Below are 88,709 nucleotides of genomic sequence, written 5' to 3' on the forward strand. Positions count from 1 at the left end.
ATCAAGCGCATTTCCGGCTCACAATTGCGCGTCACTCTTGCAACGAATGGTGTCGTGACTTTGCCGGCAAGCCTGCGTGACAAAGTCATCAGTCATGAAATACAGGCAGATCCTCGCCAGTTTGCCCTGCGTGTGACTGACTATAACCAGGTCGAGGGCATGCTGGCTGCGTTCCGCGCTGATGGCTGCATCATCGAAGACCTGCAATTGCTGCAAGCCGATCTGGAAGATGTCTTCCTGCAAATTATGGAGGGCGCGAAATGAGCGGCATGACCGGTTTTAATACCCTGTTGTACAAAGAAGTACTGCGCTTCTGGAAAGTGGCGACGCAAACCATTACGGCACCTATCATGACAGCGCTGCTGTATCTGCTGATTTTCGGCCATGTGCTGGAAGAGCATGTGCAGGTGTATCCTGGTGTCAAATACACAGCCTTCCTGGTGCCGGGCCTGGTGATGATGAGCGTCCTGCAAAATGCATTTGCGAATTCTTCTTCTTCACTAATACAGTCAAAAATCACAGGCAACCTGGTCTTCATCCTGTTACCGCCACTATCTCACTGGGAGGTGTTTTCGGCCTATGTGCTGGCTGCCATCATCCGCGGTGTCGCGGTTGGTGCAGGCGTCTTTGTCGTGACGGCCTGGTTTGCTGACCTGCATTTTGTCGCCCCCTGGTGGATAGCGATTTTTGCCGTCCTGGGTGCGGCCATGCTGGGTACCATGGGCCTGGTGGCAGGTATCTGGGCGGAAAAATTCGACCAGCTTGCCGCCTTTCAGAACTTTTTGATCATGCCTGCTACCTTCCTGTCCGGCGTGTTTTATTCCATCCATTCATTGCCAGGCATCTGGCAAAGCGTGTCGCGTTTCAATCCCTTCTTTTACATGATTGACGGCTTCCGTTATGGCTTCTTTGGTAAATCCGATGTCGAGCCTGCTACCAGCCTGATGATCGTGTCCGTATTTTTTGTATTGCTGGCGACCATCGCTGTGCAGATGCTCAAGCGCGGTTATAAGTTGAGGCATTAGTACTGTAGTGGTACGTCGTTCATGCAGCATTGATAAAGCAGACAGCAAGTCATTCATTTTGAGTTAGAAAGTTAGCCGTGTTTCCTACACCTGAACAAATTAAAAATTACATTGCAGCCGGTCTGGAATGCACACATCTGGAAGTTGAAGGCGATGGCCAGCATTTTAAGGCCGTGATAGTTTCTGCCGCATTTGCTGGCAAGCGTCCGATACAACGCCACCAGATCGTCTACGCCGTGCTGGGTGAGCGCATGCGCGAAGAAATACATGCCCTGTCTATGAAAACCCTGACCCCTGAAGAGTACGCAGCATAATGGATAAATTATTGATTACAGGCGGCAATCGCCTTAACGGCGACATACAGATATCCGGTGCAAAAAATGCCGCGTTGCCGATATTATGCGCCGGCCTGCTGACTTCTGGCGATGTGATCCTGAACAATGTGCCGTCCCTGCAAGATGTCAGCACCATGTTGAAATTATTGCGTCAGATGGGTTTGCAGGTCACGCAGGAAAATGGTGTGACCACACTCAACGGCAGTGCTGTCGACAAGCTTGAAGCACCGTATGACCTGGTGAAAACCATGCGCGCTTCCATCCTTGTGCTGGGCCCTTTGCTGGCGCGGTTTGGTGAAGCCAAAGTGTCCCTGCCTGGCGGTTGCGCAATTGGCTCACGTCCAGTTGACCAGCACATCAAGGGCCTGCAGGCCATGGGTGCAGAAATTACGATAGAAGCTGGTTATATCCACGCCAGGGCAAAAAAACTGAAAGGTGCGCGTGTTGTTACCGACATGATCACCGTGACCGGTACAGAAAACCTGCTGATGGCAGCGACCTTGGCCGAAGGCGAGACAGTACTGGAAAATGCTGCCCGCGAACCCGAAGTGACCGACCTGGCCAACCTGCTGGTCGCCATGGGCGCGAAAATCGAAGGTATAGGCACTGACCGTCTGGTGATACAGGGCGTCAGCAACCTGCATGGTGCCAGCCATACTGTGATTGCCGACCGCATCGAGACCGCGACCTTCCTGTGTGCCGTTGCGGCAACGGGGGGCGACATCACCTTGAAAAATACCCGCAGTGACATCCTTGATGTCGCTTTGGATAAATTGCGTGAAGCTGGCGTCATCCTGACGACTGGCCCGGACTGGATACGCGCGCAAATGAGCGGTCGTCCGAAAGCAGTTGGTTTCCGTACTACCGAATACCCAGGTTTCCCGACCGACATGCAGGCGCAATTCATGGCGCTCGATTGTATTGCGCAGGGCACCAGCATCGTGACCGAAACGATCTTTGAAAACCGCTTCATGCACGTACAGGAAATGAATCGTCTGGGCGCAAAGATAGAAATCGATGGCCATACCGCGATTGTGAATGGCGTCGATAAACTGGTTGGTGCGCCGGTCATGGCAACGGACTTGCGTGCTTCCGCATCGCTGGTGATTGCTGCCATGGTTGCTGAAGGCGAAACCCTGATTGATCGTATCTATCATCTCGACCGTGGTTACGATCGCATGGAAGTCAAACTGTCTGCCGTTGGTGCCCAGATACAGCGAGTCAAATAATGTCTTCACAACTGACACTTGCCCTGTCCAAGGGCCGCATCTTTGAAGAAACCCTGCCATTGCTGGAAGCCGCAGGCATACGTGTGACCGAAGATCCGGAAAAATCACGCAAGTTGATTTTGGCGACCAATGATCCCGATGTGCGCGTCATCATCGTGCGAGCCTCTGACGTGCCCACTTATGTGCAATATGGCGCCGCTGATTTTGGCGTGGCAGGCAAGGACGTCCTGCATGAACATGGCGGTGCCGGCTTGTACCAGCCAGTGGATCTGAACATCGCCAAATGCCGTATGTCGGTGGCTGTTTCGGTTGGCTTTGATTATGAAACTGCGGTACGTCAGGGCGCACGTTTGCGCGTCGCCACCAAATACACAGAAACAGCGCGTCAGCATTTCGCCAGCAAGGGTGTGCACGTTGATCTGATCAAACTGTATGGTTCGATGGAACTGGCACCACTGGTCGGTTTGTCAGATGCAATTGTCGATCTGGTCAGTACCGGCAGTACGCTGCGCGCCAATAATCTGGTGGAAGTGGAACACATCATGGAAATTTCTTCGCGCCTGGTCGTGAATCAGGCTGCGCTGAAACTCAAGCGTGAGCGCCTGCAACCCATACTGGAAGCCTTTGACCGTGCTTCCAAAGCCAATTCATAACAGATCAAGTACAAGCACAGATCAAGAACAGACCAAGAGAAAAGCATGGCAACCGTGATTACCCGGCTGGATACGACAGACGCTGATTTTTCTGCCAAACTGACAAAGCTGCTGGCCTTTGAAGCCAGTGAAGATGAAGCGATAGACCGCGCTGCCGCACAGATACTGGCAAGCGTCAAAGCACAGGGCGACAGTGCCGTGCTGGAAACCAGTAACCGCTTCGACCGGCTCAACGCAAATAGCGTCGCCGCACTGGAATTGTCGCAGGCAGAAATGCAGGCAGCGCTGGCATCATTAAGTGCAGAACGCCGCACCGCGCTGGAAACAGCGGCAGCACGCGTGCGCGCCTATCATGAAATTCAAAAAACAGAATGTGGTTCCGCCGGTTTCAGCTATACCGAAGCCGATGGCACAGTGCTGGGCCAAAAAGTTACACCGCTGGACCGCGTTGGTATCTATGTACCCGGTGGCAAGGCCGCTTATCCTTCATCCGTATTGATGAATGCGATTCCTGCCAAGGTGGCGGGCGTCAAGGAAATCATCATGGTCGTGCCAACACCCGATGGTGTGAAGAACCCTTTGGTGCTGGCAGCCGCAGCAATTGCCGGGGTTGACCGTGTCTTCACCATAGGCGGTGCCCAGGCTGTTGGCGCTTTGGCGTATGGCACGGCGACCATACCTGCTGTCGATAAAATCGTTGGCCCCGGTAATGCCTATGTGGCTGCCGCCAAGCGTCGCGTGTTTGGCGTGGTTGGCATTGACATGATCGCCGGCCCTTCCGAGATACTGGTCTTGTGCGACGGTACGACAGATCCTGACTGGGTGGCGATGGATTTATTCTCCCAGGCTGAACATGATGAACTGGCGCAATCCATTTTATTGTGCCCCGATGAAGCATATATCGAAGCTGTACAGGCCAGCATCGTCAAGTTGCTACCCACCATGCCAAGGCATGAAGTGATACGTACTTCACTGGCCAATCGCGGTGCCCTGATCAAGGTGCGTGATATGGATGAAGCCTGTGAAATTGCCAACAATATCGCTGCCGAACATCTGGAAATTTCTGCTGAAAACCCGCAGCAATGGGCGGACATGATACGTCATGCCGGTGCCATGTTCCTTGGTCGCTATTCATCAGAAGCCCTTGGTGATTATTGCGCCGGTCCCAACCATGTCTTGCCGACTTCGCGTACTGCGCGTTTTTCTTCACCGCTGGGTGTCTATGATTTCCAGAAGCGTTCATCGATGATTTTCGTCAGTGAGCAGGGGGCGCAGACACTGGGCAAGGTCGCCGCTGAACTGGCTTACGGCGAAGGCTTGCAAGCCCATGCCCGTAGCGCAGAATTGCGACTGAAGTCATGAAAGCGGAATTGCTGCCTGCCATGAATAGCTGCATATGATGGCCGAATGGCGTAACCAGGTTTTTTGTGAAGATGCGCTGCAAGGTCTGGCGCGGCTGCCTGATGCCAGCATCGATTTACTGCTGGCTGACCCACCGTATGGCCTGGGCAAGGATTACGGTAACGATTCCGACAAGATGGAATCGGCCGCCTATCTGGAATGGATGGCGCAATGGATAGACCTGGCGTTGCCGAAATTAAAACCCAATGGCAGCTTGTACATTTTCCTGACCTGGCGCTACTCGCCCGAGGTTTTTGTCATGCTCAAGCAGCGCATGAGCATGATGAATGAAATCATCTGGGATAGACGCGTGCCATCAATGGGGGGCAGCGTGCGCAAGTATTCATCGGTGCATGACACCATAGGTTTTTTTGTCAAAGCCAAAGATTATTATTTTGACCTCGATGCGATACGCATCCCGTATGACGCAGTCACCAAGAAAGCGCGCAGCCGCAAGATTTTCGAAGGCGCGAAGTGGCTGGAAATGGGATTCAATCCCAAGGACGTCTGGAGTGTTTCGCGCCTGCACAGAGAGCATGCCGAGCGCGAAGAACATCCTACCCAAAAACCGCTCGAAATCATTGAGCGCATGATCAAGGCTTCCTGCCCACCCGGCGGTGTTGTACTCGATCCCTTCATGGGCAGCGGCACCACCGCCGTAGCTGCCAAACGTTGTGGGCGTGATTTTGTGGGTTTTGAACTGAACCCCGACTATTGCGCAATGATAGAAAATCGCCTGAGCTTGATAGTCACGGAAGAACTTCCTGCCTGATGGCCTGAATTGACCTGAGGGCTGGTCAGCGCGATTTTTACAAGCCCTGAACATGGAGCAAAAATTGAGCATCACCAAACTGATACGTCCTGAAATCGCCAGCCTGTCCGCCTATCACGTGCCGGACGCCAGCGGTTTTGTGAAGCTGGATGCGATGGAAAACCCTTATCTGCTGCCGCATGACATGCAGCAGCAACTGGCACAACATCTGTCTGGTATTGCCTTGAACCGTTATCCACAACCCGCCTATGCCAGTCTCAAGCAATTGATTGCTGACAAACTCGGTGTGCCTGCTGGCCATGACATCGTGCTGGGCAATGGCTCGGATGAACTCATCAGCATGGTCTCCATCGCCTGCGCCAAACCGGGCGCCAAAGTGCTGGCACCGGTGCCCGGCTTTGTCATGTATGCGATGTCAGCCCTGTTTGCCGGTCTGGAATTCGTAGGCGTAGACCTGAACCCGGATTTCACGCTGAACAAGGCAGCCATGCTGGCGGCTATTGCCGAGCATCAACCTGCCATCACTTACCTGGCTTATCCCAATAATCCCACTGGCACGCTGTATCATGCAGACGACATGGTCGCTATTCTGCAGGCGGTTGGTGAGAATGGCATTGTCATCGTCGATGAAGCTTATCAAGCCTTTGCCCAAGCCAGCTTCATGTCACGTCTGGCAGAGTTTGATAACCTGGTCGTCATGCGCACCGTCTCCAAGCTGGGTCTGGCAGGCATACGCCTGGGTTATATGGTTGGCAATAATGCACTGATGCATGAATTTGAAAAAGTCCGTCCACCCTACAACATCAATGTACTGACGCAGGCAGCGGCAGAATTCGTGCTGGACAGGGTAGAAATACTGGATGCCCAGGCAGCAGAATTGCGCCAGCAGCGCGGCGAACTGGCTGCGGCACTGGCAGTTTTGCCTGACGTGCAAGTATTTCCTTCGGCAGCCAATTTTCTTTTGATACGTGTTGCGAATGCTGAACAAGTCTTTGTGAAATTACGCGAACTAAAAATTTTAGTCAAAAATGTAGGTAAAATGCATAATCTGCTGGGTAACTGTCTGCGCATCACCGTCAGCACCCGGGAAGAGAACGCTCTTTTTCTTGCTGCTTTTGCAGCATCTTTATCATCAAAATGAATAAGCCAACTGAACGCATTGCGGCGGTAACCCGCAATACCAATGAAACGCAAATCCGTGTAGCCATCAATCTCGATGGTAGCGGCCAGCAAAAACTCAATACCGGCGTCCCTTTTCTCGATCACATGCTTGATCAGATCGCCCGTCATGGCCTCATCGATCTCGATATCGAAGCGGTAGGTGACCTGCATATCGATGCGCATCATACGGTCGAAGATGTCGGTATCACCCTGGGGCAGGCATTTGCGCAGGCTATCGGTGACAAGAAAGGCATACGCCGTTATGGCCATTCTTATGTGCCGCTGGATGAAGCCCTGTCGCGCGTGGTGGTGGATTTTTCCGGCCGCCCGGGTTTGCAATACCACATTCCGTTTACGCGCTCGATGATAGGCAATTTTGATGTCGATCTGGCACGCGAATTTTTCCAGGGCTTTGTCAATCATGCCCTGGTCACCCTGCATATCGATAATCTGCGTGGCGATAATTCGCACCATCAATGCGAAACCGTGTTTAAAGCCTTTGGCCGTGCCCTGCGCATGGCAACCGAGCTTGACCCGCGAGCCGCTGGTACCATACCCTCGACCAAAGGCAGTCTTTAATTCGCAATCGAAGATATCAAATACCAGCATGGCTGGTAAATCATTATGAACAAAATTGTTGTAGTAGATTACGGTATGGGTAATTTGCGCTCGGTGGCGCAAGCCTTGCGCGCCGTTGCGCCTGAAGCAAATGTACTCATTTCCGGCGAAGTTGCTGATATTCAGACCGCTGACCGCATCGTTTTGCCGGGTCAGGGTGCCATGCCGGATTGCATGAGCTGCCTGCGTGAATCAGGTCTGCAAGATGCCGTGCTCGAAGCCGCCCGCAGCAAACCCCTGTTTGGTGTTTGTGTTGGTGAGCAGATGTTGTTTGACATCAGCGAAGAGGGCGATACCCCCGGTTTGGGTTTGTTGCCGGGGAAAGTGGTACGCTTTGCACTGGATGGGCAATTGCAGGCTGATGGTTCGCGTTTTAAAGTTCCGCAAATGGGCTGGAACCGCGTGCAGCAATCGCAGTCACATGCTTTATGGCAAGATATTGCCGATGATGCCTATTTTTATTTTGTGCATAGCTATTATGCCCATCCGGCAGACAGGCAACATGCGGTAGGTGTTACCGATTACGGCAGCGTGTTTGCCAGTGCGGTAGCACGCGACAATATTTTTGCGACACAGTTTCACCCTGAAAAGAGTGCTGCGGCTGGCTTGCAACTGTACAAGAATTTTGTACACTGGAAACCTTAAGCGCAGCAATAGCAAGATTAACGACCCGGTTTTTTTATTGTCTATTTGACGTCCACACTTTTTCTCATACCATGCTGCTCATTCCTGCTATCGACCTGAAAGATGGTCACTGCGTACGCCTTAAACAAGGTGATATGGACCAGGCTACTGTATTTTCCGAAGACCCCGCTGAAATGGCGCGCCACTGGTTGCGCCAGGGCGCTCGCCGCCTGCATTTGGTTGATCTGAACGGTGCTTTTGCTGGCAAGCCCAAAAATGAAGCCGCAGTCAAGGCCATCATTCAGGCCGTGCGTGAGTATGCCGAAGAAACCGATACCGAAGAAATTCCCGTACAACTGGGTGGCGGCATCCGCGATCTTGACACCATAGAACGCTATCTTGATGATGGTCTGTCCTACATCATCATCGGTACCGCTGCGGTGAAAAATCCTGGCTTTCTGGCCGATGCCTGTAGCGCCTTCCCAGGCCAGATCATCGTTGGAATTGATGCCAAGGATGGCAAGGTAGCAACCGATGGCTGGAGCAAATTATCTGGCCACGAAGTCATCGACCTCGCCAAGAAATTTGAAGACTATGGGGTTGAAGCCATTGTCTATACCGATATCGGCCGTGACGGCATGATGGGTGGTGTGAACATAGAAGCCACCGTCAAGCTGGCGCAGGCAGTCAGCATCCCGGTGATTGCTTCTGGCGGCGTCCATAACCTGGCTGATGTCGAAGCCCTGTGTGCAGTGCAGGATGAAGGTGTGGAAGGCGTCATCTGTGGCCGTTCGATTTACGAAGGCACACTGGATTTGTCATCTGCGCAAGACCGTGCCGATGAACTCAGTGGTGAGTTCGATGATGAAGAAGAGACTGAATGAGCTTAGCCAAACGTATTATCCCTTGCCTGGACGTGACCGCTGGTCGCGTCGTCAAGGGTATTAATTTCCAGGAACTGCGCGACGCGGGTGACCCGGTAGAAATCGCCCGTCGTTATGACGGGCAGGGCGCTGATGAAATTACTTTTCTCGATATCACGGCTTCATCCGATGGCCGCGATCTGATCTTGCCCATCATTGAAGCCGTGGCATCGCAAGTATTCATCCCGCTGACTGTCGGTGGTGGTGTGCGTACGGTGGCTGATGTGCGCCGTTTGCTTAACGCCGGTGCTGACAAGGTGGGCATCAATACCTCGGCAGTCACCAATCCGCAACTGGTGGCTGATGCGGCGCATAAATATGGTTCGCAATGCATCGTCGTGGCGATTGACGCCAAAAATGTAGGCCCAGGCAAATGGGAAGTATTTACCCATGGTGGCCGCAATGCCACTGGCCTGGATGCTGTTGAATGGGCCATGCACATGGCGAAGCTGGGCGCCGGTGAAATTTTGCTGACCAGCATGGATAAAGATGGCACTCGTTCCGGTTTTGACCTGGGTTTGACACGTGCAGTGTCTGATGCCGTGTCCATACCCGTCATCGCCTCTGGTGGTGTCGGTGGCTTGCAAGACCTGGCCGATGGCATCAAAACAGGTGGTGCCGATGCGGTGCTGGCTGCCAGCATCTTTCATTACGGGCAACATACAGTAGGCGAAGCAAAGCAATTTATGGCTGCACAACATATACCGATGAGGTTGTCATGAGCGCGGCAAAATGGTTGAACAAAGTCAAGTGGGATGAAAATGGCCTGGTGCCTGTCATTGCGCAGGAGGCCAGCAGCAATGACATCTTGATGTTTGCCTGGATGAATCGCGATGCCCTGTCCAAAACCGTGGAACTGGGCGAAGCCGTTTACTGGAGCCGCTCGCGCAAGAAGCTCTGGCATAAGGGTGAAGAGTCTGGCCACATCCAGAAGGTCAAGGAAATCCGCATCGATTGTGATGAAGATGTGGTCTTGCTGAAGATAGAACAGACCGACAGCATCGCCTGCCACACGGGCCGCCATTCCTGCTTCTACCAGAAATTTGAAGGTGGTTTGAATGATGGTGACTGGCAGGCAGTCGACCCTGTATTGAAAGATCCGGAAAGTATTTACAAATGAGTACCATGCAAGAGCCGGTTTTGCAGCGCCTGGCTGAAATCATAGAAGGTCGCAAGCTGGTCAATGGTGGCGACCCTGACAAGTCTTATGTTGCCCGCCTGTTTTCCAAGGGCGATGACGCAATACTTAAAAAGATAGGCGAAGAAGCCACTGAAACCGTGATGGCCGCCAAAGACGCGCGCGTATCCGGCGACCATACCAAGCTTTTATATGAATGTGCTGACCTGTGGTTTCATTCGCTTGTCATGTTGGCCCAGTATGATCTCAGCCCTCAGCAGGTACTGGATGAGCTGGCAAGGCGTGAAGGTATTTCGGGTATAGAAGAAAAAGCGACACGCAAGGACGCTTAGTGTCAGCGTGCAGCAGGCAAGTCTTGATCAGTTGATAGGGTAAAAAGTGGATAACTGTCTTTTTTGTAAAATCGCGGCGAAGCAAATTCCTTCCTCCATCGTGTATGAAGATGAAGAATTGCTGGCTTTCAAGGATATCAACCCGGCTGCACCCGTGCATCTGCTGATTATTCCAAAAACGCATATCGATACGCTGTCTTCAGCACAGCCTGAACATACGGTCTTGCTGGGTAAAATACTGGCGCTCGCACCAAGGCTGGCACAGGAGCATGGTTGCGCACCAGCGCAGCAGGCTGATGGCGGTTTGTCGGGCGGCTATAAAACCCTGATCAACACCGGGCCGGATGGCGGGCAAGAGGTGTATCATTTACACCTGCATGTGATTGGCGGCCCCAAGCCCTGGCGCGGGCAACGCTGATACCGGACGTAAGGCGGATTTTACGTTCTCAACTAATTTCGGGAGCATGGCTCTCTCTAGGAGTAAATAATGGGTTCATTAAGTATTTGGCACTGGTTGATCGTGCTCGTCGTGATCGTACTGGTTTTCGGTACCAAGAAACTGGGTAACGTGGGTTCTGACCTGGGTAAGGCCGTCAAGGGTTTCAAGGATGGCGTCAAAGGGGAAGAAGAAAAAACCGCGGCATCTCAGCAAGTTGCTGATAAAAGCACGATAGACGTAGAAGCAAAAGAAAAAAACAAACTGTGATGCATTTACCTTGCGCTGACGCTGGGTTTTTGCCGGAGCTGTCAGCATGATAGACCTGGGTATCAGCAAGCTCGCCCTGATAGGTGTGGTGGCATTGATCGTCATTGGCCCGGAAAAATTGCCCAAGGTGGCAAGAATGGCCGGTACCCTGCTGGGTCGCGCCCAGCGCTATATCAATGAAGTGAAGTCTGAGGTCAGCCGCGAAATCGAGCTGGAAGAATTGCGCAAGATGCACAAGGATGTGCAGGATGCGGCTCAGAATGTTGAGCAATCAATCCACCAGACCTGGAACGAGACCGAGCAAGAGTTTCGTAACCTCGATCAGGAAAGCGAGTCGGCGCTTTTGCACACCACCAGTCCACAGCAACTGGCTATCAAGGCGAAAAACTTTCGTCGTAAAAAACTCGCTCGCACGTCTGCGGTTCCGGCCTGGTTTAAGAACCGCAGCGGTCAGCGCCAGCGTGTGATTTCTGGTTCAGCCAGGATGGCGCGTCACAGGGCAAATGCACGCCCTGGTTCCAGTTTCTTTTAATTCTTCGCTGATGTTTTCGCGTATTCATAATTTGGCGGTATTCGCATGAGCGAACAGGTAGAGCACAGTCCCGAAGAAAGTTTTATCTCGCATCTGGTTGAATTGCGTGACCGGCTGGTAAAGTCCATGTATGGGCTGGTCATAGCCTGCGCCGCCCTGATGGCATGGCCGGGGCCTTCGGCAATTTATGACTTCCTCGCGCAACCCATGCTGGCGTCACTGCCTGTGGGTTCGAAAATGATTGCCACTGGTGTTATCTCGCCTTTCCTGGTGCCGATGAAGGTGACCCTGTTGCTGGCATTCATGGTGGCTTTGCCGTGGATACTGTATCAGGTCTGGGCGTTTATCGCCCCGGGTTTGTATACCCATGAGAAGCGCCTGGTCGCACCCCTGGTAATTTCTTCTTCAGTGTTATTTCTGAGTGGTGTGGCGTTCTGTTATTTCCTGGTATTTGGCCGGGTCTTTAAATTCATCAATGAATTTGCGCCTGCTTCCATCAGCGTGGCGCCGGATATAGAAAATTACCTGGATTTCATTATTTCCATGTGCCTGGCTTTTGGCGTGACTTTTGAAGTGCCAGTGGTCGTCGTGGTGCTGGTGCGTATGGGGCTGGTGCCGCTGGAAAAACTCAAGGCCATACGACCGTATGTGGTCGTGGGTGCCTTTGTGATTGCTGCCATCGTCACGCCGCCAGACATCGTCAGTCAGTTTTCACTGGCGATACCGATGATCTTGCTGTTTGAAATCGGCCTGCTGATTGCACCGTTGTTTGTCAAGGCGACACAGGCACCACCAGAAATGACGGAATAAGCTGGCAAAACAGCTTATTCACGTGTGGTATTAGTCAGTGACTGGTACCGCAGGTACGGAACGCAGCCAGCTGACCAGTGGCATGGCGCTCTGGTAAGCCTTCAGCAAAGTGGCTTTTAATTCTTCAGTCTGCATGCCTTTCAACGGGCATTCAGTCCATACCATGAAATTCTTCAGCTTGATTTGCTCAATATGCGGCAGATCAGCATCAAAACCTTTGGGTGGGCGTTGCAACTTGCCTTCTTCCTGCAAAGTACCAAACTGCGCTTTCAGTTTTTTGTCTTTCAATACCTTGGCAAAACCGTCAGGGTCAGCCACGATATGATTGCGTACGGCTTTCAGCCGGTCTGTAGGCGGCATGTATTCACCGACAGCATAAAACAGGCGGCCAGTACCATCCATCTGGAAATAATAGGCAGGCCCGCCACCTTCGCTGGGCTTCTTGCGCCCGCTTGGCAATATGGATGACGAAAACGTGGTCTTGTAAGGCGACTTGTCATGTGCAAAACGCACATCACGGTTGATGCGGAACAGTGCCTTCTTTGGCTCCAGCCCGGCAATGGCGGGATCAAACTTGCTAATGTCTTTGATCAGTTCTGTCACCAGCTGTAAAAATTCGGCACGCAAAATATCGTAACGTGGTTTGTTCATGACGAACCAGGCACGGTTATTGTTGTCGCCCAGTTCAGATAAGTACGCTTGCAGGTCGATCAGGTGCATGAATGCTCACTATGTTTGCTAAGGATTATTCTCTCTGTTCTTCTTTGCGCGCCGGTGGCCGTTTGCCGATCAATACTTCCAGCGTCGGTTCTTTGGTGTCGCGCAAGACAGTGATTTTAGCCTTATTTCCTGGTTGTAGCTGAGCGACCAGATTCAGCATCTGTGTTGTGTCACCAACGGGTTTGCCTTCGATGGCAATCAGAATGTCGCCAGGCTTCATGCCAGCCTTGTCAGCCGGGCCACCACGGATGACACCTGCGATGATTGCACCGGATTTTTGTTTGAGGCCAAAGCTCTCCGCCAGTTCCGGTGTAATGTCCTGCGGTTCCACACCTATCCAGCCACGTACGACATGGCCGTTACTGATGATGGATTCCATCACCTGTTTGACAGTAGACACGGGTATTGCAAAACCAATGCCGACTGAACCACCATTTTGCGAATAAATGGCGGTGTTAACGCCCAGTAGATTACCGTTGACATCAACCAGAGCGCCACCAGAATTGCCAGGGTTGACCGCAGCGTCGGTCTGTATGAAGTTTTCAAATGCGTTGTCGGTCAGGTTATTGCGGCCCAGGGCAGAAATGATACCCATAGTGACTGTCTGGCCCACGCCAAAAGGGTTGCCTATTGCCAGCACGACATCGCCAACGTTTGCTTGGTCAGCGCGGCCCAGGGTGATCGCTGGTAAGTTGGGTAAATCAATCTTGATGACGGCCAGATCGGTTTCGGGGTCGGTGCCAACCACCTTGGCATTGGTCTTGCGCCCGTCTGACAACGCAACTTCGATATCATCGGCAGATTCGACCACATGATTATTCGTCAGGATATAACCCTGGGTGCTGACAATCACGCCAGAACCGAGGCTGGACAGGCGTTCAGACGGCGTGTTTGGCTGTTCGCCAAAAAAACGTTTTAAAAAGGGATCGTTCAGCAGCGGGTTGCGGCGCTGGCGTATTTCTTTTGATGTGTAAATATTCACTACCGAAGGCATGGCGCGCTTGGCTGCTGACGCATAAGAACTTTGCGCTGGCACGGCGTTGGCCGGTGCCTGTTGCAGCGTGACTCCTGCGCTGATTGGCAAATCCTGGCCTTTGCCATAGCCACCATTTACCCATCCGGGTTTCAAGGTGGTTACAATAAACCAGATGGCCAGACCAACAGTAACAGTTTGGGCAAATAATAACCAAAGACGACGCATAGGTAGAAGTAAAAATGAAATCAGTGAATCGGGACGAATTAGGGCAATTTCTGGCTAAAGAATTACAAGTCAGTACATTTCGTGATTATTGCCCAAATGGCTTGCAGGTGGAAGGGCGCACATCGATTAAACATATTGTCAGCGGTGTGACTGCCAGTTTAGCATTATTGGAAAAAGCAGTGGAAATGCAGGCTGATGCCGTTTTTGTGCATCATGGCTACTTCTGGCGCGGGGAAGACATGCGCGTAATCGGGCAAAAACAGCGCCGCCTGAAACTCTTGCTGGAGCACGATATTTCCCTGTTTGCCTATCATTTGCCGCTGGACGGGCATGCCGAAATTGGGAATAACATTGGCCTTGCACGTCATCTGGGCATCGTCCCGGATGGTCGTTTTGGCGAAAATGACCTGGGCTGGCTGGGTATTCTGCGTGAGCCGGGCTTGCTTACCATGGCTGATCTGGCCCTGCATGTGGAGCTGAAACTGGGGCGCAAACCGCTGCTGATCGGTGATCCGGCAGCACTGGTAGGTCGCATTGCCTGGTGTACAGGCGCCGCGCAAAACATGCTGGATCAGGCCATCGCTGCCGGTGCCAGCGTATATTTAAGCGGCGAGATTTCTGAGCCTACGGTACACCTGGCAAGAGAATCCGGTGTGGCTTATCTTGCCTGCGGCCATCATGCGACCGAACGTTTTGGTGTGCAAAGCCTGGGCAAACTGATTGCTGAGCGGTTTGGGGTAAGGCACAGTTTTGTGGATATTGATAATCCGGTGTGAACTGAACTGTCCGACCCGGTTTGGTTCGGCCCAGGCTATCTAGCTTGGAAACTTTGGGCAAATACTGCTGACCCTGGCTCATAACTCATGGCTCCTGCGAAGGCAGGAGCCTGGTGACGTTCATGAATCAGCAAGAGCTCTTTTTGACCTGATGGGGCAACTCCCCCATCACTTCCTCAGCGCATCCCTGATCTCACGTAACAACAGCACATCTTCAGGCGTCACTTCAGGTGCTGGTTCGGGTGTCGGCTCCGCTTTTTTCAGTGCATTGACCAGTTTGACCATTTGAAAAATCACGAAAGCCAGGATGACGAAACCAACACTGACAGTAATAAAGTTACCATAGGCGATGACCCCGCCTGCCTTTTTTGCCTCGGCCAGCGCCAGATGCGTGCCCTGGCCATTGAGCGGGATGTAATAATTGGAAAAATCCAATCCGCCGACGATGCGGCCTATCAATGGCATGACGATGTCCCCGACCAGAGAATCAACGATTTTGCCAAAGGCAGCACCAATAATGACACCGACGGCGAGATCAACGACATTGCCGCGACTGATAAATGCTTTAAATTCTTGCAACATTCCCATGAAATTCTCCTGTTTGGTGGGCAAAACGGGCTGCCCAAAATTAAGTGTCCAGATTCTAATGCGCAAAGCTGATCAAAAGTGCCATGAATTTTGTCAATTTTGGTTTCAATGCCTGCCTGGATATTAAATCCTGACTTGAATTATGGGTGTAAACACATCTTAAGCCAGACATGGAAGGGTAAATCACAGACTAAATGTTGAAAAAAGCCCCCAAGTTGGTGTTTCGGATATCTTTTTCTTTAAAACCATATCCGCCTCCTTTATAATTTAAGGTTGCTAGAAGTTGGGTAATGCTTCATCAAGTTTTGATTATTGACAGATTGGGGTTGGTATGAGTATCGAAAAGCAGGTCGATTCCGGCCGTCGCGGTTTGCTCGTCGCCACGTGCGCGGCTGGCGGTGTGGCTGGCTTGGCAACGGCAGGGGCGCTGGTAAGCACTTTCCAGCCATCCGAGCGTGCCAAGGCAGCAGGTGCACCGGTAGAAGTGGATATCTCCACTTTGAAGCCAGGCGAGATGACGACTGCGGAATGGCGCGGTAAGCCAGTATGGATTTTGAAACGCACGCCAGAAATGATGGCGAGTCTGGCAAAAACAGAAGACAAGGTCGCTGATCCAAAATCGGAAAAGCCGTACACCATGGAAATGCCAGACTATTGCGAAAAGCAAAGCCGTTCACGCAAAGAACATAGTGACATCCTGGTGGCCGTGGGCATTTGCTCGCACCTGGGCTGTTCGCCAAGTTCCAAATTCCAGGAAGGCGCGCAACCGTCCCTGCCAGATGACTGGAAAGGCGGCTTTTTGTGCCCATGCCACGGATCGACTTTCGATCTGGCTGGCCGTGTATATAAAAACAAGCCAGCTCCTCAAAATCTGGATGTGCCTCGTCATATGTTTTTATCAGATACCAAAATCATCATCGGTAAAGATGAGAAAGGCGAGGCTTGATCATGGCATTTGTTGAGAAAAAACTCCCGGCCGATGCGCCTGTCGTAGATAAAGCCCTGAACTGGGTTGATTCCCGTTTCCCGCTGACCAAGCTGTGGAATGATCAATGGGGCAAGTATTACGCGCCCAAGAACTTCAATTTCTGGTACATCTTCGGTTCCCTCGCCATGCTGGTGCTGGTTATCCAGATCGTTACCGGTATTTTCCTGGTCATGCACTACAAACCAGATGCGAACCTGGCGTTTGCTTCTGTTGAATACATCATGCGTGATGTGCCCTGGGGCTGGCTGGTGCGTTACATGCACTCGACGGGCGCTTCGGCATTCTTCATCGTTGTTTACCTGCACATGACCCGTGCCTTCCTGTACGGTTCTTACCGCAAGCCACGTGAACTGATCTGGTTGTTCGGTTTTGCGATTTTCCTGTGCCTGATGGCCGAAGCCTTCTTCGGTTACCTGCTGCCATGGGGCCAGATGTCTTACTGGGGTGCCCAGGTTATTGTTAACCTGTTTGGTGCCATTCCTTTCATCGGCCCTGATCTGTCCCTGTGGATCCGTGGTGACTATGTGGTGTCTGATGCGACTTTGAACCGCTTCTTCTCTTTCCACGTCATTGCTATTCCTCTGGTCTTGCTGGGTCTGGTGGTGGCTCACTTGATCGCCTTGCATGAAGTGGGTTCCAATAACCCGGACGGTATTGAAATCAAAGAAAATCTGGGCCCTGATGGTCACCCTGTTGATGGCGTGCCTTCTCACCCTTACTACACTTTCCACGACATCTTTGGCGTGACAGTGTTCCTGACGATTTTCAGCGCAGCAGTGTTCTTCGCGCCGGAAATGGGTGGTTACTTCCTTGAGTACAATAACTTTATCCCGGCTGATTCTCTGAAAACGCCACCGCATATTGCACCGACCTGGTACTTCACGCCTTTCTATTCGATCTTGCGTGCGACGACGTCTGAGTTCCTGTATGTCGTGCAGTTTGGCGCAGCCGCTTATGTTGCTCTGATCTGGCTGACAACCAAGTTGCCTCAATTGATCAAGATCGCGATTGCTGTGATTGCTCTGGTTGCCATTCTGGGCATGATGCCTTTCGGCCTCGATGCGAAATTCTGGGGTGTGGTCTTGTTCGGCGGTTCCGTCATGATCCTGGCTTTGTTGCCATGGCTGGATGTATCCCCGGTCAAATCGATACGCTATCGCCCTGACTGGCACAAATATGTGTACATCGTCTTCGGTATCGCTTTCGTGACGCTGGGTTACCTGGGTGTTGAGCCTCCGTCACCAGTTCGCGAGCGTATTTCTCAGGTTTGCGCCATCATCTACTTCGGCTTCTTCCTGCTGATGCCATGGTGGAGTGCAATGGGAACATTTAAGCCAGTGCCCAAGCGCGTTACATTTGCAGCGCACTGAGCCAACTAAGCGAGGAAGAATAAGCATGAAATTACTTAAAAAACTGATCGCTGTGTTGGCATTGGCCCCTGCAATGGCAATGGCAAATAGCGGATCTTTCCCGTTGGATCACGCACCTGACCGTGCTACAGATATGGCAGCTTTGCAAAACGGCGCAAAATTGTTTGTCAATTACTGCCTGAATTGCCACTCTGCATCGGCGATGCGTTATAACCGTTTGAAAGATATCGGTTTGACAGATGACCAGATCAGAACCAATTTGCTGTTCACGGGCGAAAAAGTCGGTGATCTGATGAAAACCACCATGGCAGCCAAAGATGCCAAGGCATGGTTCGGCGCAGTGCCACCAGACTTGTCCGTGATCGCCCGTGCCAAGGCATCTGAAGCAGGCTCTGGCGCTGACTGGATTTACACCTATCTGCGTACTTACTACAAAGATGAATCCCGCCCGACCGGCTGGAACAACATGGTGTTCCCTAATGTCGGCATGCCGCACGCACTGTGGGAACTGCAGGGTGTGCGTAAAGTCAAAATGTCTGAAGTCAAAGACGCGCATGACGAATCCAAAACTGTTCACCAATTTGACGGCTTTGAAAAAATCACTGCTGGTACCATGACGCCGCTGGAATATGACAATGCAGTGGGTGACCTGGTTGCTTACCTGCAATGGATGGGTGAGCCATCCCAAAGCACACGCAAACGCCTCGGCGTCTGGGTTTTGCTGTTCCTGGCAACGCTGGCAACACTGGCATGGCGCCTGAACGCTTCCTACTGGAAAGAAGTAAAATAAATGTAATATTTCTGGTCTGACTGGCTTGATAGCAGACCGGAAATTTTTTGAGATCGTCCGTTTTTCTCCGTCGTAAACGGACGTGTAATCCCAGGGGTGAGGTGCGCAAAACTGGCTCCTCGCCCTGATCGTTTCTAAGGAACTATAAAATGATGGTTCTCTACTCGGGTACAACCTGCCCATTTTCCCAACGTTGCCGCCTGGTTCTGTTTGAAAAAGGCATGGACTTTGAAATCCGCGATGTTGATTTGTTTAACAAGCCAGAAGATATCTCGACCATGAATCCATATGGTCAGGTGCCTATTCTGGTCGAACGTGAATTGATATTGTATGAATCCAATATCATTAACGAATACATCGACGAACGCTTCCCGCATCCGCAACTGATGCCGGCAGACCCGCTGCAACGTGCGCGTGCACGCCTGATGTTGTTCAATTTTGAAAAAGAATTGTTCATCCACGTCCATACTCTGGAAAACGACAAGAACACCGCGTCGGCCAAAGTACAGGACAAGGCACGTGCTGAAATCCGCGACCGTCTGACCCAGCTCGCCCCTTTGTTCATCAAGAACAAATACATGCTCGGTGATGAATTCTCCATGCTCGACGTGGCTGTGGCACCATTGTTATGGCGTCTTGATCATTACGGTATCGAATTGTCCAAGACAGCAGCACCGTTGATGAAATATGCAGAACGCATTTTCTCCCGCCCGGCCTATATCGAAGCGCTGACGCCTTCGGAAAAGGTCATGCGCAGATAAGTAATGCGCCATGCCGCAATCAATAACAAGGCTGATGCAACACGTCAGCCTTGTTGTTTTTGGGCTCTGCGGCTATTCTTATTAGCAAAACAACCGCACACTATCGGCTGACTATACAGACATGCAAGAAATTTCAACCAAACCTTATTTTATGCGCGCCATTTACGAATGGTGTACCGACAATGGCTTCACGCCTTACCTGGCAGTCAAGGTCGGTTCTGCTGCGCGCGTACCTATGGAATTTGTCAGGAATGGCGAAATAGTCCTCAACATCAGCTTCGGTGCCACCAGTGGCCTGAAAATGGATAATGATGCCGTCACCTTCAAGGCCCGCTTCGGTGGCGTGTCACGTGATATATATGTCCCGGTGGAAAACGTCATGGCCGTGTATGCCAGCGAAAATGGCCAGGGCATGGCCTTCGAAGTCGAACTGATAGAAGCCGACGAAACCGAAGCAGAAGCCCCCGCACCTGTTGAAGCCGTCAGCAAACCTGTTCTGGGTCTGGCCGCGGTCAGCAGCAAGCCCAGCCTGGTAGAAGCAACGGCTTCTGGCGATGAGCAAAAGAAATCTGAAAAAAAATCAGAAAAGCCCTCGCTAAAAATAATAAAGTAGCCTATAATCTTGGTCTTCGGGAATGCAACGGCAACGTAGCAAATACGAAAAAATTTTCGCCGACTTAGCTCATTTGGTAGAGCAGTTGACTTGTAATCATCAGGTGGCCAGTTCGATTCCGGCAGTCGGCACCAAAAAAAGCAGCAAAATCAACGAGTTACGGTTAATCCCGTAACTCGTTTTTTTTTGTGCTTTCAAATGGCACACTCATGGCACAATGGCTGCAAAAGTTGGCAACAATTCACAGTAATCTTCAATGTAATCGCCTACTTCTGAAAATTCGATAGGGCTGTTATGGCAAACATTCAAGAGCGAAAATCCAAAGACGGAAAATTAAGCTACCGTGTACAGGTGCGGCTTAAAGGCTTCCCACCCCAGACAGCTACTTTTGAGCGTAAGACAGATGCAAAGCGGTGGGTTAGTGAAACCGAAGCCGCTATGCGTGAAGGTCGATATTTCAAAACCACTGAGTCTAGAAAACGCACCTTAGCTGATATGTGCCAGAAATACACTGATGAAGTGTTGCCAAGCAAAGGTGCTAGCTTGCAGCGCGGGCAAAAGCAGCAGTTGGCTTGGTGGGCAAGCCGAATCGGATATTGCACTCTTGCTGACGTTACGCCAGCATTAATAGCCGAGCAAAGAGATTATTTGGCAAAAAATGGATCAAAAATATCTACCGTGGATGACGATATAAGATTGCCAACGCCTGCCACAATAGTTCGGTACTTAGCTGCTCTTAGTGCAGCTTTCACACAGGCTGTTAATGAATGGGGTTGGATCGAGACAAGTCCCATGTCAAAAGTCAGAAAACCACGTGAGCCACAAGGCAGGATTCGATATCTATCGGAAGATGAATGCGCGAGATTGCTTAATGCATGTCGTAGGAGTGATTGCGAATATTTATATGTGGTGGTTCTTTTGGCAATATCGACTGGAGCCCGATATGGTGAAATATTGGGTTTGAAATGGGGTGATATTGAACTCAAGAGCAAGCGTGCGATCTTGCGAGACACCAAAAATCATGAGAATCGTGCTTTGCCGCTATCTCCACAGATAGTGACTGAATTGGAAAAGCTTTGCCCTTTGCACTGCAACAATAATGATTTTGTTTTTGCTAGCAAGCGTGTGCCATCCAAACCAATGGAAATAAGGACGCCTTGGCATAAGGCTATGCTAGCCGCAAACATTGATGATTTTCGATTTCACGACCTCCGCCATACTGCTGCTAGCTATTTGGCGATGACTGGCGCGACGTCTGTAGAATTATCTGAGATTCTTGGCCATAAGACCTTGGCAATGGTTAAGCGTTACTCACATTTGTCGGAAACGCATACCAGGCTTGTTGTGAGCAAGATGAATGATAAGTTGTTTTCACAAAACAAAGAGGATTGAACGCCGATAGAGATTTCGCGTCCGAGCGATTAGCGGCTTTTAATGCTTCACAATGCTCGTATGCTCAACTGAGCGATTTTATCGCCTCTCTGGCTGTTTAAAGCTGTTCTCTGGCTTGCAAAATTAGCTGGCTGTGACATTAAGCGGTTTTTTGCAAAAAACTTCCAGTTCGCCGATTTTTTTAGGAATGAAGTGCGTTTTGCACGAAGTTATTATCACGAGTTCCAGTATGTAAACTCCGGTAAAATTTGGCTGTCAATACTCATTTTTCAACGACACGCTTGCTAAATGCATTTGTCAGAGTTTTGATATCACCGCGCAGCAGCACTTTCTTGAGTTGGATGCCTTAGATTCTTCAGGTGCAACCAATCTGTTCTAGTTTTCAACTTCCCACTGATTTTCTTAGATTCCTTGTTATCAAGGCAGGTGTTGCTGCGTGTTTTTAATACCATTCCATTTAAAAGGAAACGAGTATGGCTACTACACCAACAGTGAACCAGGCGCAGACTATTCAACCTGTATTCAAGAGAGTTCAACAGGCTGTTGACCATGATTGCGCTTTCGCGTGTATTGCGATGATTACGAATAAGTCGCTAGATGAAGTTGTTCAGGTCGCTATTGAGAAATTTAAACATCCAGCGAACGGTCCATATTTCATCACGGAAGAATTGATCAATAAAATCCTGGCGCATTACGGGTTTGTCTCGACCATCTACAAAGAGGTTGAAACGGGTCTTGTTGATATTCATAACGTCGCGATAGCAATGGTGGACTATGACCCAGAAACAGAAATAGGCAGGCATGTAGTTTTTGTCAGGGACAAAGCGAATACAAAGCAGCCAGTCGAGTACATGATTGACCCGGCGTATTGGATCACTTCATCTTCATATGTACGCACTGATTTTCAGAAGCTGGTTCCTGCTTGGTTCATTGGAGTGACACCAATGAATCGAATGGCTGCCAAGAATTAATCAGTGTTCATGCCAGGGCGTGCCTACTTAATCTTTGGTGGGGTAGTCTTGCAATAATTCCGGCATCGATACACTCAGGGCGTGTGCTATCCGCTCAATATTGCATATCGAGATGTTGCGTCGGCCACGCTCAACCGAGCTGATGTAGTTGGGATGGAGATCAGAGAGTTCGGCTAATTTCTCCTGAGTTAAGGATTTCTCTAGCCGAATACGCTTCATATTCACAGCAAACAGTAGCTGAGCTCCACACTTTTGGGTTTGGATGTTTTGCACAAGACGAAGCATCCAATTTTAACGACCCCGAATCCACACACTTTGAGTTTGGTTGATGTATTATGTGCAATGATATCCAAACTCAAAGTGTGATTTTTAAACTGTTTCTATATTTAATTGTAAGGACGACAACGTGACGCCAGGAACTCAAACACCTAACCGAGACCGCCAATCTGACACGACTACTTTTCAGGTGATTCTCAAAGGCTTGCAACCAGGGGTGTCTCACACTGAGGCCAAGCAGAAATTAGCAGCGTTATTTAAAGCAAGTCTTGAACAGGTTGATGCACTATTATCGAATTCCAACTTTGTAGTAAAGCAAGGTATTTCTTTTGATCTAGCCATCACTTATAAAGGTTCCATCGAGGCAGCAGGGGGCGCATGCGAATTGCTACCTGAAGAAGATGTACTGGCATTAGATATTGACTTACCGACCGTTGGTGCATTTGCAGCTAAGACGGCAACATCACAACCAAACTCAGGAAATGCAGTAGCCAGTTCCCTTGCTGGCGGCGACGCGCTGAAAACCGGGATCGAACATCTTGATGTACTAAAGCACAAAATCAGCAAGAACGCTGCCTACCTGGGTGTGTTGGTTGGCATGGGCATATTTGCTTTTTCATTCTTTCTATCTTGGGCATGTGTTCCGGCTGGTCAAATGGCGCGTGATGGCGGGTCCGTTACTGGTTGGAATGAGAAAGCCTATCTTGCACTTCTACCGCTGGCCTTTGCTTTATATCCAGTATTTCTTCAGAAGTCAGTGCAACTGAAGAATCTGCTCGCAAATATTGTCATCGCGTTTGCACTGCTGGGTTACAACAACGTTGCGAATAGAACGACCTGGACTAATCACTACGGCAACATGGGGTCAACATTGGACGTTGGCTTCTGGATCGGCTTCGTAGCAATGTTAACGATTTCTGCTTGCGGCATAGCCTGGTCACTGCACACCTCAGACAGCAATGAAGTTCAGCATGGGAATTAATTCAAATGAAAAATAACATAACTTCAAAAAATGAAATTCAAGGCGCATTTGCTTACTTCGCTGGCGGATGCCAGTTGATTGCTGCTATCGGTGCAGTGTTGTCACTTACTGCGTGCGGTAATGGCAAGCCAGGAGCATCGGATATTGAGCCATACATCAAAAACGTGCTGGGGCAATGTGAACTCTGGACTGTTAGTGATGTTCGCAAAGTTGATGGTATCGAAGAGGGTAAATCTTATCGCGTCGATTTTACAGCAGCACTCACTTTGAAGCAGTCACCCGAACAGGCTCGCCAATCCTACATCCAACACAAAATGGACCCAAGCTGGATTGGATGCCATACCTACATTTCAAATTTGGCTGTTTTGAACGCAAATCAGGATAAGGCCGAGCTTGTAAAACAATACAACGTGTCAGGTTTTGGCATGCTGATCAAATCAGAGCAAGGCTGGCGACTGGTAGGTGATAACTTGCACCTCGAATTCGCACCAGCGTCAGGCTCAGAGAATGCCACAGCACCCACACCAGTGCCACCAGTAGCACAGTCAAATAAAGTAGAGGAGCCACCTGCGCAGTCGACTCCCGCATACGTCACACCAGAACTTGCACCAGTTGCCGCGCCTTTAAGTGCTTGTGTTGCTAAAAAAATGAGCGAGTGGGAAAAGAAGCGTGACAATGACATGGCGCTTGCCAGCAAAGAGGCCGCAGATAGAGGAGAAGAATTGAGAGTCAGTGCTGGTCAAGAAGAGTTGATGAAGCAAGAGGCGCTGGACAAGGCCACATTAGATTGTCGCTAGTAGCCCGCTCGTCAAACTTTAAAGCTGGCCATACTCATTCCCCATTGATGCTTTCTCAATAGAAAGCGCAGTCACTTTTTACTCCCAATAGACGCTGAAAATTGCTCGCTGAAGGTTCAAGCCTTCAGTGGACTTTTGTCGTCTTCCTGTTGGTAATTATTGTATTTATTGAAAAAATTCCATGAGCAAAAGAGATCAAAATCTAAGCAGGTCTGAGATTGGACAACATGTTCACCCTTTACTATTTCCTGAGGAGTATTGACATGAGTTTATATCAAGCAGTAAGCAGGAACGAGAAAGAGGCCGCGGCAAATTTTGCTATGCGGCCTATCCGTGATTTGTTGCTGCAATTGCCGCATTTGACAGTGAACGACCAATTTGAGATCGATTATGCGGCGGCAAATCCAATATTGCTGTCTCAGCTCGCACTGAATGGGGATACCGCAATGCTGACTATCTACAGGGGTATATCAGCCATCGGTTTATTGATGGCGCATTCGTCACCGGAAATGGAGTCCCGAGAAATACCTGCTGATGCGACGGAGGCAATAGGATGGTTGATTGGTGAATTAGGGGAGTTTGCAGCGGTTATACATTGTATCGCAGCAGGATGCCGTAGATCGATAGTTGATTTTGAGCCAGGTGTTGTTGAGAGCTTTCCCAACGCCAAACCATGAGCAGCTTCAGTACATCAATTAACGATGAAATTACTTTCCCTTATTTCTGGCTATTGGCCAAAAAATCATTTCATGGACACTCAAATGACTATTCAAAGTATATCACCGTCAGCTAACAAGAATGCGAAACGATTAAAGCCAGATCAAGCGATTAAAGCGCCAACACGGTCATTAGTTGAAAGCTACACGGCAGCAGCACAATCAAAAGCTACACAACACGCTTATAACGCTGCTGTACGCCATTTTAAACAGCATGGCGGCACGATACCAGCGACACCAGCAATGGTTGCTGAGTACATCGCTAAATTCGCTGATTCACTGGCAGTAGCAACTCTTCAGCACCGGCTAGTCGCCATTCATAGAGCACACTCTGACATTGGAATCAAATCCCCAGTAATGGATAAGTCTGTGAAAAGGACAATGCAGGGAATTCGCCGCACATTCGGAACAAGTCAGCGTCGCGTCACTGCCCTGGTGAAAGATGATTTGCTGGAAATTATGATTCTGATTGATCAGCAAAGTCCGTTGAAGGCGGCACGAGATAAGGCATTATTACTAATTGGGTTTGCTGGTGCGTTTAGACGATCTGAATTGGTTGCATTGAAGATTGAAGACGTCAGTACCTATGACACAGGTTTGGAAATATTATTGAAGCGATCAAAGACCGACCAAGAGGGCGCAGGTAGAACGGTGTTTATACCTTATGCAAAAGGAAACCGCTGTCCAGTGAAAGCGTTGCAGGGGTGGCTTATGCTTGCAAACATCACAGAAGGGGCAATGTTTAGGCCAGTTAGTCGTCACGACACTGTTGTCAGTAAAAAGTCATTGACCCCGCAATCCGTTGCTCTGATATTAAAAGCGGCAGTTCGTAGAGTGGGTGGGGAGGAAGTTGCCCGCAATGTTGCCGGGCATAGCTTACGTGCTGGTTACTGTACTGAAGCGGCTATGGCTGGATTGCAGCCCTACCAAATTCGGGAACAGACAGGGCACAAATCGGATGTTACTTTGGCACGTTATATCCGACCAGTGTCAAAGCGAAAGATCCCGAGCTTACTTTGAATTGAGGTGCCAAGGTGATTTTCGTTAAACCAGAAAAATGGTGCCCTTTAAATTAACGTTGTAGTTAATGAAAATGAGACAAGTATATAATTTTCGATTTTACTGATTCAGTATCCCTGAAATAAGAAACCGTCATTTCATACATTAAGCATGAGGAGGTTCCCAGTTGCTCGAATCGGAGGGTTGTATCATCTACATGATTGCCATAAAAGCATTTTACAATCATAATACTTAATCCCAGTGCATTGGAATTTTCTGATGCATAGGTGGGGACTTAAACTAGAAGGAATATTCATGAGTAATCGTATTCTGCATCACAATGTCGCGATTGAACTTTCTGAAGAGATGATCAATCAAGTTAGTGGTGGCACTACTGGTGGTGTTGACCCGTCATCAGGCGACCATACAACGATAATCTACTCAACTGATGTAGGCGGTGATCTTGGTTGTAAGGTTGACAGTGTAGAAGACTGTTAAGAATTTTATAGTTTAAAAATTAGGGTCAATATTAATTGGCTCTAATTACGTGCCATTCTAGGGATTGTTGAATTGATAATATTGAACTACCTATAAGACTTAGTGGTCGCTATGCTTTTTAAACGCGTTGCTTTTTGAGGAGGGGTATCTGTCCTGCAAAAAGCAGAAGGTCGTTGCATAGTAAATTTGATTTATAACAATAACAATTTTTCAGCAAAAAATAATGACGAATAATCTTAGTCATCGCACGATGCATCTCTTCATTTACTCTCAAATTTATGACGCTCATGCTATAAGTGTCAAAGCTGCATTAGAAAGTATTGGCGTGAAGGTTACTCGTTTTTTGTCCGATCAACTTCCCATCAATGCTGAAATTTCTACGTTAATCGAAACAAATAGTGAAAAGACAAATTTCTTCTTGCCTGTTCAAAACCTATTGCATCAAACTGATGATCCTGTTGACGTAGTTTGGCTCCGCCGGCCTGTGCTTCCCCAAATTGCGGGAGTTGACATACATCCTGATGATGTAGATATCGTAGTTCGAGAGTGGAAAGAATATTGGCAATCTTTTTTGGCCCATAGCTTCCCAACTGCATCTTGGATAAATCCCTGGCTAAGTTCAAAAAGGGCGAGAAGTAAATTAGTCCAACTTAATATTGCTAAGCAGGTTGGTCTACAAATTCCAAAAACACTTTTCTCAAATAATTCAGATGAGATAAGGCATTTTATAAAAAATAATTCCTTCAGTAATGGCACAATTGTAAAATCTTTTCTTCCAGTTAATTGGAAAGATGACGCTGTTCCGAAAGCTATGTACGCTACGAAGGTCGACGAATCTATGTTGCCTGACGATTCGATGTTAAGAGCCATCCCTACTATATATCAAGAAAGAATAACAAAATCTTATGAAGTGAGGTGCACTTTCTTTGGTTCAGTGTGTCACAGTGCAAAAATAGTGGCAAAAAAAAATGGGGAATTTTTACAAGATTGGCGCCAAGGTTACTACTCTGGAATAACGATTGAACCGTACAATCTTCCAAAAACAATCGAAGAAAAATGTCAAAATTTGATGTTTGCACTTGGCTTGAAATTCGGCTGCTTTGATTTTATCGTCTCTACAACTGGCGAATACGTATTTTTGGAAGTAAATGAAGCAGGTCAATTTTTATGGATTGAACGATACTGTCCAGAAATAAAAATGATGAATGCTTTTTGTGAATTTGTGCTCAGAGAAGGTTCTGGAAACACAATAAAACATGCATCTCCGAATTTTACTGCTGAAGAAGTTGGGCGCTGGCCTGAAGTATGTACTGTCTTAAATTTCGAAAAGGACCTGTATGCAAAGACAATGTCTACCTAGCTTCAGAAAGTTGTTCGCAATGACGCTATGCGTAGTGTTTCAATGCGCATTGCCTCTATTTGCTTTTTCATCTGAAAAATATGGTAATTTTAGGGACGAATTAATTTCTATGTTTAGAGATGACCAAGCTGTACGGAATAAATTTAATAAAAATGACCCTAATACTTTGACTGATATGACTACTATTGATGTCCGAAATAGTTCAAGGTTAAAGGAAATAATAAAAGCAATTGGATGGCCGACCGAGGCGAAAGTTGGCGCTGAAGCGAGCAAAGGAGCATTTTTTATAGCTCAACATGCAGCTCGCGATCTTCCTCTTATGGAGTTAGCACTGTCCAACATTGAAGAGAGTTACAAATATGGTGAAACCTCTGGTGTCTACTATGCGTTAATTTACGACCGAGTTAAGATGTTACATGGAGAGTCTCAAAAATATGGTACTCAGATTCTACGGAATAGTGCCAGTTGTGAAGCATATAAATTAGAAGATGCAGACAAGGTCGACGTCTATCGGAAAGAAATAGGGTTTAAGCAAAGTCTTAAGGTATACGAGGCTGAGATATGTAGTCGATCTCATTAAAGCAAATGTATAAGTCATTTGCAAGAACCAAGATTGGCTTGGTAAAGGGAAAAATTAGTGTCTCACTTCATGTTCAGCTACTGGCTTTAAGCACATCCTTCAGCACGGTCCCATCTTGCACTACAATCACTCGCTCAGCCATTGCAATCGTCTCTGGGCGGTGTGCAACAATGATGCGGGTCAGGTCTAGTTTATCGATAGAATTATTCACCGCCAGCTCATTCCTGATATCAAGGTGACTAGTTGCTTCATCAAGAACGAGTAATTTTGGCTGCTTGTATAAAGCGCGTGCCAATAGAATCCTTTGCTTTTGCCCACCGGACAATCCGCTGCCGATATCTCCAACAAGGGTTTGGTAGGCCATTGGCATTGCAGCAATTTCCGCATGTATTGAAGCCTGCTGTGCGCAGTGTTCTATATGCTTTGAGTCGGGTGCTGGGTCAAAGAAACATATATTGTCAGAAATAGAACCAGCGAACAGTTGGTCTTCCTGCATCACTGTTCCCAGCAATTCACGATAGTTATGCAAGCCCAGGTGCTTGAGTTGGACACCCCCGATTAGGATTTCGCCTTCACTCGGTTCAAGCAAACCGAGAAGTAATTTAAGCAGCGTCGTTTTCCCACATCCAGAAGGCCCGGTGATCGCAATGCACTGCCCTGCGGGAATTTGGAGGTTCAGACCTTTGAGTACAAACGGTTCGCTGTCGGAGTAGCGAAAACCCAAATTTTTAATTTCAATCTCAGGGAGGATGCGTGAAGCATCTATCTCAATCGCTTGCTCATCCCGCTCCGCTTCTGTCAAGACGATATCGGCAACACGCTCACCATGCAAGCGCAGCATGCGCAATTCAAACAGCTTATCAATTAAAGCTGCGAGACGGCTACTGAACTGATCTTTGTAGCTAATAAACGCAAACAACATACCAATAGAGAAGCGATTATCAAGCACGGCAAGAGCTGCCAGCCATATCACAATCACGCGCTCGGCATTGAACAGCAAGGTATTGGCGGTCTGATAACAGACCGATAGACGCGCTATCCGCAATTCTGCATTAAATTGATCGGTCAGGCTATTCATCCATCCTGCACGGCGCTCCTCGACTCGATTGAACAAACGTACACTTTGCACACCGCGTACCGATTCCATGAAATGAGTCTGCTGTTTTGCAGCATGGATAATTTGCTCGGCATTCGCTTCGCGCAATTGGCGAAATATCGTCCAACGCAGGAAGACGTACACAAGTACCGCCGCAAAAGCGACAGCCGTTAGTTGGGGGCTGTACAATAGCATCATTACCAACGTGCCGATCACCAGAACACCATCCACCACGCCTTCAACAAATTGGGTGGTCAAACTACGCTGTATTGTTTGTATCGAACCGAAGCGCGAAACAATATCACCGGTATGTCGCTTTTCAAAATACGGCAAAGGTAAACGCATCAGATGCGCGAAGGTATTACCCAACCACTGAAAATTCAGATTTGTAGCTAGTACGGTTGTAACCCAGGAACGCACAGCAGTAATTGCGGTTTGCACAAACACCAGCAATAGGAAACCAATGCCCAACACAGTCACCAAGTCCTTGTCTGCTGCAAGCAAGGCTTCATCGACGATCCATTGCATATAGAAAGGCACAACGAGCGCACATACTTGCAACGCAAGTCCGAGTAATAACAGATGCAATAAGCCACCTTTCAAGCCCACCACTTGCCCCATCAAGGACATTAATGTGAATTGCTGGACTTCCTCTGTCTTCTTAAATTCGCTGCCTGGTGTCAACTCTAAAGCGACACCGGTAAAGTGTTTTGCAAATTCTTCCAGCGCAAGCTTGCGTTCACCGACAGCGGGGTCAAGTATCAGCACCTGTCTGTTGTTGACGCTCTTAAGAACTACAAAATGATTCAGATTCCAATGCAATATGCACGGCAGTTTCAATTCCGGCAAATGCTGCATATCTAGTTTAAGTGGTCTTGTTTGCAAACCAAGTCCCTGGGCCATAACCATCAATCCCTTAAGCGTCGCACCTTTTAGCGAGACAGAAAAGCGACGACGCATGCTGGCCAGATCGATACGATGTCCCCAATAACTAGAAACCATGCAAAGACAGGCAAGCCCACATTCGGCAGCTTCCGTTTGCAACAAGGTTGGTAATTGCTGGCGGCGCCAGAAGCGCAGATCAGGTAAATGGTTGACTGACATAGGAAGTAAAAATCAGGATAAAAGTAAGCGCAAGCTGCGCAATGTGTCAGACGCGCCCAGAAATACTGTACAGCGGCTCCAGCACCCATTCGTATAAACGGCGTTGTTCAAGCAAGATGCTGGCGTCGATCGCCATGCCAGATTTTAAAGGCAAGTCGCGTCCATAAGCCTTGACACTTTGCTGATCTAATGTCACCCGGATACGATACAACGCCTCATTACCGTTTGATGATGAACCGCCGAGCGGCAGTTCTTCAGGCTTTAAAGGGTTGCTCGCAACTTCTCGAACGGTAGCCTTGTACTGTCCGAATTTCTGGTAAGGATACGCCTGATAGCGCAACAGTATGGTCATACCTGGTTGAACAAATCCAGCAGAGCGGGACGGAGCATAAATTTCCGCTTCGAGTTGCGAACCAGCCGGAATCAAAGATGCTAACGCCAAATTCTGCGTAACAGTCTGCCCTACCTCTGCGGTAATTGCCGTAACCGTGCCATCTTGCGGGGCACGCACCAATAGTTCTCGTCGAGCTTCACTCTCAGTCAAGTCCTGATCGAGAGAATTCACATTACGCTGTACAGCTGACGCATCTCTTTGTGACTGTACACGCAAATCCACAATATCTGCGTGTACGCTATTCAAATCACGACCATTTGCGGACTTTACACGAACCAGTTCAGCTAGGCGTTGCTGTTGATCTAGCAATTCCGCTTGTTTATCCTGTAATTGCGCCGCGGAAATATAGTTGGTCGCCTGTAGATCGCTAAAGCGTTTTAACCCCTGCGTTGCTAGATCCACGCGCTGCTTTTGTAAGACAATCTGACCATCTATTTTCGCAGCTTCGCTTTCTAGGTCGGAAGCGCGGCGTTGTAATGCCTCCAGGCGACTACGGCTTTGCGCTAGAAGTTGCGACTGATCGGCGTTAAAACTATTCCGCCGATTTAAAAGCAAGGTAGATATCGTCTTCTGTGCATCACCAACTGCTGCACTGCGTTCACTCGATAACACAAAGAGCACATCACCTGCATGCACGTTCTGGCCTTCGACAACCTGACGCGACAAAATCACACCAGATTGCGTGGGCATCAATCGTATCACTCCGAGATTTGGCAACAGAACTCCACTGCACTGCACCTTGCGAGTGGTACTGAATAGCGCAAAAAAAGCGACTATTACCGCCGCGATTGCTACGAACAGTAAAGTAAGGAAACGATGACTGAAAGGGTGTGAGAGCAGCACAGTGCCGTACTGGCGGTTGCTCGCGTGTTCGATCGCCTGACTACGAAATAAGGGGGGATTTGCAATCGGCTTTTTTGAGCTTACTTTAACTGATCCCCCAATCGGAATCGATTGATTTGATGCTTCTTGCTGGTTCAAAAGATACTCACCTCACTAAAATTAGTCGTTGAGTATAGTTCGCATTACTGTGTTTTTACAACAAGAATTGTGTAATCCAGTAATCAATTAAATAATGACATTTTAATAATATTTGAGTGTTTACATACCCCACCTATGAATTGATGCCCTATCCAGTGATACATCAGTTTTTTTAAAGCTGGGACAGTCAATATGACACGGGGAGAATGCTGTGTTCCGTGGCAATTGGCTAAGAAAGATCATAAGATTGCAGCACTGACGTAGAAAGTGGCCTGTTATCGTAGTATCCGCTGCGGTTAAAAGAGTGAAGCCTTCTCCGTAGCCTCGAACTGTCATCGCAACTCAATGCGAAAAAGACATTTTTAGTATATTTTTTTAGATGAATTTAATCAATACTCAACAATTACTGCCTAAAGACGATGGATGAGGCTGGTCAGTTGGAAGTCAGTGAATTTAACCTTTGCTAGACATCAAATTTTCAATTATCGAAAAGCCACCATTATCGCTAGTCAGCAATACGTAAAAATAAAAACTAATGACCAGAAAATTTTCTAATTGCTATGGGACTTATCCTCATATGCCAGCTATCATCAGGCCAATATTCAATATTATTGGCTGCTCAAACTGTTGAGTATTCTCTTGATGTCAGCAATCAAAACGATATATTTGGAAGCAGTAACTTAGTCGAGAGAATCCTGAAGAGTTTCGACGCATTTACAAGCGTGAATTGTAAATTAACGAATAAACTAGATGGAAATCACCGGATGCTGTATGTGCTAATCAGAGTGCGATCACCTATTTTTCTGCCGCCATGTGCCATTCGGGCGACTCTAGACTTATGTAGATAATACCCATTCCAGGATTTTTCCCGTCGACGACTATCTTCATTTTCTCCCTGTTAGGTGGTTCGCCGTTGAACCATGTCATGTAACTATTATTATTGGTTGATTTGTAGAAGATGGCCGGATTGGTCATATAAAGCGAAGCTGATGCGCGATGGGGCAGTGCGGTGCTGCCTGCGGCTTCCACGTCTGGTGGCGGCATTTTGTTGGTCGTACGCTGAGATGCCACTTCCGTCAGATGCGTCACAAGTCGTTCCCAATCGTTGCCTTTTTTTAGTGCTGCGCCAAGCTTGTTATTAACCATATCGTGAAGCGCTTGACCCAAGGGTACTTTCGCGTCGAAAGTACCATTACAACTTACGGAAATGTTTGATCCTCCAAATCCAAGCGGTGGAAGGGGTTGAGTCGTTTCGATCCACCAGCCTGATTGTGGAGCCAGGGCATTGACGTTGATACAGCCATAGCGAGTTCCCTTGCACTTACCTAGTGATTTAGGTTTTATATTAAACGCAGTAGGCTTTTGTTTAAGTCCCGTCAATGTGAACTGTGGCCAGAACGTGTAGAGGAAGCGCTGGATCTCAGGGCCGCCTTTACTTACGGTGAACTGCCCCGCAGTGGCATTTGCGTCGGCGAGTTTGGCTTGGATCACCATCGCGCGCCGATTGCGGACACCTGATTCTAAGCACTCTACGACTAGCAATAGATCGCAGAGCTCTGGCGATTTTGGTTTTTTGTCGCGCGAATCGAACCAGCGCGCTTTGGGTGTCTTGTGCGAAAAAATTCCAACTATATCAAGTGAGCCGCTCTTCAGATAAGGGGTCCATTCTCGCACCAATTTTGTAGGTAATTCTAAAACTAGCCGTGCTACTTCAGCTACTTCACCCGTACCGTGGACGGTATTCGAATTCTTAACGCATTCTCTTATCGCTTTCTCAGCAGCAGGGATAAGCCCGGGTGGAGTTTTCATAAGTCTGCAGAGTTTATTATCAACGTTATGAATAGAATAACCTAAATTGGCTAGAATTTAAACCAGACTGGACAGCCTAGGTTGGGAATTAATAGCTGGGGTGAATGCAGTGGGCAACACATGGCGCGATTTGGCAGTGTTTATCTTTGGACTATTCAAAATCATCTGATGGTAGCTGCCGTATCAAGCCTGAGTTACAACAATTCACCAAACTGTTAGCTTCCTAGCGTCTGTTTCCAGTGAAAGTTCATCATTAACTTTGATTGCCTTGCCATGAGGCGTTATTAAAAGGCATCCATTGTCTAAAAGGCGAACGCCAACCGAGGCACCCGCCTTTAATCCTGCTTCCTGTACGACAGACTTTGATAATCGAAGACCCAGCGAATTTCCCCATTTACAGATAGTAGTCATGATTTTCCTTGTTCAAAATGTATAGCCAATGTTTATCAGTGAAATTGATATAGGTTTCTGAGGTTTGCATTTTAGTTAGACATATAACTGAGTAGAGAAAACGTCATTTTTGACGCTCCAACTCAGCGGCACGGCTGATTTGAGAGTGATTGCGTAATCGCATGAATTTAGGGGACGATCTGAAATGTGCATGCGATAAAGTTGCTATTTCTCAAATCTTAAATTACTGTTCTTGCTCACGTTTGGCTGCTGTGCATGGTGAAGAGTCGTTCTGAGTTTTATGTGAATTGCTCTTTCCGGCCATTATCGGTCGATCAGTAATGAGAATTAATTGCCCAGAAACGGCTAGCCAAAGTGAGATACGTTTGGCGATAATGGCGAAAAGCAGACCTTGGCTACAAGTTTGCCGAATAGCCGTGCTGCAAGTCCGCTACGATTATTTTTTCAACCGAGACAGTGATGACGCTACTCTTCTCGACTGTTCAAAACAAGGTGCAACATGAATAAAGATTTTGCCCGAAAATTAATTAGCGACCCAAACGATCAAATAATCAAACAGCTCTTTCAAGGTGTCGACGGCGTATTCTGGGTGGACTGGCGGGAAGCGGATGAGGTTATTATTGATTTGGCGGCAAAGCTCATTGGCAACGACGAGTTAAGCCATGAATGGAATAACGACAAACTGATGGTGAAATTTCGCGGCAAATTGACGGAAGTTCCGTTAAAGTTTGAACCAGGCGAGCAATATATCACCCTGGTTACTTTGCACGAGGCTCTTTACCCTGAATATGAGATACGCTATATCAAGGCGTCCCAGGGTGGTGATGCGATCGCCTACATGGTTTTGAAAAGGGAAACCTTATTCGAGCTTGATGCAGAGTTCGGCACCAAGGTGGCTGATACCTTGCAAAAAGTTGAGCGCGGCTCGGCACACTTCAAACAAGCAGCCCAGGAGCAGGCTGAAATGAAGGCAGCCACGGAAGCTGCGGCGCGGGAACTTACCGAGCAGAAAGCACGCGTGGCCGCCGGTGGGCCGGAGTATCTCAACCTGGTGCACACGAGAGAGGGCTTGAAACCCATTGATGAGATTAAAGTAGGGGATTGGGTCTTGTCGCATCCTGAGAATGAACCGCCACCCATTCCTAAGCCTGGGCCAATTCAAGCTAAGCCCGCTGAAGCGTACTTTTACCGGCAGGTTGTGAAGGTCTTTGTGCGGGAGACTCAAAAAGTCTCGCATGTCCAATATATAGATACCGGCAGAGGCAAAGATACTTTGCAGCTCGCGCCAAATCACCTCATCTGGACGAAATACGGCGGCTGGACCCCCGTCGCAAGCATGAAAACGGGGAACGTACTCTTATTAGCGAATGACGGGAACGCTATGGTAGGCAAAGTGAAACACACCGAAGACACCGCGCGCGTCTACAATATAGAGGTGGATGAATTCCGCACCTATTTCGTTGGGAAAAGTGGGGTATGGGTTCATGATGAAACTGATGCGACATCGTCAGGTGCTGCTGAAAATCAAACCTGATGCTCATCTCGACTAAAAACGGAACGGCCCGAACGAACTGCTACCCTTCGCGGGCATTGTGGCGGTCGTAAGGACCTTGGTCTCATTTATTACTTATCACTCGTTAAACTGCCGGATATTCGATTCGAAAGAATGCTTGTCGTATGGCCGTTGATAACAGGTAATTCCTCACGGCTTGCTGAGCAATACAATGACGGGGAGCCTATTCTTACTCTCCCCGTCTAAATCATTCACCATCTGGCAACTGTACAGCCACCCTACCTATTCCGTGCTTTGACCCTTTGAAAAAATCTTTCTGATCAGGTGAAAAGTAATATTCGGTCCCAATCGCCCAATCGGGTATCGGAAGGGTGTTCTCGCGTGAAAATATTCTATTCAAGTCAATATTAGAATGCTCGACAGGACGGCGATTGCCGCTGATGTCAATTCCCGTTTTTTTCAATATGGACTTGGTATGTTTCCATACTGTTGTACGAGCGAATTGGCTATTGAGGTCTGCCCCGCTCAGCCAATAGTTATATATATTTTTCTCAGGTTTGCTTAGTAGTGCTAAGGCGCTGTCAGTAATTGCTAACTGTATTGACGATGGAAGTTTATACTTATCCAAGTGGTTGAAGAATAGGTCTGCGATATCTATATCCTTCCAGCGCATTACATAATTGAGATCAAGAGTCTTAAGTGACTGAGAATATAGTTTCACTTCTACACGGATTCCTTTTTCTGCTTCGACTATCAATCTTCGTCGAACCTCCCCTGGATTCTTGAAGCGCTCCCGAAGTTCTTGGGCTTTACCATAGATTGTTAACGCATGAAATGTGGAACGTCTTTTAATACCGCCATTAAGAGTGATAGAGGTGGGAATGATTCTCTGTTTGCCCTGAGTTTTGTTTTCATCAATCGCTTGAATAATCGGAAGAATCAAGCTCTCATCGCATGCGAAATTGGTTGTTAAGTGCGCTTCCGTGATTTTTATGCCTCCCCTATCCCATTCCATGCGATCAAATGGATCTACATTAATATCCAGCTTCCTGGTTATAAGGTTCAAGAGAGCGTAGATATAGCTTTGAAGATCGGAATGGCCGAAAAGATTATGTCTTTGAAGCACCAGCGGTGGACAGCAATGAATTTCAATCATCTCGGCCGATCCCGTTCCATCATTTATCTGTCTTGAGCGCACATGTATTGTTTCCCAGCCATCTTTTAGAGATATATCTTGGGCTGTTGCGCTAAAGGACACGAATCCTAGGTCATCTTGATCGAGGTACATAGTTTTGCCCAATGGTCTATGTGTGCAAGGAGCTATGAACTTCACTTTATCTATATGAATATTGGGAATGTGCAGTGGTAGGTTTGTTTTCATGATGAAGCCTAACTAATTGGTCATGTTCATATGTGTTTAAATTGTGAACAGATCTGAGCTACTATAGCTGCCGAAATTTGTTGGTCACAAGCTAAACCGCGATTTGGTTTAGTGTCATTTTTGTTCAAAATATGAACCGGCAAGTACTTATCTTGCCTATGTAGATGTGCACTCAAGCTCGTTATGAGGTACTGCCTGCATAACGAGCGCTTTGATATCAATGCATTTCTCTTCAGCGTGATGCAAAAGCGCTTGCCTCAAATTTCATGGGATCGACGTTTGTTGACCTGAACGTAGCCACTCGATCAATGCTGGCTCACATAAAAGTACTCGCCTCTGCCCGGGGACTCGGAAAATCACTTTTAAAAACCCGTTTAAATGCTTGCTTGCATCGGGGTATTTTGCTTGCCCTTCAGCCTTAAAAATTAGGTCTCGAATCGCGGCTTCAGTGAATATAGGGAAGCGCTGAGCGGTCTGCTTTACAGTGAGAAATGTTGTGTTTGGGGCACCGAGAATCTCCATAGCTCCAGGCGACCTGGTGGCTTCATTTGATATTTTTTTTGCTTTTTTAAGCAGCGGCGGTCCATTTTTTTGTGCCACAGGTGGCATTAAATCTGTAGGCGTGAAGGGTGGTACAGGATCGAGAATTGTTTTTACAGGTACACCATCTTTAAAAATGGTCTCCGATGTTAGCGAGAATTTCGTATTCCCTGGTTTCATGCCGTACAGTTGTTTTGATAATTTTATAAGTTTTCTGCGAGGCGTAGCATCCAGGTTGTTAGATGCTCGAATTTGTTTGTTTAATGTCATTTTGTTTACCTATTGATAATATTTAAATAGAATAGGCGTGACTAATCCAGATCAGGGCTGAGCCACGTGAAAAATATGTGATTTTCTAAGTCAATTCTGTCTAGGGACGTGACAACACACATGCGCATTTGAATTAATGCGGACGATGCGGTCGAATTACTTATTTAGTTTTTGAGGGTTGGTGGTTGAGAATAGGTAGTTGTTTAGCATACCTATAAGCGACCACTTTGGGATTGGAGGTCGCCGAGGATTAAAACATAACATATGCTGAAAAAGTGCGCAATGAAATGTTAGCTTCAGGCCTGTCGTTATAACGTAAGGGGAGGTGGACTCGAATATCCCGAAATCCTAGATTTGGTACGATTCACTTATATACTTGAATTAAGTGATGGCACAGTGTTGGCACAATTGGCACAATAAATCTAAGTAAATGACAACTGCCAACAACAATGCTATGATTTTAACTCGTTGATTTAATTGATGTATTTTATTGTGAATTGTTGTTGGGTTTGTATTGCCGCTGACTTGTAATCATCAGGTGGCCAGTTCGATTCCGGCAGTCGGCACCAAATAAGCGTCTTTAGAAGTTGAAAGGCGCACAAAAACCCTTGTTCCTCTATGGAGAACAAGGGTTTTTTGTTTTAGCCGTTTCATGGCATTTATTGACTCCCAGATTTTTGTACTTTGAGCAGCAATTAGCTTATTGCATCGTCAGCGCCGCGTTGGAGCAGCGCTTATCTCAAGGCATGGGATGGATGGAGGACGAATAAAAATCGCCAGGCAAGGCACTTGCCTTTAGATTTTTGCAGAACTCAGTATTTTCTGTGTGAATTATCTTGTTCGCTTGTGCACTGTGAACCAGATAGCGATGAATGGGTCATAGTAGACAACAGGCATACGGGGGACGCTGGTCCTGAATTGCCATGATCTTATTATAAAAACTATTGAGGGAATCTATGAAAATCCGTATGGCATATTGCATGCTGCCTCTATTGATCGTTGCCGCTACCGTCCATGCACAACAGCAGCCACAAGATGGCATGCTGACCATGGAAATGCTGTATCACCCGACCAAAAAAGAAAAATTCGATCTCAAGCCCTTGAGCAAACTTAGCTGGGATGCGCAAAACAGGGCTGATACAGACGGAAAGCAAAGACGGGGTTGTCGCGCAGTTTGTCATCAATCCCGCCACCTGGGAAAAACAATCACTGCCTGCGGATGGCAATATCCTTGCGCTGATGACGGCGGCAGGCATAGATGAAAAAGAAGCCAAGGCTCAGGTAGAAAAACTGGCACCGCAGATCAAGCCAGAACTGAAATCCTATCTGTTCACTTACAAAAATGATTTATGGCTGCTGGACCTGCAACAGGGCAAAGTCAAAGAACTCACCCACACGCCAGACCAGGCGGAAGATGAAGCCATCCTGTCGCCTGATTTACAGTCGGTAGCTTATCTGAAGGGCAATGATATCTATGTGACCGATGTCGCCACCGCGACAGAAAAACGTCTGACGACAGGCGGTAATGAAACCACCTTCAATGGCCGCCTGGACTGGGTCTATATGGAAGAGATTTATGGCCGTGGCCGCTTGCGCGCATTCTGGTGGGCACCAGATTCCAAAAAAATCGCTTATCTGAGTTTTGATGAAAGCAAAGTTCCGGTTTATACGCTCAGCGGTGACCATGTGCAGCCCATCAGGACTGAGCAGACCCGTTATCCCAAGGCAGGTGATGCCAACCCCGAAGTCAGACTCGGCATTGTTGATATGAACGGCACGACGGGCTGGACACAAAACCCCTACCCGGGCAAGGAAACCCTGATCGTACAGGTCGGCTGGGCGCCGGATGGCAAGTTGCTGGCATCATGGCAGGACAGGGTACAAACCTGGCTGGATTTGCGTCTGTATGATGCGCAGGCCAGCAGCAAATTAATGGTGCATGAAAGCAGCCCGGCCTGGGTGGACAGATTGCCCTTGCCGGTATTTCTGAAAGATGGCGGCTTCGCATGGGAATCAGATCGCACCGGTCACCGTCACCTGTATCGCTACGACGCGAAGTACCAATTGCAGGCGGCCATCACCAAGGGCGAATGGGACATCCGTACCGTCTACGGTATCGACGAAGACAAAGGTCGTGTGCTGTTTGCATCCAACCAGCGCAACCCCATAGGTAATGACGTGTATGCCGTCAATCTCGATGGCAGCAACCTGCAAAGGTTGACTGCGGAGTCAGGCACCCATACGGCGCGCTGGAACAAGGCCTACAGCCATTTCATCGATAGCTGGAGCAGCCTGAAACAGGCACCGAAACAGGCATTGTTCAACGCGAATGGCGAGCAGATCAAACTGGTGGATGACAGTGGGATTCCTGAAAAAATGCGTGACCTGAAACTGGCGACAGTGACGCAACAGCAAATCAAATCACGCGATGGTTTTGTCATGGAAAGCCTGTTGTTCCTGCCACCGGATTTTGATCCCAGGAAAAAATACCCTGTGTATCAGCACCTGTATGCCGGGCCGATGGCACCGCAGGTGACAGACCGCTGGAACAGCAACCTCTGGCATCATTTCCTGGCGCAACAGGGTTATGTGGTCTGGATACTGGACAACCGCAGTTCCAGCAACAAGGGCGCCGTCAGTGCCTGGCCGATACATAAAAAATTGGGACAACTGGAATTGCAGGACCAGCTCGATGGCCTTGAATGGCTGCGCAAACAGGGCTGGGCCGACATGGACAGGATAGCCCTGAATGGCTGGAGTTATGGCGGTTATTTCACTTCGTATGCGATGACGCATAGCAAGGCCTGGAAGCTGGGTTTTGTCGGTGCCCCGGTTACTGATTATCGCTTGTATGACAGCGTCTATACAGAACGCTATATGGGTTTGCCCAAGGACAATGCAGAAGGTTATGACAAGGCCAGTGTATTGAAAGCGGCAAAGGATTTAAGCGGCAAAATCCTTATCATGCATGGCACGATGGATGATAACGTCCATCCGCAAAATTCCGTCATGCTGATTGATGAACTGATCAATTCCGGCAAAGACTACAGCCTGCAACTTTATCCCGGTGCCGGTCATGGTCCGCGTGGTGACTGGCCAATCTGGTCACTGCAAAAAGCCAAATGGGAATTCCTGAAAAATAATCTGTGATGGAATTCTGATTATTCACGGGCCTCACCGTCCATAAAAAAAAGGACGCTCAGGCGTCCTTTTTTTGTCATGCATGGTTGGCTAAAAAGCGCGCTTAATTTTCCTGCTTCAAGCCGCCCCAGCGTGGTGTCAGCGCATGTGGCAGATCATACATATCAAGTACACGGCCAACAGTGTGGTCCACCATGTCGGCGATTGATTGTGGACGGTGATAAAAGCCTGGCAATGGAGGGAAAATGATGCCACCCATTTCAGTCACTGCCGTCATATTGCGCAGATGCGCCAGGTTGAACGGAGTTTCGCGCACCATCAACACCAGGCGGCGGCGTTCTTTCAAGACCACGTCAGCAGCGCGGGTGATCAGGTTATCAGATAATCCATGTGCCACCGCTGCCAGGGTTTTCATCGAACACGGTGCAACCACCATCCCATCAGACTGAAAAGAACCGCTGGCGATACTGGCACCGACATCGCGCACATTGTGGACAACATCCGCCAGGGCTTCAACATCCTTGCGCTTTAAATCCATTTCCTGATGCAGGTTCAAAACACCTGCTTCAGAAATCAGCAAATGGCTTTCCACTGCAGGCATGTCACGCACAGCCTGCAATAGCCGCACACCGTAGACAGCACCAGTCGCGCCGGTAATGGCAATGATCAGGCGCTTCGTGGCGGCAGTTGTACGCATGCCAGGTTTAGTCTTTCAACAGGGTTTGCAACTCGCCGTTGTCGAACATTTCATTCATGATGTCAGAACCACCAACGAATTCACCTTTGACATACAACTGTGGCACGGTCGGCCAGTTTGAAAAATCCTTGATGCCCTGACGTACTTCCGGGTCTTCCAGTACATTCACGGTGACCATGTTTTGTACACCACAGGCTTTCAGCAACTGTATGGCACGACCGGAAAAGCCGCATTGCGGGAACTGGGCAGTTCCTTTCATGAACAAGACTACAGGGTTGGCGGTTACGGTTTCTTTGATCCAGCTTTGAACGTCGCTCATGGCTATCTTCCTTTAAATACGAATCCCGTCATTATAGTGGAAAGCCCAATTCGATGTTATTGCCACTTGGGAAGATTGGGCATATCGAAAAATCAGCGTGTTTTTAGATTGACATGGCTTGATTTGAATAGACGATTTTTAAACAGAGGAAATATGGTGTTACAGTAAGTGCCAGAGTCAGAAAAAGCTGGCCGTTTGCAGGAGACCATCAATGCAAATTCGAGATACGATGATTGCTAACACGCAAGTACATGCCAGTCCTGGCATGGTTTCTGCGAGGTCTGAGCGCATGATGATAGAACAAGCGCACGAACGCTCAGCCGCCTACGGTATCCCGCGCACAGCCGCACCGGATTACGTCCCGCTGGGGAAAAGTGATCTGGCAGATTTGCTGGCGCAAAACCGCGTCCTGCACAGACATGCCGTACCGGTCATGGAAACCCTGTATGAGCAAATCATCAATACCCACAATATGGTGATATTGACTGATGTGAACGGTCTTATCATCCACACGCTTGGCGATGCCGATTTTCTGGAAAAAGCCGATAAAGTCGCCCTCAGTCCTGGCGTTGCCTGGTCAGAGAACAGCAAGGGTACGAACGCTATTGGTACTGCAATTGCAGAAAAAACACCTACCGTCATCCATGCCGGCCAGCATTACCTGGAAGCCAATAGTTTTCTGACCTGTTCCGCCGCGCCTATCTTTGATGTCATGGGAAATGTCATCGGCGTGCTGGATGTCACTGGTGACCAGCATAATTTCCATAAACACACGATGGCACTGGTGCGCATGTCGGCGCAGATGATAGAAAACCAGTTGTTTGCCTCTTCCTTCCAGCAGGCCATCAAACTGAGTTTCCACAGTCGCCCTGAATTTCTGGGTACTCTGATGGAGGGTATTGCCTGCTTTGCACCGGATGGGCGCTTTTTGTCTGCCAGCCGCAGTGGCCTGTTCCAGCTGGGCGTGTCGATGACTGCCTTGCAGACACATACCTTCAGCTCTTTGTTTGGTCTGCCCATTTCTGCCCTGCATGAACACTACCGCACGGCCATGCCAGGCTTGCTGACACTGTGTCTGCATAACGGGGTGCGCGTCTACGCGAGGAGCCAGGATTTCAAGCGCCAGGCCAGTGCCGCCATGCATGTGCTAGACAATGCGCGCCAGCCTGATACTGCCTTAGCGCCTGCCGCTGAGGCAAAGCCGAGCTTGTCGAGCCTGCGTTATCTGGATACCGGGGATGCACAAGTCGCCCGTGCCATCGACAAGCTCAAACGTGTCATTGGCCGCGATATATCCATCTCATTACCGGCGAAACCGGTACGGGCAAAGAATTGCTGGCGCAGGCAGTGCATAATGATTCGCCGCGCAAATCCGGCCCCTTTGTGGCGGTCAATTGCGCGTCGATACCCGAAACACTGATCGAATCAGAATTGTTTGGCTACGAAGACGGTGCTTTCACAGGTGCACGCAAGAAAGGCAATATTGGCAAGATATTGCAGGCCAATGGCGGTACGCTCTTTCTTGATGAAATTGGTGACATGCCACTGAACCTGCAAGCGCGTCTGTTGCGGGTATTGCAGGAGCGCATGGTGACGCCATTGGGCAGCAGCAAATCCATCCCTGTCAACCTGTCATTGATCTGCGCCACCAACCGCAACCTGCGTGACATGATCGCCCGTGCAGAATTTCGCGATGACCTGTATTACCGCCTCAATGGCCTGGTGGTCAAGCTGCCACCCTTGCGCGAACGCACTGACCTGGATGTGGTAATAGAAAAAGTATTGATCAGTGAAGGCCAGGGCAGGCAATATCGCCTGGCGACAGAAGTCATGCAGATTTTCCGCGCGCATGCATGGCCAGGCAATTTCCGCCAATTGACGAATCTCTTGCGCACCGCCATCGTTATGACAGATGCCGATATGGAAATCCGCCAGGAGCATCTGCCCGATGATTTTCTTGAAGATGTGCAGGCCGCAGTCATCCACAACGCAGCCAGACTGCCATCTTCTTCCGAAAGCCTTGAGGCTGTGGAAATGGAAGCCATACAGCAAGCCCTGCAACAGCATCATGGCAATGTATCTGCGGCCGCCAGGGCATTGGGCGTGTCACGCAATACGGTTTATCGCAAACTGGCGAATCTGAAAGATGACTAAAGTGATTGTGGGCCGTGTAACACTATTGTACCCAGCATATCATTTTCTTCATCAGTAAACAGGCGTGAGCGTGTCAGGAAACGCCTGCCCGTACCATTGTCGAGTGAAAACATGCCACCCATGCCATTGACCACATCAATGATCAATTGTGTGTGCCGCCAGTATTCAAACTGATCACTGCCCATATAAAACGGCGTGCCATCCAGATCACCCAGATACACGTCGGCATCGCCTATACCGTATTCATTCCTGGCATAACACAGCGGTGAACTACCATCACAGCAACCGCCAGACTGGAAAAATAATAGTGGACCGTATTTGGTTTGCAGCGCACTGATAAATTCCAGCGCTGTGGGTGTAGCGGTGACGCGGGCGGGGATAGTGGTCATTTTGTTTGTTTCGGTTGTTTTACGTAAAGACCGAAAAGCTCACCACAGAGGCACAGAGACACAGAGAAAAACAGGATAAGATCTACGTCTGTTTTGTAATGTCTCTGTAGCTCAATAAGTCAATTGAAGTATAAAGAGAAGACGCAAGTTTTGGTCTTTAGTTTTCTCTTGCCTTTCTCTGTGTCTCCGTGTCTCTGTGTTGAGAGGCCTTGAACTTAATGTTTACTAAAAGAACCCCATCGCATTTGGGTTATAGCTCACTAGCAGGTTTTTAGTTTGCTGATAGTGGTCCAGCATCATCTTGTGGTTTTCACGCCCTATGCCGGATTGTTTGTAACCGCCAAATGCTGCATGCGCAGGATACAGGTGGTAGCAATTGGTCCAGACGCGGCCAGCTTCGATGGCGCGACCAACGCGGAAGGCGCGGGAACCATCGCGGGTCCATAAGCCAGCGCCCAGGCCATACAGGGTATCGTTGGCGATGGCTATCGCATCTTCTTCATCCTTGAAGGTAGTCACGGACACTACCGGGCCAAAGATTTCTTCCTGGAAGATACGCATCTTGTTGTGGCCCTGGAAGATGGTAGGCTTGACGTAATAACCCTTGGCCAGGTCGCCTTCGAGTACAATCCTTTCGCCGCCTGCCAGGAGTTGCGCGCCTTCCTGTTTGCCTATGTCGAGGTAAGACAGGATTTTTTCCAGTTGTTCGTGCGAAGCCTGTGCACCTATCATAGTGGCGCTGTCTAGCGGGTTGCCCTGTTTGATGGCGGCAACACGTTTGATGGCCCTGGCCATGAACTGGTCGTAGATGGATTCCTGTATCAGCACGCGTGAAGGGCAGGTGCAGACTTCACCCTGGTTCAGCGCAAACATGGCAAAGCCTTCCAGGCATTTGTCGAAGAAGGCATCGTCCTGCTCCATGACATCGGCAAAGAAAATATTTGGCGACTTGCCACCGAGTTCCAAAGTCACTGGAATAAGGTTTTGCGACGCATATTGCATGATCAGGCGGCCAGTACCGGTTTCACCGATGAACGCAATCTTGGCGATGCGCTTGCTTGATGCCAGTGGCTTGCCTGCCTCCAGGCCAAACCCGTTTACGACATTGAATACACCGGGTGGTAGCAGATCTTTGATCAGATCAACCAGTACCATGATGGAAGCAGGTGTCTGTTCTGCCGGTTTCATGACGATGCAATTGCCTGCGGCCAAGGCGGGTGCCATTTTCCACACCGCCATCAGGATAGGGAAATTCCAGGGAATGATCTGGCCGACGACGCCCAGCGGTTCATGAAAGTGATAGGCGTAAGTCTGGTCATCGATCTGTGAAACCGAGCCTTCCTGCGCACGTATGCAACCGGCGAAATAACGGAAGTGATCTATCGCCAGCGGGATATCTGCCGCCATGGTTTCACGTATGGGTTTACCGTTGTCTATGGTCTCTGCGGTGGCCAGCAGGGTCAGATTGGCTTCCATGCGATCAGCGATCTTGTTGAGGATATTGGCACGGTCGGCTGGCGAGGTTTTACCCCAGGCCACTTTGGCTGCATGGGCAGCATCGAGTGCCAGTTCCACATCTTCTGCGGTGGAACGCGCCACTTCGCAAAAAGCCTGGCCAATGACAGGGCTGATGTTCTCGAAATATTCACCCTTCACTGGGGCCACAAATTTACCGCCTATGAAATTATCGTAGCGTTTGGCGAAAGGATTGCTGATACCGAGTTTGCTGATGTCTGCCATATTCATGATGGTGGTCTCCGTTGTTTATTAGATGGTGCGCATAAGCTGCGACACGGGGATAACAACGCAAACGGCGTGCCATGCTGGAGATGATTTCCTGATGGAAAAATGTGGCGATTGCAAACTGGATATAGAGAAGGTACAGAGGGGATTTACTGCTGATGCTGGTGATGGATTTGCCAAGAATAAATACGTGGAGAATCCAGGTGTCACATTATTTCGCAACTCTGATCAGACTGTCACAATTTGAGACAGTCTGATCGTCAACTTTATTACTTGCTTATTGCTTACCCACGCAACTTCGCAAACGCCGCAGCCATCGCATTACCAGCAGGTGCTGGTGCCTGGGCTTGCGAGCGGTGTTGATTGAGTCGCTTGGCATCATTGCGGTCACCACGCTGTTCTGGCTTGCTGCCAGCGACAGGCGCAGCATCCATCAGGCGCATGGTCAGGGCAATGCGCTGGCGTTTGACATCGACTTCCAGCACTTTCACTTTAACGACCTGGCCAGCCTTGACGACTGTATGTGGGTCCTTGACGAAGGTGTTGGACAAGGCAGAGATATGTACCAGGCCATCCTGATGCACACCAATATCAACGAAAGCGCCAAAGGCGGCAACGTTGGTGACTACGCCTTCCAAAATCATATCAGGGCGCAAGTCCTTGATTTCTTCTACGCCGTCCTTGAAGGTGGCGGTAGTGAATTCAGGACGTGGGTCACGACCTGGTTTTTCCAGTTCACCGATGATGTCGGTGATGGTCGGCACACCAAATTTTTCATCGGCGTATTTGGCCGGATTCAAAGACTTCAGCAAGCCAGTGTCGCCGATGACACCCTTTATATCCTTCTTGATATCCGCAAGGATTTTTTCTACTAGCGGATAAGATTCAGGGTGGACTGCCGACGCATCCAGCGGGTTGCTGCCATTCATGATGCGCAAGAAACCGGCGGCTTGTTCGAAGGTCTTGTCGCCCAGGCGCGGTACAGAGCGCAAGTCGGAACGTGAATTAAACATGCCCTTGGCATCGCGGAAATTAACGATGCTTTGCGCCACGCTGGACGACAAGCCAGACACACGTGCCAGCAAAGGTGCAGAAGCCGTATTCACATCGACACCAACCGCATTCACGCAATCTTCAACGACGGCATCGAGTGATCGCGCCAGTTGTGACTGGCTGACATCATGCTGGTATTGGCCAACACCAATGGATTTAGGATCAATCTTCACCAGCTCAGCCAGCGGGTCTTGCAGGCGGCGTGCAATTGACACTGCACCACGGATGGATACATCGAGGTCAGGCAATTCTTTGGAAGCAAATTCAGAGGCGGAATACACCGATGCACCAGCTTCAGAGACCACGATCTTGGTCAGCTTGAGTTCAGGTTTGAGTTTGATCAAATCGCCTGCCAGCTTGTCGGTTTCACGCGAAGCGGTACCATTGCCGATAGAGATCAGCGAGACATTATGCTTGGCTGCCAGTTGCGCCAATACATGCAGGGAACCATCCCAGTCATTGCGCGGCTGATGTGGGTATATCGTCGCGTATTCAACTACTTTACCTGTCGCATCAACGATCGCTACCTTGACGCCGGTACGCAGGCCAGGATCCAGACCCATGGTGGCGCGTGGGCCAGCAGGTGCTGCCAGCAGCAGGGCTTTGAGGTTACGGGCGAAGACATTGATGGCTTCGATTTCTGCGGTTTCGCGCAGCTTGCCCATCAACTCAGTATCGAGATGCATGAAGACTTTGACACGCCAGGCCCAGCGCACAGTATCGACCAGCCATTTGTCGGCTGGGCGGTCTTTCTGGCTGACGCCAAAGCGGGCAGCGATGCGGCTTTCGCAGGGGTTCAGCGGCGCATCCCATTTTGGTTTCTCTTCTTCACTGTCCAGACGCAGGGTCACAGTCAGCATTTCTTCACGGCGGCCACGGAACAAAGCCAGGGCGCGGTGGGAAGGGATGGTGCCCAGGGTTTCTGAATAATCGAAATAATCAGCAAATTTTTCACCGGCTTCTTCTTTGCCAGCAACCACCTTGGATTCCACGATGCCGTGGTCATTCAGGTATTCACGCAGGGCTTGCAACAGGGTCGCATCTTCCGAGAAACGTTCCATCAGGATCTGGCGCGCACCATCAAGGGCAGCTTTGGTATCTACCACACCTGGGTTTTCGCCATTGTCGGTAGTGAAGGCGGGTTTCAGGTAGTTCGCGGCTTCTGTTTCCGGATTCAGCATCGGGTCGGCCAGCAAGGCATCAGCCAGTGGCAGCAAACCTGCTTCAACGGCGATCTGCGCCTTGGTACGGCGCTTGGGTTTGTACGGCAGGTACAAATCTTCGAGGCGGGTTTTGTCTTCGGCATGGGTGATGGCGTCCAGCAGTACCGGCGTCATCTTGCCCTGTTCTTCGATGGAAGCGATGATGGCGCTGCGGCGGTCTTCGAGTTCGCGCAGGTAGCGTAGGCGTTCTTCCAGCAAGCGTAGCTGGATATCATCCAGGCCGCCAGTCACTTCTTTACGGTAACGGGCAATAAACGGTACGGTAGCACCTTCGTCCAGCAGGGCAACAGCGGCGGCAACCTGGACTGGCTTGGCAACCAGTTCTACGGCAAGTCTTTGTTCAATCGAAGGCAACATAAATCCAGAATCCAGACAATAAAAAGCAATCAAGGCGCAGATGATACGCAATTTGCGGCTTTGCGCCAGTCTTGACAGTTGAGGCGACTAAGGTTAAAAGCCTGTTTTTTGCAAAATAGGTAATTATTTCAGCATTCCATGCGCTTGATCATGCGATTTTGCATGAATGAGGTCTTTACTTGCCTGGTGTCAGGCGCCCGTTCTCAAGAAAACTGCGTGCCTGCTGTATTTCGGCATCGCGCGCTTTCTGATCCCCAGGCGGCGGCAGATAAATGTCTGGCATGATACCGGCGACATCCACCTGCAAATGTGGGATGCGTTTTGAGCGCGTCGTCGCATAGAGCAGCTGGAATTGTCCTGACGGCAGTGCAAATGGGCGCAAATTCGAATAATCCAGCGCGCCCATGCTGCTGCGCCCCAGCAACTTTACGTTAAAACTTTGCCGTACCGTCAACAAAAATTGCTCACATGAGCTGGCGCAAGCGTTGTCCATTAATACTGCCACGCGTTTTGGCAGGTTTGCCGGAGTCGTTGGCGAGCGTTCATAAATAATTTCAGTCTGATTTGGCAGGAAGTAGTCACCAGGTTTCAGTTTGCGCATTTCTTTGGTGATGTTCTGTAAATATTCTGCGCAACTTTTCTGAGCCGGATCACTCAGGGAACAAATACTTTCCTGCACCTTGATATTGGCTGGCGTAACCAGAAATTCGGCATTGACGGTCCCGAACTCATCGGGCATCAACCAGGGTAGCAAGGCATAGTAGCTGCTGTCGGCACCACCACTGTTTTCCCTGACATCAATTATCCAGTTTGCATGGGTTTCCAATATCTCGCGCTTGGTCTTTATCAACTGCTCAAGCGCAGGCTGCACTGCATTGTCAAAACTCGGCAGTGTCAGCAGGATGGTTTTATCAGACAGGATTTTCAGTTCAGGATCAATTTTGTTTGCACTGCCTTGCAGAGTATTGCCTGCGGTGTTCTCCTTCGCAGTCAGGTACAGGTACAAATGCGATTTGCGCCAGGTGAGCAGATAATCTGTCAACACTGTTTTGCAGGTTTTCCAGTCCTTTGCTTTTGCCGCCTGTTGACGCGCCTGTGCCAGTGCCGCGTCAAAATAGGCTTGCCCCTTTTGTTTCAGATGGTCTTTTGCACCTGTATCGTTTTCAAGCATGAACGGTGCGATGGTCTCGAGGTCCGCTTTACACGAAGCAGCAATATCGGCATTGCCATCTTTGGCTGAGGCGCAAGAGTATGCAAACATGCTCAATGCGATGGTTGTAATGAACGATGCAGTCCGCATATCATTTATCCCTGATGTCAAATATGGATCGGGCCGGGATTCAATGGCGTCCCCACCACTGTCGCGACAACTGGATTTGTTGCATCGTTGACCGATAAATTGCTGACGCCATCGGGTGTCAGCAGGTAGGCATGAAATTCCCAGGTCTTGCTGTTAAAAGCGGTGCCAACTACCCAGCCCTTGTCATTGATATCTTTGGCATCCGCCAGTACCCAGCCCTCTTCACGCTGGGCCTGGTCCAGGTAGTTATTGAGGTCAACTGGCGCAGTATCGAAGGCATTCCATAAAACGGCATGTTGTTTGTAATCCCTGGCCATTTGGTAACCAACAACCTGGTCAGTATTATTGACAGCACTGGCAACAGAGGCTGAGCCAGTGCCATTGGTCAGATGTATTTCATGATTATTGCGCCAGACGGTGGCAAGGCTCTGGCTGTTCGCTGTATAGGTATAGCCGACCACGGTGCCACGGTCATTGATGTCGCTGGCCTGTCCAAATTGATTGGGTGAGAGGGCAACAATTTCGCCATTTTTCCATAAAGCAGGGTGCTGCGCACTGGAATCGGCATCTTGTGACCAGCCAGCCACTGCGCCAAAGTTGTTGATGGCTTTTGCCGCACTGTTGTGGCCTCCCAGCGTGCCCAGGTCGGTAATGGTGTCGCCATCCCATAGCACGGCATGTTGCTCGGTATTGTCGTCGTTCAGGGCAGATGTCCCGGCGACCTGTCCGGTTTCATTGATGTCGAGCGCCCTGCTTTGGTGCCGGTTATTATCGAGCGAACCCAGGTTGATGACCTGGTCATGATTCCAGACGACAGCCTGCGCCAATGGATGCGCCGCAGCCTGGTTAACCGCAACACCTGCCATGACACCATGGTTGTTCAAGCTGTATGCCACACTGCCAAAGTCATCGGTGATGGTTGTCTTGGGCACGAAATGCAGATTTTCCCACCTGGCCATATAGCCCGGACTGGCACCGGCGATCTTCCCCGGCGGGGTATCTGGGCTGACATTTCCGGCGTCACTTTTTGTATCGTAACCGGCCAGCATGCCGTCATTATTGATTGCATACACAAAACTCAGATGACCTCCAAAAGTACCCAGGTCAAGATATTCATAGCTTGGCTTTACATTGCCGTCATACGAGATAGGCGTCATTTTCATGTCTTGTTGAAAATACGTTTAAAAGGCGCATTCCAGTTTTTCAGACCAGGTTTGCTTGGGCGGAAATTTTGATTTGCGCATGCGCGACGTGAAAGTTGCAAGGCAAGAAAAATGTCCTTGTACCAAAAACAGTTTTCTTGCCTTGATTTTGTTGAAGTGAGGAACTCAAACCATGCCTGACCAGATATCGGCAGTTGCTTCATGCGTCAAAGGGGATGCTACAGTGGTAACAGCAACGGTGGCAGCGACTTGCGCGGTCTCCGGTGGCGCGGCCCCCGTCAAGCCTGTGATGCCATCAGACGTCAGCACGAATGCGTGGACTTCATGCGTTTTGGCATTCGATGCGGTACCGATTATCCAGCCCTTGTCATTGATACCCGAGGCGCCAGACAGCTGCCAGCCATCGTCAATCTGGGACTGATCAAGAAATTGATCCAGGTTGACAGGCGCGCTGTCAGGACCATTCCAGAGCAAGGCATGTTGCTGGCCATCTTTGGTCAGTTCTGAGCCGACTATCTGGTTTTTGTTATTGATGGCGTTGGTATAGGAGTAAGTTCCCGCATTACTTGTCAGTATGATTTCTTTTTGATTGATCCACACAGTGGCGCGAGAGGACTGTTGTTCATCAACGATAAACCCGGCTGCTATGCCGTAGTCATTAATGCTGGCCGCCATTCCCAAATGAGTAGGTGACAGGTTGATGATTTTGCCTTCTTTCCAGATCACCGGGTGCATGAAATCATCCGGCTTGCCGGTGGAAGCCCAGCCTGCCACGGTGCCTGTGTTATTGATGGCAAATGCCTCGCTGTACTTGCCACCCAAAGTACCCAGGTCGATGACACCCGTATCATCCCAGAGGGTAGCCCGGCTTTCGTTCGATGCACTGTTGGTAAAACTCTCGCCGACGATAACACCGTGATCGTTAATTGCCCTGGCGATGCTCTTGTACTGGCCATTACTCAAAGATGGCAGATATCTTGTTTCACCGTTTTGCCAGGCAGTTGCTACGGTCTGGGTGTGGCCATTAATGTCCTCTGACGAAGAACCGACTACGGTGGAAAGATTGTTTATTCCATAGGCGTTGCTGTCTTGCCCTGAAAGTAGTGTGGTTTTCGACACGTGATAAGAATTGTCCCAGATGGCAGCATAAGTGGCAGGTGCAAAAACGGATTCGTCACCTGGTTCATTTTTTGTATCGCTACCTGCCATCTGACCAGTATTATTGATGGCATAGACAAAACTATATTGACCGCCAAAAGTACTGAGATCTGCATAGGTATAAATATTTTTTTGAAAACTGACTTCGTTTGAGGACATGCGACAAACTCCAAAATGTTATTCTGTTTAAAAATAGAAATTTTTATATCAATGAGGTACACAGACAACTGCCTGTAAAGCCTTGCAGGCAATGGCGTTCAGCTCGATTGCCTGATAGTCCGGTGAGGTGTGGCTAGCCCCATCCCCAAATAACTGATGACTTTGACAATGTTATCATTGGATTTGTTCTCACTTTTTCAACTTTTTTTCATCTCAGGATGACAATGCTTGCTAAATTTATATTGATGAGAGTGGCGCATATCAAATTATTCACCCCTATCGCCTCTGTCGCTCTTCTGTCTGCGCTCAGCATGTCAAATGCCTGGGCCATCGAAGAATGCCAACTTAATAAAGAGTCCGTCAGTCCTGCCAACGGCAGTACCACCGCAGGCAAGACCGGCATCATGCAGTGCAGAGACAAGGATAGTGGCAAACTGCTGCGTGAACAGGAGTTGCGCGCCGGCGTGTTTATGGGGCTGTTGAGGTACTATAAAGACGGTGTTTTGTACAAGGAATACAGTGTCAATGAGCGTGGCAACAGGGATGGCAAGGCAAGGGAATTTGCCCCCAGCGGCCAGGTAGTGAGAGAAGAAAATTATGTAAACAGCAATAGTCGTGGCCTGCAACGCGAATGGTATCCGAACGGTGTCGTGCGCCGCATCAGTTTTATCGGGGACGCACCAAAAGAAAAAGCCAGCGTCAGGTACACACCTGACAAACAACTCGCTGAGCTTGAATGTGCGGATAAGCCTCTGCTGGCACCGCACGTCAATGATGCCGCCCTGTGCGGCTTTCAGAGCAAGCCTTCTGTCGTGCAATTATTCAATGATAGCGGCCGCTTGAAAAGCCAGTTCAACTTGGTGGCCGGTGTCAGCCAGCAATCAACTTATTTCCATGAAAACGGTAAGCCGGACACAACGGAAGAGCTCACTGCGAAGCAAAGGATACGGAAAATCTATTCAGATACCGGGGTGTTGCGCAAGGAAACCATCTGGAATGTAACGGAAAAGCCAGCAGTGCTGGAGCGCGAAGTTGAATACCATGAAAGCGGCGCAAAATTGCGCGAGCAGATTTTTGCTATCTCAGAAAAAGACGGGCGCAAGCAAAATCGCTTGCAGACGGAGGCCAGTTTTTACCTGAACGGGCAAAGTAAAAGCGTGGAAAAGTTTTCCTTTGACGGCAAGGAAGAAAGCAAGGAAACGCGTCGCTACTTCGACAATGGCCAGCTTGCCAGTACTGGCAGGTATATCCTTGATGGGCGCTACAGCTCACGCGCTGTCGGTGTGCATCAGAGTTTTTCACAAAGCGGGAAATTGCTCAGCGAGTCCTTTTATGATGACAAGGGCCGCATACAGCGTGAACGTCTGCTTGATGAAAGCGGCAAAGTGCTGACGGATGATTTGCTATTTGAAGATGGTTCGCGCAAAGCGTATGCGAAATAAGTTATTCGTTGCTGAAGCAGAAACCAATCTCTGTGTGTGAAAGCGGAGGTGGCATGCCGCTTTTCCATGGTTATTTTAGTCGACGTACATGGAAAAAATATGCTGTCAGCATGTTTTTTCTTCCCACTATTTTCTTTTGCTTATCGGCTTGCAGCACATTGCAGGGGACCGCTAACTCCAGTGTGAATTTAAGTGACTTCCGGTTCGCAGATGGTGGCCATGCCATTTACTATCAACTGGAAAAGTCAGCATTGCCACTCTCACGTGCCCTTGCCAGCCAGACCGCCGGGGTGACAGACAATCTGATGTTCGTTATTTCCGGTTCTGACTGTATCAGCATGGGAGCGTTTTTGCCGCAATATTTCACCGGGCTGGAGGGTGAATCGGGCAGCATTAACATCTTCATTCTGCATAAACGTTACATCCCCCCTGGTGGTAACGGTGTGTCGTGTGGCGAGGCGTTTGTGCGCAATGATTACCCTTCGCGCTGGCAGGCTGATCAACTCGAATTTATTTCCGCACAACTGGCTGCTTTGGCGCAACGTGGTCAACACCCGAAACGTTTGATCATCTTCGGCATTTCAGAGGGAGCAGAACTGGCACCCATACTGGCGCAGCATGTGCATGCGACGCACCTGGTTTTAGTTTCTCACGCGGGTTTGAATGCCCTGGATGCCTACCGCACCCTGGCTCAACAACATGCGTCCATGCAGGTGGGCTGGCAGCAGTTGCAGGCAGCACTTGGCGAGGTGCCAGCCGATAAAGATACGATGCGCATACACGGTCGGAGCTGGCGTTACTGGTCAGAAATTGCCACCATTCCTCAACAGCACAATTTATTGCAGGCAGGCATCCCTATTTTGTTGGGCGTGGGCGAAGCGGATCCTGTTATCCCACCGTTCGCCCTGGATCATTTGCAAGCGGCTTTCCAGGCGGCAAACAGGCAAATAAGGATATTGCGTTTTCCCAACGCTGGACACAATCTGGCCGGCGATGGGGAAAATTATCTGCCTGATTTCATGCATCAACTGGATAACTGGCTGCTTGAAACGCCGGCCAGATAGACAGGAGCAAAGCGGCTTTTTCTGGCAATGGGCATAAAGTGTTCACACGGCAACTCCATTACAACTGGTTACATATGTTCTTTTTTGTAGCAGTTCTTTCAATGACAAAAATGCAAAGGCTTACTATACTTATTGGCTGTGCATGCGCATAGTGTTTTTCCATGTGTATTTGCTTTCCCACTTCTCTGGTTTTTACAATAACGATAATTATGCGCCTATCAATTTTCTCTTATACCCCACTTGTTGCTGCACTGGTGCTGACTGGCTGTGTCACAACGCCAACGCATGACAGCAAAGTAGCTGCGTCTCTGTCTGTCGCAAAATCTGGCCAGATTGACGAAGCAATCAAACAGGTAGAAGCGCAAACGCAAGGCGCTAATCAAACCGACTTGCTGCTGAACCTGGAAAAAGGCGAATTGATGCGCATAGGCAAGCGCTATAAAGACAGTCAGGATGCGTTTGACGTAGCCGACACCAAAGTCAAACTGTGGGAAGAAACTGCCAGGACTTCGCCACAAAAACTGATGGGTCAGATCGGTGCCACTATCATGGGCGATGCCAGCCGCGATTATGAAGGACAGGATTACGAGAAAGTCATGCTGACCACGCGCATGGCCATGAATCGTTTGAATCTTGGTGACCTTGATACTGCCCGTGTAGATATCAAGCGTACCCATGAACGTGAAGCGGTGATTGCAGAATTCCGTGCCAAGGAAACCGCTGAAGCTGAAAAAGAAGCCAAGGACAAAGGCGTCAGCTCTACCGGCAAGGAATTGAATGGCTATCCTGTCGAAACCCTCAACGACCCGGAAGTATTGAAACTCAAGAACGGTTACCAGAATGCATTGAGCCACTACATGGCTGGCTTCGTCTATGAAGCTTTGAATGAGCCTGGCCTGGCCGCACCTGGTTATCGCAAGGCGATTGAATTACGCCCTGATTTGCCAGTGTTGGAAGATGGTCTCAAAGGACTGGATCAGCGTACCAGTTTCCGCCGTAAAAAAGGCGTGACCGATGTGCTGTTTGTTATTGAGACTGGTAATTCGCCAGCGCGGCAATCCAAGAAAATTGCTTTCCCTGTGCCAACTGGTCGTGGCCTGGTGACGGTATCTTTCGCCTTCCCTGTGATTTATCCTGATCCTAATGCGCCACGAGTTGACACCATACGTGTCGGCAACCAGGTATTGCCGACAGCGCTCGTGACCGATTTCAACGTCATGGCCCGTAAGGCCCTCAAAGATGAATTGCCGGGCATACAGGTACGTGCAGCGATACGCGCAGTGACCAAGGCTGTCGTGCAAGATCAGGTTAACAAACGCATGGGCCCGCTGGCTGGCCTGGCTGCCAATATTGCCGTGGCTGCGACTGAAAGCCCGGCAGATGACCGCATGTGGCGCAGCCTGCCAGAACGCGTGTTTGTGGCGCGTGCATTTATTGCCCCGGGTGAGTACGATGTGAATTTCTCCAATCGCCCCGGCGATAGCGTCAAGCTGACGGTAGATGGCCGCTACATGGTGGTGCCAGTACGCATGTATCAGGATAAAATGTATCTGGGCGACCAGGCAAAATTTGGTGCGGTAACGCCAGTGGCACAATTGCAGGCTGATCCTGAACCAAAAGCCGAAGCACCAGCAAAACCTACAGGCAAGAAACCGGTAGTTAAAAAAGCAGTTGCAACAACCACGACCAGCAAATCCAACTGAAGAGAAGAGCTCATATGAAAAAGATTTCCACTCAATTTGCAGCATGTGCGGCCCTGGTTGCAGCATGTTTTGTGACGCCGGTAATGGCAGCCGATGACATACCCAATGCGATTTCCGCCGGCATAGCAGCCAAGTTGCTGGTACGCGGCACGCTCGAAGGTGTACAGGTGACGGATTTGCGTTCGCAACGCAAGAATGATGTCATGGTGGTTCAGGCAGAAATGGTCAACCTGACCGTCAGGGATGTACGCGTCTATTATCGTTTCCGCTGGACAGACTCAGCCGGCATGCAGGTCGGTGATGGCGAAGTATGGAAACCATTGATGATTTTGGGCAAACAAAGTCAGTTCATCAAGGGAACAGCCTATGGCCCGCAAGCGACCGATTTCCAGATTGAGATGAGCGCAGAGCCACGCTAATCTACCAAGACGACCACATTATTTACGGAGTACATATGAAAAGCATTTCCTCAATTTCCAAAACCTGCGCCATGCTGGCACTGGTTGGCCTGTCCACTTTTACGCTGAGTGCCTGCCAGACAAAACTGTCGCAGCCCACAGTCAGCCTGGCACGCCAGACGACATATGGTGATAACAAGGCTGTTGAAACTGTCACCAATGAATTCGGTTCTACCGATCTGCAAATGATTGCAGAAAAAATGGTCGGGTCTCTGCTGGAAGATCCGGTACTGGCAAATCGCCCGACCATGACTTTGGCTGGTGTACGCAACAAGACCAGCGAATACATCGACACCAAATCCATCATGAACACTATCCAGACTGCACTGGTGAAAAGCCGCAAGGTCAAGTTCACCCGCAGTGCTGATGAAATGCAGCAAGGTGTTGATGAATTGCAGCGTCAAAACCAGAGTGGTCTGTACAAGGCTCAGGGCAAGGCCAAAGTCGGTAATATGAGTGCCGCCAAGTATTCCCTCGAAGGCGAAATTGTTTCCATCGTCAAGCAAAGCGCCAACACCAAGGACGTGTTCTACAAAATGACGTTGAAGTTGTATGACATTGAAGATGGCTCTATCGAATGGCAAGACGAAAAAGAAATTCGTAAAACTTCCAAGCGCTAATCCTTAAAGAGGAAATACGATGTTGAATCTGAAAAAATTAATGGCAGGCGTATTCTGCTCCATGGCGGCAGTCAGCGCCTATGCCGCAGAACCAAGAATCGCCGTCACCGACCTGACTTATGAAGAAAAAGTCAGTGAATATTTCCGTGTGGTTTCTGCTTCCAGCAAAAGCAGCGTCAGGGGTAGCTATAGCGAACGTGAAACCGATCGCAGTTATTCTCAGCGCGGCAATATCAATGCCAAGAGCGAAAGCAATTACTACGAAGCCGAAGGTTTCTACACCTATATCGACCGTGGCGAGTTGAAGACCTACACAGCAGATCTGAAAGGCGCACTGATCAAAGGCGGCGGCGTCAGCCTGGTACAGGCGCGCCCGTATGTCGGCAAGCCCATGGAAAAAATCTACGATATCATCGGCCGTATTAAACAGGGCATGTACCCTGGCGCAGATTATGTTCTGTTTGGCACGGTCAGCAACATACAGTTCCGCCAGGAAAGCAATCAGCTGCAATATGGCAATTCCATGACAGCCAGCCTGTCGCTGGATCTGGTTGCTGATTTCAGCCTCATCAATACCAAGACCTATGAAATCAAGGCGGCTTTCAGCGCCAGCGGTTCTGGTGTTGATACCAAGATCATCAGCCGTGCCGGTGACCGCGTCGTGTTCAACCGCGGCAAAGTCATGCAGGAAACTTCGCGCAGCCTGGCCGATGCCGCTTACGATGAATTGCTGGTCCAGTTTGGCGCACCGCGTGGTGCCAACCGTGGCCAGAATTCCCGCATGCAGGGGCAGCCAGTGACACCGGTACAAAATCCTGAACCGGTGACTGTCTACAAGTAATTCAATCTGCAATAACTTGCACACTCGGTCATGGTAAAAAAATGGCTGACCAGATGGTCAGCCATTTTCATTTGTGCCAGGTGAGAATTTATCTGCCTGGACTCACGCCTCAGGATTGATATCAACCTTGTACAAATTTTTGCCATCGATATCGTGCAGCGACACTGTCATCACCTTGGTCTTCGCGTCGATTTTGGCGATGCCAAAGAATTGCAGCAAATCTGCTGGCGAGCGATTTTGCTTCAGGTCTTTCGGTACGCTGACATAGCGCACGTCGGGGCCAAAAGTCTGATCGACATCATTGGGACCAAATGTGCCCGCGTTCAAAGGGCCGCCAACGAATTCCCAGAATGGCTTGAAGTCGGTAAAGCTGGCTTTCTCGGGTGAATAATAGGTGGCGGATGCATAGTGCACGTCTGCGGTGACCCAGACGACGTTCTTGATATGATGCTGTTTGATGAATTTCAATAATTCTGCAATTTCCAGTTCGCGTCCCATTGGTTTGCCATTGTCACCATTGGCCCAGGCTTCAAACGTGCCTTGCGGTACATCCGGGTTCAGGTCGGGAACAACGAGAGAAATCGGCATATCGCTGGCGATGACTTTCCAGGTCGAGCGTGAACGCAGCAGAGCCTGTTTTATCCATTGCAATTGTGCCTTGCCCAGGAAGGCGGCATCCTTGTCCAGCCTGCTTTGACGATTGGGTGAATTGGCCCCGCGATAGCTGCGCTCGTCGAGCATGAACACTTCCAGCATGGGGCCGTAGTTGAACATGCGGTAAATGCGCTCAGGATCGTTCTCGTCTACGCGATAAGGGTTGTATTCAAACATGGCGCGGCGGGAATTTTGCGCCAGGGTATTCAGGTCACGTTCGTGATAGCGTTTTTCAGCCGCGCCGATCTGTTGACCCGGATACCAGTTGTTGCGCACTTCATGGTCATCCCATTGCACCAGGAAAGGCACTTCGGCAGCGAAGCGACGCTTGTTGGCGTCCAGGAAGTTATAGGCGAAATTGCCGCGGTAGTCTTCCAGGGTTTCTGCTACCTTGGATTTTGCTGGTGTCACCAGATTATTCCACAGGCTGCCATCGTCAAGTTTGACTTGTGCCTGTATCGTCCCGTCAGCATAAATCTGGTCGCCGGAATGAATGAAGAAATCAGGCTGGAAACGGCGCATGCTTTCATAAATGCGGTAACCGCCGAAGCTTTCATTGATACCCCAGCCCTGACCAGCTTCATCACCTGAGAAGGCGAACGTGATGTCGCGCTCTGTACCGCCAGGTAACAGCAAGCTACCAGTTACAGCTTCACTGTTTGCCGATGGATTTTGCAAGTCCTGGAAACGCACACGGTAAAAAGTACGTTGGCCGGCAGGCAAGCCACTGAGGTCTACGCGCGCCGTGTAATCGCTGCCGGGTAATGCCAGCGGCCCGCTGATGCTGCGCGCGTCTTTGAAGGCTTCATTGTTGGCATATTCAACCAGCATGCGGGCTGGCCGGTCGGTGCGGCTCCAGATGATGGCTCTGTCCCTGGTAATGTCTCCGCTCATGACACCGCAAGGCAATTGCGGGCGCAATTTGTCTGAGGTGATATAGGCCGGTGACAGAGCAAATGCCGGCAATGCTGATCCACCTAAAAGAGTGCCGGCACCAACGGTGGCCTGGCGTAAAAACTGGCGACGCGAAGTCTTGCGGGAGTTTTGCATGGCTTTACAGAGTTGAGTATGGATGCTTTAGGAGTCTCCGGTTGAGTGGGTGGACAGGGTCGCTTGATTAAGCCGCACAGTTGCAAGACTGAATCATGAGTACCACAGGCCTTAAGTAAGCTTACGCACCCACTCAATCCAGGTTTTCCTCATTGTAAGATCTCTGTATGACCAGATGATGTCAGTTCAATTAGTTTTGATGGCGAGATTTGCGGTAGTCGATGACAGTAAGAACTGTGACCATTAACATTCCCAGTGGTAATAGCCAGGCAGAGAGCATCACCATGACACCGAGATAAGGTGCACGCGTCAGTGCCCCTTCGTAGGGATGAAATTCCACAGGATCGACCGGGGCGCGTTGCTGGCTATCCAATACCTTGACCATCATGACTGTTGTTTTGTACTGTGCTGCATGCGGTTCTTGTATATTAAAAGCCATGCCAGGTCGCCCTGTCTGTGCATAGTGCAGGTTTTCGAGGTCAGTGGCCAGACAATTGGTCATAGCCAATGACAGCCAAATCAGGCAACTCATGTAGCTCGGGTAACTCCGGTAACTCAACAAGGTGAAGATTTGCTTCATCATTTCAGTACTCTTTTCTGTTGTAAAAAAAGATTCTCTTCATGTGGAGCGCCAGGTTTTTCTGGTCAGGAATTGCAATGCCGTTGTATCAGCCAGATCCAGCGCAGGCATGGGCTTTTCCGGGGCATGGATTTTGCCGGCGCCATGAATGACACCGAGCTTCACTTTGCGCAACTTGACGTTGATGGTAATCAGGGTTTCCGTCCTTTTTTGACGAGTTTCATTAAAAGTCGCCAGCCAGTAGATGTCGTCAACTTTCAGCGTTTCTGCCCTGATGTTGTCGCGAACCGGATCTGCAAAGGGCAGGCCGGGACTATTGATGTTGCCAGCTGTCCGGGAAATGATGTCGATAGATGTGATAGTCATGATTTCTTGTCTCCTTGCATCGCTTTTGAAGCCTGTTTCATCAAGCCATGGCCAATGTCAGGCATTAATAGGTATAAAACGGGACGCCTGGTCAGCAAGCACAGGCACCAAGTGCATTTGCTGAACAGGCGCTGTGGAAAATCATCAATCTATCTTCCAGACATATTGCACCTTGGTCCAGCTTTGCTGCGGTACGCCATCCACCGTGCCTGGCTTGAAGCGGCATATGGACAGTGCCTGGGCTGCGGCACGGTCAAGTGTGCGGAAACCGCTGGAAGAATCGGTTTTGGTTTCCAGGACGCGCCCATCGGACCCGATCAGCATTGAGAACGTGACGGTACCAGTTTCATCATTGCGTATGGAGCTGGCAGGGTAGACCGGCTTGGTGCAGGCGTTCATGTCTACCACCGCAGCAACATGGTGGGGAGTTTTGGCAAGAGCCGGTGATTCAGTACTGGTTCCGGTACTGCCCTCGACACTACCGTTTTCTGTTTTACCCTTTCCCTCATTGGCATCGCTGGTTTTTTTTGCTATGCCGGATTCATCTGCCGCTGGTTTCACTTTGGTTTCTACCTCAGGGAAATAAGGTGGTGGATCTTTAGGCGTTGGCAGTTCTCGGTCGAACTTGGGTTGCTCAGGCTCCTGCACTTTCGGCTCCGTTATTTTTTCAAGAATGATGGGGCGAGAAGTTGGTAAAGAAATCTTGATCTTCATGTCGTTAAGGACGACAGCCAGCAGGGCGACGTGCAGCAGGGAGACTATGCCAAGACGTGACATGCGTTTGAAGGGAGTTTGCTTGTTTTCAGTGAATTCCATTTTTTCCTCCAGAGGTTTAGCCTAGCCTGACAAAGCTCTACGCGGATGACATACGGATTTGTCTTGATTTTTAATGTCAAGTGCAATCAAGATGCTTTAAGATAGCAATAAAAATGACACTTGAAAAGCAATTAAGGTAAATATTTAAAGTATTTTTGTTGCGTAATTATGGAAGGTTGCCCATGTCAAATGATTTTTTATGAATAATTCCACCTTTTAATGCCAGGAGAGTTTTGTGCTTCATAGCTAAAATCGAGGGATATTCGTGGTTTTTTGCTTAAAATAAAAAATTGCTAGTAAAAAGCATTATCATTGCGTTCAATGAGTAAAATAATTCTCTACCTAGGCAGAAAGTGTTGTGTATATGCAAAAGCAAGCTGGCATTCGTGTTTTATTGGCCGACGATCATCCCATCGTCATGACGGGCTTTGCAATGTCGCTCGGCAGTCTGGGTATAGAAGTCGCAGGGCAAGCCAGAAATCCGCAGGAAGCGTTTGAGCAATATGCCGCCTTGAAGCCGGATGTGGTCATACTCGACATCCGTTTTGGCGCTGAGCTGACGGGGCTGGATGCCGCCCGCGATATTTTGCGTGAGTTTCCTGATGCAAATATCATTTTCCTCAGCCAGTTTGATCAGGACGCCTTGATCAAGGAAGCTTATCGCCTCGGCGCAAAAGCCTTTGTTACCAAGGACTGTGATCCGGCTGACCTGGCGCTGGCCGTGCAGCGCGCCCATCAAGGAGAACTGTATTTCCTGCCTCAGATTGCTGAGCGTCTTGCCAACCTGTCTGTGCGTGGTGATGATTCGCCCCAATCATTATTGGGGGAACGTGATCTCGAAATTTTCAAATTGATGGCAGAAGGTCTGACCAATGCAGAAATTGCCGAGCGCCTTGAGCTTTCGCTGAAAACCATCAGCAACGTCAGTCAGGCCATCAAGGAAAAACTCGGCGTGCACCGGCCAGCCTATATCACCAAGCTGGCTGTCAAACATGGCCTGATCGCCCCATGACAAGCAGCCTGAGAACCATGCATCGCGGGTCGCAATGAAATTGCGCGCCTTACAGTGGAAAAACTGGGATCTGCGTTCACGCCTGTTCCTGATTATCCTGCTGCCGGTTGTTTTCATGTTCTGTTCCATCGTCTGGTATTCGTATCACTCTCGTTTTGAAGAAGCGAAGGGAGAGCTGCGCGAGCGGGCATATGTGATTTCTACTGCCCTGGCAGAAAGTGTGGCTTACAACCTGCACACCAGGAACATGCCGGGGCTGAAGAACACCATGACGGATGTCATGCAGTCTGACCGCAACATACATAAAATCGACATCCTTGATGCCGATAAAAAGAACCTGGTGTATATCATCACCGTCGATACGGATGGGCTACTTGAACCCTATGTTGAAGTACCGGTCAAGAACCAGATGGTGTGGATCAACTTGCCGAAGGAACCGGAGAGTGCAAAGTCTGGCATATGGTCATTGGACAAACCACAGGGCGCAGACAACATGGTGGAAAAAAATGCCGGTATCGCAGGTTATGTCAGGGTCACCATGTCGACCACGCGCATGCTTGACAAGCAAAGCCAGCGCTTCCTTTTCGAGCTGGCCATCAGCGCAGTGGCATTGTTTGTCAGCGCCGTGCTGGCGGTATACCTGGCGCTGAGCTTGACCCGTCCCTTGCAGACTTCTATCGAAACCTTGCGCGAAATTCGTAACGGGGATTATTCGACCACGCTGGAAGTCAGCACCGGTGGCGAAATCGGTGATTTGCAGACTTCCATCAATGCCATGTCTGTCAGCCTGCAGCAGGCCAAGCAGGATCTGGAAAACAAGGTACAGGACAGGACGCGGGACCTGGTCGCGTCTCGCAATGAAGCACTGAAAGCCAATGCCGAAAAAAGAAAACTCATACAGAAAGTGCACAGCATCGTTGAAGATGAGCGCAAAAGTATTGCCATAGAAATTCATGATGAACTTAATGCTTCACTTATCGCCGCAAGGCTGGAAGCACAGCGTATACAACATCTAGCATCGCAGGCTGAAGCCAGCTCGGTCAACACGGAAATCCAGGAACGTGCCAGAGCCATCATCAAACTGACGTTGGATTTGTATGCCAATGGCCGCAATCTGGTCAGGCGTTTACGGCCGGAAGTATTGGATATGCTGGGGTTGCCAGGCGCTGTAGAAGATATGCTGCGCAATTACAATACCAATAGCGATTGCCGTTTTCAATTCGACAGTGATGGTGATTTCTCCGATATCGACAGTGGCCTGGCAATTTCTGCCTATCGCATCATGCAGGAAGCCTTGTCTAATATTGTCAAGCATGCACAGGCGCACAATGTGCATGTGTCATTGACACGTATAGAAGGTGGTAGGCAAGGCAATGCGCCAGAGGACAAGCAAGAAAATAAGCAAGATGAAAAACGCCTGGTTATCGAAGTGCGTGACGATGGCCAAGGTTTTGATCCTGATTTGACGACCGCGGGCATAGGCTTGACCGGCATGAAAGAGCGTGTTGCTGCCTATAACGGCACGTTGCTGGTAGCGTCAGTTGTGCAAAACACTGCGCCTTCAGATGCAGACGGTGATCTGCCGTCGACGGGCACGGTGATCACAATCAGCTTGCCACTTTTATTGGATCACGCTGCATCAATATCAACAACGCAAAGCCTGGAACCAGCAGGCTGAAACAGCAGGCAGGATGCGCGCCAGATAAAAACTTTTCTTATCAATCACGCTTGACTTAGAGCGTACTCTAACAAATACACTGCCTTCATGACCACTTTCCTGACAATTCAACAAGCAGCGGCGACGACGGGCCTGAGCGTTCATACCTTGCGTTATTACGAGCGTATCGGCCTGATTGATCACATCCCGCGCCAGGAAAATACCCACAGGCTGTATCGTGAAGAAGACCTGCGCTGGATAGCATTCTTGTTGAAGTTGCGTTCTACCGGTTTGCCGGTAAAGCAAATGCAACGCTATGCCGAATTGCGCCGGCAGGGCGATGATCAGGAAAGTGTGTCAGAACGCAAGGCCATGCTGCAACAGCATACCTTGTCACTGGAAGCGACACTTGCAGAATTGCAGGCGAATCTGGCTGTCATGTACAAGAAAATTGCCATGTATGCCGATATCGAAGCGAATTTGCAGGATAGTGTCGCAACCGGCAATCATGCTCACACTCTTGATAAGGAATATAGCAATGGATACAAAGATAAGCACACGCCAACTGGGTCTTGATGGCCCTGTCGTTTCCACCATAGGCCTTGGTTGCATGGGCATGAGTGATTTCTATGCCAACCGCGATGATGTCGAATCCATCGCCACCATACACCGCGCGCTGGAACTGGGTGTCAATTTTCTCGATACCGCCGATATGTATGGGCCATATACCAATGAAGAGCTGATCGCCAAGGCCATCAAGGGAAAACGTGAACAGGTTTTCATTGCCACTAAATTTGGTATCGTGCGCAATAGCAGCGACCCGCTCGCCCGTGGCGTTGATGGCAGCGCAGCCTATATACGACAGTCAGTCGAAGGCAGTCTGAAGCGCCTGGGTGTAGAAACCATAGACCTGTATTACCAGCACCGCATAGACCCGCAAACACCGATCGAAGAATCAGTAGGTGCACTGGCAGACCTGGTGAGGGCAGGCAAGATCCGTTACATAGGTCTGTCTGAAGCATCGTCGCAAACCTTGGAACGGGCGCATAAAGTACACCCGATAACGGCCTTGCAAAGCGAATATTCATTATGGTCACGTGACCCGGAAGAAGGCGTGCTGGCGACCTGCCGTCGGTTGGGTATAGGTTTCGTGCCCTATAGTCCGTTGGGCCGTGGCTTTTTGACCGGTGCCATCACCAGCCCGGATCAGTTTGCAGAAGATGATTACCGCCGTAACTCTCCACGGTTTCAGGGTGAAAATTTCAACAAAAACCTGTTGCTCGTCGAGAAGGTAAAAGAAATCGCCGCACGCAATGACTGTACGCCAGGTCAGCTGGCACTGGCCTGGGTTCTGGCGCAAGGCGATGACATCATCCCCATCCCTGGCACCAAGCGCCGCGTGTATCTGGAAGAAAATATACGCGGTGCCACATTGCAAATCGACAAGGCTGATTTGCTTGAACTTGACGCCATCTTCCCCATGGGCGCAGCGACAGGTGCACGGTATCCAGAAAACATGATGAAAAGGCTCAATGGCTAGCACTTAAAAGTGTTTGAATGAAACCCATGTGTCGACAGCAAAGAGAGAACGCTTTCCTGTCGCCGCATGGGTTTCGTTTTGACTACATCAGGTGATGCCTAATAGCTGGTTCAGTTGTGCCATTTCTTCACGCCAGCCCCGTTGCTGCTGCAATTTCTGATGCCGGGGTTTGCGTGCCAGGTCAGCATTCAATAGCGCCTCCAGTTCGCATAAACGCATGAGCTGTTTTTCTGTATCTGCATCTGTGGCTGTGTCTGTGTCTTTTACGTATGCAGCCTGATCAGATGGTAATAATCTTTTCAATCCGGCTGATGACGATCCTGTCGATAACTGGTCAGGCCCGTAGCGCAGACGCTGATATGCACTGTCTGCCTCAAGCCATCTTTCCAGATGCCCCTCTTGCAACACCCAGAACTCCTTGCAGCTTTGTTCTATCAAATCCCGGTCATGCGATACCAGCAAAAAGCCGCCCTCAAAATCACGTAAAGCCTGGGTTAGTTCCTGCTTGCCCTGCATATCCAGATGATTCGTTGGCTCATCCAGAAACAACAGGTGATAGCTGGCCAGTGACAGAGCCAGAAACAGCAGGCGTGCACGTTCGCCACCGCTGAGCGAGGCGACTTTTTGCTGATGGCGATGATAGGTAAAACCGGCAGAAATCAATGCCTGTTTGCGGGCCAGTTCGGTGCGAGCCGCTTCTGTCTTGGCGACGAAAGGGTAGAGCGCATCGGGCAGGCTGGCTGTACTGTCAAGTTGTTGCAGGGATTGATCGTAATAGCCGAATTGTGCCGCACCATGCCAACTGATGTGCTCACTTGCCCGGTCTGACAATATCGCTTGCCAGCATTGCCTGAGCAACGAAGATTTGCCCGTGCCGTTGGCACCGAGTACGGCAATCTTGTCGCCAGGCCTGATATTGAACTGGGCGACCTTAAACAGGGCTGGCAATCCCGGTGCTGCGCGTACATCCAGGTTGTCCAGCCTCAGCAATTGGTTGGCCGCCGAGGTCTTGCCGTGCAAGCGCAGTTTCCACCGCACACCTTCGGTGATGGTGGTTTGTTCATCCTTCAGTTTATCGACGCGTCTTTGCATGGTCTTGGCCTTGCGCGCCAGGTCTTCGTTGTCATAAGTGCGGCCCCATATCGCCAGGCGTTTGCTGCTGGCAGCCAGCCTGTCGATTTCAGTTTGTTCAGCATTGCGCCTGGCCAGCGCGGCTTCATCGGCTGCCGCCAATGATTGCAAGGCGGCGGAGCAAGGCTGCTCAAAGCAGAACAACTGCTTGTCGCGCAATATCCAGCTTTGCCTGGTCACGCTGTTGAGCAGGCGCTGGTCATGCGATACCAGTATAAAAGCCCCTTTCCAGTTCAACAGAAAATCTTCCAGCCACAGCAGCGATGGCAGATCGAGATGATTGCTGGGTTCGTCCAGTAGCAAAAGATTGGGGTCACGCAGCAAGGCGCGCCCCAGCATCAGCCGCGTATGCTGGCCGCCGGAAAGAGATTTGACCGCAAGCTTAGCGGTGGCTTCATCAATATGCAGCTCATGCAGCAGGCTGTCGACGCGCCAGTGCCGCCCTGACTGGTCCAGGTGTTCTGTATGCATTGCCTGCTCGTCTATGGCGTCGAGCATGGCATCATAGAGAGACAGTTCTGCCAGGGCTGTTGGCAGGTGCTGTTCTACATATTGCAGGCGGCAACTGCGTGCAAACTGTATGCTGCCGCTGCTCGCCTCTTGCCCGCCTGCGAGTAAAGAGAGCAAGGTCGATTTGCCACTGCCGTTATGGCCGATCAGGCCGATGCGCTGACCGAGTTGCAAGGTGAAATGAAGATTCTGGAATAAAACGCCATGCGTGGTTTCCAGTTGTAACGCCTGGGTAGAAAGTAAGGTAGTCATGCTCTTGTCTTTGATTTGGGATGCAAGCATCCACGTCAACACGAGCGCTAACGATAGCTGAGCCGAGAACAGGCCCAAAGAGGGGGTAAATGATTAAATTGCTCTCGTCTTGTTATCGCAGCGCGATGGAACCGGAACAAGAGCAGCCAAATATACCAAAGGTACGTATGCACCAAACGACGTACTTATTAACTTCCATGTTTCCTCCTTTCGTTTCTGTGCGAAGGAGCGCCCACTACATCGTCGACGCATTCACGGGTTAATGAAGCTAATGGGCAAAGTTTATAAAAGATCGCGTGACAAGGCAAGTGCGGGCTTTTTCGCTGCCGTGCTATATCAGCTTACGCCGCAATGGCAACCGATAAAGTCACCACATAACCCAAGCTTGCATTACCGGTAACACTGACCATTTGCAGGCTGGTACCATCACTGAATACATTGTCCGTTGCATAAGTGATTTGCGCGAGATTGCGTACACTGGCGCTGTAACCTGTTGCCTGGTACACCTCGTTCAGGCTTGCCATGGGGAAGGTGAATTGCGAAGTCTTGACTTTATTGCCAGCACTGCTGGCTTTTGCCAGGCTAGGGTAGACCTCGAAATGTACATGCGGGATGCGGCCAGAATAACAACCTGGGAAGATAGTCGTAAAACTGACATTGCCACTGCTGTCGGTCTCTTGTACGCCCCGTAAATAATTTTCATTGGTGACACCAGGTGAATACATCGAGTAGTTGCCATCCCGATCACAATGCCAAAGGTATATCGCATAGCCGGCCAGCGATGCGCAACTGGTATTGGTGTTTGCCAGTTGCAGTTTGATGGTCAATGGCACACCCGCCGCCGTGGCGCTGGCACCCGCGATGCTGGAACGGATATCGCTGCGTACGATGCCCGACAACACCAGTGCATTGGCAATGCTGCTGCCATTGCTGTTGGTACCATCACCTGGATAAGGGCCAGCGGTTTCTTCGGGAATCACGGCGCAGGAAGCACTACCCGTTGTTGTGCCCGTGCCAGTACCAGTACCGGTAGTTGTGCCGCTTGTACCTGTCGTACCAGAGCTGGCTGTGGTAGTCGCTGCCACCACGCTGGTACTTGCATCGCTGCCACCGCCACAGGCGATCAGTGAAATCGCACTGGCACCGCTGGCAGACAGCCAGCGCAGCATCTGCCGACGGTTGGCAGCGGTTTGCAGCAGCCTGTTCAGGTCTTGTTCCAGATGTGTTATATGATTGTTCATGAGGGCTGGTCCTTGCAGATTTGACGATGTCTGCATTTTGTCGCGCAGCCCTGTTAAATGCGGTAAAGCAAACGTAAAGATAGGTAAGGAAATTGTTGCGCGCCGGGGTTTGCAATGTCGTTGCAAGGCTTGATGCGAGACTGTAAAAGCAGGTAAATTTGCCGGCTGTACTGGCAAATCTTGTTATGATTCTTCCTTTGATTCTTCCTTTGATTCTTACTTTTACCATGCTGTTTCTCTGACCAGATAATGACCAAGGTTTTACTTGCCGATGACGATGTGGAATTGCTGGGCATGCTCAAGGAATATCTTGAGCGTGAAGGTTTTATCGTCACTGCGGCCCACGATGGCGAACAGGCTGTGGCAGAGGCCTTGTCTGGCCGCCATGAAATCGTCGTGCTCGATGTCATGATGCCGCGCATGAATGGCATCGATGCCTTGCGCCGCATACGTGGTGCCAGCCGCACTCCGGTGCTGATGCTGACCGCCCGTGGTGACGATGTCGACCGCATCATCGGCCTCGAACTGGGCGCAGACGATTATGTACCCAAGCCCTGTACGCCACGCGAACTGCTGGCCAGATTAAGGGCTATCCTGCGCCGCACCCAGCTTGTCAGCAATGCCGAACAAGACCGGCAATCGCTGATCGTGGGTTCACTGCAATTATGGCCGGGGCAAAGGCGGGCAGAATGGAACAACAAGATACTCGACCTCACCAGCACTGAATTCAGCCTGCTCGAACTGCTGGCAAAAAATGCCGGACAAACCGTCAGCAAGAATGAATTGTCCGAGCAGGGCCTGGGGCGGCCCCTGGCCAGGTTTGACCGCAATATCGATGTCCACCTCAGCAGCATACGCCAGAAAATCAGCGCCTTTGCCGATGGCCGTGCCGTCATACAAACCGTCTACCGGCAAGGTTATATGCTGACGCGGGAGTAAGCCGTGGGGCGATTATTCTGGAAGTTTTTTTTCTTCATCTGGCTCGCACAACTGACTGCAATTGCTGGTATCAGCACTACCTTATGGTTGAAGCACATGAGTGATGATGGGGCAGCCATGCATGCGGAACGGGCAGAGTTTGCACCACCACCTCTCCATGCTGAACCACCTCCAACTCTTCCGTCATTCAAGGGTGGCGAAGCTGCGGATACGTATCCAGTTGTATCGCCACCAAGATCATCACCAGGCCAGCGTGGTTTTGGGGAAGGCCGTCACCCTGGACCTGAACAGAATTCCCGGGCCATCATTCCCATGCTGGGAGGCCTTTTTGCCAGCCTCTTATTTGCCGCCTTGCTGGCCTGGTATATGGCAAAGCCGATACGTCGTTTAAGTGAAGCATTTCAGGCGCTGGCGGATGGCAATCTGCATACCCGCATCGGCAGCAGCATGGGGCAGCGTCAGGATGAACTGACTGCGTTAGGGCATGATTTTGATCGCATGGCAGAACAATTGACAGGCTCCCTACAAAGCCAGCGTCGCCTGCTGCATGATGTGTCGCATGAATTGCGCTCGCCACTGGCGCGCCTGCAGGCAGCCATAGGATTGGCGCGGCAACAGCCTGAGCGCGTCGATGAATACATGGCGCGCATGGAGCGCGAAGCCACGCGCATGGATAAACTGATAGGTGAACTCTTGACCTTGTCGCGGCTCGAAGCTGGCGCGACGATAGGTGAAGACCTGGTACACCTCGACGAGTTATTTGCAGAACTGATAGACAATACCCGTTTTGAAGCACAAACCGCCCACAAGGGTTTTGTCGCTGTCTGCCAGCCTGCTGACATGAGCAATCTGTGCATACGCGGCCGTTATGAATTATTGTACCGTGCACTGGAAAACGTCTTGCGCAATGCCTTGCGTCATACCCGCGTTGACACCAGTATTGCGTTGAAGGTGGAACAGCAACAAAACCGGCTTCAAATCACCGTGGAGGATGAAGGCACAGGCGTACCTGAAGCCGAATTGAAAACCATATTTGCGCCGTTTTACCGCGGCCAGCAAGCCGAGCAGAGCACGGAAGGTTATGGCCTGGGGCTGGCGATTACGCAGCGTGTCATGCAGGCGCATGGCGGGCAGATTATTGCCAGTAACCGTGCCGGTGGCGGGCTTTGCATGCAAATGACTTTGCCGCTGGCCCGCAATTGATTTCCCTGGCCGCGAATAATTTACTGTCTGGCTATCTTGCGACTATTTGATGGCATTCGCCAGATGCAAAAACAGGCTGACTGTCAGCCCGCCCTCTTCACGGTTATGCAGGGTGATGCGGCCATCATGGGCTTCGATGATTTCGCGCACCAGTGCCAGGCCCAGACCAGTGCCGCTACGCTTGGTTGAGTAAAACGGTATCAGCGCATTCGACATGACAGTATCTGACATGCCGCTGCCACGATCCATCACGTCAATGCGCAATACTCCTTGTATCATGCGTATGCTGAGGCTGACTTCTTCCGGTGCAGAACCCGATTCATGGGCATTTTTCAGCAGGTTCAACAAGGCATGTTCCATCTGTGCATGGTCGCAACTGACACGTTCTTCAGGCAGCTTGCCCACCAGCTTAAATTCAACCTGTGATTTCAGGCTGTTGATAAAACTGACCCAGTCCGTGCTCTCAAGGCGCGGTGTCGGTAGTTTGGCAAACCGTGCATAGCCATCGATAAAACTTTCCAGATGCCGCGTCCGCTCTTCTATGGTTTGCAGGATGGCAGGCAGGCGTTCAGTCTGCCCGCGCCGCACCAGTTCTGCCGCAGAGTTGGCCAGCGAAGCGACGGGGGCCAAAGAATTATTGAGTTCATGGCTGATGACGCGTATGACCTTTTTCCAGGTCTGCACTTCCTGGCGGCGCAATTCCACTGTCAGGTGGCGCAGTAAAAATAACTCATGATGCCGCCCGTTCAGACTGAAATGGCGGCGCGCCAGGTGATAAACCTCTTCTTCATCTTCCGGGTCTTTGGCGTTGACGGTGAACAGGCCATCGCCACCGCGCTGTATGGCTTCACGCAAAGACACCGATACCTGGTTAAGAATATCTTCAAAGGCATGGCCTTCGATTTTTCGTCCCTGATTCAGCAATTGCCTTGCCGCGATATTGGCAAACACCACCGCGCCCTTGTTGGCTACCAATAGCATCGCTACTGGGGTATTTTGCACCATGGTATCGAGCAACAGTTCGCGCTGTATCAGATCGAGCCTCTGCTTGCGCAACACGTCACCCAATGCATTGTGCGCATCCACCAGTTCACCCAGCTCATCAGAGATGGGCCAGTGAATGCCAAAAGAAAAATCATTGTCCTGGTAACTGATGACCGTCCCTGTCAGTGCATGAAACAGGCGTATCACGGGCTCCAGCTGATTACGCAACAGGATAAGGCCGGTGGGCAAGATCAAGATCAGGCTGAGCACGGCAGACAAGATGAATTCGTCTGGTAAAAGGGCGTGTATGCCAAGGCTGACTACAACAGCCAGCAACAACAATGCAACCAGTAACAGGCTTAAGCGCGTCAGCAGCGAAAATAACAGGCCGCTACGGCGGCCATTGCCATTGCCGACAGCTTGATGGAGAGGGTCGTTTTCTGAACCAGGTGTCATGTGTTGCGGCTGATGCCCAGCCTGTCCATGCGACGGTACAGTGCCTGGCGGCTCAAGCCTAGTTCTGCTGCTGCCTGTGCCACTACACCGTGTGCCTTTTGCAGCGCGCGTTCGATTGCCTCCTTGTCGGGTTCATTTTCACTTGCCAGTACTGTCACACTGGCAGTGTTCAGCCCCAAATCACCTGGCATGATTTCATTTTTTGCCGCCAACAGGCAGGCCCGTTGCAAGACGTTTTTCAACTCCCTGACATTACCGGGCCAGCTGTATTGCAACAGGCTGGTCTGGGTAGTCGTGTGCAGGGTCTTGTCATTCGTCAGAAAATATTCAGCCAAAGGCAGGATGTCGCCCGTGCGTTCTGCCAATGGTGGCAGATACAGTTCGATGACGTTCAGGCGGTACAGCAAATCCTGGCGAAAGCTGCCTGCCCGGATCATTGCGGGCAGATCGGCATTGGTGGCGCTGATGACCCTGACCTTGACCTGCCTCTCCTTGTTGGAGCCCAATCTTTCAAAACGTCCGGTCTCCAGCACGCGCAATAACTTCATCTGTCCGGCCAGCGGCAGGTTGCCTATCTCATCAAGAAACAGGGTGCCGCCGTCAGCAGCTTCAAACTTGCCTTCACGCGCCTTGCTGGCCCCCGTATAGGCACCGGCTTCGGCACCGAACAGCTCAGCTTCTATCAATTCTGATGGCAAGGCACCGCAATTGAGGATGACGAAAGGGCCGTCCCTGACGCTGGAGTTGGCCTGGATAATTTCAGCAATCCTTTCTTTGCCGGCACCATTCGGACCTGTGATCAGTACCGGTACGTCGGCACGGGCGACCTGGCAGGCCATGCCCAGTACACGTTCTGTGGCGGCATCATTCCAGACCAGATTGCGTAAATCAAATTTCTGTTCCAGCTCGCGTTTTTGCTTGCACTCCCTCTGCATGCGCTGGCGCAATGCGCGATTGGCTTGCCCCAGTTCGATCAGGTTTTGTACGCTTGCCAGCAATTTCTGATCATTCCAGGGTTTGCCCAGATAGTCGGCTGCGCCGGATCTGATCAGGTCAACAGCGGCATCCAGATGTGTCCATGCAGTCAGTAAAATCACTGGCAAATCAGGGAAGCGCTTGCGAATTTCCACAAACAGTGCACGGCCTTCATCGCCTGAAGTGGTGTCGGCTGTAAAGTTCATGTCCTGGATCACCAGGTCAACGGCTTTGTGTTCCAGTATCGCCAGGCCCTGTTCTGGCGATACTGCGCAAATTGCATCAATATCATGCAGTGAAAACAGCACTTCCAGTGCCACGGCAACGGTGGCATTATCTTCAATGATCAATACAGTAGGCATGCGCTTCGCTTATTTTGATTGTTGTTTTTGGCTTCAGGTACTGCGGGTTGCTGTTGCCGGAGAAATCGCCGCGGCACGCGCAGCAGGCCCAACCACCGCGATGATACCAAGTATCCAGAAAATCGCAGCTCCTGCCAACAAATATGTTACTGGTAGTTTTGTCAGTTCAAGCTGGCTGACCAGTAACTGGTTCAGTGCGATCGCCATCGTGACGCCACAGAATATACCCAGGCTGGTGATCATGATATTTTCAGTAATGAAGTAACGCAAGATATCTATGCTGCGCGCACCAAGGGCACGGCGTACGCCAATATGCTTGCGTCGCTGGGTTACCCACAGGCTGGAGATGCCTACGATGCCGCTGGCGGTGACCAGCAACAACAATACACAGACTGCGATCAGCATCCAGGCCAGACCATTGTCGGCGCGATAGCGCCTGGAGCGGTCGTTTTCCATACTGCGCATATTGATGATCAAAGGAGTGGCAGACGCTTTTCTGAGTGCCATCTCGACGTCCTTCATGACACGTTCACGCTGGCCAGGTTCGGCACGTACCGAATACTTAGAATACGGGTCGTTCGACATCCGTAACGGCAAGATAACTGAAATTTCTCCTTTCGATCCGATTTGGGCGGCATGGGTCTGCAAACGGTCAAGCACACCGATTACCCGGGTTGCGTTCGCATCGTCACCAGTGCCAAAATAAATGGTTTTTCCTACCACGCTGGCCTGACCTGGAAAAAGCTTCTCTGCAACTGCCTTGGTAATGATGACGACATCAGGAAATTCCTTGCTGGTACTTTGATCTATTTCATGGAATTCACCTGGATTGAAATCACGTCCATCGATCAGTTTAAGACCCCAGAGTTTCATCAGCGATTCAGACGTGATATATATTGATGCGCTGGTGGTGGAGCTGGCCTGCTTCCTGTCCAGCGAAATACCGGCAGTGCTGCCTGACCATGATAGTGGTGTCTGGCTGACACGGATGACACCCTGTACGCCAGAGACGCTGCGTATGGTCGCTTCATCCTGCTTTTGCATGGCGATCTGTTCTGCATGTTCAGCTACCTTGCGATTGCTGAGGTTGATGGAAAACAGATCATTTTCTTCGGCTACACCGCTAGGACGCGCTACTACTTCCATGCGCTGCTGAACGATGTACACGGCGTTTGCCAGAATTGCCAGGCTGATGGCGACCTGCAAGGCCACCAGGATGGCACCGGTCTTGCTACGCATCAGCGCAGACAAAATAGGGCGGATTTCCAGATTGAATTTCATGAGCTTCTCACTGTGATTTGAGTTGTATCGCAGGCGTCACCTGACAGGCGCGCCAGGTCGGGAACAAACCAGCCAAGATGGCTGCCGTGACGGACATGATGAAAGTAATGGCCAACATTTTCCAGTCCATGTGGGCTGCTACGGTCAGTTGTTTCGATTGCAGGGCGATCAGTGCCAGTGCGCCAAAAGCCAAAATCAAACCAATCACGCCACCAGCGATGCCGATGACACTGCTTTCGATGAGGAATTGATTGAATATTTCTTTACGTGATGCGCCCAGCGCACGCCGTACCCCCACTTCTGACGCCCGTACAGAAAATTTCGCCAGTAACAAGCCCACGGTATTGACCAGGCATAACAGCAGGAAGCCAAAGGCCAGCCATGCAGACAGCTTGTTATCGTTACCTACTACCTTGGCTTCTTCCATCCATTCCATGACATTGAACAATTTGTTCTTGGCCTGGCGCATATGGCGTCCCAGTTTGCGCTGTTCAGCTGCGTAATTGTCGAGATAGTTTTGCAGTTCCTGGCGCTGGCTTTCAGACTTTAATTCAAACCAGAAATGCAGCCATGTGCATTCTGAATCCAGACGCCCTTGCCAGCCGGGTGCACTATCGCCAGTGCAGCCCATGCCGCCGGCATGGGTAATTTCATGCCGGACCGCGCTTGCCAGCGGAATAAAAAAATCTTCCTGCACACCAAATGCGGCGTTACGGCCAACAAAACGGTAGAAGCGTGGGCTGGGTTCCCAATTGCTGAGCACACCAACTATCTGAAACTGGTGACCTATCATGGTCAGATACTGACCAACAGGATTGGTTTTGCCATACAGTTTTTCAGCCAGCTTCTGCCCCAGCACAACGACATCGGCACCTTTTGCGTCATCGTTTTCTGCCCATCCCTGTCCATACAAAAAAGGCGTATCAAACATGGGGAAAAAATCCCGGGTCGTGGCGACACCTTCTGATTCCAGCGCGGGCAAATCTTTACGTGCCGGTTCTATGGCCATTAATATGCCGTATAGCGCGGTACGTCTTTCACCAATCTTGGCTGGCAAGAGGTTCATGACATCGCGATAACTCATCTGGTGGTCATTCGGTTGTTCACCGGGCGTATAGCCTTTCAATGGGCCGTTATCCATTAATGGCATGAACAGCAGATTGCTCTTTTGTGGTATCGGGTCACCTGACATCACATGCAGGATTGTCAGCGTGGAAATGCTGGCGGCAACACCTACCGCCAGGGTCAGCACCATCAGGGCAGTCAGCGCCGGGTTGCGGCGCAGGCTGCGTATGCCCAGTAAAAAATAATATTGAAACATCATGCGGCTCCTCAGGCGACTGCCGAACTATCGACTTCGTTGGCTGAAGCCGCATCGGCCTTACCGTCTGATTTGGCATCATAAAGTGAAGGCATCTTGCGTACCAGGTCGCTGACCTGACCATCGATGATATGCACATTGCGCTGGGCACGTACGGCCAGTTCAGGATCATGCGTGACCATCAAAATGGTCGTACCCTTGGCATTGATGTCTTCCAGCAATTCCATGACACTGCGTGCCATTTGTGTATCCAGATTACCGGTCGGTTCATCGGCCAGCAATAACTTGGGTGAGCCTGCCAGGGCGCGTGCAATGGCAACACGCTGCTGCTGCCCCCCAGACAATTCAGCCGGAAAATGCTTCATGCGTGAGGCAAGACCAACCTGGGCCAGTGCCGCTTCTATGCGTTCCCTGCGTTCAGCGGTATTGAAACCACGATAACGCAAGGGCACATCAACATTGTCGAACAGGTTCAGGTCAGGGATCAGGTTGAAGCCCTGAAAAATGAAACCCAGTTTTTCATTCCTCAAACGTGTGCGTGCATTGTCATTCATGCCTTTGACATTGACGCCGTCCAGCAGGTAATCGCCATCATTGAACTCTTCCAGCAAACCGGCAATGTTCAGGAAAGTGGTTTTGCCAGAACCGGAAGGGCCGGTCACTGTCACAAATTCACCTTCCTTGACGTGGATGTCGAAGCCACGCAAGGCATGGGTTTCGATCAGATGGGTACGATAAACTTTGCTTAATTTTTGCATGCGTAACATAAGAGACTCACTTGATTAATTTAATTGTTAATGGAAATACTCACAGCATTTTCAAACGCATCGGTACCGGATATCACTACTTTGTCGCCATCTTTCAAACCACTTAAAATTTCAACTGCCGAGATACTGGTCGCGCCTAGCTTGATGACCCGGCGTTCTGCGACACCGTTTTCTACGACGTAGGCAAAACGGCCGCCTTCACTTTCTACAAACGGGCCGCGTGGCAACATCATCACGTTGGGCCGTTCTTCTATCAGCAGACGTGCTGTCACACGCTGGCTTTGACGCAGCCCTTCTGGTTGTTGGCCTTTAAAACGTACGCGCGCCAAAATCTGGTTTTTGATGACTTCAGGTGAGATGGCGGTCAACGTACCGGTGGCTTTGCTACCGTTGATCATGATTTCTGCGGTCAGGCCCAGACCCAGATCTGTCATATACGATTCAGGAATTTCTACTTCAACTTCCAGCTGCGACAAATCGACCAGGGTCATCAGGGCAGTATTGGCTGCCACCACGCTGCGGTTGGAAATCGCCAGACTGCCGATGATGCCATCAACGGGGGCGCGCAATTTCAGTTCTTCGACACGGCGTTTGGCATACTCGAGAGTCAGGCGCTGACGTTGTAACTGGCTGCTCTTGGTCTTCAATTCCAGCGTCACATCTTCGCTTTCCAGGCTTGCTGCCTGGGCTGCATGTTTGGCGCGGATCTCGGTGGATTTCATCGTATCCTGGGCCTTCAGGTAATCATTCTTGGCCACCACCCCCACGACGCCGGCAGCCTCTATGCGCTGAAATGCACGCTGGGCTGCCACGCGATCAATTTCAGCCTGGTCGGAATCACGCTGGGCAATCAATTTTTGTTTTTTGGCGAGTATCTGCTGGCGGGCGACTTCAGCTTCGAGTTGCTCGGTATTGGATTGTTCGCGTTTCAACTGGTCATTCAGATCGTCAGATTCAATTTCAGCGACGATGTCACCTTTCTTCACTGTCTGGCCCGCGTTGACTTTCAGGGTGACCGTACCACCTGCGCTGGAATACAGGGTCGGGCTGACTGCGGCCACCACCCGGCCATTGACCGCAGCATCCCTGACCAGGGTGCCGTGGCTGACCGTGGCAATGCGCAGGCGGGAGGCGCTGACCGAATGGCTGCTGCTGCGCCACGACATCGTCAGCAAAACTATCGCAGCGATGGTGATGCTCAAGGCACCCGCGATCAGAAGCAGGCGTTTGCGTTTTTGTCCCTGGTCGACGGACATTACAGTATCTTGGGCAGAAGTATCTCGTATCATGATCGTCTAAATAAACAGAATGACCATGTTTAGCAGAAACTGTGCCAGCTATAGGTGATTGATTTTAAAGGATAATATTTATTGTCTTTTTGTCCGCTTGTCCGATATCTTGTCCGCAGTAACTTCCGGACTGGTCGACAGCATGGCAGCGGCGAAGGTTTATTGTGCCGTGACCGGCGCGAATGCAGAAAGGGGCAGCCTGTTCGCTGCCCCTTTCTGTTTTAATTCGCTGTGCCAGGCTAACCAGCTTGGTGGTGACGCATGATCTGATGTCGGTGCCAGTAATGTTCTGACGCAGCCTTGAAGGCATCGCGCTGTTTCTTGATACCACCGAGTTTCACTTTGGTTGTCTTGGCACCGAAAGTCCCTTTTTCGGGATGCTTGATGGTCAGCACATCGGTCAGCATGCTATCAGTATATTCATAGGTGGCAACGTTATCCCATGACATCGGACCGCTTTCACCTGGCAGTATCCAGCCCGCATAAGTGACCCTGATTGACTGCTGCTCACTCAGGGTAAATTCAACACCGGGAAAATATTTCAATACGAGGGCACGTTCTTCCTCATTGGCCGGTTCATAACGATAGGCCAGGCTATGCTCATGTGCCTGGGCAAAATTCTGTTCATATATGGCCCACAAGCGCTGCTCGATTTCGTCTGCGGTCTGAATATCAGCTGCCCAGGTATGTGAAGGAACACTGGTGACGATGGCACCATATTGCGCTTCTTCTATAGGGTAACTGACGTTCTTCATGCGCTCAGCCATTTTTGGGTGGCTGTCATAGGGGTGCGGGACGCTGGCGGTTTTCATCAGTTTCAGAAATTCCGACGATTGCGCATAGGGGTGCAAACCTGAAGCAACAAAACTGGCAATTCCCAGTGCTGAACCATGCTGTTCATTGCGTGAAAATAATTCGTCCTCTATTTGCGAACGGTAATTGGCATACGCCGCAATCTTGATCAGCGAATGCGAGATCGCTGCCGGAGAAATCACTTTCGCAGCAATCCGGTCAGCCAGAAACTCACGGTCACGGCTGCTGCGCGCAGACGCCAGCTCAAAAATCATGCGGTACAGGCACATGAGATAAAACACCATGGGTACATGCGAATCGCGCATTTCATGACAATACTGGTCATATTGCGTCAGCTTGGGTCCCAGGGCAGCACTGTTGGCAGTGTCACCGCCCCGGAAATGCGCTAGCTCATGCGCCAGGACAGCATCTGCTTCGTGCTGGCTCAGCACGCGCAACAGGGGGATACTGATAAACAGGCTACGACCACGCACGGTTTTGCCTGCCACGTTCAAAGGTGCTTCAGTAACAAAGAAATTGCTGTCTATGCCTGCCACGATATTGTTTGGGGGTGCCGTCTTCAGACGGGCAGCCAGATCACGTACCCGCTTCCAAAGGCCAGGTGCCATCTGCTCGGAAATAAATTCACCCTGGACCTGCCCATTGTCTTTCACACGTTTGAAGATGCAGGCGATTACATAAAAGATCGCCAAGGCAACAAAGAGCACAGCACCGATAATCAGTTTGATTGAATAGCGATTAAAGAAAAATGCCGTTACCCAGAATGACAACCACATCACCATGGCGCCCTGTGCGATGGTTTCGGCGGTACTGCTGAAGGTGAGAAAACGCCAGCCCGCCACGAAACTCAGATACTGGGCTTTTTCATCGAGAAAAGCCATGCCACCCAGTAACATCACGGCAATCAAGACAACTACGCCGCCAATCATGGTCCAGAGCGCCACTTTTTGCGCCACGTAAAACTGCCAGTTATCGGAATAGCGGGCGCAAACTTGCGCACGGTAGCTGGCAGCTTCAGCGCTATGGTTGCTGCAAACACTGGAAGGCGGGTTCTTTTGGAAAAATTCCTGATTGCGTAGTTTTTCTTCCGCATTCAGGCTATGGTCGGCGTCGATTTGCCGTGATACGGCTTCGACGAAAGCCGCGTCATGTTGTGGTTGGGCGTAGTGCACAAACCAATAGGTAAAACCTGGAATCAGGAACAGTGAGAGCAGTGAATACAGCAATACTTTTGCCAGATCTTTTTTTATGGTGATTCCTGCTGACATATGAGCGATAAATCCGGTTGTCTATGAGAAGGGTGGTAAGTGAGTCAAGTATTGTGTATTGTCATGCGAGTCTTGCTGACCAGGTCGCCTCGTTCTCTTGAGGGAAAATAAATAAACAAATACAGATCAAAAAATTATATAAAAATTATCGAAATAAAACAATGCAGACTTAAGTCTGCATTATTCCAGTCATCGCAGTCCTGCTATTGCACTTCCATCACAATGCCATAACAAGGGTTTGATTTGGCAACAGCTTACAGACTTATCTGTTTGCCGCATAAGGATTGTAAATATAGCCGGCCAGACACGCAGTGCTGCCGATACTGGTCTGCAGCAGGATAGATTGCATATTGGCGGCGCCATTAAATCCAAATACATCCAGCAATGCTACCCCGGTAGCATTCACAATCACGTAGAGTCCAAACAGAAACAGGGCGATGAAGGTACGCGAGCTACCGGACATGCGGCCCAGCAGCATTGCCATGGCACTCATGCTGAAAACACCGCTGACCAGCGCCACGGCCCTTAGCGGCTCATGAGCAGACCAGCGTATGGCAATGACCGCAGTCAATAACAGGCCCAATATGACCGTGGCAGCAAATTGCCGTAGATAACGCTGGCGAATGCCGCCAGAGACAGTGCCAGTCATTTCGGCTGTTGCTGCCTGGGTGTCTCGGGTGCTGATATCACTGATCAGGATGCCCCAGACTGCCACCGCGATGCTCAGCAGGCCAGGTAGTGCCCTCAAGGGGCACACTATTGATATCAGCGCCATGACGATCAGCGTAGCGCTGGCAGCGGGTGCCGTAACTACAGTCAGGGCAATGTCGGCCAGTACTTGTCCTGGCATGCCGGGGACAGACTGAGCCAGACGGAATAAGGGTTGTGCCAGTTTCGAAAGCGGGCGTAAAAAATGGTTCAGGTATTCCAGTGGCGAACGACGTTTCTGCGCCCGCGCCATTTTCACATAGTCGGGCGAAAAGCGATGAAACAAGGCAATCGCTGGCAATAAGGGTAATATGGCCAGCGCTGCCGTAACACAACGCATCCCAATGAATTGTGTCGACCACAACCAAGCTGGAATCATGACCGGTGTCAGGGCTACATTGAAAGTGGCTGTTCCCAATGACAAGTGCCTGATATCGAGATGCGTCTTCAAATTGATCATGGACATGGCAAGACCGCTGAAATCGAAATACAAGAGCGGGCTGAGTTGTCCGGGGGCGGCGGTATCTATTTTACTCATCAGGGAAATTTCAGCAATCCAGATGAAGAAAAAAATAACGTCCCCCAGCTTGCCCATCAAGGGAGAAAAGCTGTCGAACAGAATGGCGCAACTGATGCTAAAAAATACCATGGGTAGCAGTATTACTGCATAGGTTTGCAGGTAAATGCCGATTTCTATAGGGCCATCCCCACGCAAGGCATGGCAGACCAGCATGGTGCCCAGAAAAGCCAAAATCAGGCTGATCAGATATACGACACCACCCAGCCAGCGGCTGAACAAAAACAGGGTATTGCCAACCTGTGTTGCGGCAATCACGCCGCCAGTGCCACTGCGCAAATCTTCGGCGATACGGCCACGTGCGAGATAAAAACCAGCCAGACCAAACAGAAAACCAGATAAAGTCGCACTGCCCAATGCCAGGGCTGAACTGGTGTACAAAACCCGGGCTTCGCTGATCGCAATCAGGGTGGTGCCGCTTTGCGGATCGGGAATCATGCTCCAGCCTATTGCGATGATGGCCAGCAAGGTAACAATGGTGCCCAGTCGCCGCATGCGCAGACGCACTTCGTTGACGACCAATGCGGTCAACATGGCGGCGTTCATGCAGCTATCTCCTGGCTGGCATAACGTTGTGCCATCAGGGCTTCTTCCAGACTGGGCGCAGCATGTTCTGCGCCGGCACAGGGCTGATGTGGATGGGCGATGCGCAATGTGATCCGGTTGCCCTGCTTCTGACTCTGCAATACCTGTACCTTGCCACGCAAATTTTCATATTCATCGGACGCCATTTGTGCAGACCAGATTTGTCCATGCGCCTGTTCCAGTATTTGTTCCGGTGTTTCGAAAGCGATCAGTTTGCCATGGCGCATGATCGCCAATTGACTAGCGATGCTTTCCACATCAGACACAATATGGGTGGACATGATCACCAGTTTTCTGAAACCCAGTTCGCTTAATAAATGACGGAAACGCAGGCGTTCTTCCGGGTCCAGCCCGGCTGTGGGTTCATCGACGATCAGGATATCGGGATCATTCAATAAGGCCTGCGCAATACCCAGGCGGCGACGCATGCCGCCAGAAAATGTCGATGCCTGACGGTGCGCCTGGTCATGCAGGTTCACCATTTCCAGCAAGTGCCGTATTCTGGCAGGGTCGCGTACTCCTTTCAGGGCGGCAAAATACTGCATGAATTCCAGTGCCGTCAGGTTAGGATAAACGCCGAAATCCTGTGGTAAGAAACCCAACCTGCTGCGTATGGCCTGCGGTTTTCTGACAATATCCTGTCCCTGAAAAATGATGCTGCCACTGCTAGGGCGGGTCAGTGTTGCCACCATTTGCATGAGCGTGGTTTTACCTGCTCCATTGTGACCGATGAGACCCACCACACCATGACTAAGATTGAGTGATACATCCTGGACTGCCGTCAGGTTCTTGCCAAATTTTTTTGTAATATTGCGAATTTCCAGCATGATTTATCCCTCACCATATCGATCAAAATGAACTGATGAGACTGTAAATGAAACAAGTCATTGTTACCGCGCTCATGAGACAGAACGCAAAATCTCAGGGATGAAAAGCAAATTTGCTGGCTTTCTTATCCAGAAATGCCGGCAACGGGGACGACGATCAGACCAGGCAATATATTTTTCGGTCAGCGGTTGCTGCCCGCCCATAGGTTTATACTGAGCCGTCACCAAAACCTTGGTGTTCCCAGGAGAAAGTCATGAGTAAGGTACAACAGAGTAATAAAGAGACCAAGAAGCAGGCAGCCAGCACGCCAAAAGAAAAGAAGGCTGCCAAGCAAGCCAAGAAAGAAGCTTCGACAGTCATTCCATGGACACAACGCACTGCCTGATGTAACGCAGAAACAGTAACGCAGAAACTGTAACGCAGAAACTGTAACGCCGAGGTGTGCACAGGCGATACCAGTTTGACGGTCTTCAGACTTTGCCATCACTGCCCCTTATTTTTCGTCCTTTGACTGGAAAGTAAGGGGCAGTGATGTGTCATATCAGTAAAAACGCAATATCAGCTTCAACATCACCCGGCCATAAACCTGGCGAGATACTCAGGAGAATTAATAAACTGACCGATGAGCGTGACCGTATCGGTGCCGGACTGCGCGAGCAATTGATTAAACGTGGCCTGATCCGGTGCATGACCGAGCAGGCCGATATAATCGAGCGTGAGCGAGACCTTGCTTTGTGAAGCGGCCTTGAACTCCGTTGATTCCGTAAAGCCCGCCAGCAAATCCCCCCGGCTCACCCCATTACCGAGCTGCCCCAGCCAGTACGCCTTGCCCGCCGCATCCGATGTCCGGTGCAAGACATTCTGGTACACCCGGTCCACAAAGGCACCGTTATCCAGACTGCCATACGTCGTCTGGAACTCCGTGCTGGCCACAAAGGACGCACTGATCTTGGAGAGATTCATGCCCGCCTTTTCCTGCTGCATCCAGTACGCCAGCCCATCCTTGTCCGGCAGACGGTCAAAGGCCCCGAAGTACAGACGGCTCAGACTGCCTATCCCATTCTGGAATTCAGACGACGCCATGAACGATGCCGCCACCTGCGCCCTTGTCATCAGACCACTGTCGATCTGCTTTTGCCAGTACGCAATCCCCGCCGCATCCCCTTCGCGGAACAACACATCACGGTATAACTGCATGGCAAACAAATCCGCACGGTGCAAGACATCATTGTCCTTGACCAGTGGATTGGTGCCCAGCGTGAGCTCCACCGCATCCGGTATGCCATCCCCATCCTTGTCGTTCGGCAAGCCCGTCACCGGCGTACTGGCGGTCTTAAAGCCCAGCGCCCCCGTCAGCACGATCTTGCCATTGGTCAGGCCATCACTGTCAAACACACTGCCATCGGTGACTTTGAAGTCCACCTTCAGCTTGCCGTTGACGGTCGTGATATTGGTGGCGATATTGACCCAGTCACCTGTCTTGCTCTGTACCCAGTACCCATTGACCGGTGCCAGTGCATCGGTATAGAGCGACATGGTGGTTTCACTGCCCGCAGTGGCGCCCTCGATCTGCACCGTCAGCAAGCCAAACGGCATGGTCAGGTCTGTTGGGGTCGTGCCGCTTGGCATGGTCAGTGTCTTGGTTTGGGCCAGTCGCTGGTTATTCCATACCGTCACATAATGCTGGTCAGGGAAATGATTATTCCATGGCAGCGACGTCACATCTTTTTGCGACTGATCCAGAATACCGTCGCCGTTGCCGTCGCCACTGCCAATACCGCTCAGGTTGGGGACCGCATTCTCTACCCGTTGCGGGATGCCATCGCCATCGGCGTCCGAATCGCCCGGGTTGCTGTTGTCGGTCGTATTGATAATCGTATAGGCCTGCGCAACCGTGGGGCCACCATTACCGGCCAAATCCGCCACTCTGACCTGTAAAGTCTGGCTGCCACCGAGAATCTGGTTGGCCAGCGACCAGCTCGTCGCCCCGATGGCCGTCGTGGTGTTGATCCAGCTCGCCCCGTTGTCGAGCGAGACCTGGACTGTTTCACCGGCCAGCAAGCCCGTACTCAGGGTGCCGGTGATGGTTTGTAATGCCGCAGTGGTGATGAAATCGGTACTGCTGATGCCATCATCATTGGAGAACTTCAGGTTACCGGCGCTGGTGGTGGGGGCTGTATGGTCAACCTGGTACAACTGGCCGGTAAAGCCGCCACTCAGAGGCAGGCTGGCGGTATCGACAATCCCTGTGCCACTGCCTTTCAGATTCAGGCCCAGGCTACCGTCGCCGGTGAGGCCGGTGATCTTGACGCTATAGGTGGACGGATCGAGTTGCGTCACGCTGCTGATGGTGCCAGCGGCAGTTCCCGTGGCAGCCAGGGCAAAGGCGGCGGCATTGACACCGGTCACGGCTTCACTGAACGTCACCTTGTAATCGATGCTGCCCAGATTGGTGTTTTCAGATTGGATACGGGTCATGCCGGTAGCCGTTGGCGGGACGTTGTCGCCGACTGCGATCACCAGGCTCTTGTCATACGTGGCACCAGAGGCATCGGTTGCCCTGACCAGCACGGTGTAATTGCCTGGTGTCATGCCCAGCGGGTTCTTGGCAACCAGGGTCGCACCGGAAACACTGAACTTGCCATTGTCTTTGTCATTCGTGCCATTACCGGCCACCAGGCTAAAGCTGGCGGTGTCACCCGGGTTGGGATCGGTGGCCGTCAGCGTCCCGACGCTACTGTTGTCGGCAGAGCCTTGCAGGATGGTGGCGGGCAAGAGGCTGATGTTGGTCGGGGCAGCATTGATGCCGGTCGCAATGACAGTCGTGGTGTTGTTCAGGACCGCTGATGCAATGCCGTCATTGGCACTGATGGTGAAGGTGGTGGTTTCTGTGCCGCCAACGGGGACACGGCCAGCACCAGGCTGGAACACCAGACCACGGATGGCCGTCTGCACGACCGCCGGACTTCCCGCGGCATGGGTATAGGTCAGCCCCCCATCGGCGGTCGAGAAGCCGGTGGCTGCCAATGAGGCCGCAGTGAAGGCACCTTTGGCGGCCACGTCCAGGCTGATGATGATGGTTTCAGATGCACCCACATCCGGGTCAGTGATGGTGACCCCGGTGAAGGGGGCAACGGTCGTGGTTTCGGTGACAGTCTGGCCCGCGACGACACCACCGATGGCGGGGGCGACGTTGTTACCGGTGACGGTGATGGGGTTGCCAAACAGGTCAGCGATGACGACGGCCACGTCAGCACCGGTATTCCAGTCTTCCAGCATGCCCAGGTTATAGGTGGTGGTGTCGGTGGACGACGTACCATCCTTGTTCATCCGCAATGCCAGTGCCGCCCTGTCGGTGGCACTCATTGTCATGTTGAAGCTGGTGTTGGAGGTGATGTCGACGTTGGGGGTATCGGTCAGGGTGTAATTGAAGGCGCCCTGGCCCAACAGACGGATGCGGTTGGCGGTGATGTCATTGGCGGCACCCGTCAGGCTCAGCAGGTTGGTCCCGGTGACGACCAGCACGCCGGTGGCGACGTTGTAAGTCGCTGAGGTTACGGTCGGTACTGCCACGTTGGCAACAGTAATACCATTACCAGTCAGGTCAGCAATGACGACGGCGGCATCAGCACCGGCATTCCAGTCTTCGGCCGCAATCAGGTTATAGGTATTGACACTGGTGGAGCTGGTGCCATTCTTGTTCATGATGAGGTTGGCACCCAGGCGGTCAGCCGCACTGAGGGTCAGGGTGAACGAGGTGGCGGAGCTGATCTCGACATTGCTGGTGGTGGTCAGGGTATAGCTGGACCCGCCTTCACCTTGCAGGCTGAATTTATTGGCAACGATGTCGTTGGTGGCACCGGCCAGACCGGTCAGGCCGGTGCCTGTCACGACCAGTACGCCAGTCACGGCGTCATAGGTCGATGAGGTAATGGTCGGGACAGGGATGTTGCTGACGCTAATGGCGGACGTTGTCACGGCGATATTACCGCCGGTAATGGCGCTGTCCCAATCATCAGCGGCAGCCAGGTTGTAGGTCGTGCCGCCCGTGGATGATGTGCCATTTTTGTTGAACAGGGCTTCGACGGCAGTCCGGTCGGCACCGGCGAGTGTCACGGCAAAGCTGGTGGCGGAGGTGACTTCGACATTGCCGGTGGTCGAGAGGGTACGTGTTGCAGCGCCTTCTCCGGTAATGGTCAGGGCAGTGACAGTAATGTCATTGGTGGCACCAATGGTCTTGACGAGGTTGGTGCCGGTCACGCTCAGGATGTGCGTGGTGATGTCGTAGGTGGCGGAGGTGATCGTTGGGGCAGCCACATTTGACACCGTGACGGCATTGCCGGTCAGGTCGGCACTGGAGGTGGTGGTGGCATCCCAGGAGGCAGCAGCAGCCAGGTTGAAGGTGGTGGTGTCAACCGCAGAGG

The 88,709-nt window shown here is 50.5% G+C and carries 82 protein-coding genes, 1 tRNA gene and 1 pseudogene (1 of these 84 only partly in view); 50 read left to right on the forward strand and 34 right to left on the reverse strand.

All coding sequences use genetic code 11. The annotated features are described in order from the left end of the window. From ACO0LH_RS14815 to tatC, 18 genes are all read left to right on the forward strand, one after another. A protein-coding gene (locus tag ACO0LH_RS14815) for an ABC transporter ATP-binding protein (protein WP_422941873.1) crosses the window boundary here: on the forward strand, positions 1-264 show its 3' end. Its footprint begins 657 nt before the window's first position; only the last 264 of its 921 coding nucleotides appear in the window; the start codon falls outside the window, past its left edge; it ends in the stop codon at positions 262-264. Between the two features lie 5 nt (positions 265-269). Beyond that, entirely contained in the window at positions 270-1,025 is a 756-nt protein-coding gene (locus ACO0LH_RS14820; RefSeq protein ID WP_422941960.1) for an ABC transporter permease, read from the forward strand. Positions 1,026-1,102: 77 nt separating this feature from the next. Then, positions 1,103-1,339, forward strand: a complete 237-nt coding sequence (locus tag ACO0LH_RS14825; protein ID WP_422941874.1) for a BolA family protein — start codon at positions 1,103-1,105, stop codon at positions 1,337-1,339. After that, entirely contained in the window at positions 1,339-2,589 is a 1,251-nt protein-coding gene (gene murA / locus ACO0LH_RS14830) for a UDP-N-acetylglucosamine 1-carboxyvinyltransferase (RefSeq protein ID WP_422941875.1), read from the forward strand. The genes ACO0LH_RS14825 and murA overlap by 1 nt, the downstream gene beginning before the upstream one ends. Further along, positions 2,589-3,242, forward strand: a complete 654-nt coding sequence (hisG, locus tag ACO0LH_RS14835; protein WP_422941876.1) for an ATP phosphoribosyltransferase — start codon at positions 2,589-2,591, stop codon at positions 3,240-3,242. The genes murA and hisG overlap by 1 nt, the downstream gene beginning before the upstream one ends. A gap of 45 nt (positions 3,243-3,287) precedes the next feature. Continuing rightward, positions 3,288-4,604, forward strand: a complete 1,317-nt coding sequence (hisD, locus tag ACO0LH_RS14840) for a histidinol dehydrogenase (protein ID WP_422941877.1) — start codon at positions 3,288-3,290, stop codon at positions 4,602-4,604. A gap of 37 nt (positions 4,605-4,641) precedes the next feature. Continuing rightward, complete coding sequence (locus ACO0LH_RS14845) at positions 4,642-5,415, forward strand: DNA-methyltransferase (RefSeq protein ID WP_422941961.1); 774 nt, start codon at positions 4,642-4,644, stop codon at positions 5,413-5,415. 52 nt (positions 5,416-5,467) lie between these two features. Then, complete coding sequence (gene hisC, locus ACO0LH_RS14850; protein ID WP_422941878.1) at positions 5,468-6,556, forward strand: histidinol-phosphate transaminase; 1,089 nt, start codon at positions 5,468-5,470, stop codon at positions 6,554-6,556. Then, a complete protein-coding gene (gene hisB / locus ACO0LH_RS14855) occupies positions 6,553-7,155 on the forward strand; it encodes an imidazoleglycerol-phosphate dehydratase HisB (RefSeq protein ID WP_422941879.1) in 603 nt (200 codons plus the stop codon). Before hisC ends, hisB begins: the two co-directional genes overlap by 4 nt. Positions 7,156-7,200: 45 nt before the next feature. After that, positions 7,201-7,839: an imidazole glycerol phosphate synthase subunit HisH gene (gene hisH, locus ACO0LH_RS14860; protein ID WP_422941880.1), complete on the forward strand. Its 639-nt coding sequence runs from the start codon at positions 7,201-7,203 to the stop codon at positions 7,837-7,839. Positions 7,840-7,910: 71 nt separating this feature from the next. Further along, positions 7,911-8,702 (forward strand): 1-(5-phosphoribosyl)-5-[(5-phosphoribosylamino)methylideneamino]imidazole-4-carboxamide isomerase, encoded by a 792-nt coding sequence (gene hisA, locus ACO0LH_RS14865; protein ID WP_422941881.1) that lies wholly within the window; start codon positions 7,911-7,913, stop codon positions 8,700-8,702. Beyond that, on the forward strand, positions 8,699-9,463 hold the full coding sequence (gene hisF / locus ACO0LH_RS14870) for an imidazole glycerol phosphate synthase subunit HisF (protein ID WP_422941882.1): 765 nt from the start codon (positions 8,699-8,701) through the stop codon (positions 9,461-9,463). The genes hisA and hisF overlap by 4 nt, the downstream gene beginning before the upstream one ends. Then, complete coding sequence (gene hisI, locus ACO0LH_RS14875; RefSeq protein WP_422941883.1) at positions 9,460-9,861, forward strand: phosphoribosyl-AMP cyclohydrolase; 402 nt, start codon at positions 9,460-9,462, stop codon at positions 9,859-9,861. Before hisF ends, hisI begins: the two co-directional genes overlap by 4 nt. A gap of 5 nt (positions 9,862-9,866) precedes the next feature. Then, the gene (locus ACO0LH_RS14880; protein WP_422941962.1) at positions 9,867-10,211 is read left to right on the forward strand and encodes a phosphoribosyl-ATP diphosphatase; all 345 of its coding nucleotides are present in this window, start codon (positions 9,867-9,869) and stop codon (positions 10,209-10,211) included. A 46-nt stretch (positions 10,212-10,257) separates the two neighbouring features. After that, entirely contained in the window at positions 10,258-10,629 is a 372-nt protein-coding gene (locus tag ACO0LH_RS14885) for a histidine triad nucleotide-binding protein (protein WP_422941884.1), read from the forward strand. 69 nt (positions 10,630-10,698) lie between these two features. Beyond that, entirely contained in the window at positions 10,699-10,917 is a 219-nt protein-coding gene (tatA, locus tag ACO0LH_RS14890; RefSeq protein WP_422941885.1) for a Sec-independent protein translocase subunit TatA, read from the forward strand. Between the two features lie 46 nt (positions 10,918-10,963). Next, positions 10,964-11,449 (forward strand): Sec-independent protein translocase protein TatB, encoded by a 486-nt coding sequence (tatB, locus tag ACO0LH_RS14895; protein WP_422941886.1) that lies wholly within the window; start codon positions 10,964-10,966, stop codon positions 11,447-11,449. A gap of 45 nt (positions 11,450-11,494) precedes the next feature. Then, positions 11,495-12,259: a twin-arginine translocase subunit TatC gene (gene tatC, locus ACO0LH_RS14900; RefSeq protein WP_422941887.1), complete on the forward strand. Its 765-nt coding sequence runs from the start codon at positions 11,495-11,497 to the stop codon at positions 12,257-12,259. 30 nt (positions 12,260-12,289) lie between these two features. Here the strand turns inward: tatC and ACO0LH_RS14905 are convergent, their stop codons facing one another. Together ACO0LH_RS14905 and ACO0LH_RS14910 are read right to left on the reverse strand one after the other, a co-directional pair. Continuing rightward, positions 12,290-12,979 carry a DUF2461 domain-containing protein gene (locus ACO0LH_RS14905; RefSeq protein ID WP_422941888.1) on the reverse strand — a complete coding sequence of 230 codons (690 nt, stop codon included), beginning with the start codon at positions 12,977-12,979 and terminating at the stop codon, positions 12,290-12,292. Between the two features lie 25 nt (positions 12,980-13,004). Beyond that, positions 13,005-14,180, reverse strand: a complete 1,176-nt coding sequence (locus ACO0LH_RS14910) for a Do family serine endopeptidase (protein ID WP_422941889.1) — start codon at positions 14,178-14,180, stop codon at positions 13,005-13,007. A 14-nt stretch (positions 14,181-14,194) separates the two neighbouring features. Between ACO0LH_RS14910 and ACO0LH_RS14915 the strand changes: the two genes are divergently transcribed. Next, on the forward strand, positions 14,195-14,956 hold the full coding sequence (locus ACO0LH_RS14915) for a Nif3-like dinuclear metal center hexameric protein (RefSeq protein WP_422941890.1): 762 nt from the start codon (positions 14,195-14,197) through the stop codon (positions 14,954-14,956). Between the two features lie 168 nt (positions 14,957-15,124). Here the strand turns inward: ACO0LH_RS14915 and mscL are convergent, their stop codons facing one another. Beyond that, positions 15,125-15,544, reverse strand: a complete 420-nt coding sequence (gene mscL / locus ACO0LH_RS14920) for a large conductance mechanosensitive channel protein MscL (RefSeq protein WP_422941891.1) — start codon at positions 15,542-15,544, stop codon at positions 15,125-15,127. A 331-nt stretch (positions 15,545-15,875) separates the two neighbouring features. Between mscL and petA the strand changes: the two genes are divergently transcribed. The 8 genes from petA to ACO0LH_RS14960 all read left to right on the forward strand — a co-directional run bounded on the left by petA (position 15,876) and on the right by ACO0LH_RS14960 (position 22,429). Further along, the gene (gene petA, locus ACO0LH_RS14925; protein ID WP_422941892.1) at positions 15,876-16,490 is read left to right on the forward strand and encodes a ubiquinol-cytochrome c reductase iron-sulfur subunit; all 615 of its coding nucleotides are present in this window, start codon (positions 15,876-15,878) and stop codon (positions 16,488-16,490) included. Then, positions 16,490-17,902: a cytochrome b gene (locus ACO0LH_RS14930; RefSeq protein WP_422941963.1), complete on the forward strand. Its 1,413-nt coding sequence runs from the start codon at positions 16,490-16,492 to the stop codon at positions 17,900-17,902. The genes petA and ACO0LH_RS14930 overlap by 1 nt, the downstream gene beginning before the upstream one ends. Before the next feature lie 25 nt (positions 17,903-17,927). Next, positions 17,928-18,692, forward strand: a complete 765-nt coding sequence (locus tag ACO0LH_RS14935; protein WP_422941893.1) for a cytochrome c1 — start codon at positions 17,928-17,930, stop codon at positions 18,690-18,692. A 149-nt stretch (positions 18,693-18,841) separates the two neighbouring features. Then, positions 18,842-19,453, forward strand: coding sequence for a glutathione S-transferase N-terminal domain-containing protein (locus ACO0LH_RS14940; RefSeq protein WP_422941894.1), 612 nt, complete (start codon positions 18,842-18,844; stop codon positions 19,451-19,453). Positions 19,454-19,574: 121 nt separating this feature from the next. Further along, complete coding sequence (locus ACO0LH_RS14945) at positions 19,575-20,066, forward strand: ClpXP protease specificity-enhancing factor (protein ID WP_422941895.1); 492 nt, start codon at positions 19,575-19,577, stop codon at positions 20,064-20,066. 58 nt (positions 20,067-20,124) lie between these two features. Continuing rightward, positions 20,125-20,200 (forward strand) — tRNA-Thr (locus ACO0LH_RS14950). Between the two features lie 160 nt (positions 20,201-20,360). Continuing rightward, positions 20,361-21,458: a tyrosine-type recombinase/integrase gene (locus ACO0LH_RS14955; protein WP_422941896.1), complete on the forward strand. Its 1,098-nt coding sequence runs from the start codon at positions 20,361-20,363 to the stop codon at positions 21,456-21,458. 473 nt (positions 21,459-21,931) lie between these two features. Next, positions 21,932-22,429 carry a hypothetical protein gene (locus ACO0LH_RS14960; protein ID WP_422941897.1) on the forward strand — a complete coding sequence of 166 codons (498 nt, stop codon included), beginning with the start codon at positions 21,932-21,934 and terminating at the stop codon, positions 22,427-22,429. Between the two features lie 27 nt (positions 22,430-22,456). Here ACO0LH_RS14960 and ACO0LH_RS14965 read toward each other — a convergent pair whose 3' ends face one another. Further along, positions 22,457-22,714 carry a helix-turn-helix domain-containing protein gene (locus ACO0LH_RS14965; protein ID WP_422941898.1) on the reverse strand — a complete coding sequence of 86 codons (258 nt, stop codon included), beginning with the start codon at positions 22,712-22,714 and terminating at the stop codon, positions 22,457-22,459. 121 nt (positions 22,715-22,835) lie between these two features. On the opposite strand from ACO0LH_RS14965, the gene ACO0LH_RS14970 reads away from it, so the two are divergent. The 7 genes from ACO0LH_RS14970 (at position 22,836) to ACO0LH_RS15000 (ending at position 28,637) form a co-directional block, all read left to right on the forward strand. Then, entirely contained in the window at positions 22,836-23,687 is an 852-nt protein-coding gene (locus tag ACO0LH_RS14970; protein WP_422941899.1) for a hypothetical protein, read from the forward strand. Positions 23,688-23,692: 5 nt separating this feature from the next. Continuing rightward, positions 23,693-24,484: a hypothetical protein gene (locus ACO0LH_RS14975; RefSeq protein WP_422941900.1), complete on the forward strand. Its 792-nt coding sequence runs from the start codon at positions 23,693-23,695 to the stop codon at positions 24,482-24,484. A gap of 263 nt (positions 24,485-24,747) precedes the next feature. Then, entirely contained in the window at positions 24,748-25,161 is a 414-nt protein-coding gene (locus ACO0LH_RS14980) for a hypothetical protein (protein WP_422941901.1), read from the forward strand. Between the two features lie 24 nt (positions 25,162-25,185). Then, positions 25,186-26,220, forward strand: coding sequence for a site-specific integrase (locus tag ACO0LH_RS14985; protein ID WP_422941902.1), 1,035 nt, complete (start codon positions 25,186-25,188; stop codon positions 26,218-26,220). Between the two features lie 294 nt (positions 26,221-26,514). Then, positions 26,515-26,697, forward strand: a complete 183-nt coding sequence (locus tag ACO0LH_RS14990; RefSeq protein ID WP_422941903.1) for a hypothetical protein — start codon at positions 26,515-26,517, stop codon at positions 26,695-26,697. A 223-nt stretch (positions 26,698-26,920) separates the two neighbouring features. Beyond that, entirely contained in the window at positions 26,921-28,057 is a 1,137-nt protein-coding gene (locus tag ACO0LH_RS14995; protein WP_422941904.1) for an MvdC/MvdD family ATP grasp protein, read from the forward strand. A gap of 19 nt (positions 28,058-28,076) precedes the next feature. Further along, positions 28,077-28,637: a DUF6624 domain-containing protein gene (locus tag ACO0LH_RS15000; RefSeq protein WP_422941905.1), complete on the forward strand. Its 561-nt coding sequence runs from the start codon at positions 28,077-28,079 to the stop codon at positions 28,635-28,637. Between the two features lie 73 nt (positions 28,638-28,710). On the opposite strand, the gene ACO0LH_RS15005 is transcribed toward ACO0LH_RS15000, so the two are convergent. The 4 genes from ACO0LH_RS15005 to ACO0LH_RS15020 form a co-directional block, all read right to left on the reverse strand. After that, a complete protein-coding gene (locus ACO0LH_RS15005) occupies positions 28,711-30,837 on the reverse strand; it encodes a peptidase domain-containing ABC transporter (protein ID WP_422941906.1) in 2,127 nt (708 codons plus the stop codon). Between the two features lie 46 nt (positions 30,838-30,883). Then, complete coding sequence (locus tag ACO0LH_RS15010; RefSeq protein ID WP_422941907.1) at positions 30,884-32,212, reverse strand: HlyD family secretion protein; 1,329 nt, start codon at positions 32,210-32,212, stop codon at positions 30,884-30,886. A 795-nt stretch (positions 32,213-33,007) separates the two neighbouring features. Beyond that, positions 33,008-34,021 carry a hypothetical protein gene (locus ACO0LH_RS15015; protein ID WP_422941908.1) on the reverse strand — a complete coding sequence of 338 codons (1,014 nt, stop codon included), beginning with the start codon at positions 34,019-34,021 and terminating at the stop codon, positions 33,008-33,010. A gap of 204 nt (positions 34,022-34,225) precedes the next feature. After that, the gene (locus ACO0LH_RS15020) at positions 34,226-34,432 is read right to left on the reverse strand and encodes a hypothetical protein (protein ID WP_422941909.1); all 207 of its coding nucleotides are present in this window, start codon (positions 34,430-34,432) and stop codon (positions 34,226-34,228) included. Between the two features lie 499 nt (positions 34,433-34,931). Between ACO0LH_RS15020 and ACO0LH_RS15025 the strand changes: the two genes are divergently transcribed. Continuing rightward, positions 34,932-35,966, forward strand: a complete 1,035-nt coding sequence (locus tag ACO0LH_RS15025) for a polymorphic toxin-type HINT domain-containing protein (protein WP_422941910.1) — start codon at positions 34,932-34,934, stop codon at positions 35,964-35,966. A gap of 226 nt (positions 35,967-36,192) precedes the next feature. Here the strand turns inward: ACO0LH_RS15025 and ACO0LH_RS15030 are convergent, their stop codons facing one another. Further along, on the reverse strand, positions 36,193-37,326 hold the full coding sequence (locus ACO0LH_RS15030) for a phage/plasmid replication protein, II/X family (RefSeq protein WP_422941911.1): 1,134 nt from the start codon (positions 37,324-37,326) through the stop codon (positions 36,193-36,195). 264 nt (positions 37,327-37,590) lie between these two features. Beyond that, positions 37,591-38,136 carry a hypothetical protein gene (locus ACO0LH_RS15035; protein ID WP_422941912.1) on the reverse strand — a complete coding sequence of 182 codons (546 nt, stop codon included), beginning with the start codon at positions 38,134-38,136 and terminating at the stop codon, positions 37,591-37,593. Positions 38,137-39,255: 1,119 nt separating this feature from the next. On the opposite strand from ACO0LH_RS15035, the gene ACO0LH_RS15040 reads away from it, so the two are divergent. After that, positions 39,256-41,286, forward strand: a complete 2,031-nt coding sequence (locus ACO0LH_RS15040) for a DPP IV N-terminal domain-containing protein (RefSeq protein WP_422941913.1) — start codon at positions 39,256-39,258, stop codon at positions 41,284-41,286. A gap of 94 nt (positions 41,287-41,380) precedes the next feature. Here ACO0LH_RS15040 and ACO0LH_RS15045 read toward each other — a convergent pair whose 3' ends face one another. Both ACO0LH_RS15045 and grxD read right to left on the reverse strand, forming a co-directional pair. Next, complete coding sequence (locus tag ACO0LH_RS15045) at positions 41,381-41,974, reverse strand: UbiX family flavin prenyltransferase (protein ID WP_422941914.1); 594 nt, start codon at positions 41,972-41,974, stop codon at positions 41,381-41,383. A 7-nt stretch (positions 41,975-41,981) separates the two neighbouring features. Continuing rightward, entirely contained in the window at positions 41,982-42,293 is a 312-nt protein-coding gene (grxD, locus tag ACO0LH_RS15050) for a Grx4 family monothiol glutaredoxin (protein ID WP_422941915.1), read from the reverse strand. Between the two features lie 265 nt (positions 42,294-42,558). On the opposite strand from grxD, the pseudogene ACO0LH_RS15055 reads away from it, so the two are divergent. Further along, positions 42,559-44,447, forward strand: a pseudogene (locus ACO0LH_RS15055) (sigma-54-dependent Fis family transcriptional regulator). Here ACO0LH_RS15055 and ACO0LH_RS15060 read toward each other — a convergent pair. From ACO0LH_RS15060 to ACO0LH_RS15085, 6 genes are all read right to left on the reverse strand, one after another. Next, positions 44,444-44,836 carry a DUF779 domain-containing protein gene (locus ACO0LH_RS15060; protein WP_422941916.1) on the reverse strand — a complete coding sequence of 131 codons (393 nt, stop codon included), beginning with the start codon at positions 44,834-44,836 and terminating at the stop codon, positions 44,444-44,446. The pseudogene ACO0LH_RS15055 and the gene ACO0LH_RS15060 sit on opposite strands and share 4 nt — an antisense overlap. Before the next feature lie 225 nt (positions 44,837-45,061). Beyond that, positions 45,062-46,582 (reverse strand): aldehyde dehydrogenase, encoded by a 1,521-nt coding sequence (gene adh / locus ACO0LH_RS15065; RefSeq protein ID WP_422941917.1) that lies wholly within the window; start codon positions 46,580-46,582, stop codon positions 45,062-45,064. A gap of 281 nt (positions 46,583-46,863) precedes the next feature. Next, positions 46,864-49,212 (reverse strand): Tex family protein, encoded by a 2,349-nt coding sequence (locus tag ACO0LH_RS15070; protein WP_422941918.1) that lies wholly within the window; start codon positions 49,210-49,212, stop codon positions 46,864-46,866. Between the two features lie 175 nt (positions 49,213-49,387). After that, a complete protein-coding gene (locus ACO0LH_RS15075; protein WP_422941919.1) occupies positions 49,388-50,473 on the reverse strand; it encodes a S41 family peptidase in 1,086 nt (361 codons plus the stop codon). A gap of 56 nt (positions 50,474-50,529) precedes the next feature. Beyond that, complete coding sequence (locus ACO0LH_RS15080) at positions 50,530-51,669, reverse strand: DUF3466 family protein (protein WP_422941920.1); 1,140 nt, start codon at positions 51,667-51,669, stop codon at positions 50,530-50,532. A gap of 171 nt (positions 51,670-51,840) precedes the next feature. Further along, the gene (locus ACO0LH_RS15085; protein WP_422941921.1) at positions 51,841-52,992 is read right to left on the reverse strand and encodes a DUF3466 family protein; all 1,152 of its coding nucleotides are present in this window, start codon (positions 52,990-52,992) and stop codon (positions 51,841-51,843) included. A gap of 224 nt (positions 52,993-53,216) precedes the next feature. On the opposite strand from ACO0LH_RS15085, the gene ACO0LH_RS15090 reads away from it, so the two are divergent. The 6 genes from ACO0LH_RS15090 to ACO0LH_RS15115 all read left to right on the forward strand — a co-directional run bounded on the left by ACO0LH_RS15090 (position 53,217) and on the right by ACO0LH_RS15115 (position 59,120). Continuing rightward, a complete protein-coding gene (locus ACO0LH_RS15090) occupies positions 53,217-54,434 on the forward strand; it encodes a toxin-antitoxin system YwqK family antitoxin (RefSeq protein WP_422941922.1) in 1,218 nt (405 codons plus the stop codon). Positions 54,435-54,616: 182 nt separating this feature from the next. Beyond that, positions 54,617-55,498 carry an alpha/beta hydrolase family protein gene (locus ACO0LH_RS15095; RefSeq protein WP_422941923.1) on the forward strand — a complete coding sequence of 294 codons (882 nt, stop codon included), beginning with the start codon at positions 54,617-54,619 and terminating at the stop codon, positions 55,496-55,498. Between the two features lie 209 nt (positions 55,499-55,707). Next, positions 55,708-57,201, forward strand: coding sequence for a COG3014 family protein (locus tag ACO0LH_RS15100; protein ID WP_422941924.1), 1,494 nt, complete (start codon positions 55,708-55,710; stop codon positions 57,199-57,201). 14 nt (positions 57,202-57,215) lie between these two features. Beyond that, positions 57,216-57,620 carry a YcfL family protein gene (locus tag ACO0LH_RS15105; protein ID WP_422941925.1) on the forward strand — a complete coding sequence of 135 codons (405 nt, stop codon included), beginning with the start codon at positions 57,216-57,218 and terminating at the stop codon, positions 57,618-57,620. A 35-nt stretch (positions 57,621-57,655) separates the two neighbouring features. Next, the gene (lpoB, locus tag ACO0LH_RS15110; protein ID WP_422941926.1) at positions 57,656-58,279 is read left to right on the forward strand and encodes a penicillin-binding protein activator LpoB; all 624 of its coding nucleotides are present in this window, start codon (positions 57,656-57,658) and stop codon (positions 58,277-58,279) included. A gap of 19 nt (positions 58,280-58,298) precedes the next feature. After that, positions 58,299-59,120 carry a hypothetical protein gene (locus ACO0LH_RS15115; protein ID WP_422941927.1) on the forward strand — a complete coding sequence of 274 codons (822 nt, stop codon included), beginning with the start codon at positions 58,299-58,301 and terminating at the stop codon, positions 59,118-59,120. A gap of 102 nt (positions 59,121-59,222) precedes the next feature. Here ACO0LH_RS15115 and ACO0LH_RS15120 read toward each other — a convergent pair whose 3' ends face one another. The 4 genes from ACO0LH_RS15120 to ACO0LH_RS15135 all read right to left on the reverse strand — a co-directional run bounded on the left by ACO0LH_RS15120 (position 59,223) and on the right by ACO0LH_RS15135 (position 62,586). Beyond that, the gene (locus ACO0LH_RS15120) at positions 59,223-60,824 is read right to left on the reverse strand and encodes an alkaline phosphatase D family protein (RefSeq protein WP_422941928.1); all 1,602 of its coding nucleotides are present in this window, start codon (positions 60,822-60,824) and stop codon (positions 59,223-59,225) included. 190 nt (positions 60,825-61,014) lie between these two features. Next, positions 61,015-61,407 carry a hypothetical protein gene (locus ACO0LH_RS15125; RefSeq protein ID WP_422941929.1) on the reverse strand — a complete coding sequence of 131 codons (393 nt, stop codon included), beginning with the start codon at positions 61,405-61,407 and terminating at the stop codon, positions 61,015-61,017. Between the two features lie 36 nt (positions 61,408-61,443). Then, complete coding sequence (locus tag ACO0LH_RS15130; protein WP_422941930.1) at positions 61,444-61,770, reverse strand: hypothetical protein; 327 nt, start codon at positions 61,768-61,770, stop codon at positions 61,444-61,446. 144 nt (positions 61,771-61,914) lie between these two features. Next, positions 61,915-62,586 (reverse strand): energy transducer TonB, encoded by a 672-nt coding sequence (locus ACO0LH_RS15135; RefSeq protein ID WP_422941931.1) that lies wholly within the window; start codon positions 62,584-62,586, stop codon positions 61,915-61,917. A gap of 364 nt (positions 62,587-62,950) precedes the next feature. On the opposite strand from ACO0LH_RS15135, the gene ACO0LH_RS15140 reads away from it, so the two are divergent. The 4 genes from ACO0LH_RS15140 (at position 62,951) to ACO0LH_RS15155 (ending at position 66,795) form a co-directional block, all read left to right on the forward strand. Further along, the gene (locus ACO0LH_RS15140) at positions 62,951-63,598 is read left to right on the forward strand and encodes a response regulator (RefSeq protein ID WP_422941932.1); all 648 of its coding nucleotides are present in this window, start codon (positions 62,951-62,953) and stop codon (positions 63,596-63,598) included. A 34-nt stretch (positions 63,599-63,632) separates the two neighbouring features. Next, positions 63,633-65,276, forward strand: a complete 1,644-nt coding sequence (locus ACO0LH_RS15145; protein ID WP_422941933.1) for a HAMP domain-containing sensor histidine kinase — start codon at positions 63,633-63,635, stop codon at positions 65,274-65,276. An 87-nt stretch (positions 65,277-65,363) separates the two neighbouring features. Beyond that, positions 65,364-65,831 (forward strand): MerR family transcriptional regulator, encoded by a 468-nt coding sequence (locus ACO0LH_RS15150; protein WP_422941934.1) that lies wholly within the window; start codon positions 65,364-65,366, stop codon positions 65,829-65,831. Further along, positions 65,794-66,795 (forward strand): aldo/keto reductase, encoded by a 1,002-nt coding sequence (locus ACO0LH_RS15155; RefSeq protein WP_422941936.1) that lies wholly within the window; start codon positions 65,794-65,796, stop codon positions 66,793-66,795. The genes ACO0LH_RS15150 and ACO0LH_RS15155 overlap by 38 nt, the downstream gene beginning before the upstream one ends. A gap of 87 nt (positions 66,796-66,882) precedes the next feature. Here ACO0LH_RS15155 and ACO0LH_RS15160 read toward each other — a convergent pair whose 3' ends face one another. Both ACO0LH_RS15160 and ACO0LH_RS15165 read right to left on the reverse strand, forming a co-directional pair. Then, complete coding sequence (locus tag ACO0LH_RS15160; protein WP_422941937.1) at positions 66,883-68,688, reverse strand: ATP-binding cassette domain-containing protein; 1,806 nt, start codon at positions 68,686-68,688, stop codon at positions 66,883-66,885. A 341-nt stretch (positions 68,689-69,029) separates the two neighbouring features. Continuing rightward, the gene (locus tag ACO0LH_RS15165; protein WP_422941938.1) at positions 69,030-69,929 is read right to left on the reverse strand and encodes an intradiol ring-cleavage dioxygenase; all 900 of its coding nucleotides are present in this window, start codon (positions 69,927-69,929) and stop codon (positions 69,030-69,032) included. Positions 69,930-70,178: 249 nt separating this feature from the next. Here ACO0LH_RS15165 and ACO0LH_RS15170 point away from each other — a divergent pair, with 249 nt between their 5' ends. Continuing rightward, on the forward strand, positions 70,179-70,868 hold the full coding sequence (locus ACO0LH_RS15170) for a response regulator (protein ID WP_422941939.1): 690 nt from the start codon (positions 70,179-70,181) through the stop codon (positions 70,866-70,868). A gap of 3 nt (positions 70,869-70,871) precedes the next feature. Next, complete coding sequence (locus ACO0LH_RS15175; protein WP_422941940.1) at positions 70,872-72,071, forward strand: ATP-binding protein; 1,200 nt, start codon at positions 70,872-70,874, stop codon at positions 72,069-72,071. Between the two features lie 42 nt (positions 72,072-72,113). On the opposite strand, the gene ACO0LH_RS15180 is transcribed toward ACO0LH_RS15175, so the two are convergent. From ACO0LH_RS15180 to ACO0LH_RS15220, 9 genes are all read right to left on the reverse strand, one after another. Further along, a complete protein-coding gene (locus ACO0LH_RS15180) occupies positions 72,114-73,511 on the reverse strand; it encodes a sensor histidine kinase (RefSeq protein WP_422941941.1) in 1,398 nt (465 codons plus the stop codon). Continuing rightward, positions 73,508-74,848 carry a sigma-54-dependent transcriptional regulator gene (locus tag ACO0LH_RS15185; RefSeq protein ID WP_422941942.1) on the reverse strand — a complete coding sequence of 447 codons (1,341 nt, stop codon included), beginning with the start codon at positions 74,846-74,848 and terminating at the stop codon, positions 73,508-73,510. The genes ACO0LH_RS15180 and ACO0LH_RS15185 overlap by 4 nt, the downstream gene beginning before the upstream one ends. A 33-nt stretch (positions 74,849-74,881) precedes the next feature. Further along, the gene (locus tag ACO0LH_RS15190) at positions 74,882-76,129 is read right to left on the reverse strand and encodes an ABC transporter permease (RefSeq protein WP_422941943.1); all 1,248 of its coding nucleotides are present in this window, start codon (positions 76,127-76,129) and stop codon (positions 74,882-74,884) included. Positions 76,130-76,136: 7 nt separating this feature from the next. Continuing rightward, positions 76,137-77,450 carry an ABC transporter permease gene (locus ACO0LH_RS15195; protein WP_422941944.1) on the reverse strand — a complete coding sequence of 438 codons (1,314 nt, stop codon included), beginning with the start codon at positions 77,448-77,450 and terminating at the stop codon, positions 76,137-76,139. Between the two features lie 11 nt (positions 77,451-77,461). Continuing rightward, a complete protein-coding gene (locus ACO0LH_RS15200) occupies positions 77,462-78,217 on the reverse strand; it encodes an ABC transporter ATP-binding protein (protein WP_422941945.1) in 756 nt (251 codons plus the stop codon). Positions 78,218-78,237: 20 nt separating this feature from the next. Next, on the reverse strand, positions 78,238-79,473 hold the full coding sequence (locus tag ACO0LH_RS15205; protein ID WP_422941946.1) for an efflux RND transporter periplasmic adaptor subunit: 1,236 nt from the start codon (positions 79,471-79,473) through the stop codon (positions 78,238-78,240). 272 nt (positions 79,474-79,745) lie between these two features. Next, a complete protein-coding gene (locus tag ACO0LH_RS15210) occupies positions 79,746-81,587 on the reverse strand; it encodes a M48 family metallopeptidase (protein WP_422941947.1) in 1,842 nt (613 codons plus the stop codon). 262 nt (positions 81,588-81,849) lie between these two features. After that, positions 81,850-83,418, reverse strand: a complete 1,569-nt coding sequence (locus ACO0LH_RS15215) for a hypothetical protein (RefSeq protein WP_422941948.1) — start codon at positions 83,416-83,418, stop codon at positions 81,850-81,852. Beyond that, positions 83,415-84,284, reverse strand: a complete 870-nt coding sequence (locus tag ACO0LH_RS15220; protein ID WP_422941949.1) for an ABC transporter ATP-binding protein — start codon at positions 84,282-84,284, stop codon at positions 83,415-83,417. Before ACO0LH_RS15220 ends, ACO0LH_RS15215 begins: the two co-directional genes overlap by 4 nt. Before the next feature lie 254 nt (positions 84,285-84,538). Here ACO0LH_RS15220 and ACO0LH_RS15225 point away from each other — a divergent pair, with 254 nt between their 5' ends. Then, on the forward strand, positions 84,539-84,670 hold the full coding sequence (locus ACO0LH_RS15225) for a hypothetical protein (RefSeq protein ID WP_422941950.1): 132 nt from the start codon (positions 84,539-84,541) through the stop codon (positions 84,668-84,670). A gap of 185 nt (positions 84,671-84,855) precedes the next feature. On the opposite strand, the gene ACO0LH_RS15230 is transcribed toward ACO0LH_RS15225, so the two are convergent. Next, on the reverse strand, positions 84,856-88,709 hold a 3,854-nt coding region (locus ACO0LH_RS15230; RefSeq protein ID WP_422941951.1), incomplete at its 5' end, for a DUF4214 domain-containing protein.

Origin of the sequence: Undibacterium sp. TJN19, assembly GCF_049339485.1 — a bacterium.
Lineage (GTDB): Bacteria > Pseudomonadota > Gammaproteobacteria > Burkholderiales > Burkholderiaceae_D > Undibacterium.

Bases quoted from the DNA above. Each gene is read 5' to 3' on its own strand.
- ACO0LH_RS14820 (WP_422941960.1), top strand. From the start codon at position 270: ATGACCGGTTTTAATACCCTGTTGTACAAAGAAGTACTGCGCTTCTGG.
- murA (WP_422941875.1), top strand. From the start codon at position 1,339: ATGGATAAATTATTGATTACAGGCGGCAATCGCCTTAACGGCGACATA.
- hisG (WP_422941876.1), top strand. From the start codon at position 2,589: ATGTCTTCACAACTGACACTTGCCCTGTCCAAGGGCCGCATCTTTGAA.
- hisD (WP_422941877.1), top strand. From the start codon at position 3,288: ATGGCAACCGTGATTACCCGGCTGGATACGACAGACGCTGATTTTTCT.
- ACO0LH_RS14845 (WP_422941961.1), top strand. From the start codon at position 4,642: ATGGCCGAATGGCGTAACCAGGTTTTTTGTGAAGATGCGCTGCAAGGT.
- hisC (WP_422941878.1), top strand. From the start codon at position 5,468: ATGGAGCAAAAATTGAGCATCACCAAACTGATACGTCCTGAAATCGCC.
- hisB (WP_422941879.1), top strand. From the start codon at position 6,553: ATGAATAAGCCAACTGAACGCATTGCGGCGGTAACCCGCAATACCAAT.
- hisH (WP_422941880.1), top strand. From the start codon at position 7,201: ATGAACAAAATTGTTGTAGTAGATTACGGTATGGGTAATTTGCGCTCG.
- hisA (WP_422941881.1), top strand. From the start codon at position 7,911: ATGCTGCTCATTCCTGCTATCGACCTGAAAGATGGTCACTGCGTACGC.
- hisF (WP_422941882.1), top strand. From the start codon at position 8,699: ATGAGCTTAGCCAAACGTATTATCCCTTGCCTGGACGTGACCGCTGGT.
- hisI (WP_422941883.1), top strand. From the start codon at position 9,460: ATGAGCGCGGCAAAATGGTTGAACAAAGTCAAGTGGGATGAAAATGGC.
- ACO0LH_RS14880 (WP_422941962.1), top strand. From the start codon at position 9,867: ATGCAAGAGCCGGTTTTGCAGCGCCTGGCTGAAATCATAGAAGGTCGC.
- tatA (WP_422941885.1), top strand. From the start codon at position 10,699: ATGGGTTCATTAAGTATTTGGCACTGGTTGATCGTGCTCGTCGTGATC.
- tatB (WP_422941886.1), top strand. From the start codon at position 10,964: ATGATAGACCTGGGTATCAGCAAGCTCGCCCTGATAGGTGTGGTGGCA.
- tatC (WP_422941887.1), top strand. From the start codon at position 11,495: ATGAGCGAACAGGTAGAGCACAGTCCCGAAGAAAGTTTTATCTCGCAT.
- ACO0LH_RS14905 (WP_422941888.1), bottom strand. From the start codon at position 12,979: ATGCACCTGATCGACCTGCAAGCGTACTTATCTGAACTGGGCGACAAC.
- ACO0LH_RS14910 (WP_422941889.1), bottom strand. From the start codon at position 14,180: ATGCGTCGTCTTTGGTTATTATTTGCCCAAACTGTTACTGTTGGTCTG.
- ACO0LH_RS14915 (WP_422941890.1), top strand. From the start codon at position 14,195: ATGAAATCAGTGAATCGGGACGAATTAGGGCAATTTCTGGCTAAAGAA.
- mscL (WP_422941891.1), bottom strand. From the start codon at position 15,544: ATGGGAATGTTGCAAGAATTTAAAGCATTTATCAGTCGCGGCAATGTC.
- petA (WP_422941892.1), top strand. From the start codon at position 15,876: ATGAGTATCGAAAAGCAGGTCGATTCCGGCCGTCGCGGTTTGCTCGTC.
- ACO0LH_RS14935 (WP_422941893.1), top strand. From the start codon at position 17,928: ATGAAATTACTTAAAAAACTGATCGCTGTGTTGGCATTGGCCCCTGCA.
- ACO0LH_RS14940 (WP_422941894.1), top strand. From the start codon at position 18,842: ATGATGGTTCTCTACTCGGGTACAACCTGCCCATTTTCCCAACGTTGC.
- ACO0LH_RS14945 (WP_422941895.1), top strand. From the start codon at position 19,575: ATGCAAGAAATTTCAACCAAACCTTATTTTATGCGCGCCATTTACGAA.
- ACO0LH_RS14955 (WP_422941896.1), top strand. From the start codon at position 20,361: ATGGCAAACATTCAAGAGCGAAAATCCAAAGACGGAAAATTAAGCTAC.
- ACO0LH_RS14960 (WP_422941897.1), top strand. From the start codon at position 21,932: ATGGCTACTACACCAACAGTGAACCAGGCGCAGACTATTCAACCTGTA.
- ACO0LH_RS14965 (WP_422941898.1), bottom strand. From the start codon at position 22,714: ATGCTTCGTCTTGTGCAAAACATCCAAACCCAAAAGTGTGGAGCTCAG.
- ACO0LH_RS14975 (WP_422941900.1), top strand. From the start codon at position 23,693: ATGAAAAATAACATAACTTCAAAAAATGAAATTCAAGGCGCATTTGCT.
- ACO0LH_RS14980 (WP_422941901.1), top strand. From the start codon at position 24,748: ATGAGTTTATATCAAGCAGTAAGCAGGAACGAGAAAGAGGCCGCGGCA.
- ACO0LH_RS14985 (WP_422941902.1), top strand. From the start codon at position 25,186: ATGAAATTACTTTCCCTTATTTCTGGCTATTGGCCAAAAAATCATTTC.
- ACO0LH_RS14990 (WP_422941903.1), top strand. From the start codon at position 26,515: ATGAGTAATCGTATTCTGCATCACAATGTCGCGATTGAACTTTCTGAA.
- ACO0LH_RS14995 (WP_422941904.1), top strand. From the start codon at position 26,921: ATGACGAATAATCTTAGTCATCGCACGATGCATCTCTTCATTTACTCT.
- ACO0LH_RS15000 (WP_422941905.1), top strand. From the start codon at position 28,077: ATGACGCTATGCGTAGTGTTTCAATGCGCATTGCCTCTATTTGCTTTT.
- ACO0LH_RS15005 (WP_422941906.1), bottom strand. From the start codon at position 30,837: ATGTCAGTCAACCATTTACCTGATCTGCGCTTCTGGCGCCGCCAGCAA.
- ACO0LH_RS15015 (WP_422941908.1), bottom strand. From the start codon at position 34,021: ATGAAAACTCCACCCGGGCTTATCCCTGCTGCTGAGAAAGCGATAAGA.
- ACO0LH_RS15020 (WP_422941909.1), bottom strand. From the start codon at position 34,432: ATGACTACTATCTGTAAATGGGGAAATTCGCTGGGTCTTCGATTATCA.
- ACO0LH_RS15025 (WP_422941910.1), top strand. From the start codon at position 34,932: ATGAATAAAGATTTTGCCCGAAAATTAATTAGCGACCCAAACGATCAA.
- ACO0LH_RS15030 (WP_422941911.1), bottom strand. From the start codon at position 37,326: ATGAAAACAAACCTACCACTGCACATTCCCAATATTCATATAGATAAA.
- ACO0LH_RS15035 (WP_422941912.1), bottom strand. From the start codon at position 38,136: ATGACATTAAACAAACAAATTCGAGCATCTAACAACCTGGATGCTACG.
- ACO0LH_RS15040 (WP_422941913.1), top strand. From the start codon at position 39,256: ATGCGCAAAACAGGGCTGATACAGACGGAAAGCAAAGACGGGGTTGTC.
- ACO0LH_RS15045 (WP_422941914.1), bottom strand. From the start codon at position 41,974: ATGCGTACAACTGCCGCCACGAAGCGCCTGATCATTGCCATTACCGGC.
- grxD (WP_422941915.1), bottom strand. From the start codon at position 42,293: ATGAGCGACGTTCAAAGCTGGATCAAAGAAACCGTAACCGCCAACCCT.
- ACO0LH_RS15060 (WP_422941916.1), bottom strand. From the start codon at position 44,836: ATGACCACTATCCCCGCCCGCGTCACCGCTACACCCACAGCGCTGGAA.
- adh (WP_422941917.1), bottom strand. From the start codon at position 46,582: ATGAATATGGCAGACATCAGCAAACTCGGTATCAGCAATCCTTTCGCC.
- ACO0LH_RS15070 (WP_422941918.1), bottom strand. From the start codon at position 49,212: ATGTTGCCTTCGATTGAACAAAGACTTGCCGTAGAACTGGTTGCCAAG.
- ACO0LH_RS15075 (WP_422941919.1), bottom strand. From the start codon at position 50,473: ATGTTTGCATACTCTTGCGCCTCAGCCAAAGATGGCAATGCCGATATT.
- ACO0LH_RS15080 (WP_422941920.1), bottom strand. From the start codon at position 51,669: ATGACGCCTATCTCGTATGACGGCAATGTAAAGCCAAGCTATGAATAT.
- ACO0LH_RS15085 (WP_422941921.1), bottom strand. From the start codon at position 52,992: ATGTCCTCAAACGAAGTCAGTTTTCAAAAAAATATTTATACCTATGCA.
- ACO0LH_RS15090 (WP_422941922.1), top strand. From the start codon at position 53,217: ATGCTTGCTAAATTTATATTGATGAGAGTGGCGCATATCAAATTATTC.
- ACO0LH_RS15100 (WP_422941924.1), top strand. From the start codon at position 55,708: ATGCGCCTATCAATTTTCTCTTATACCCCACTTGTTGCTGCACTGGTG.
- ACO0LH_RS15105 (WP_422941925.1), top strand. From the start codon at position 57,216: ATGAAAAAGATTTCCACTCAATTTGCAGCATGTGCGGCCCTGGTTGCA.
- lpoB (WP_422941926.1), top strand. From the start codon at position 57,656: ATGAAAAGCATTTCCTCAATTTCCAAAACCTGCGCCATGCTGGCACTG.
- ACO0LH_RS15115 (WP_422941927.1), top strand. From the start codon at position 58,299: ATGTTGAATCTGAAAAAATTAATGGCAGGCGTATTCTGCTCCATGGCG.
- ACO0LH_RS15120 (WP_422941928.1), bottom strand. From the start codon at position 60,824: ATGCAAAACTCCCGCAAGACTTCGCGTCGCCAGTTTTTACGCCAGGCC.
- ACO0LH_RS15125 (WP_422941929.1), bottom strand. From the start codon at position 61,407: ATGATGAAGCAAATCTTCACCTTGTTGAGTTACCGGAGTTACCCGAGC.
- ACO0LH_RS15130 (WP_422941930.1), bottom strand. From the start codon at position 61,770: ATGACTATCACATCTATCGACATCATTTCCCGGACAGCTGGCAACATC.
- ACO0LH_RS15135 (WP_422941931.1), bottom strand. From the start codon at position 62,586: ATGGAATTCACTGAAAACAAGCAAACTCCCTTCAAACGCATGTCACGT.
- ACO0LH_RS15140 (WP_422941932.1), top strand. From the start codon at position 62,951: ATGCAAAAGCAAGCTGGCATTCGTGTTTTATTGGCCGACGATCATCCC.
- ACO0LH_RS15145 (WP_422941933.1), top strand. From the start codon at position 63,633: ATGAAATTGCGCGCCTTACAGTGGAAAAACTGGGATCTGCGTTCACGC.
- ACO0LH_RS15150 (WP_422941934.1), top strand. From the start codon at position 65,364: ATGACCACTTTCCTGACAATTCAACAAGCAGCGGCGACGACGGGCCTG.
- ACO0LH_RS15155 (WP_422941936.1), top strand. From the start codon at position 65,794: ATGGATACAAAGATAAGCACACGCCAACTGGGTCTTGATGGCCCTGTC.
- ACO0LH_RS15160 (WP_422941937.1), bottom strand. From the start codon at position 68,688: ATGACTACCTTACTTTCTACCCAGGCGTTACAACTGGAAACCACGCAT.
- ACO0LH_RS15165 (WP_422941938.1), bottom strand. From the start codon at position 69,929: ATGAACAATCATATAACACATCTGGAACAAGACCTGAACAGGCTGCTG.
- ACO0LH_RS15170 (WP_422941939.1), top strand. From the start codon at position 70,179: ATGACCAAGGTTTTACTTGCCGATGACGATGTGGAATTGCTGGGCATG.
- ACO0LH_RS15180 (WP_422941941.1), bottom strand. From the start codon at position 73,511: ATGACACCTGGTTCAGAAAACGACCCTCTCCATCAAGCTGTCGGCAAT.
- ACO0LH_RS15185 (WP_422941942.1), bottom strand. From the start codon at position 74,848: ATGCCTACTGTATTGATCATTGAAGATAATGCCACCGTTGCCGTGGCA.
- ACO0LH_RS15190 (WP_422941943.1), bottom strand. From the start codon at position 76,129: ATGAAATTCAATCTGGAAATCCGCCCTATTTTGTCTGCGCTGATGCGT.
- ACO0LH_RS15195 (WP_422941944.1), bottom strand. From the start codon at position 77,450: ATGTTTCAATATTATTTTTTACTGGGCATACGCAGCCTGCGCCGCAAC.
- ACO0LH_RS15200 (WP_422941945.1), bottom strand. From the start codon at position 78,217: ATGTTACGCATGCAAAAATTAAGCAAAGTTTATCGTACCCATCTGATC.
- ACO0LH_RS15205 (WP_422941946.1), bottom strand. From the start codon at position 79,473: ATGTCCGTCGACCAGGGACAAAAACGCAAACGCCTGCTTCTGATCGCG.
- ACO0LH_RS15210 (WP_422941947.1), bottom strand. From the start codon at position 81,587: ATGTCAGCAGGAATCACCATAAAAAAAGATCTGGCAAAAGTATTGCTG.
- ACO0LH_RS15215 (WP_422941948.1), bottom strand. From the start codon at position 83,418: ATGAACGCCGCCATGTTGACCGCATTGGTCGTCAACGAAGTGCGTCTG.
- ACO0LH_RS15220 (WP_422941949.1), bottom strand. From the start codon at position 84,284: ATGCTGGAAATTCGCAATATTACAAAAAAATTTGGCAAGAACCTGACG.
- ACO0LH_RS15225 (WP_422941950.1), top strand. From the start codon at position 84,539: ATGAGTAAGGTACAACAGAGTAATAAAGAGACCAAGAAGCAGGCAGCC.